This is a genomic window from Bradyrhizobium ingae (assembly GCF_055791185.1).
Genome location: NZ_JBVUBB010000009.1, coordinates 1 through 114083 on the forward strand (window position 1 = coordinate 1; position 114083 = coordinate 114083).

The 114083-nt window shown below is 63.8% G+C and carries 104 protein-coding genes, 1 other RNA gene and 1 pseudogene (1 of these 106 running past the window's edge); 64 read left to right on the forward strand and 42 right to left on the reverse strand.

What is annotated here, in order from left to right; all coding sequences use genetic code 11:
- Positions 1-51: 51 nt before the first annotated feature.
- The 9 genes from murB to ligA all read left to right on the forward strand — a co-directional run bounded on the left by murB (position 52) and on the right by ligA (position 13067).
- Positions 52-969, forward strand: a complete 918-nt coding sequence (gene murB / locus ACV1FX_RS15705; RefSeq protein ID WP_473118459.1) for a UDP-N-acetylmuramate dehydrogenase — start codon at positions 52-54, stop codon at positions 967-969.
- A gap of 46 nt (positions 970-1015) precedes the next feature.
- Complete coding sequence (locus tag ACV1FX_RS15710; RefSeq protein ID WP_473118460.1) at positions 1016-2002, forward strand: D-alanine--D-alanine ligase family protein; 987 nt, start codon at positions 1016-1018, stop codon at positions 2000-2002.
- Positions 2003-2349: 347 nt separating this feature from the next.
- On the forward strand, positions 2350-3375 hold the full coding sequence (locus ACV1FX_RS15715) for a cell division protein FtsQ/DivIB (protein WP_473118461.1): 1026 nt from the start codon (positions 2350-2352) through the stop codon (positions 3373-3375).
- The gene (gene ftsA / locus ACV1FX_RS15720; protein WP_473118462.1) at positions 3372-4691 is read left to right on the forward strand and encodes a cell division protein FtsA; all 1320 of its coding nucleotides are present in this window, start codon (positions 3372-3374) and stop codon (positions 4689-4691) included. The genes ACV1FX_RS15715 and ftsA overlap by 4 nt, the downstream gene beginning before the upstream one ends.
- 87 nt (positions 4692-4778) lie before the next feature.
- On the forward strand, positions 4779-6569 hold the full coding sequence (ftsZ, locus tag ACV1FX_RS15725; protein WP_473118463.1) for a cell division protein FtsZ: 1791 nt from the start codon (positions 4779-4781) through the stop codon (positions 6567-6569).
- Between the two features lie 360 nt (positions 6570-6929).
- Positions 6930-7892: a UDP-3-O-acyl-N-acetylglucosamine deacetylase gene (gene lpxC / locus ACV1FX_RS15730; RefSeq protein WP_473118464.1), complete on the forward strand. Its 963-nt coding sequence runs from the start codon at positions 6930-6932 to the stop codon at positions 7890-7892.
- 253 nt (positions 7893-8145) lie between these two features.
- The gene (locus ACV1FX_RS15735; RefSeq protein WP_473118465.1) at positions 8146-9045 is read left to right on the forward strand and encodes an outer membrane protein assembly factor BamD; all 900 of its coding nucleotides are present in this window, start codon (positions 8146-8148) and stop codon (positions 9043-9045) included.
- Positions 9046-9061: 16 nt separating this feature from the next.
- Positions 9062-10735 (forward strand): DNA repair protein RecN, encoded by a 1674-nt coding sequence (gene recN / locus ACV1FX_RS15740; protein WP_473118466.1) that lies wholly within the window; start codon positions 9062-9064, stop codon positions 10733-10735.
- Between the two features lie 178 nt (positions 10736-10913).
- Positions 10914-13067: an NAD-dependent DNA ligase LigA gene (ligA, locus tag ACV1FX_RS15745; RefSeq protein ID WP_473118467.1), complete on the forward strand. Its 2154-nt coding sequence runs from the start codon at positions 10914-10916 to the stop codon at positions 13065-13067.
- A 164-nt stretch (positions 13068-13231) separates the two neighbouring features.
- On the opposite strand, the gene ACV1FX_RS15750 is transcribed toward ligA, so the two are convergent.
- Positions 13232-14509, reverse strand: a complete 1278-nt coding sequence (locus ACV1FX_RS15750; RefSeq protein WP_473118468.1) for a multidrug effflux MFS transporter — start codon at positions 14507-14509, stop codon at positions 13232-13234.
- 267 nt (positions 14510-14776) lie between these two features.
- A complete protein-coding gene (locus tag ACV1FX_RS15755) occupies positions 14777-16603 on the reverse strand; it encodes an aminopeptidase P family protein (RefSeq protein ID WP_473118469.1) in 1827 nt (608 codons plus the stop codon).
- Positions 16604-16789: 186 nt separating this feature from the next.
- Here ACV1FX_RS15755 and ACV1FX_RS15760 point away from each other — a divergent pair, with 186 nt between their 5' ends.
- Positions 16790-16972 carry a hypothetical protein gene (locus ACV1FX_RS15760; RefSeq protein WP_473118470.1) on the forward strand — a complete coding sequence of 61 codons (183 nt, stop codon included), beginning with the start codon at positions 16790-16792 and terminating at the stop codon, positions 16970-16972.
- A 60-nt stretch (positions 16973-17032) separates the two neighbouring features.
- Here ACV1FX_RS15760 and ACV1FX_RS15765 read toward each other — a convergent pair whose 3' ends face one another.
- The gene (locus ACV1FX_RS15765; protein ID WP_473118674.1) at positions 17033-17920 is read right to left on the reverse strand and encodes a 50S ribosomal protein L11 methyltransferase; all 888 of its coding nucleotides are present in this window, start codon (positions 17918-17920) and stop codon (positions 17033-17035) included.
- A gap of 171 nt (positions 17921-18091) precedes the next feature.
- Between ACV1FX_RS15765 and ACV1FX_RS15770 the strand changes: the two genes are divergently transcribed.
- Positions 18092-18247, forward strand: coding sequence for a Flp family type IVb pilin (locus ACV1FX_RS15770; RefSeq protein ID WP_156944231.1), 156 nt, complete (start codon positions 18092-18094; stop codon positions 18245-18247).
- A gap of 113 nt (positions 18248-18360) precedes the next feature.
- Here the strand turns inward: ACV1FX_RS15770 and ACV1FX_RS15775 are convergent, their stop codons facing one another.
- On the reverse strand, positions 18361-18921 hold the full coding sequence (locus tag ACV1FX_RS15775) for a sugar O-acetyltransferase (protein ID WP_473118471.1): 561 nt from the start codon (positions 18919-18921) through the stop codon (positions 18361-18363).
- Between the two features lie 217 nt (positions 18922-19138).
- On the opposite strand from ACV1FX_RS15775, the gene ACV1FX_RS15780 reads away from it, so the two are divergent.
- Entirely contained in the window at positions 19139-19435 is a 297-nt protein-coding gene (locus tag ACV1FX_RS15780) for a hypothetical protein (protein WP_473118472.1), read from the forward strand.
- A 228-nt stretch (positions 19436-19663) separates the two neighbouring features.
- On the opposite strand, the gene ACV1FX_RS15785 is transcribed toward ACV1FX_RS15780, so the two are convergent.
- From ACV1FX_RS15785 to ACV1FX_RS15795, 3 genes are read right to left on the reverse strand one after another with little or no spacing between them, the layout of a single operon-like run.
- Positions 19664-20170: a hypothetical protein gene (locus ACV1FX_RS15785; RefSeq protein WP_473118473.1), complete on the reverse strand. Its 507-nt coding sequence runs from the start codon at positions 20168-20170 to the stop codon at positions 19664-19666.
- Positions 20171-20179: 9 nt separating this feature from the next.
- Positions 20180-21328 carry a helix-turn-helix transcriptional regulator gene (locus ACV1FX_RS15790; RefSeq protein WP_473118474.1) on the reverse strand — a complete coding sequence of 383 codons (1149 nt, stop codon included), beginning with the start codon at positions 21326-21328 and terminating at the stop codon, positions 20180-20182.
- A complete protein-coding gene (locus ACV1FX_RS15795; protein WP_473118475.1) occupies positions 21328-21624 on the reverse strand; it encodes a type II toxin-antitoxin system RelE/ParE family toxin in 297 nt (98 codons plus the stop codon). Before ACV1FX_RS15795 ends, ACV1FX_RS15790 begins: the two co-directional genes overlap by 1 nt.
- 108 nt (positions 21625-21732) lie before the next feature.
- On the opposite strand from ACV1FX_RS15795, the gene ACV1FX_RS15800 reads away from it, so the two are divergent.
- Entirely contained in the window at positions 21733-22620 is an 888-nt protein-coding gene (locus ACV1FX_RS15800; RefSeq protein WP_473118476.1) for an IS1 family transposase, read from the forward strand.
- Positions 22621-22711: 91 nt separating this feature from the next.
- Here ACV1FX_RS15800 and ACV1FX_RS15805 read toward each other — a convergent pair whose 3' ends face one another.
- The gene (locus ACV1FX_RS15805; protein WP_473118477.1) at positions 22712-24322 is read right to left on the reverse strand and encodes a phytoene desaturase family protein; all 1611 of its coding nucleotides are present in this window, start codon (positions 24320-24322) and stop codon (positions 22712-22714) included.
- 175 nt (positions 24323-24497) lie between these two features.
- Between ACV1FX_RS15805 and ACV1FX_RS15810 the strand changes: the two genes are divergently transcribed.
- Complete coding sequence (locus ACV1FX_RS15810; protein WP_473118478.1) at positions 24498-26777, forward strand: spermidine synthase; 2280 nt, start codon at positions 24498-24500, stop codon at positions 26775-26777.
- A 145-nt stretch (positions 26778-26922) separates the two neighbouring features.
- Here the strand turns inward: ACV1FX_RS15810 and ACV1FX_RS15815 are convergent, their stop codons facing one another.
- The 3 genes from ACV1FX_RS15815 to ACV1FX_RS15825 all read right to left on the reverse strand — a co-directional run bounded on the left by ACV1FX_RS15815 (position 26923) and on the right by ACV1FX_RS15825 (position 29560).
- The gene (locus ACV1FX_RS15815; RefSeq protein WP_473118479.1) at positions 26923-27846 is read right to left on the reverse strand and encodes a glycerophosphodiester phosphodiesterase; all 924 of its coding nucleotides are present in this window, start codon (positions 27844-27846) and stop codon (positions 26923-26925) included.
- 135 nt (positions 27847-27981) lie between these two features.
- Positions 27982-28533 (reverse strand): YcxB family protein, encoded by a 552-nt coding sequence (locus ACV1FX_RS15820; protein WP_473118480.1) that lies wholly within the window; start codon positions 28531-28533, stop codon positions 27982-27984.
- A 244-nt stretch (positions 28534-28777) separates the two neighbouring features.
- Entirely contained in the window at positions 28778-29560 is a 783-nt protein-coding gene (locus ACV1FX_RS15825; protein WP_473118481.1) for a L,D-transpeptidase, read from the reverse strand.
- Positions 29561-29851: 291 nt separating this feature from the next.
- Here ACV1FX_RS15825 and ACV1FX_RS15830 point away from each other — a divergent pair, with 291 nt between their 5' ends.
- Positions 29852-30175 (forward strand): hypothetical protein, encoded by a 324-nt coding sequence (locus ACV1FX_RS15830; RefSeq protein WP_473118482.1) that lies wholly within the window; start codon positions 29852-29854, stop codon positions 30173-30175.
- Between the two features lie 61 nt (positions 30176-30236).
- On the opposite strand, the gene ACV1FX_RS15835 is transcribed toward ACV1FX_RS15830, so the two are convergent.
- Both ACV1FX_RS15835 and ACV1FX_RS15840 read right to left on the reverse strand, forming a co-directional pair.
- Positions 30237-30998 (reverse strand): ABC transporter permease, encoded by a 762-nt coding sequence (locus ACV1FX_RS15835; protein WP_473118483.1) that lies wholly within the window; start codon positions 30996-30998, stop codon positions 30237-30239.
- Positions 30995-31918 (reverse strand): ABC transporter ATP-binding protein, encoded by a 924-nt coding sequence (locus ACV1FX_RS15840; protein ID WP_473118484.1) that lies wholly within the window; start codon positions 31916-31918, stop codon positions 30995-30997. Before ACV1FX_RS15840 ends, ACV1FX_RS15835 begins: the two co-directional genes overlap by 4 nt.
- A 272-nt stretch (positions 31919-32190) precedes the next feature.
- Between ACV1FX_RS15840 and ACV1FX_RS15845 the strand changes: the two genes are divergently transcribed.
- Positions 32191-32910, forward strand: a complete 720-nt coding sequence (locus ACV1FX_RS15845) for a hypothetical protein (RefSeq protein ID WP_473118485.1) — start codon at positions 32191-32193, stop codon at positions 32908-32910.
- Between the two features lie 37 nt (positions 32911-32947).
- On the opposite strand, the gene ACV1FX_RS15850 is transcribed toward ACV1FX_RS15845, so the two are convergent.
- Complete coding sequence (locus tag ACV1FX_RS15850; protein WP_473118486.1) at positions 32948-34075, reverse strand: threonine synthase; 1128 nt, start codon at positions 34073-34075, stop codon at positions 32948-32950.
- Between the two features lie 178 nt (positions 34076-34253).
- Between ACV1FX_RS15850 and ACV1FX_RS15855 the strand changes: the two genes are divergently transcribed.
- Both ACV1FX_RS15855 and ACV1FX_RS15860 read left to right on the forward strand, forming a co-directional pair.
- The gene (locus ACV1FX_RS15855; RefSeq protein ID WP_473118487.1) at positions 34254-34733 is read left to right on the forward strand and encodes a DUF3016 domain-containing protein; all 480 of its coding nucleotides are present in this window, start codon (positions 34254-34256) and stop codon (positions 34731-34733) included.
- A 132-nt stretch (positions 34734-34865) separates the two neighbouring features.
- Positions 34866-35819, forward strand: a complete 954-nt coding sequence (locus ACV1FX_RS15860; RefSeq protein ID WP_473118488.1) for a LysM peptidoglycan-binding domain-containing protein — start codon at positions 34866-34868, stop codon at positions 35817-35819.
- A 67-nt stretch (positions 35820-35886) separates the two neighbouring features.
- Here the strand turns inward: ACV1FX_RS15860 and ACV1FX_RS15865 are convergent, their stop codons facing one another.
- From ACV1FX_RS15865 to ACV1FX_RS15895, 7 genes are all read right to left on the reverse strand, one after another.
- Positions 35887-36150: a hypothetical protein gene (locus ACV1FX_RS15865; RefSeq protein ID WP_473118489.1), complete on the reverse strand. Its 264-nt coding sequence runs from the start codon at positions 36148-36150 to the stop codon at positions 35887-35889.
- 96 nt (positions 36151-36246) lie between these two features.
- Entirely contained in the window at positions 36247-36873 is a 627-nt protein-coding gene (locus ACV1FX_RS15870) for a methyltransferase family protein (protein ID WP_473118490.1), read from the reverse strand.
- Positions 36874-36902: 29 nt separating this feature from the next.
- On the reverse strand, positions 36903-37934 hold the full coding sequence (locus tag ACV1FX_RS15875) for an NAD-dependent epimerase/dehydratase family protein (protein WP_473118491.1): 1032 nt from the start codon (positions 37932-37934) through the stop codon (positions 36903-36905).
- 32 nt (positions 37935-37966) lie between these two features.
- A complete protein-coding gene (locus tag ACV1FX_RS15880; protein ID WP_473118492.1) occupies positions 37967-38485 on the reverse strand; it encodes an Mpo1 family 2-hydroxy fatty acid dioxygenase in 519 nt (172 codons plus the stop codon).
- Positions 38486-38655: 170 nt separating this feature from the next.
- The gene (locus ACV1FX_RS15885) at positions 38656-39324 is read right to left on the reverse strand and encodes an OmpA family protein (RefSeq protein WP_473118493.1); all 669 of its coding nucleotides are present in this window, start codon (positions 39322-39324) and stop codon (positions 38656-38658) included.
- Positions 39324-39740, reverse strand: a complete 417-nt coding sequence (locus ACV1FX_RS15890; RefSeq protein ID WP_473118494.1) for a hypothetical protein — start codon at positions 39738-39740, stop codon at positions 39324-39326. The genes ACV1FX_RS15885 and ACV1FX_RS15890 overlap by 1 nt, the downstream gene beginning before the upstream one ends.
- A 90-nt stretch (positions 39741-39830) precedes the next feature.
- Positions 39831-42407: an ATP-dependent helicase gene (locus ACV1FX_RS15895; RefSeq protein ID WP_473118495.1), complete on the reverse strand. Its 2577-nt coding sequence runs from the start codon at positions 42405-42407 to the stop codon at positions 39831-39833.
- A gap of 253 nt (positions 42408-42660) precedes the next feature.
- On the opposite strand from ACV1FX_RS15895, the gene ACV1FX_RS15900 reads away from it, so the two are divergent.
- Positions 42661-42834, forward strand: coding sequence for a DUF1328 domain-containing protein (locus tag ACV1FX_RS15900; RefSeq protein WP_254103724.1), 174 nt, complete (start codon positions 42661-42663; stop codon positions 42832-42834).
- On the opposite strand, the gene ACV1FX_RS15905 is transcribed toward ACV1FX_RS15900, so the two are convergent.
- On the reverse strand, positions 42831-43352 hold the full coding sequence (locus ACV1FX_RS15905) for a thioesterase family protein (RefSeq protein WP_473118496.1): 522 nt from the start codon (positions 43350-43352) through the stop codon (positions 42831-42833). The two genes, ACV1FX_RS15900 and ACV1FX_RS15905, sit on opposite strands and share 4 nt — an antisense overlap.
- 110 nt (positions 43353-43462) lie before the next feature.
- On the opposite strand from ACV1FX_RS15905, the gene ACV1FX_RS15910 reads away from it, so the two are divergent.
- A complete protein-coding gene (locus ACV1FX_RS15910; protein ID WP_473118497.1) occupies positions 43463-44881 on the forward strand; it encodes an FAD-binding oxidoreductase in 1419 nt (472 codons plus the stop codon).
- A gap of 60 nt (positions 44882-44941) precedes the next feature.
- Here ACV1FX_RS15910 and ACV1FX_RS15915 read toward each other — a convergent pair whose 3' ends face one another.
- Complete coding sequence (locus tag ACV1FX_RS15915; protein ID WP_473118498.1) at positions 44942-45205, reverse strand: hypothetical protein; 264 nt, start codon at positions 45203-45205, stop codon at positions 44942-44944.
- A 69-nt stretch (positions 45206-45274) separates the two neighbouring features.
- Between ACV1FX_RS15915 and ACV1FX_RS15920 the strand changes: the two genes are divergently transcribed.
- Positions 45275-46321, forward strand: a complete 1047-nt coding sequence (locus tag ACV1FX_RS15920) for a Spy/CpxP family protein refolding chaperone (protein ID WP_473118499.1) — start codon at positions 45275-45277, stop codon at positions 46319-46321.
- A 100-nt stretch (positions 46322-46421) separates the two neighbouring features.
- The gene (locus ACV1FX_RS15925; RefSeq protein WP_473118500.1) at positions 46422-46817 is read left to right on the forward strand and encodes a hypothetical protein; all 396 of its coding nucleotides are present in this window, start codon (positions 46422-46424) and stop codon (positions 46815-46817) included.
- A 6-nt stretch (positions 46818-46823) separates the two neighbouring features.
- Here ACV1FX_RS15925 and ACV1FX_RS15930 read toward each other — a convergent pair whose 3' ends face one another.
- On the reverse strand, positions 46824-48491 hold the full coding sequence (locus ACV1FX_RS15930) for a SulP family inorganic anion transporter (RefSeq protein WP_473118501.1): 1668 nt from the start codon (positions 48489-48491) through the stop codon (positions 46824-46826).
- Between the two features lie 106 nt (positions 48492-48597).
- On the reverse strand, positions 48598-49518 hold the full coding sequence (locus tag ACV1FX_RS15935) for a LysR family transcriptional regulator (protein ID WP_473118502.1): 921 nt from the start codon (positions 49516-49518) through the stop codon (positions 48598-48600).
- 95 nt (positions 49519-49613) lie between these two features.
- On the opposite strand from ACV1FX_RS15935, the gene ACV1FX_RS15940 reads away from it, so the two are divergent.
- The 11 genes from ACV1FX_RS15940 (at position 49614) to ACV1FX_RS15990 (ending at position 62880) form a co-directional block, all read left to right on the forward strand.
- A complete protein-coding gene (locus ACV1FX_RS15940) occupies positions 49614-50054 on the forward strand; it encodes a DoxX family protein (protein WP_473118503.1) in 441 nt (146 codons plus the stop codon).
- Between the two features lie 251 nt (positions 50055-50305).
- Positions 50306-51337: a TRAP transporter substrate-binding protein gene (locus tag ACV1FX_RS15945; RefSeq protein ID WP_473118504.1), complete on the forward strand. Its 1032-nt coding sequence runs from the start codon at positions 50306-50308 to the stop codon at positions 51335-51337.
- Positions 51338-51344: 7 nt separating this feature from the next.
- Positions 51345-53198, forward strand: coding sequence for a TRAP transporter large permease (locus tag ACV1FX_RS15950; RefSeq protein WP_473118505.1), 1854 nt, complete (start codon positions 51345-51347; stop codon positions 53196-53198).
- A gap of 15 nt (positions 53199-53213) precedes the next feature.
- On the forward strand, positions 53214-54191 hold the full coding sequence (locus tag ACV1FX_RS15955) for a hydroxyacid dehydrogenase (protein ID WP_473118506.1): 978 nt from the start codon (positions 53214-53216) through the stop codon (positions 54189-54191).
- A 242-nt stretch (positions 54192-54433) separates the two neighbouring features.
- Positions 54434-54721, forward strand: coding sequence for a hypothetical protein (locus ACV1FX_RS15960; protein WP_473118507.1), 288 nt, complete (start codon positions 54434-54436; stop codon positions 54719-54721).
- A 117-nt stretch (positions 54722-54838) separates the two neighbouring features.
- Positions 54839-56140, forward strand: coding sequence for an MFS transporter (locus ACV1FX_RS15965; protein ID WP_473118675.1), 1302 nt, complete (start codon positions 54839-54841; stop codon positions 56138-56140).
- 160 nt (positions 56141-56300) lie between these two features.
- The gene (locus ACV1FX_RS15970; RefSeq protein ID WP_473118508.1) at positions 56301-58886 is read left to right on the forward strand and encodes an EAL domain-containing protein; all 2586 of its coding nucleotides are present in this window, start codon (positions 56301-56303) and stop codon (positions 58884-58886) included.
- Positions 58887-59153: 267 nt separating this feature from the next.
- Positions 59154-59618 carry a YidB family protein gene (locus ACV1FX_RS15975; RefSeq protein WP_473118509.1) on the forward strand — a complete coding sequence of 155 codons (465 nt, stop codon included), beginning with the start codon at positions 59154-59156 and terminating at the stop codon, positions 59616-59618.
- A gap of 181 nt (positions 59619-59799) precedes the next feature.
- Positions 59800-60627 (forward strand): potassium channel family protein, encoded by an 828-nt coding sequence (locus tag ACV1FX_RS15980; RefSeq protein WP_473118510.1) that lies wholly within the window; start codon positions 59800-59802, stop codon positions 60625-60627.
- 393 nt (positions 60628-61020) lie between these two features.
- Complete coding sequence (locus ACV1FX_RS15985; protein ID WP_473118676.1) at positions 61021-61614, forward strand: hypothetical protein; 594 nt, start codon at positions 61021-61023, stop codon at positions 61612-61614.
- 300 nt (positions 61615-61914) lie between these two features.
- Positions 61915-62880 (forward strand): alpha/beta hydrolase family protein, encoded by a 966-nt coding sequence (locus tag ACV1FX_RS15990; RefSeq protein ID WP_473118511.1) that lies wholly within the window; start codon positions 61915-61917, stop codon positions 62878-62880.
- 155 nt (positions 62881-63035) lie between these two features.
- Here ACV1FX_RS15990 and ACV1FX_RS15995 read toward each other — a convergent pair whose 3' ends face one another.
- Together ACV1FX_RS15995 and ACV1FX_RS16000 are read right to left on the reverse strand one after the other, a co-directional pair.
- Complete coding sequence (locus ACV1FX_RS15995) at positions 63036-63704, reverse strand: HAD family hydrolase (protein WP_473118512.1); 669 nt, start codon at positions 63702-63704, stop codon at positions 63036-63038.
- 218 nt (positions 63705-63922) lie between these two features.
- Positions 63923-64534 (reverse strand): TetR/AcrR family transcriptional regulator, encoded by a 612-nt coding sequence (locus ACV1FX_RS16000; RefSeq protein WP_473118513.1) that lies wholly within the window; start codon positions 64532-64534, stop codon positions 63923-63925.
- 130 nt (positions 64535-64664) lie between these two features.
- Between ACV1FX_RS16000 and ACV1FX_RS16005 the strand changes: the two genes are divergently transcribed.
- The 7 genes from ACV1FX_RS16005 (at position 64665) to ACV1FX_RS16035 (ending at position 75558) form a co-directional block, all read left to right on the forward strand.
- Entirely contained in the window at positions 64665-65897 is a 1233-nt protein-coding gene (locus ACV1FX_RS16005) for a cytochrome P450 (RefSeq protein ID WP_473118514.1), read from the forward strand.
- 145 nt (positions 65898-66042) lie between these two features.
- Positions 66043-69723, forward strand: a complete 3681-nt coding sequence (locus tag ACV1FX_RS16010; RefSeq protein WP_473118515.1) for an AsmA family protein — start codon at positions 66043-66045, stop codon at positions 69721-69723.
- A gap of 265 nt (positions 69724-69988) precedes the next feature.
- Positions 69989-71113 (forward strand): DUF2336 domain-containing protein, encoded by a 1125-nt coding sequence (locus tag ACV1FX_RS16015; protein ID WP_473118516.1) that lies wholly within the window; start codon positions 69989-69991, stop codon positions 71111-71113.
- Between the two features lie 29 nt (positions 71114-71142).
- Positions 71143-71394 (forward strand): hypothetical protein, encoded by a 252-nt coding sequence (locus ACV1FX_RS16020; protein WP_473118517.1) that lies wholly within the window; start codon positions 71143-71145, stop codon positions 71392-71394.
- 247 nt (positions 71395-71641) lie between these two features.
- Positions 71642-73375, forward strand: a complete 1734-nt coding sequence (locus tag ACV1FX_RS16025; RefSeq protein ID WP_473118518.1) for a SulP family inorganic anion transporter — start codon at positions 71642-71644, stop codon at positions 73373-73375.
- Positions 73372-74805 (forward strand): DUF2252 domain-containing protein, encoded by a 1434-nt coding sequence (locus ACV1FX_RS16030; protein ID WP_473118519.1) that lies wholly within the window; start codon positions 73372-73374, stop codon positions 74803-74805. The genes ACV1FX_RS16025 and ACV1FX_RS16030 overlap by 4 nt, the downstream gene beginning before the upstream one ends.
- Before the next feature lie 75 nt (positions 74806-74880).
- The gene (locus ACV1FX_RS16035) at positions 74881-75558 is read left to right on the forward strand and encodes a hypothetical protein (protein ID WP_473118520.1); all 678 of its coding nucleotides are present in this window, start codon (positions 74881-74883) and stop codon (positions 75556-75558) included.
- Positions 75559-75681: 123 nt separating this feature from the next.
- Here the strand turns inward: ACV1FX_RS16035 and ACV1FX_RS16040 are convergent, their stop codons facing one another.
- The 6 genes from ACV1FX_RS16040 to aspT (ACV1FX_RS16065) form a co-directional block, all read right to left on the reverse strand.
- On the reverse strand, positions 75682-76014 hold the full coding sequence (locus ACV1FX_RS16040; protein WP_473118521.1) for a nuclear transport factor 2 family protein: 333 nt from the start codon (positions 76012-76014) through the stop codon (positions 75682-75684).
- 51 nt (positions 76015-76065) lie between these two features.
- Positions 76066-77730 (reverse strand): sulfatase-like hydrolase/transferase, encoded by a 1665-nt coding sequence (locus ACV1FX_RS16045; RefSeq protein WP_473118522.1) that lies wholly within the window; start codon positions 77728-77730, stop codon positions 76066-76068.
- A gap of 208 nt (positions 77731-77938) precedes the next feature.
- The gene (gene cax, locus ACV1FX_RS16050; protein ID WP_473118523.1) at positions 77939-79042 is read right to left on the reverse strand and encodes a calcium/proton exchanger; all 1104 of its coding nucleotides are present in this window, start codon (positions 79040-79042) and stop codon (positions 77939-77941) included.
- 133 nt (positions 79043-79175) lie between these two features.
- Complete coding sequence (locus tag ACV1FX_RS16055; protein ID WP_473118524.1) at positions 79176-79457, reverse strand: hypothetical protein; 282 nt, start codon at positions 79455-79457, stop codon at positions 79176-79178.
- A gap of 369 nt (positions 79458-79826) precedes the next feature.
- Positions 79827-81521: an aspartate-alanine antiporter gene (gene aspT / locus ACV1FX_RS16060; RefSeq protein ID WP_473118525.1), complete on the reverse strand. Its 1695-nt coding sequence runs from the start codon at positions 81519-81521 to the stop codon at positions 79827-79829.
- Between the two features lie 16 nt (positions 81522-81537).
- The gene (aspT, locus tag ACV1FX_RS16065) at positions 81538-83229 is read right to left on the reverse strand and encodes an aspartate-alanine antiporter (RefSeq protein WP_473118526.1); all 1692 of its coding nucleotides are present in this window, start codon (positions 83227-83229) and stop codon (positions 81538-81540) included.
- A gap of 362 nt (positions 83230-83591) precedes the next feature.
- On the opposite strand from aspT (ACV1FX_RS16065), the gene aspD reads away from it, so the two are divergent.
- From aspD to ACV1FX_RS16080, 3 genes are all read left to right on the forward strand, one after another.
- Complete coding sequence (aspD, locus tag ACV1FX_RS16070; protein ID WP_473118527.1) at positions 83592-85205, forward strand: aspartate 4-decarboxylase; 1614 nt, start codon at positions 83592-83594, stop codon at positions 85203-85205.
- A gap of 95 nt (positions 85206-85300) precedes the next feature.
- On the forward strand, positions 85301-85522 hold the full coding sequence (locus ACV1FX_RS16075; RefSeq protein WP_473118528.1) for a hypothetical protein: 222 nt from the start codon (positions 85301-85303) through the stop codon (positions 85520-85522).
- A 138-nt stretch (positions 85523-85660) separates the two neighbouring features.
- The gene (locus ACV1FX_RS16080; RefSeq protein ID WP_473118529.1) at positions 85661-85939 is read left to right on the forward strand and encodes a hypothetical protein; all 279 of its coding nucleotides are present in this window, start codon (positions 85661-85663) and stop codon (positions 85937-85939) included.
- Between the two features lie 240 nt (positions 85940-86179).
- On the opposite strand, the gene feoB is transcribed toward ACV1FX_RS16080, so the two are convergent.
- From feoB to ssrA, 7 genes are all read right to left on the reverse strand, one after another.
- Positions 86180-88051 (reverse strand): ferrous iron transporter B, encoded by a 1872-nt coding sequence (feoB, locus tag ACV1FX_RS16085; protein WP_473118530.1) that lies wholly within the window; start codon positions 88049-88051, stop codon positions 86180-86182.
- A gap of 36 nt (positions 88052-88087) precedes the next feature.
- Positions 88088-88387: a FeoA family protein gene (locus ACV1FX_RS16090; protein WP_473118531.1), complete on the reverse strand. Its 300-nt coding sequence runs from the start codon at positions 88385-88387 to the stop codon at positions 88088-88090.
- 121 nt (positions 88388-88508) lie between these two features.
- On the reverse strand, positions 88509-88763 hold the full coding sequence (locus ACV1FX_RS16095; RefSeq protein ID WP_473118532.1) for a ribbon-helix-helix domain-containing protein: 255 nt from the start codon (positions 88761-88763) through the stop codon (positions 88509-88511).
- Positions 88760-88948 (reverse strand): DUF4169 family protein, encoded by a 189-nt coding sequence (locus tag ACV1FX_RS16100; protein ID WP_473118533.1) that lies wholly within the window; start codon positions 88946-88948, stop codon positions 88760-88762. Before ACV1FX_RS16100 ends, ACV1FX_RS16095 begins: the two co-directional genes overlap by 4 nt.
- A 273-nt stretch (positions 88949-89221) precedes the next feature.
- Positions 89222-90652, reverse strand: a complete 1431-nt coding sequence (gene fumC, locus ACV1FX_RS16105; RefSeq protein WP_473118534.1) for a class II fumarate hydratase — start codon at positions 90650-90652, stop codon at positions 89222-89224.
- Positions 90653-90741: 89 nt separating this feature from the next.
- Complete coding sequence (locus tag ACV1FX_RS16110) at positions 90742-91260, reverse strand: SspB family protein (RefSeq protein WP_473118535.1); 519 nt, start codon at positions 91258-91260, stop codon at positions 90742-90744.
- A 136-nt stretch (positions 91261-91396) separates the two neighbouring features.
- Positions 91397-91763, reverse strand: a transfer-messenger RNA (tmRNA) gene (gene ssrA / locus ACV1FX_RS16115).
- A gap of 85 nt (positions 91764-91848) precedes the next feature.
- Here ssrA and ACV1FX_RS16120 point away from each other — a divergent pair.
- From ACV1FX_RS16120 to ACV1FX_RS16170, 11 genes are all read left to right on the forward strand, one after another.
- The gene (locus ACV1FX_RS16120; protein WP_473118536.1) at positions 91849-92451 is read left to right on the forward strand and encodes a chromate transporter; all 603 of its coding nucleotides are present in this window, start codon (positions 91849-91851) and stop codon (positions 92449-92451) included.
- Positions 92448-92978 carry a chromate transporter gene (locus ACV1FX_RS16125; protein ID WP_473118537.1) on the forward strand — a complete coding sequence of 177 codons (531 nt, stop codon included), beginning with the start codon at positions 92448-92450 and terminating at the stop codon, positions 92976-92978. The genes ACV1FX_RS16120 and ACV1FX_RS16125 overlap by 4 nt, the downstream gene beginning before the upstream one ends.
- A gap of 93 nt (positions 92979-93071) precedes the next feature.
- Positions 93072-93836, forward strand: coding sequence for a tripartite tricarboxylate transporter TctB family protein (locus ACV1FX_RS16130; RefSeq protein WP_473118538.1), 765 nt, complete (start codon positions 93072-93074; stop codon positions 93834-93836).
- Between the two features lie 7 nt (positions 93837-93843).
- A complete protein-coding gene (locus ACV1FX_RS16135; RefSeq protein ID WP_473118539.1) occupies positions 93844-95409 on the forward strand; it encodes a tripartite tricarboxylate transporter permease in 1566 nt (521 codons plus the stop codon).
- A gap of 198 nt (positions 95410-95607) precedes the next feature.
- Positions 95608-96402 (forward strand): thymidylate synthase, encoded by a 795-nt coding sequence (locus ACV1FX_RS16140; protein ID WP_473118540.1) that lies wholly within the window; start codon positions 95608-95610, stop codon positions 96400-96402.
- Between the two features lie 123 nt (positions 96403-96525).
- Positions 96526-97011: a GNAT family N-acetyltransferase gene (locus tag ACV1FX_RS16145; RefSeq protein WP_473118541.1), complete on the forward strand. Its 486-nt coding sequence runs from the start codon at positions 96526-96528 to the stop codon at positions 97009-97011.
- Positions 97011-97520 (forward strand): dihydrofolate reductase, encoded by a 510-nt coding sequence (locus ACV1FX_RS16150; RefSeq protein ID WP_473118677.1) that lies wholly within the window; start codon positions 97011-97013, stop codon positions 97518-97520. Before ACV1FX_RS16145 ends, ACV1FX_RS16150 begins: the two co-directional genes overlap by 1 nt.
- Before the next feature lie 155 nt (positions 97521-97675).
- Entirely contained in the window at positions 97676-98815 is a 1140-nt protein-coding gene (hflK, locus tag ACV1FX_RS16155; RefSeq protein ID WP_473118542.1) for an FtsH protease activity modulator HflK, read from the forward strand.
- Positions 98812-99717, forward strand: coding sequence for a protease modulator HflC (hflC, locus tag ACV1FX_RS16160; RefSeq protein ID WP_473118543.1), 906 nt, complete (start codon positions 98812-98814; stop codon positions 99715-99717). Before hflK ends, hflC begins: the two co-directional genes overlap by 4 nt.
- A 71-nt stretch (positions 99718-99788) precedes the next feature.
- A complete protein-coding gene (locus tag ACV1FX_RS16165; protein WP_473118544.1) occupies positions 99789-99995 on the forward strand; it encodes a DUF2065 domain-containing protein in 207 nt (68 codons plus the stop codon).
- Between the two features lie 167 nt (positions 99996-100162).
- Positions 100163-101677 (forward strand): Do family serine endopeptidase, encoded by a 1515-nt coding sequence (locus tag ACV1FX_RS16170; protein ID WP_473118545.1) that lies wholly within the window; start codon positions 100163-100165, stop codon positions 101675-101677.
- Between the two features lie 122 nt (positions 101678-101799).
- Here the strand turns inward: ACV1FX_RS16170 and serB are convergent, their stop codons facing one another.
- Positions 101800-102705 carry a phosphoserine phosphatase SerB gene (serB, locus tag ACV1FX_RS16175; protein ID WP_473118546.1) on the reverse strand — a complete coding sequence of 302 codons (906 nt, stop codon included), beginning with the start codon at positions 102703-102705 and terminating at the stop codon, positions 101800-101802.
- Between the two features lie 11 nt (positions 102706-102716).
- Between serB and miaA the strand changes: the two genes are divergently transcribed.
- The 8 genes and pseudogenes from miaA to ilvC all read left to right on the forward strand — a co-directional run bounded on the left by miaA (position 102717) and on the right by ilvC (position 111060).
- Positions 102717-103655, forward strand: coding sequence for a tRNA (adenosine(37)-N6)-dimethylallyltransferase MiaA (gene miaA, locus ACV1FX_RS16180; RefSeq protein WP_473118547.1), 939 nt, complete (start codon positions 102717-102719; stop codon positions 103653-103655).
- Between the two features lie 493 nt (positions 103656-104148).
- Positions 104149-105924: an acetolactate synthase 3 large subunit gene (locus ACV1FX_RS16185; RefSeq protein WP_473118548.1), complete on the forward strand. Its 1776-nt coding sequence runs from the start codon at positions 104149-104151 to the stop codon at positions 105922-105924.
- A gap of 4 nt (positions 105925-105928) precedes the next feature.
- Positions 105929-106912, forward strand: coding sequence for a threonine dehydratase (locus ACV1FX_RS16190; RefSeq protein ID WP_473118549.1), 984 nt, complete (start codon positions 105929-105931; stop codon positions 106910-106912).
- A 216-nt stretch (positions 106913-107128) separates the two neighbouring features.
- Entirely contained in the window at positions 107129-107671 is a 543-nt protein-coding gene (gene ilvN / locus ACV1FX_RS16195; protein WP_458144177.1) for an acetolactate synthase small subunit, read from the forward strand.
- A 3-nt stretch (positions 107672-107674) separates the two neighbouring features.
- The gene (locus ACV1FX_RS16200; RefSeq protein ID WP_473118550.1) at positions 107675-108364 is read left to right on the forward strand and encodes a class I SAM-dependent methyltransferase; all 690 of its coding nucleotides are present in this window, start codon (positions 107675-107677) and stop codon (positions 108362-108364) included.
- A gap of 63 nt (positions 108365-108427) precedes the next feature.
- A pseudogene (locus tag ACV1FX_RS16205) lies at positions 108428-109304 on the forward strand (EamA family transporter).
- 7 nt (positions 109305-109311) lie between these two features.
- A complete protein-coding gene (locus ACV1FX_RS16210; protein WP_473118551.1) occupies positions 109312-109908 on the forward strand; it encodes a LysE family translocator in 597 nt (198 codons plus the stop codon).
- 132 nt (positions 109909-110040) lie between these two features.
- Positions 110041-111060, forward strand: a complete 1020-nt coding sequence (gene ilvC, locus ACV1FX_RS16215) for a ketol-acid reductoisomerase (protein WP_473118552.1) — start codon at positions 110041-110043, stop codon at positions 111058-111060.
- A 506-nt stretch (positions 111061-111566) separates the two neighbouring features.
- On the opposite strand, the gene ACV1FX_RS16220 is transcribed toward ilvC, so the two are convergent.
- Positions 111567-111800: a hypothetical protein gene (locus ACV1FX_RS16220; RefSeq protein WP_473118553.1), complete on the reverse strand. Its 234-nt coding sequence runs from the start codon at positions 111798-111800 to the stop codon at positions 111567-111569.
- A gap of 495 nt (positions 111801-112295) precedes the next feature.
- Here ACV1FX_RS16220 and ACV1FX_RS16225 point away from each other — a divergent pair, with 495 nt between their 5' ends.
- Positions 112296-112964, forward strand: a complete 669-nt coding sequence (locus tag ACV1FX_RS16225; protein ID WP_473118554.1) for a TetR/AcrR family transcriptional regulator — start codon at positions 112296-112298, stop codon at positions 112962-112964.
- A 161-nt stretch (positions 112965-113125) separates the two neighbouring features.
- Positions 113126-114083, forward strand: partial view of a sulfatase-like hydrolase/transferase gene (locus ACV1FX_RS16230; protein WP_473118555.1) — the 5' portion only. Its footprint extends 755 nt past the window's final position; the window shows 958 of its 1713 coding nt (coding positions 1-958); the start codon lies at positions 113126-113128; its stop codon lies beyond the right edge, outside the window.

The following is a 114083-nucleotide window of genomic DNA, read 5'->3' on the forward strand; positions in this document are numbered from 1 at the left end:
CTAGTCGTCGGCAGCGTCAGATGTGTATAAGAGACAGCTTGAGGACGTCGCATGAGCTTCCCCGAGATCACGCCCGAACTCAAAGCCGCGATGCCTGACCTGCGCGGGCGGCTGCTGGCGAACCAGTCGCTGGCAGAGCTCACCTGGTTTCGCGTCGGTGGTCCGGCGCAAATATTGTTCACGCCGGCCGATGAAGACGATCTTTCTTATTTCCTCGCGCATCTTTCCGCCGACATTCCCGTCTACGTCGTCGGCGTCGGCTCCAACCTGATCGTGCGCGATGGCGGCATGGCGGGCGTCGTGATCCGTCTTGCGCCACGCGCCTTTGGTGAGGCGAGCGCGAGCGGCGACATCGTGACCGCGGGGGCCGCCGCGCTCGACAAGCGCGTTGCGGAAGTGGCCGCCGGCGCTGATCTCGGCGGGCTCGAATTCTTCTTCGGCATTCCCGGCACGATCGGCGGCGCGCTGCGCATGAATGCGGGAGCCAATGGCGGCGAGACCAAGGACGTGCTGATCGAGGCGACCGGCATCGGTCGCGACGGGACGAAGCACACCTTCTCCAATGCCGACATGAAGTTCGTCTACCGCAACAGCGGTGTCGACCCCTCGATCATCTTCACGTCCGCGCGCTTTCGCGGCGTCATCAAGGATGCGGAGGCGATCCGCGCCCGTATGGCGGAAGTGCAAAACCATCGCGAGACCGCGCAGCCGATCCGCGAGAAGACCGGCGGCTCGACCTTCAAGAACCCGCCCGGCCATTCGGCCTGGAAGCTGATCGATGCCGCCGGCTGCCGTGGTCTGCGCGTCGGCGGCGCGCAGGTGTCGGAGATGCACTGCAATTTCCTGATCAACACGGGTGATGCGACCGGCCATGACATCGAGACGCTCGGCGAGACCGTGCGCGCACGCGTGAAGGCGGATTCCGGAATTGAGCTTCACTGGGAAATCAAGAGGATCGGGGTTCCATGATCGCCGTCATTCCGGGGCGCGACGACGCAGATAGGTGACTAGGAAAATGCGGATCACCATTCTCTTCGGCGGCTCCAACAGGGAGCGTCTGGTCTCGGTCGCAAGCGCGCAGGCCCTGCATCAGGCGTTGCCCGAAGCCGATCTCTGGTTCTGGGATGTCCAGGACAAGGTGCACGTCGTCCAGTCGCAGCAACTCCTTGAGCACGCTCGTCCCTTCGAGGACGAGTTCAACCCGGGCACGCGCGGCATTCCGCTGGAGCAGGCGCTCGACCGGGCCAAGGCCGAGGACCGTGTGCTGGTGCTCGCGCTACATGGTGGTCGCGCCGAGAACGGCGAACTGCAGGTGATGTGCGAATCACGCGGCGTCCCCTTCACCGGATCGGGCTCGGCGTCCTCGCATCTCGCTTTCGACAAGGTCGCCGCCAAACAGTTCGCCGCGCTCGGCGGCGTGACGCCGCCGAGCGGTATTGCGCTAGAAGATATCGACGATGCCTTTGCCGAATACGGCAGGCTGATCGCAAAGCCGGCGCGCGATGGGTCGAGCTACGGCCTCATCTTCGTCAACGCCAAGCAGGATCTCGTCGCTGTCCGCAATGCGGCCAAGCATGAAGAATACGTCATCGAACCCTACATCGCCGGGATCGAAGCAACCTGTGGCGTGCTGGAGCGGCCGGACGGCTCGATGATGTCGCTGCCGCCGATCGAGATCATCCCGGGCGAGGGCAATTTCGATTACGCCGCAAAATATCTCTTGAAGTCGACCCAGGAGATCTGCCCCGGCCGCTTTTCAGCCGATGTCACGGCCGCGCTGATGGACCAGGCGATGCGGGCGCACCGGGCGATGTCCTGCACCGGTTATTCCCGGTCGGATTTCATCGTGTCGGACAAGGGCCTTGTCTATCTCGAGACCAACACGCTGCCGGGCCTCACCAAGTCCTCGCTCTATCCCAAGGCACTGAAGGCGCAGGGGATCGAGTTCGTCGACTTCCTGCGTGACCTGATCGAGCTCGCCGAACGGCGGGTGCGGAAATAATTAGGGTTGGTTAACGGCCGAACGGGCGAAACAGCCCGTTTTGGAACCCAAAATCGGTAAAATGCCGGGGATAGCGGCATAAATGCCTCACAAGACGAGGCAAAAAGCTCCAGCCGTTAACGAATTTTACCTTTTGTTTACCAGGAAGTCCGAAGGTTAACGCTGGCGACGCATATGGCGTTTTGGCTGCCGGCGCGTGGGGGGTCGCGGGTGTTCCCGTCTCCGCCCAACGCTTTGAAGGGGAGAGGCTTCTTCTGCTGAAGACCACCCGGCCGGCCGGTCCGAGACGACATGGGGCGTCAGAACCCGCGAATTTTCCGCGGGCTAACTGTTGACGAGCTCGTGCAATGGATGGTGCAGGCAGCCTCACTCGGTCGGTACTTCGATCGCTGAGGCCCCAAGCTGATCTGAAGGCGGCCGCTATTGGAGCGGTCGTGCTTCTGCGCGAGTGGATCGAGCAGAAGCGTCAGGACAAGCGCGAACAGAAGCTCCAGGAAAAGCGTGCCCGTGCCAAGGCGGTGCCGGAGCGCGAGTCGACGCCGCGCATCGTCGCGCTGGTCGAACGCTTCCTACCGCGCCGGGTCGGCATCGGCCTGACCGTCATCCTGCTTGCGGGCGCGACCGGCCTCGGCATCGTCAAGGGCGGCCATCTCCAGGATTTCACCACCGCGGTCAGCGATGCTCGCAATGCGCTGGCCAATTCCGCAGGCTTCCGCATCACCTCCGTCGTCATCAACGGCCGTAAGCAGCTCAGCCAGGACGAGATTCTCGCCATTGGCGGCGTCAGTGGCCGCTCCTCGCTTCTGTTCCTCGATGCCGACGGTCTGCGCGACAAGCTGAAGGCCAATCCCTGGATCGCGGACGCGACCGTGCTGAAGCTCTATCCGGGCCAGCTCCAGATTGACATCACCGAGCGCAAGGCGTTCGCGCTGTGGCAGGAAGCTGGCCGGCTGTCCGTGATTGCCGACGACGGCGCCGTGCTCGAGCCCTACGTTTCGCGCCGCTTCCTGACGTTGCCGCTCGTGGTCGGCAAGGGTGCCGCCACCCAGGCGCGCGATTTCCTCGCGCTGCTCGCACGCTATCCGCAGGTGCAGTCGGTGACCAAGGCCGCGATTTTCATCGGCGAGCGCCGTTGGAATCTGCGGCTGAAGGACGGCCTCGACGTGCGGCTGCCAGAGCAGGACGTCGGCAATGCGCTTGCCGCCCTGTCCAAGCTCGACAAGGAGGAGAGGCTGTTCTCCAAGGACATCGTCGCCGTCGACATGCGGCTGCCCGATCGTCTCGTGGTGCAGCTCTCCGACGACGCCGCGAAGGCGCGCGAAGATCTGTTCAAGGCCAAACAGCCCAAGAAAAAGGCCGGTGATTCCGCATGACCGGTCTCGACCGCACCCAGACGCCGAAGACCCGCCCGATGCCGCATAAGCGCGCCGGGATCGTCGCCTGTCTCGACATCGGCACCAGCAAGATCGCCTGCATGATCGCGCGGCTGAAGCCGTCCGCGCCGAGCGAGGCGCTGCGCGGCCGTACCCATGCGGTGGAATTGACCGGCTACAGCCAGATCCAGGCGCGCGGCATGAAGGCCGGCGCGGTGATCGATCTCGGCGAATGCGAGCAGGCCGTGCGCCAGGCCGTCGGGCTTGCGGAGAAGATGGCGAAGGTGCGGGTCGAATCCGTGCTGCTGTCGGTCTCCGGCGGCAGGCTCGCCGGGCATATGGTCGAGGCTGCCGCCGATATCCGCGGTGGCGCGGTCACGCCGGCGGACGTCAGTCGCGTCACCTCCACGGGCATGCGCCATGCCACAGGCGAGGGCCGTACCGTGCTGCATGCGCTCCCCGTCGGCTACACGCTCGACGGCGTCAAGGGCATCCGAGATGCTCGCGGCATGGTCGCGCGCCAGTTCGGCGTCGACATGAACGTCGTGACCTGCGACGCCACCGTGGCGCGCAACCTGATGCTGGCGGTGGAACGCTGCCACATCAATGTCGAAGCCATGGCGGCGAGCCCCTATGTCGCCGGCCTCTCCGTGCTGACTGACGATGAGGCCGATCTCGGCGCCGCGGTCGTCGAGATGGGGGCGGGCACCACCACCATCTCCGTCTATTCCGGCGGCCGCTTCGTGCATGCGGCAGGCTTTGCGGTCGGCGGCCAGCACATCACGATGGACCTGGCGCGCGGATTGTCGGCGACCATCGCCGATGCCGAGCGGATCAAGACGCTTTACGGCACGGTCATCACCGGCGGATCTGACTCGCGCGAGCTGATGTCGGTGCCGACTGCAGGCGACGAGCAGGATCTGCCGCAGATCGTCTCCCGCGCCACCATCGCCAACATCGTCAAGCACCGGGCCGAGGAAATCTTCGAGATGGTCCGCGACAAGCTCAAGGAATCGCCCTTCGCGGCCGAGCCCAAGGGCCGCGTCGTACTCTCGGGCGGCGCTTCGCAGCTCACCGGGCTCGTCGAGCTCGGCACGCAAATTCTCGGCCGTCCCGTGCGGATCGGCCGCCCGCTCGGCTTCGGCCGGCTGCCCAATGAGGCGAAGAACGCCGCCTTCGCGGTGCCCGCCGGGCTCCTGGTCTACCCGCAATATGTTCACCTTGAACATGTCGAACCGCGGCATACGCGGCAGATCAAGACAGGGACCGGCGGTTATTTCGGAAAGGTCGGACGATGGCTTCGCGAGGGCTTCTGATGACAGGTTTCCACGTTCCCGGATTTTCACCAACTCCCACGGCCGCCGGCCGGGGCGAACCCACGCGCGCGTGATCGAGAGGCAACCATGACCATCAGCATCAACGTTCCTGATATTCACGAACTGAAGCCGCGGATCACCGTGTTTGGCGTCGGCGGCGCCGGCGGCAACGCCGTCAACAACATGATCACGGCGGGCCTTCAGGGCGTCGACTTCGTGGTCGCCAACACCGACGCGCAGGCGCTGACGATGTCGAAGGCGCAGCGCATCGTGCAGATGGGTACGCAGGTTACGCAGGGCCTCGGCGCCGGCTCGCAGCCGAACGTCGGCGCGGCCGCCGCGGAAGAGGTGATCGACGAGCTCCGCGACCATCTCTCGGGCGCCAACATGGTGTTCGTCACCGCCGGCATGGGCGGCGGCACGGGTACCGGTGCCGCTCCGGTGATCGCCAAGACTGCGCGCGACATGGGCATCCTCACCGTCGGCGTGGTGACCAAGCCGTTCCACTTCGAAGGCGGCCGCCGCATGCGCACCGCTGAAGCCGGCATCAACGAGCTGCACAAGGTCGTTGACACGCTCCTGATCATTCCGAACCAGAACCTGTTCCGGGTCGCCAACGAGAAGACCACCTTCGCCGACGCCTTCGCGATGGCCGATCAGGTGCTCTATTCGGGCGTTGCCTGCATCACCGACCTGATGGTGAAGGAAGGCCTGATCAACCTCGACTTCGCCGACGTCCGCGCCGTGATGCGTGAGATGGGCAAGGCGATGATGGGCACCGGCGAAGCCTCCGGCGACAAGCGCGCGCTGACCGCGGCCGAAGCTGCCATCGCCAACCCGCTGATCGACGATTCCTCGATGAAGGGTGCCAAGGGCCTCCTGATCTCGATCACCGGCGGCAAGGACCTCACTCTGTTCGAGGTCGACGAAGCCGCGACCCGCATCCGCGAGGAGGTCGACCAGGACGCCAACATCATCGTCGGCGCCACCTTCGACGAAGCTCTCGACGGCCTGATCCGCGTCTCGGTCGTTGCCACCGGCATCGAGCAGGCGGCGATCGCCCGCAACAGCCAGGCCTCGAGCGCACCGGCTGTCGCCGTTGCCGCCCCCCAGGCGCCGGCCGCCGTGGCTGAAACCCGGCTCGCCGATCTCACCGCGCGGCTGCGTGCGGACAATCAGCGGCTCGCCGAGCGCGCCCAGAAGCTGGAAGCGCAGATCCCGCAGGCGGCGGCCGCGCCGGTCGCTGCCGCCCCCATGGCGCCGCGTCCCAATGTCGAGCGTGCCGCGCTGGCTGCGATTGCCGCCGCGGTGGCTCCGGAAGTGCCGCAGCACGCCCCGGCGCCCCAGACCTATGGCGACGTCACCGTGCGCCCGATCGCGCAAAAGCCGTCGCTGTTCCCCGAGCCGGAAGCAGCGCCCGTTGCGATGCAGGAGCCGATGACGCCGGAGACCTTCATCCCGCCGCAGGCCGAGCGTCCGCCGGTGCGTGCGCCGCGGATGCCGCGTCTTGAGGACCTGCCGATGCCGGCCCAGGCCGAGATTCGCCAAGGCCGCGAGGCCGAGGACGAACCGACTCAGAAGACCCGCCTGTCGCTGTTGCAGCGCCTCGCCAATGTCGGCCTCGGCCGCCGCGACGAGGAGAGCGAGCCGCCGGTCGTCGCCCGCACGGCAGGCCCCGCGATGCCTCCGCTGCCCGACCGCAAGCCGCAGCGTAGCGTGGCTCAGCAGATCGCAGCCAGCGAACCGGTATCAGAGTATGCCCGCCGGCCGGCGCCGCAAGGTTTGGATGTCCATGGCCGCCCTGCGCCTGTTGCGCCGGCGCCACAGGGAGACGACCATCTTGATATCCCGGCCTTCCTCCGCCGCCAGGCGACGTGAGGATTGTTACAATCAAGGCGATGAAAAAGGTCCCGGCGAAATGTTCGCCGGGACCTTTGCTTTTGGCCCCAAGAATCTCGGACTTCTATCGCAACCGACTGATTTTAAATGATTAATTATGTATTTCGTGGTGGAATAAAGTTGCCAGAACCGGCTCCAAACGTGGCGCAAATTGGCTCACGCGACGCTCGAATGCGGCAGAGTTGGGGTAACAATTGGTAAAAAAGCGTGAGTTGGCTTGTTTGGGGCAGTGACTATGGTTTGCGCGTGACTTGGGGATACGGAGATTCGAGCTGGTGCCTCGGACGGCCAGTTCAGTCCAGTATAAGTCACAGTGGGTCGTAGGGTGGGCAGTTCCTGATGAAATTTAGCCGGCAAACAACGCTCCGCGCGCAGGCCACAGTGGTTGGCGTCGGCGTTCATTCCGGTCTCCCCGTCACGCTGACCTTGGGGCCTGCACCTGTCGATGCAGGCTTGGTTTTTGTCCGTACCGGCCTCGAAGGTTGCGACCGCGAAGTGCAGGCTACCGCCGAGCAGGTCATCGCGACCGACTTCGCAACGGTGCTTGGCGACAGTGACGGCCCACTGGTGTCGACCGCCGAGCATGTGCTTGCTGCACTGCGTGGCATGGGCGTGGACAACGCCACCATCGAGATCGACGGTCCGGAAGTTCCGATCATGGACGGCAGCGCAGCGACCTTCGTCGCGGCGATCGACCAGGCCGGTATCGTGAGCCAGCCGGCACCTCGCCGGTTCATCCAGGTTTTGAAGCCGATCTCGGTTGCGATCGGCGATTCCTTCGGCGAGCTGCGGCCTTACGCCAATGGCTTCCGCGCCGAGGTCGAGATCAATTTCACCAATCCCGTGATCGGCCGGCAGGCCTACACGTTCGAGCTCAGCCCGGAGCGTTTCCGCCGCGAGATCGCGAGGGCCCGCACCTTCGGCCTGATGTGCGATCAGGCGCGTCTCTGGAGTGCAGGCTTCGCGCGTGGCGCGTCCTTGGAGAACACCGTGGTGTTCGACGAGGAGCGGCTGCTGAATACCGAAGGCTTGCGTTACGCCGACGAATGCGTGCGCCACAAGGTGCTCGATGTGGTGGGGGATCTGACGCTGGCCGGCCTGCCGCTGCTCGGCGCCTATCGCTCGGTTCGCGGCGGCCACAAGCTCAACCATGCCGTCCTGACCGCGCTGCTTGCCGATCGGACCGCTTGGCGGGTGGTCGAAGGTGAGGCGGCTCGCCGCACCACGCGTCCCGTGGTCGAGGTCGGCAGCGGTATCGTGGGTGGTCGGATTGCCGCCGCCTACGGGCCGGACGTGTCCTGAACGGCCGATTCCGGCCGCTTTGGCCCCTTACGCATTTCCTGGTAACCATGATCGGCTAGCTTCAATGCACCGTCGCCTTAATCCGGGCGAAATGCCTGCCTATCCGGGACGTTAACGATCGTTTTTGGGTTATACCGGCTTGGTCGCATGGCAGGGCGCCGAAGCACGGGCAAACTTATACGGCAGATTTCGCGGCCATGGCGGGGTCATGGCGTGGCGGGCACCGCATCACAGGACGTCAGGTCTTAAATTCATGTCAGCACAGCGTATGACGCGCGAATCACTCACGCCTTCGCTCGCGCCCTCGGCGCGACGGTTGCTGCAGGCCGCCGCGTTCCTCGCGCTCGCGCTGTCGCTCGGCGGCTGCGGCGCGGGCGAGCTGTGGGACAAGTTCACCGCCAAGGACGACACCTTCGTCGAGGAGCCGGCCGACAAGCTCTACAATGAGGGCCTGTTCCTCATGAACGAGAAGAAGGACATCAAGGCCGCGAACAAGAAGTTCGAGGAGGTCGACCGGCAGCACCCCTATTCGGACCTCGCCCGCAAGTCGCTTCTGATGTCGGCTTACGCGTCCTACCAGGCCGGCGACTATGACAGCTGCATCGGCTCTGCGAGCCGCTACGTCACCCTGCATCCCGGCAGCCCGGACGCGGCCTACGCGCAATATCTGATCGCGGCCTCCCATTACGATCAGATCCCTGACATCAGCCGTGACCAGACCCGCACCGAGAAGGCGATCGCCTCGCTCGAAGAGGTGGTGCGCAAATATCCGAACTCCGAATACGCGAGCAGCGCCAAGTCCAAGATCGAGGGCGCGCGTGACCAGCTCGCCGGCAAGGAGATGGCCGTCGGCCGCTATTACGCGCAGAAGCGTGACTTCACGGCTGCGATCAACCGCTACAAGACCGTGGTCACGCAGTACCAGACCACGCGCCACGTCGAGGAGGCGCTTTACCGCCTTACCGAGGCCTATATGGCGATCGGCATCGTCGGCGAAGCGCAGACCGCGGCCGCCGTGCTCGGGCACAATTTTCCTGACAGCCGCTGGTACAAGGACGCCTATAATCTTGTAAAATCCGGCGGTCTCGAGCCGAGCGAGAATCAGGGGTCCTGGATCAGCAGGACCTTCAAGAAGATAGGCCTCGGCGGCTAGGAAATTTTGGGGTTCCATGCTGGCGCGTCTGTCGATCCGTGACATCGTCCTGATCGAACGGCTCGATATCGAATTCGCGACCGGCCTTGCGGTTTTGACCGGCGAGACCGGCGCGGGAAAATCCATCCTGCTCGATGCCTTTGCGCTGGCGCTCGGCGGCCGCGGCGATGCCGGCCTCGTGCGGCACGGCGCGGAGCAGGGGCAGGTCACGGCCGTGTTCGACGTGCCCAAGGCCCACCCCGCGACCAAGATCCTCGCCGAGAACGGGCTGGACGATACCGGCGAGATGATCCTGCGCCGCGTGCAGTTCGCCGACGGCCGCACCCGTGCCTTCATCAACGACCAGTCGATCAGCGTGCAGACCCTCAAGGCGGTCGGCGCGGCGCTGGTCGAGATCCATGGCCAGCATGACGAGCGTGCGCTGGTCGATGCCTCCACGCATCGCCGCCTGCTCGATGCCTTTGCCGGGCTGGAGAAGGAAGTCACTGCCGTTGAAGCGCTGTGGGATGCGCGCCGCACCGCCAACACCGCGCTGGAGGAGCATCGCGCCGGCATGGAGCGCGCCGCGCGCGAGGCGGACTATCTGCGTCATGCCTCGGACGAATTGAAGCAACTCGCGCCGAAGGACGGCGAGGAGACTTCGCTGGCCTCCCGCCGCACCACCATGATGCAGGGCGAGAAGATCGCCTCGGACCTGCGCGAGGCGCAGGAAATCGTCGGCGGTCACAATTCGCCGGTCGCGGCTCTTTCGGCGGCCGTGCGCAGGCTGGAGCGCCGCGGCGTCAATTCGCCCGCGCTGGTCGAGCCCGCGGTGAAGGCGATCGACGCCGCGATCAATTCGTTGGAGGAGGCCGACCAGCATCTCCAGGCCGCGCTCGCCGCCACCGATTTCGACCCATTGGAGCTCGAACGCATCGAGGAACGGCTGTTCGCGCTGCGTGCCGCCTCGCGCAAATATTCGACGCCGGTCGATGGCCTGGCGGCGCTTGCCGCGAAATACGCGGCCGATGTCAGGCTGATCGATGCCGGCGCGGAGCAATTGAAGAAGCTGGAGCAGGCCGCGATCGAGGCCGATGCGCGCTACGCTGCTGCCGCCAAGAAGCTCTCGGCTGCACGGCAGAAGTCGGCCGAAAAGCTCAACAAGGCCGTCAACGCCGAGCTTGCCCCGCTCAAGCTTGAACGCGCGAAATTCATGACCCAGGTCGAGACGGACGAGCGCGCGCCGGGACCGCAGGGTTTTGATCGCGTCGAGTTCTGGGTGCAGACCAATCCGGGCACCAAGCCGGGGCCGATGATGAAAGTCGCCTCCGGCGGTGAGCTCTCGCGCTTCCTCTTGGCGCTCAAGGTCGTGCTGTCCGACCGCGGCTCGGCGCCGACCCTGGTGTTCGACGAAATCGACACCGGTGTCGGCGGCGCAGTGGCAGATGCCATCGGCGCGCGCCTCGCGCGGCTTGCCGGCCAGGTGCAGGTGATGGCCGTGACTCACGCCCCGCAGGTCGCTGCCCGCGCCGACCAGCATCTTTTGATTTCCAAGGACGCGCTCGACAAGGGCAAGCGCGTTGCCACCCGTGTCAATGCGCTCGCCGCCGACCACCGCCGCGAGGAAATCGCGCGAATGCTGGCGGGCGCGGAGATCACCGCGGAGGCGAGGGCGGCGGCGGAGCGGTTGCTCAGGGCGGCGACGGCGTAGATTCTCGTGTCCCGGACGCGGTGCAGCGCGCAGCGCTGCTCCGCAGAGCCGGGACCCACAATGGTGCCTCAAGATGGGCCCCGGATCAGTAGCGCACCGCTTTGCGCTGCGCAGCGTCCGGGGCACGAGATTTCCACACGCCCTTAACCTCGCGCAGCGTCTGTCGTATTCAACGGTCATGGCAAGAGCAGCAAGATCCAAAGCGAAACCGCTTCCCGACGTCGCCGATCTCACCAAGGCGCAGGCCAAGGTCGAGCATATGCGGCTTGCCCTCGAGCTCGAGGGGCACGACAAGCGCTACTATCAGGACGACGCGCCGACGATAACGGACGCCGAATATGACGCGCTGCGCCAGCGCTTCAATGCGATCGAGAAGCGATTCCCCGAATTCGTCAGCGCGGAGTCGCCCTCGCAGAAGGTCGGCGCGGCGCCGTCCGGACGCTTCAAGAAGGTCCGGCACGCGGTGCCGATGCTGTCGCTCGACAACGCGTTTGCGGAAGAAGACGTGCGCGATTTCGTTGGGCGAATCGCGCGCTTCCTGAAGCTTGCAGACGATCGGATCGATTTTTCAGCCGAGCCGAAGATCGACGGGCTCTCCATGTCGCTGCGCTATGAGGGCGGCGAGCTCGTCACCGCGGCGACACGCGGTGACGGCGCGGAGGGCGAGGACGTCACCGCCAACATCCGTACGCTCGAGGACGTGCCGAAGAAGCTCAAAGGCCGCGACGTGCCCGACATCTGCGAGGTGCGCGGCGAGGTCTACATGACCAAGAAGGCATTTCTTGCCCTCAACGAGCGGCAGAAGGCGGCCGGCGACACGATCTTCGCCAATCCGCGCAACTCGGCCGCGGGCTCCTTGCGGCAGAAGGACCCCGGCATCACCGCTTCGCGTCCGCTCGGCTTCTTTGCCTATGCGTGGGGGCAGATGAGCGCGATGCCGGAGGGAACGCAGAGCGGCATGATCCACTGGTTCGAGCGCTGCGGTTTCAAGACCAATCCGCTGACCAAGCTCTGTCACTCCGTGGAGGAGTTGCTCGCGTTTCATCATTCGATTGAAGAACAGCGTGCCGAGCTCGACTACGACATCGACGGTGTCGTCTACAAGGTCGACCGCATCGACTGGCAGGAACGGCTCGGCTTCGTGTCGCGCACGCCGCGCTGGGGCATCGCGCACAAATTTCCGGCCGAGCGCGCCATGACGGTGTTGCGGGACATCGAGATCCAGGTCGGCCGCACCGGTTCGTTCACGCCGGTCGGCAAGCTCGAACCGATCGGCGTCGGCGGCGTGATCGTGCAGAACGTCACGCTCCACAACGAGGACTACATCAAGGGCATCGGCAACAAGGGCGAGGTGCTGCGGGAGGGCCGCGACATCCGGATCGGCGACACCGTCGTGATCCAGCGCGCCGGCGACGTCATCCCGCAGGTCGTCGACGTCGTCATCGACAAGCGGCCGAAGAACGCGAGGGAATTCCACCTCCCGAAGAAGTGTCCATGCCCGCTGCACACCGACGTGGTGCGCGAGGAGACGGCGACGGGCGAGGAGGGCTCGCGCGCGCGCTGCACCGGCGAGTTCGCCTGTCCCTATCAGAAGGTCGAGCACCTGAAGCTGTTCGTATCGCGGCGGGCGTTCGACATCGACGGGCTCGGCGAAAAGCAACTTCAATACTTCTTCGACCAAGGTTTCGTGAAGGAGCCCGCCGACATCTTCACGCTGCAGAAGCGCAACGCGAAGCTGAAGCTGGAGGAGATCGAGGGGTACGGCGAGACTTCGGTGCGCAACCTGTTCGGTGCCATCGAAAGCCGGCGCAAGATCGCGCTGGAGCGCTTCATCTATGCGCTCGGCATGCGTCATGTCGGCGAGACAACGGCCCTGGCGCTGGCGCGCGGCTATGGCTCCTGGGACGCCTTCCACGACGCCTGCCTGAAGGTCGCTCACGGCGACGAGGAGGCGATTGCCGACATGGATGCGCTGGACCAGATCGGTGACACCGTGATCAAGAGCATCGCCGACTATTTCGGAGAGAGCCACAACCGCGGCATCGTCGAGCGGCTGACCGGCGAAGTCGACATCATCGACGCCGAGAAACCGAAGAGCAATTCGGCCGTCGCCGGCAAGACCGTGGTGTTCACCGGCTCGCTGGAGAAGATGACGCGGGATGAGGCCAAGGCGACCGCGGAACGGCTGGGCGCGAAAGTGTCTGGCTCGGTGTCGAAGAAGACCGATCTCGTCGTTGCCGGGCCCGGCGCGGGGTCAAAGCTGACTGAGGCGAACAAGCACGGCGTCAAGGTGTTGACCGAGGATGAGTGGTTGAAGCTGATCGGGGAGTGAGGTTCTGGCGCTCGCGTGCGCCCCTCGCTCCGCTGTCGTCACCCGCGAAAGCGGGTGATCCAGTATTCCAGAGGCGTTGCAGGGATACGGAAGGGGCGCGGCGTACTGGATGCCCCGGTCAAGCCGGGGCATGACACTGAGACTGGGGATGCGCCCAGCGACAGCTACATCATCCCGCTCTCTTCCTCCTCCGCCTGCTCGATCAGTTCTTCGCTGACCACGACCTCGCGCCGCGGAACGACGAAGATCATCGTGGACGCGCACAGCAGCGAGATTGCTGTTATCGCCGAGGTCAGCGGCAGCGTGGTCGCGGAGTGGCCGCCGAGATAGGCGCCGAATTGCGACACCAGTGAGCCGATGCCCTGCTGCAGGAAGCCCATCGCGCCCGACGCGGTGCCGGCGGCTTCAGGGCGAACGCTGATGGCGCCCGCGGCCGAGTTCGCCATCACGAAGGCATTGCCGACCATCACGATCATCTGCGTGCCGAACAGCCAGCTTGGTGCCTCGTTCCAGCCGGTCAGGCTCCAGACGAGGTTCAGCACGCTGCCGCTGAGCTGCAGCGCGAGCCCGAACCAGATCAGCTTTTCAAGCGAGTGCCGCGGCGAAAAGCGCACGCAGAGGAGATTGCCGACCAGATACGCGAACGCCGTGGTCGCGAACCACGCGCCATATTCGGCGCTGCTGCGGCCCATCTGCGTGACCACGATATAGGGGCCGCCCCCCGCAAAAGTGAAGATGATCTGCGAGGCCAGCACCTGGCACAGCACATAGCCGACGAAGGCTCGGTTACGGATGAGGCTGCCGACGTCGCCGCGAAAGCCGCTGCCGGCGGCGCGGGCGCGGCGCGTCTCGGGCAGCGCCAGCGCGAGGCCGACCGCCACTATCAGCGCGCCGGCCGTGATGGCGTAGAAGATCGCGCGCCAGCCGAACGCGGTCTCGATCAGGCCGCCGGTCAGGGGCGAGAGCATCTGGGCGATCATCATGACGGCGATGACGAGGCTGATCATCGCACTGATGCGCTCGCGCTCGTAGAGGTCGCGGATGATCGCACGGCTTACCACCATGCCGGTGGCGCCACCCAGCGCCTGGAAGAAGCGCGCGGCGATCAGTTGCGGCAGATTGTCCGCGAAGATACAGGCGATGCTCGCCGCGACCATCAGCGCGAGCCCTGCGAGTAGCACCGGTCGGCGGCCGAACCGGTCCGACAGCGGTCCCATGATGAGCTGCGAGCAGGCGATGCCGACCATATAGAGCGACACCGTCATCTGTGCGACGGAAATGTCGCGACCGAACGTCGTCGCCAGGACCGGCAGCGCCGGAACCAGCATGTAGAGCGAGATCGGCGCGACGCCGGTCATGGCAACGAGCAACATCAGCATCACGCGCGACGTCGCGAGGTTCTGTTGCGCCGAGAGCGCCGGCTTGCCCATCATGCCATGCATGGATCGACACTAGCCGCATCGTGGGACCAGCGAATACCGATGTTTCGGAATACGGCCATGCGCGATGTCAGGCAGCGCAAATCTACTGTGATCCGGCGCCCGGCCACATAGAAGGTGTCATCGCCCGGCTCGACCGGGCGATCCAGTACGCCGCGGCTTCTCCGCAGGCGACTACCGTCTTTGGAATACTGGATTCCCCGCCTTCGCGGGGAATGACAGCGGAGTTTGTGGTGAGAGCTGCGTCGAGCACGACGCAGCTATGCAGCGCTACGTCAGCTTCGCCGTTGCCTCATCCAGCCACGCCTTCGTCGCCTCATCGAGCGCCGGCCGCACTTCGGCTCTAACGCGGGCGTGGTAGGCGTTGAGCCAGTCGAGCTCGTCCTTGCTCAGCATCGCCACATCGATCAGGCGTCGGTCGATCGGCGCGAGCGTCAGCGTCTCGAAGGCGTTCATCGGCTTTTCGGCGCCGGCGATGTCGGCGGCAACGACCAGCTCCAGATTCTCGGTCCGGATGCCAAATCCGTCGGTCTTGTAATAACCGGGCTCGTTGGAGAGGATCATGCCGCGCTTGAGCGGCGTGGTGCCGAGCTTGGAAATGCGCGCCGGCCCTTCATGCACGGAGAGATAGCTGCCGACGCCGTGGCCGGCGCCGTGCTCGAAATCGACACCGGCGGCCCAGAGATATTGCCGGGCCAGCGTATCGAGCTGTGCGCCGGTGGTGCCGTCAGGGAATACTGCCCGCGCGATCGCGATATGGCCGCGCAGCACGCGCGTGAAGCGGTCGCGCATCTCTTCGGTCGGCTCGCCGACGGCCATGGTGCGCGTGACGTCGGTGGTGCCGTCCTCATACTGCGCGCCGGAGTCGATCAGCAGCAGGTCGCCGCGTGCGATCCGGCGGTTGCTCTTGCGGGTGACCCGGTAATGCACGATGGCACCGTTCGGTCCCGTTCCGGAGATCGTCGGGAACGACACGTCCTTCAATGCGCCGGTGTCGCGCCGGAAGGTCTCCAGCGCCTCCACCGCGTCGATCTCGGTGAGCTTGCCCGAGGGCGCCTCGCGATCAATGAAGGCGAGGAAGCGCGCCAGCGCCACCGCGTCGCGACGATGCGCGGTCTTCGTCCCGGCGATCTCGGTGCCATTCTTGACCGCCTTGAGCAGCGTCACCGGATCGGCACCGCGCAGCGGCTTGCCGCCGCTGCTCGTGATCAGCCGGCTGAGCGCATCGGCTGCGGTCGCATTGTCCAGCGCGATTGCCGCGCCGCTCGTGGCGAGTGCCATCAGCGCCGGCGTCAGTGCATCCGGCTCGCGCACGTCGGCCGACTGTTCGAGATGGTCGCGCGTCAGGTTGGAGAGTTTCCGGTGGTCGATGAACACGGTCGGCCGGCCGTCCTTCGGCACCAGGGCGTAGGACAGCGGCAGCGGCGTGTGCGCGACGTCGCCGCCGCGGATGTTGAAGCTCCAGGCCACCGCATGGCTGTCGGACAGCACCAGCGCATCGGCGCCGAGCTTGCCGATCTCGCTGCGGATCTGCGCAAGCTTGTCCGCCTCCGCGATGCCCGCATGTTGCATGGCGTGAATCACGACCGGTGCGATCGGCGCGGATGGCCGGTCGTGCCAGACGGCGTCAACCGGGTTCGAGTCGACCGGCACCAGCTCGGCGCCGGCCTTGGCGCAGGCAGCGGACAGGCGCTCGGCTGCCGCAAAAGTGTGCAGCCACGGGTCAAATCCTAGGCGGTCGCCCGCCGTCAGATGCGCGGACAGCCAGCTTTCCGGCGGTGGTTCGATCAGCGACTCCACTGTCCAGGCCTTTGTGTCGACCTGCTTGGCCGCCTGCAGCGTATAGCGGCCGTCGACGAACACCGCCGCCTCCTGCGGCAGCACGACCGCCAGTCCCGCCGAGCCGGTGAAGCCGGTGAGCCAGGCCAGCCGCTCCTCGGACGGCGCCACATATTCATTCTGCTGCTGGTCGGCGCGCGGAATGACGAATCCGGTGAGCTTGCGGCGGGCGAGTTCTTCGCGAAGTGCCGCAAGCCGCGCGCTCAATGCGACGCCGGCCTCCGGCTCCTCGAATGTCTGGAAGTGAGCTTCGAACATGCTGTGACTATCTTAGGGTGATGGGGATTGCTCCGCAATGTGGACGCAATCGCAATGCATTGGCATAGACTGTGCTTGCGAAGTTCCATTCGCGTCGAGTGGAGTAAAGGATGCGGCTTCCGCGCTTCGTCCGGATGACAGGGCAAAAAGAGCAAGTGGTTCATCTCAACGGCGAGGGGACACACGATGCCTGCGTTCAGTTTTGAAAAGATCTCGCCTCCGGTCCGCCGCGGGGTATCATCTGCCGAGCCAGAGAAGCCGCGTGGCGTCATCTACCAGATGATCGACCGCTTCGCCGAGCGCCGCGCCAGGCGGATCCTGCGCGACAAGCGCGTTCAGATGAGCCACGACGACAAGCCGACGGAATAGTTGGGGCCGCGCAGTCGGCGCACCTCTCCCTTTGCAAGGGGAGAAGGGAAGGCAGACTCCTTACCCCATCTTCCGCAGCAACAGGCTGCTCCAGCCCTCGATCCGCAAATGTCGCACCGGCACCAGGCCGCGCGCGCGGTAGGCGGCGATCACGGCGGGCGCCTGGGGCGTCAGGAGCCCTGAGAGGATGACATGCGCCCTTGGTGCAAGGTGCCGCGTCATGGGGCCCGCCAATTGCCGCAGGGGATTGGCGAGGATGTTGGCCAGCACGAGGTCGAACGGGGCCCATTTGGCAAAATCAGGCGCGGCAAAGCCGGTGGCGCGGATCGCATGCACGTGGTGACCGGCCTCGTTCAGACCCGCGTTCTCGCGGGCCACGCGCACCGAGGGCGGGTCGATGTCGCTCGCCAGCACGGCGCGATGCAGCGCCTTGGCCGCCGCGATCGCCAGCACGCCGGTCCCGGTGCCGAGGTCGAGCACGCGCTGGGGCCGGGAACCTTTCAAGACATGGTCAAGCAACAGTAAACAGCCGCGCGTCGTGCCGTGGTGGCCGGTGCCGAAGGCCAGCGCCGCCTCGATCTCGATGGCGAGCTTGTTCGGCGCCAGGCGGTCGCGGTCGTGGCTGCCATGGACGACGAAGCGTCCAGCGGGAACGGGCACGAGGTCTTCGAGGCTCGCCTTGACCCAATCCTTGGCCTCGATGCTGTCGAACACCAGCGTGTCCGCGATTTGGCTGCCTGCCGTTTCAGCGATGATTCCCCTCAGGAAATCCTGATCCGGCGGGTCCGCAAAGTGCAGCGTGACGTCCCAGCGCCCGTCGGGTTGCTCGAATGCAGCGACCGCCGCGTCACCATCAAAAAAGATCTCGGTCAGCACGTCGACGACGCGCTTGGCGGCGGCCTCGTCGCCGATCGCAAAGCTCGCGCGGTGGGTGGGGGAGGGGGGCATTTTGTTCAGCTGTACTCGCTCAATTCGATCCAATTTGATGAGTTATTGCCTCGCATCGTTCTCAAAACTTGTGGTTCCCACGTTTATTCAACTTTAGGTTCCATCCCGTAGATTACCGGATGTTGGGTGCAGCCAACGCAACTGGAAATTGGAGGCAAAATCTTGAAGCGCATGGTTCAAAAGTTCTGGTCCGATGAGTCCGGCGCCACCGCGATCGAATACGGTCTGATCGCAGCTGGCATCGCTCTGGCGATCATTACCGTGGTCAACAGCCTGGGCACCAGCCTGAATGACAAGTTCGGTTCAGTTAGCAGCAACTTGAAGTAATTTCCGCCTCCCTTTTCCAAGCGGGGGCTATTTCATTAAAGACATCGACCGACGCCCGCGGGGAGAACGCCCTCCGCGGGCGAAGTCGTTTTAGCGGGCGGCGGAGTCGCAGTTCAGTCGTGGTCGATCGAACGAATGACCCGTGCCGGATTTCCTCCGACAAGGGTATTCGGGGGAACGTTCTTGGTGACGACCGAGCCCGCAGCCACAACCGAGTTTTCGCCGATCGTCACTCCGCCGATGATCGTTGCTCCCGCCGCGATCCAGACGTTTCTTTCGATCACGATAGGCTTTCCGATCGTAGCGGCGCGGCGCTGCGAAGGCGCGAGCGGGTGGCCCGTCGTGATGATGCTCACGTTCGGTCCGATCATCACGTCGTCCGCGATATCGAGGCCGCCAAGGTCGTAGAACGTGCAGTTCTGATTGACGAAGACATTGCGGCCGACGCGGATTTCGTCCCCGCCCGCGGTGTAGAAGGGCGGGATCAGCAGAAAGCTGTCGTCGACCTTTTTGCCGATGAGCTCGCTGAACAACGCGCGGACCTCGTCTGCATCGCCATACGTCAAACGGTTGAGCCGCGCGGTGAGCGCCATCGCCCGCTTGACGTTTGCCGACATGGCCGCTGATTCCGGCGTCCTCCGGTGGATGATCCTGGTGCCGTCCTCATTCGACATACGTTGTTTCCTTCGGCCCATAGTCGGATATGCCCACAGGATTTCCCTGCCTCAACCCAGGGGTTGTCTACCGGCTGGTCCACAGGGGTATCCCGGAATTATCCCCCGGATATCCCCAGCCTGGCCGGTAGTGTCTCAGTTTGAAATCTAGGCGCTTGAACCGCCGGAACCTGATCCCCATCTGCCTGCTCCACACCTAAGCGGGAGGGGATCAGAAATGAGCCAGGTTAAGCGCGAAATGGAGCGTTTGGACCATTTGAGCCACCAAGCTCTTATGGTTGCTAAGCAAGCTGGGGCCGTAAAGGAATGTGTCCTCCATCCGGACGATTCTACCTGTTTGCTGGATCAGGGCGACGATGAGGCCAATAAACTGGCTTACGCAATCGGGACCAATCGCTGGAAGGACGGCGAAATCGACGCCGAACGCGAAGAGTTCATGGATGCCATCAAGGAGGCTATTGAAAGCGCCCCTTACGATTGCCCGGAGTGCGACAGGATGATGGGCAAGGACTAAGTCCCTAGCTCTTCTTCCAGCGAGCTGAGGCGGCTGCTCTTGCGATCTCGGAGCGCTCCTCAGGGGTAAGAACGCGAGCACGGGCCTTGGCCCCTTTTCGGCCTCCCTTGGCCCGGTTAGGAGCTTTCCCCGTAGGCTCCTCAATGTCGCCCGTGGCTATTCTGCCGACCATGATGGCGGCGCCTATAACGTCGCCGGGACGCTTCTCACCCTTCGGTCCTCGGGGCATTAAGCTGCCTCATCCTCATCGTCTTCGCGGTCCCGATTCAATAGATCAGCCGCCCTGCGCTCTGCAACGTCATCCGCGAATTCGAGGACGAAATATAGTTGCGGATCGTCGGGGAACGCCTTGTTCATGTGTTCGACGTCGCAGATCGCGCGGTAAACATCGCTTGCGATTCCATCGCGCCGCTGCCGGGTCGCCTTCTGACGGAGGTTCGGGGTTCCGCCCTTATCGGTATCGAACCACAGACGATGCTGCCTTCCGTCCTTCTCCAAGAGCATCACACACTGTTTGGCACGGTAAGAAAACCCGGCCTCATCCATGCGGCTAGCCTGTCTCAAAACCCGAGAGACTTGTTTCCGCAGAAACTTGCGCACGTCTTGCGGACGTGGGACGAGACGTTTGTTTTCAACTGCCCAGGTTATGAAATCATCCGGATCATTGGCGGCTTCGCCAGTGATTTCTTCCCATTCGTCCCACGCTCGCAGCAACTGATCGTCGTAGTTAGCCATTCTGGCCTCCTAAAGTCCGGTGGGAACAAGCCGTCCCCAACCATCCACGAATTCCCAGTCCATTAAGTAATTCCGGATGCTGTCCTGATATTTACGTAGCCAAGCGTAGTTCTGGCGCTTGTGTTGAATCTGCCCGACTACAATCGCCGGGTGGACCTCCAACCGAGCAGCAAATGCAATTACGTCCTGCTCAGAAATGAAGTTGCCCTTTCTCGCCAGAAACGAGTTCAATTGCGTTCTAGGGATGCAAAACTCAATCGCCGCATCGTCCGCAAGCTTTTCAACGTCGGGCTTGTCGGCATGTTCATCAAAGTGCGTGGCATCTATCTCATCCACCGGCGCAAACGATTCCTCTCGACCGTCACCACGCAGAACGTGCTCGCATTCGTGACGGAGAACGAATGCAAAATTGTCGAAGCGGTCTAGGCGAGTGGTCATTCCAATAGCTGGCTGACCATCAATCCAAACGCATACGCCATCGATTTTTGATTTCGGCAGGGCTTCAACGAGCGCAAATCGAACGCCGCAGGCACGCAAGATATTCGGGACGTGGATTAGATCGTCCTTGTCCTGCAAATGCGCCCGAATCTGTCCCAAACTCTTCCTAAGGGCATCCTCCGAGTAGGGCGGCGCTTCCTGCATCTTTGCAATCGTCATTACACGATGCAGCCATGCGTACTGGATCGGCGTCGTGTTCTCATATCCGCTGCTCTTCTTGGCGGCATGAGCCGTGATTTCACCTGCACCGACAAATGGAATGTCTTCCACGCGGTTTTTGCCGAAGAATCGGAGCATTTGCAGATCAAGCAAGCCGGGCTCGGTATCTTCGATCCACCCGCGCTTTATCATTTCCCGGACAGGGAAATGCGCCACCCAAGACGCACGCGTGCGAACGCCTGGATCAACAGGTTTGACTCTATTGAGTTCGTAGAGCTTCTGCAAATTCGCAAAAAACTCTGCGGGCATGTCGAAGGCGTCGCCAAGTGCCGCCGCTAAGTCCGGGGTAATATTGGCCTTGCCAGTGAGAAGCGGATTAAGCTGCTGCACTGACATTCCAAGGATGTATGCGAGATCCACCTGAGACCACCCACGGGCCTCAAGCTCCTCTGTGATGAATGTGCCGGGATGGTCCACGGACGCGATTTTGACCTGAGCCATCAGTGATAATCCTCAACTGCAATTATCGTGACGGTGGGCGGCTTTGTGTCTTCGTCGAGCGAGAACACGATCCGGTATTTTTCATTGATCCGGACCGACCGATAGCCGTCACGATCCCCCTTCAATTTTTCGTAGTGCAAGCTTTTCCAGTTCCTCAGTGCACGATCATCTGGCGCTGAACGGATAACGATCAGCTTTCGCCTAGCGGACTTGATGACGGGGACGGGAAGGCGCGTCTGTCCCGCGTCTTCCGTCTCGATCAGGGCAAGTATCGGGTCGGCGAACACAATATCCATCCCGGCCGTATGACATTGATTCTTATATAGTTCAAGGCTGTTTAATGCAATGGCTTAAACTGAACTTTATGCTTGACAACATCGAATATTTTCGGCCAAATACGCCCCATGAACAGGCTCCCGGTTGAAACCCGCGTCCAAATTCTCTCAATGCTCTGCGAGGGCAGCAGTATGCGGTCGATCAGCCGGATTACTGGGGTCTCGATCAACACGGTTTCCAAGCTGCTGATTGATGCCGGATTGGCTTGCGCAGCCTTCCACGACAAGACGGTGCGTGGCGTGGCCGCCAAGGCCATCCAATGCGACGAAATTTGGTCGTTCAGCTACGCCAAGCAGAAGAACGTCAAGTTCGCCAAGGCCGCTCCAGAGGCCGCTGGCGACGTCTGGACGTGGACGGCGTTGGATGCCGACTCCAAGCTGATTGTGTCTTGGCACGTTGGCGACCGCAGCCAGCACACCGGCATTGCCTTCATGGGCGACTTGAAGGCCCGGCTTGCCAATAAGGTCCAGCTCACCACGGACGGCCATAAGGCCTACCTGAAGGCCGTGGCAGCGGTCGATTTCGATGCCGACTATGCCATGCTGAACAAGATTTTCGCGACGGACTATGCTGGCGCGGGCCGCTACAGCCCGCCCAAGTGCATCGGAGCGATCAAGAACCCAATCATGGGCAATCCAGATCCGGAATTGATCAATACGTCGTTTGTCGAGCGCCAGAACCTCACCATGCGCATGTCAATGCGCCGGTTCACCCGTCTCACCAATGCGTTCAGCAAGAAGTTTGAGAACCACTGCCACGCGCTGGCGCTGTACTTCGTGTTTTACAATTTCTGCCGCGTCCACAAGACGCTTGGCGCAACCCCTGCAATGGCTGCTGGCCTTGTGGATAAGGTTTTGAAGATGACGGACGTGGTTGCGCTGATCGACGCGGCCAACCCGGTCCCGGCCGTTCGCGGCCCCTACAAGAAGCGCGAAGCGGTCGAAAATTCAAACTGAGACACTACCGCCTGGCCCCAGAGTCCCCCGCGATCCCCGAGCTATCTTTCCCCACGCGCCGAACAGACCTGTGCACAGGCTATCCACATGCCTATCCACGACCTGCGAACAGGGAGCGGTGGTCCCTCAAGATCGCCCGCGCCGCATTGTGGCCGGGGGCGCCGGTGACGCCACCGCCGGGATGGGCGCCGGAGCCGCAGTGATAAAGGCCCTTCAGCGGCCCGCGGTAGTCGGCATGTCCCAGCATCGGGCGCGCCGAGAACAGCTGGTTCAGCGTCAGCGCGCCGTGGAAGATGTCACCGCCCAGGAGACCGAATTGCCGCTCGAGATCGAGCGGGGACAGGATCTGACGGCCCAGCACGCTCGCCGCAAAGCCCGGTGCGTATTTGTCCACCGTCGCGATCATGAGGTCGGCGACCTCCTCGCGGTGATCGTCCCAGGATCTGCCATCGGGCAGCTCTGGCGCGACGTGCTGGCAGAACAGGCTCGCGACGTGTTTTCCTTCGGGCGCCAGCGTGTCGTCGAGCGTCGAGGGGATCAGCATCTCCACGACGGGCGAGCTGCTCCAGCCCTGCGCGCGCGCATCCATATAAGCGCGATCCATATAGGCGAGACTCGGCGCGACGATGATGCCGGAGGTCAGGTGATCGCCGTCCCCGGGAAGTGCCGTGAACGATGGCAGGCGGTCGAGCGCGACGTTCATGCGGAAGGTGCCGGAGCCGTTCTTCCAGTGCCGGATGCGGGCGAGGAATTCGGCCGGCAGCGCGTCCGCTGCGACGAGGCGCGTGTAGAGCAGTTTTGGATTGACGTTCGACGCAACGAATTTTGCGCGGATGCTCTCGCCGCTCTCGAGCACGACGCCGACGGCGCGATCGCGCTCGACGATCACCTCGCGCACGCCGGCATCCGTTTGAATCGCGACGCCCCGGTCGCGCGCGGCGCGCGCCATGGCCTGCGTGATCGCGCCCATGCCGCCGATGGCGTGGCCCCAGACGCCCTTCTTGCCGTTCACCTCGCCGAAGGCGTGGTGCAGCATCACATAGGCTGAGCCCGCCGCATAAGGGCTTGCGTAATTGCCGACGATGGCGTCGAAGCCGAACAGCGCCTTGACGAGATCGTGCTCGAAACGCTCGTCCAGCATCTCGCCCGCCGAGCGCGTGAAAAGGTCGAGCAGGCTTCGGCTCTGTTCAAGCGTCAGCTTGCGCAGGATCCCGGCGCTCTGAACCGCATTGATGGTTTCCCGGATCGCGCCCGCGCCAAAGCTCTCCACGAGGTTCGGCGGCGCGCGCAGCACGAACTGGCGCAGCACGTCGGCGATCGCCTCGAGCTCGCGCGAAAAGCCGTCGAGCGCCTCGGCATCACGTGCGCTGAGCCGGGCTACGGCGTCTTTCGTGCGACCCTCGCCGGTGAGGAGATAGCTGCCGTCGGGCGCGGGCAGAAAATTCTGCGCACGCCGCTCGACGATGCGCAGGCCGTGCTCGGCGAGCTTGAGATCGCTGATGACCTGCGGATTGAGCAGGCTCACCGTATAGGCAGCGACCGAGTTCTTGAAACCGGGGTGGAACTCCTCGGTCACCGCAGCGCCCCCGACAACCTTGCGCCGCTCGACCACCGTTACGCGCAGCCCCGCCATCGCGAGATAGGCCGCGCAGGTGAGGCCGTTATGGCCAGCGCCGATGATGACGACGTCGGTTTCGGTCATGAAAGGTTCAAGGGTCTTTCCGTGGTCATTTCCGGGGTGTGCGAAGCGCGAACCCGGAATGACGTTCTATATCAGGCATTCCCTGTCGCGACAGTCCCACCATTTATTGCCCGTTCATGCGCCTTGTGCTCCATTGCGCGCGCCCGGCGAACGCCGGGGTTTTGCCGGAGCTTTCATGGATTCGATCGTGCCTCCCGCCGTCACCGAGCAGCCGTCCGCCTCGCGCAACCGGCTGGTGTTGACGGTCTACACCGCCGCGATCTTCGTCAGCGCGCTGCTGCTGTTCTCGGTGCAGCCCCTGTTCACGAAAATGGTGCTGCCGCGGCTCGGCGGCTCGCCCGCGGTGTGGTCGGTGGCGATGGTGTTCTTCCAGTCGCTGCTGCTCGCCGGCTACGCCTATGCGCATTTCCTGATGCAGATCAGGAACCGTGCAATTCCGGTCGCCGTCCATCTCGTGCTGCTGGTGATCGCCTTGCTGACGTTGCCGCTCGGGATCGCGCATTCCTTTGGCGAGCCGCCGACCTCGGGTTACGCGTTCTGGCTGCTCGGCCTGTTCGCTGTGTCGATCGGGCTGCCGTTCTTCGCGCTTGCCGCCAACAATCCGCTGTTGCAGGCCTGGTTCGTCCGCACCGGCCACCCTGATGGGCCCGATCCCTATTTCCTCTATTCCGCCTCCAACATCGGCAGCTTTCTCGCGCTGTTGTCCTATCCGGTGCTGCTGGAGCCGGTGTTCACGCTGCGCACCCAGAACCTGCTCTGGACTGGCGGCTACGGTCTGCTGATCCTGCTGATCGCCGGTTGCGGTGTTTTGCTGCTGCGCTCGCCGGCTCTCGCTGCGGCCGATGCGAGGACCGAAGACACGAGCTCGCCGGCGCCGAGCTGGCTGGTTCGCGCACGCTGGATCTTCCTTGCCGCGGTGCCCTCGGGCCTCCTGATCGCGGTGACCGCGCATATCTCGACCGACGTCGCCGCCGCGCCGCTTCTCTGGGTGGTGCCGCTGTCGCTTTATCTGTTGACCTGGGTGCTGGTGTTCCAGTCGCGGCCGCTGTTGCCGCATAAATGGATGCTGATGCTCCAGCCGCTCGCGATTGCCGGCGTCGTGATCCTGCTGGCCTTTGGCGGCGAGCAGAACCTGCTGCTGACGCTGGGCGGCCACCAGCTGTGCTTCTTCGTCATCGCGATGGCCTGCCATGGCGAATTGGCGCGCACGCGGCCGGCCGCGAAATATCTCACCGGCTTCTATGTCGCGCTGTCGTTCGGCGGCATGGTTGGCGGCCTGTTCGCCGGCCTGGTCGCACCCTTCACTTTCTCCTGGATCGCGGAATATCCGATCCTGATTGCGCTCGCCGCGCTATGCCGGCCATCTGCAGGCGAGCGGCTTGCTCCCGTCATGACGTGGTACTGGCTCGTGCTCGCCGCACTCGCAATCGCGCTGATGGCGCCGTCCTATTCGACCGGCGAGCTTACGACCTGGTTCGAGGATCATCGCGTCTGGATCGCCGGCGCGGTCGGCCTGCTCGCGGCGCTTCTGGCGCTCGTACTCAATGCCAACCGTTGGAAGATCTTTGCAACGATCGTGCTCGCGCTGGCGCTGACCCGCGTCTACCCGGCGGATGAAGGCCGCGTCGAGACGGTGCGCAGCTTCTTCGGCGTGCACAAGATCGTGGTGACACCCGGCGGTTATTTCCACGTGCTGATGCACGGCACCACGATCCATGGCGCCGAGCGTTTCCGCAACAATGACGGCACGCCGGTCGAGGGGCGGCCTGAGCCGATCACCTACTATCACAAGGACGGCGGCATCGGTCAGGCCATCACCGCCTTGCGCGAACGCAAGGGCGCGCCGCTGAAGGTGGCCGCCATCGGCGTCGGGTCCGGCACGCTTGCCTGCGCCGCTGCGCCCGGCGAAAGCTGGAAGTTCTTCGAGATCGACCAGACCATGGTCGATACCGCGAGTGATCCGAAATACTTCCGCTACATCTCGAGCTGCGCGCCGGGCCTCAAGCCGGTGATCGGCGATGCGCGGCTGACCTTCGCCAAGGAGCCGGACGGCGTCTACGACCTCATCATCGTCGATGCCTACTCCTCGGACGCGATCCCGATCCATCTTGCGACCGAAGAAGCGATGAAGATCTACAAGGACAAGCTCGCCCCGCATGGCGCGGTCGTGATGCACATCTCCAACCGCCATCTCGACCTCGAGCCGGTCGTGGTCGGCATTGCCGACGCCAACGATCTCAAGAGCTGGGTCTACAACGAGGATTCCGGGCGCGACGCCGACTACATCTTCTCGACCGACGTCGTCGTCTCCGCGCGCGAGGAAGCCGATGTCGGCAAGCTTGCCTCTTCCAAGCAATGGGAGGAGACCGAGGCCGACGACAAGGTGCGGGTCTGGACCGACGACTACTCCAACATCATCGGCGCGCTGTATCGGCGCTTGAGGGACGGGGAGTAGCGCTGTTGGGAGAGTAGAACATCTCGTGTCCCGGACGCGGCGCGGCATGAAATGACGCGACGCAGAGCCGGGACCCAAATAGGCCCCGGCTCTGCAGCGCACCGCTACGCGCTGCGCCGCGTCCGGGGCACGAGATCATTTGCGGCTACGGGCTGACCGGCGTGCCCGCGGGCAGCGCGATGCCTTTTTCGCCGGCGACCTGCCGCAACAGGTCGGGGCGATCGGAGATGATGCCGTCGACGCCGATCTCGATCATCCGCGCCATGTCGTCCGCCTTGTTGACGGTCCAGACCACGACGCGCAGGCCAAGCTCGTGGGCTTCCGCGACCAGCGCCGCATTCACGTCGCCGAAATAGGGCGACCAGACCGCGCCGCCGGCCGCCTTGATCGTGCGCGGCAGCGAGCCGCCGTGATCGGCCGGATTGAAGCCGGCCGTCCAGTCGGTGGCCCTGTCGAGCGCGTTGGTCGGCGCTTTGCCCTGCTGCAGCGTCAGATAGACGGTCGGAATTTGCGGCGCCTGCTTCTGGACCAGAAGCAGAGTCCGCCAGTCGAAGGACTGGATCATCACACGGCTCGAAAATCCTGCGGCATCGATGACGCCAAGGAGCTTCGCGACAAAAGCCTGCGGATCCGGCGACTCGTCCGGATGGTTCGGATCGATCTTGGTCTCGATGTTGAAGCGCACGCGCGTGTTGCCGGATTTTTTGACCAGCGCGAACAACTCCTTCAGTGTGGGAATGCGCGTTCCCTGTATAGCGCGCTGCTCGGGAAACTGCTTGGCATAGGCGCTGTCGGGGCGGATCTGGCCGACGTCATACGTTTTGACATCGTCGAGCCGCAGCTTGATGAACGGCGTGCCGGGCGCGGCGACATAGCCGCCGGCGGCGTCGCGCGCGAGATCCGGATTGAGGCCGCGCTCATGCGACACGACGACCTCGCCGTCCGCGGTGACGCCGACGTCGAGCTCCAGCGTGTTGACACCCATCGAGAGCGCGTTGGCGAAGGCGGGCAGGGTGTTTTCCGGCAGCAGCGCGCGCCCGCCGCGATGCGCTTCAAGATCGAAGGCCATGGCCTCTCCGGCAACGAGACAACAGAAAGCAGACAGTATCGCGACAACAGGGGATTTGATCATGGTAGGGCAGGGTTCACGGCATGGTTCGCGTTTGCTGACCATTCCAGCTCTATCCGTGTGCCTCCGGTCATTTCAAGGGCGATCTGCCCCTTGGGCTGGCGCATTCGCCGCATTGACGTCGCGCAGGCGCGCGCGGACAAACGCAAAGGCCGCGTCGTAGGCGGCGGCATCGGCAAAGCTCCGATCCGGAATCGCCACCGCTGAATAGGGCGTGATCCACATCAGGAGAAGGCCCCTCTCGCGCGTGCACTGACGGATCCGGGTCCATTCGTATCTGTACTGCACCCCCGTGGCCGTCACGGTGAGCCCGGTCAGGTCGAGTTCGAGCGTCCTGAATTCCTTGGGGTCCCCCGCCGCCTCGAAATATCGTCTTCTGAAGATGCGGAGCGCGATGGAGCTCCCGATGGTGGCGGCGAGCATGCCAAGTGTGTATGCGTACAGGCTGTAGTGACCTACCATCTCGATCGCTTCGGCGTCGAGTTGACGGTCAGTAGCCTGCAACCGGAATAGCAGTGCGACGGGGATTGCGCCGAACCAGGCTGCAGCCCAGAATGTGAATCCCAGCCAGCTCCGGTTGCGCCGCCCTATGGCCGCCGTGTGGCGGGCATTGTCGTCGGCAGTCATGTTGAATTTCAGTGTGATACGATCGGGGGCAGGGTCGCTCATCGCCAGATTTGTCGTTCATGTCCGCAGGCTTCTTGCGGCGGCCACCGTATGACGCCGGCAACTCTTCTCAGGTTCACGGCATGGGGTATTAATTGTGATGGCAATCGCTGCGCGAGCCGTTGCGTGCGCCCTCGTCGATGCAGAGCGTAAGGCGATTGAACGCGGCGCCGCCGCGTTCAGATGGTGCCGGCAATCCGCACCGTCAGTTCTGATAATTGTAATAGGTACGCGGCTGATAATATTGGCGGGGCTGCTGATAATAATAGCCCTGCTGTCCATAGCTCGGATCGTAGGTCTGGTACTGCCGCTGCGGCTGATAGACCTGGGCGTCATAGACCTGGCGTGAGCCGCGCGGTGCCGGATAGCGCGCGCCGGTGTCGCTGCCGTCGGCCGGATAGATATAGCCGTCGTCCTGCGGCATCGCGCGGCGGCCAAACTGCGCCTGCGGCGTCAGATCGACGGGTTCGCCGGCCGCGCTGTACTGGTCGCCGTTCGGCTGCGCCGCGCGCGCCACCGCGCTGGTGCCGCGGCCGCGCGGATTGCGCATCAAGGCCACCTGCGCCGAGCCGGTCAGCGTCACCGTGGTGTTGAGCACGCCCTGCTCCTGCACCAGTGCGTAGAGCGTCGAGGCGTTCTCGCGCGACAGCCGCACGCAGCCATGGGACGCCGGCGTGCCGAGCCGGCCGACCGAATCGGTGCCGTGGATCGCATGCCCGATCTTGGTGAAGAAGATCGAGTGCGGCATCGGCGCGTCGTCGAATTCCTTGGAGTAGTGATCCTCTTCCATGCGGAAGGCGCGGAACGAGCCATTCGGCGTCTCGCGGGAGGGGATGCCGGTGGAGACCGGCCAGTGATATCGCGCGACGCCGTCGACCGCGACGGTCATCCGCTGATTGTCCTTGTCGATGGTGATGTCGACCTTGGCCTGCGCGCTGCCGGCGCTGAAAAGCATCAATGAGACGATTGCAATAAATAAGGTACGCATTTTACTTCTGGCCTCCGGCCTGTTCGCGAAAGCGCCGCGGCTCTCCGTCCCCCGGCGTGTACTATGCCCGCAATCAGGTTTCGGTTCCAGTGGCCCGCATTGGCCATCGTTAACTTGGCGCCGGGCGTAAGCAAGGCGGCTTCATCACGAATCCGCGCGTGCGCCGCTGACATTTTCGCGAGCGCGGCGCGTCGCCAATTCGTCATGGATGCGCAACCATTCGGCCGCAGCGGCGTTTCAGACTGCCTGCCTTCTCCGGCCAATTCGCCGGTCCATCCCTGGGATATCGAGATGAACAAAGCTCGCTTCACCGCGGCCGCATTGCCGGCCGGTTTGCCTTTCCGCCTGCTTTTTGCCGCGAGCCTCCTGCTTGCTCTCCTCGCGCTGCCGCAGCCCGGACACACCCAGGGCATCGTCCGCGGCGCCCAGGAAGGTGCCTATGAAGGTAACCGCGTCGCCGGGCCTGTTGGCGGCGTGGTTGGAGGTGCGGTTGGGGCTGGCGTTGGTGGCGCCGTGGGCGCGGTCGAGGGCGTGTTCGGCATACCCCATCACGGCTGGCGCCATCGCTGCCGCGGCTACTATGACGGCTACCACCACTTCCATTGCTACAGGTGACGGCTCCAGATCGTCGTCATTCCGGGTTCGTGCTTGGCACGCCCCGGAATGACGGCAGACGTCAATTCTTCAGCCGATAGCCGGTGCGGAAGATCCAGCCGATCATGACGAGGCAGATCACCAGGAAGGCGGCAGTCATGCTGATGCTCAAGGCGACGCTGACATCGGCGATCTCGTAGAAACTCCAGCGGAAGCCGGAGATCAGATAGACCACCGGATTGAGCAGCGCGACGGTGCGCCAGCCCGACGGCAGCATGTTGACGGAGTAGAAGCTGCCGCCGAGGAAGGTGAGCGGCGTCACCACCAGCATCGGAATCATCTGGAGCTTCTCGAAGCCGTCGGCCCAGATGCCGATGATGAAGCCGAACAGGCTGAAGGTCACGGCGGTCAGCACGAGGAAGGTCAGCATCCAGATCGGATGATGGATGTGCAGCGGAACGAACAGACCGGCGGTGGCGAGAATGATCAGGCCGAGGATGATCGACTTGGTTGCGGCCGCTCCTACATAGCCGAGCACGATCTCGAAATACGAGATCGGCGCCGAGAGGATCTCGTAGATCGTGCCGACGAATTTCGGGAAGTAGATGCCGAAGGAGGCGTTGGCGATGCTCTGGGTCAAGACCGACAGCATCACGAGGCCCGGCACGATGAACGTGCCGTAGCTGACGCCCTCGACATGGTCGATGCGTGATCCGATCGCGGCGCCAAACACCACGAAATACAGCGAGGTCGAGACCACCGGCGAGACGATGCTTTGCAGCAGCGTGCGCCAGGTGCGCGCCATTTCGAACAGGTAGATGGCGCGAACGGCGTGCAAATTCATGACGTCCTCACGAGGTCGACGAAGATGTCCTCGAGCGAAGATTGCGTGGTGTCGAGGTCGGAGAAGCGGATGCCGGCGCTGCGAAGGTCGCCGAGCAGGCTGGTGATGCCGGTGCGCTCGCCCTTGGTGTCGTAGTCGTAGACCAGCATCGCGCCGCCTTCGCAAATCTCGAGCGCGTAGGGCGCCAGACTCTCCGGCAGGGCGTCGATCTTCTGCGCAAGGTGCAGCGTCAGCCGTTTCTTGCCGAGCTTCTGCATCAAGGTGGCCTTGTCCTCGACCAGCACGATCTCGCCCTTGTTGATGACGCCGATGCGGTCGGCCATCTCCTCGGCTTCCTCGATGTAATGCGTGGTGAGGATGATGGTGACGCCGGATTGCTGGAGGCCGCGCACCACCTCCCACATGCCCTTGCGCAGCTCGACGTCGACGCCGGCGGTGGGCTCGTCCAGGAACAGGATCTGCGGCTCGTGCGACAACGCCTTGGCGATCATCACGCGGCGCTTCATGCCGCCGGAAAGCGTGATGATCTTGTTGTCCTTCTTGTCCCAGAGCGAGAGGTCCTTCAGCACTTTCTCGATATGGGCCGGGTTCTTCGGCTTGCCGAACAGGCCGCGCGAAAAGCTCACGGTTGCCCAGACGCTCTCGAATGCGTCGGTGTGCAGCTCCTGCGGCACCAGCCCGATCAGCGAGCGGGCCTTGCGCCAGGAGCTGACGATGTCCTCGCCGCCGACCAAGACCTTGCCTTCGCTCGGATTGGCGATACCGCAGATGATCGAGATCAGCGTGGTCTTGCCGGCGCCGTTGGGGCCGAGCAGCGCAAAAATCTCGCCACGCTTGATGTCGAGATTGACGTTTTTCAGCGCCTTGAAGCCGGACCCATAGGTCTTCGACAGGTTGGCGACGGAGATGATGGAGGACATGATGGCCGGAGGGCTGGGAGATGGGAGGCTGGAACCATGGGGGCAAGGTCAGCGGAGCCCTGAAATAGGAACGCCCTTGCCCGGTCGCAATTCCCAGGAGAAAAATGGTCTCAAAACAGCCCCTTCGGTGGCAGGTTTCGGGCAACTGTTGCGCAACAGCCACGGGCCGCGGCTAAGATTGTTGTTCACGAGGCTCTTTGTTGCGTCTGCGAGCGGGCCATGGCTACGATTCCGCTCAATCGCGAAGCGTATTGTTCCCAGGGAAAAGATCGATGAGACCGAACGGCCGTTACGCAGCCGGCACCAGCCAGTTGTCCGCCATCCGCGTGTGGGCGACGTGCCTGCTCCTGCTGTCAGCTGTTGCCATGAGCCCGACGAGCGCCAAGGCGGCGCCGAGCCAGGCAGCCGCGACCACGCATGTTTATCTCCTGCGCGGCGTGCTCAACATCTTCTCGCTCGGGCTCGACACCATCGGCTCGCGGCTCGAGGCGCAAGGCATCCCGGTGACGGTTGCGAACTTCGTTTCCTGGTCCTCGCTCGCGGATGAGGCCGCCGCCGCCTACAAGGCCGGCCGGCTGAAGACCATCATTCTCGTCGGGCATTCCTCGGGTGCGACCGCGCTGCCCGACATGATCGCCAAGCTCAATCGCCTCGGCGTGCCGGTGAAGCTCGCGATCGGCCTCGACTCCGTGTTCAAGACCAAGCTCTCGACGGGCGCCGAGCGCTACATCAACCTCTATATCGGCGACGGTCCCGGCGAGCCTGTGCGCGCGGCGGATGGCTTCCGCGGCAAGCTCGACAATGTCGACGTGCGCGGCTCCGGCGCCGGCCACATCACGATCGACAAGAACGAGTTGATCCAGCGCCGCGTGATCGCCGAGATCGATGCCGTGGTGATGCGCTCGCGCGCGCCTGCGTCCCCGCAGGCCGAGCCGCGTATGGCAAGGCCGGTCGCACGCTCTGCCGCGGCGACGGCACCGGCGCGGAACTAGGCGAGTCCCGCCGCGCGTTATCTGGATGTCCTCGGCGCTAGCCGAGGATCTCGGTGATCAGCGACGCCGCCTTGATCCCGGTCCCCGTGATGACGACGACGGTGCGTTCGTTCGGGCGAATGGCGTCGCGCCGGGCGAGCTCGTCGAGCGCGGCGGCAGCGATTGCAGATGTCGGCTCGGGAAACAGGCCCGTGGCCGCGAGCTTCTTCAGTCCCGCGACGATGCCCTCTTCGGGGACGGCCACCGTGCCGCCGCCGGTTTCCTTCAGCGCCGCCACCATCTGACGCAGGCGCAGCGGGCTCTTGATCGCGGTGCCCTCGGCGATGGTCTTACGGACCTCGCGCGCCACGGGCGTATCGACGCCAGCCGTGAAGCTCGCATCGAGCGGCGAGCAGTTCAGTGGCTGCGAGGCGAACAGTTTCGGCATCCGCGCGATCTGCCCTGCCGCGAGCAGTTCCTTGAAGCCGAGATAGCAGCCGAGCAGGCTGCTGCCGGCACCGACGGGAACGACGATGTTGTCGGGGGCCGAATAGCCGAAATCCTCCCACATCTCGTAAGCCAGGGATTTCGTGCCTTCGAGGAAGAAGGGCTGCCAGTTGTGGCTCGAATAGAAGATGTTGCCGGACTGGCGGATCGCTTCCGCCTCCGACTCCTCGCGCGGCCCTTCCACGAGCTGGATGTCCGCTCCATAAGCGCGCACCTGCGCGATCTTCATCGGAGAGGTCGACGCGGGCGCGAGGATCTTGATCTTCATTCCGCCGGCGGCGCCGTAGGCGGCGACCGATGCGCCGCCATTGCCTGAGCTGTCCTCGAGCACTGCATTGACGCCAAGCTGGCGAATGAAGGACAGCATCACCGTGGTGCCGCGATCCTTGAAGCTGGCCGTCGGGTTGAACCATTCGAGCTTGAAGTAGGGCCGCAATTCGCCCCACGCCTTCTGGACGAGGGGTGTGCATCCTTCGCCCATCGAGATCGGGCTCGCGATATCGACCGGCAGCGCCGCGCGATAGCGCCATAGCGAGCGCAGGCTGCGATCGATCTCGTCGCGCGAGATGCCGCGCAGCGGCGTCACCATCAGCGGCTTGCGGTCGTCGGAGCACCAGCGGGGCTGGTCCAGCGGATAGAGCGTGCCGCTAAGCGGTTCGATATAGGATGGCGTCTTCATGGGGCGATCTCGGATACGAGCGTCAGGGGCCGATCACGCTGCCAGATGATCAGGCGAGAGGGATCAGCGGCCCGATTGAACGATTCTAAGTGCCGAAACGGAATATCGATGTCAATTCCGGCGTTCCGGAGCTTTGCGGGGAAGCTGCGACTGAACGCGTTCGGAATGCGAGGCTCACATGATCCGGAGATTGATTGCCGCAGCCGTGCTGATGGCTGCGTTGCTCAGTCCGTCGCCAGGCGTTGCCGGAGTCAAGGTCCGCTTCATCAATCCTGAGCGGTACACCGACGCGGATGCTTACGGTGGCGGATCGCGCGAGGCCACGCTGGCGGAGTTTCGCGGCTATCTCGAAACACTGGGCAGGCGGCTTCTCGCGCCGGGGCAGAATCTGAGCATCGATGTTCTGGATATCGATCTTGCCGGCCAGGACGAGCCGCGGGGGCGAGGCTCGGACGTGCGGGTGATGCGCGACGTCACGCCGCCGCGCATCAGGCTGCGCTACAGGCTGAGCGGCGGAGGCAAGCGCACGACGAGCGGCGAGGACAATCTCAGCGACATGAACTATCTGAGCAATCCCTCCGGCCGCCTGGGTGGCCGCCACGGCTACGAGAAGGCGCTTCTGGATGACTGGTTCAGACGTATCGCCGGTTCTCGATAGGTGAGCGGCAGGCGAACGCTGGGCGTTGGCGCGCGATTGAGCAGGCTTTGTGCCCCAAATTCTGCCAAATCGATGGTCAGTAAGGCCGGAATAGGGAGGCGCCCGGCTTCCCGCGATGGGATTGCAGGACGCATGGTTGTTTTGAGGCGAGTGGTCCTGCTGGCGGCCGGCGTGCTTCTCGCCGTCTCTACCGCCATGGCGGTCGCTTCGCCGGCAAAGCCCAAGAAGGCGGCCGCGATCGCGGCACTGCCGTCACTGCCGCAGCCACCCCCGCTGCCCGCTGAGGCCGAGCCCGGGCCATCGCCGCGCGTCTACCTCTTCCGCGGCGCCATGGGACCGATCTTCTCGACCGGCATGGACCGCCTCGCGGAGCGGTTGACCGAGGCCGGCTTCAAGGCCGACGTCTACGAATTCACGCTCTGCCGGCTGATTGCCCGGCGGGCGATCTCGTCCTACCGCGAAGAGCCTGCGCCGGTGGTGTTGATCGGTCATTCCATGGGTGGCCTGTGCTCGATCATCTTCGCCGAGGTGTTCGCGGAGGAGAAGATTCCGGTCAGTCTCGTCATCACCATCGATCCCGCGCATGCGACCGGAAACGTACCGCTCAACGTGGAGCGCTTCATCAACATCTATCTGTCCGACAGCGTGCTCGGCGGCGGCGACGTGGTCGCAGAGCCCGGCTATCGCGGCCATTATGCCAGCTTCGACCTGAAGCAGAACAAGCGCGTCACGCACATCAACATCGAGAAGTCCGAAGACATCCATCGCCAGATCGTGGACATGGTCGCGCAATTGCCGCGCGTGCCGGCGCAGGCGCAGGGCGAGCCCGTGCCGCTGCGCTATCTCGTCCCCGGCGACACGCCGGTGGAATTATGGGACTCGGGCGTGAAGCTGCCGATGCGTGCCGGCGACACGCTTGATCGCATCGCCGCGCAGTATCACGTGCCGGTCTGGTCGCTCGCGCAGGCCAACGGATTGTCTGAAAGCGCGCCGCTTGCCGCCGCGCAAGACATTGTCATCCCGCGTCATCTGCTGCCGGCCATGCCGGCGCAGGCGGCCGACGCTCCGCCCAAATCGGTACGCTGAGCCCGGACGCTGGCGCTCACAAAAGGCTGCAAAAATAAAGAAGGGCCCGCTTAGCGGGCCCTTTGCGTCAGTCGTTGTCGTGATGGATGACGGTCTTTTCGCGACTGCCGTCCTCATTCTGCTTCTTGATAACGGTCGTCCTGTCCTCACGCGGCTCGCGCTGCTTGATGATGGTGGTGCGATCACGATCGCGGTCCCGGTATTCGTGGGACTCACCGACAGTCACGCCGCCGCCGACCGGGCCGGCGTGGACTCCGACGCCCACCTCGTCCGCGAGTGCGGGAACCGCCATTGCGCCGACCATGGCTGTTGCGAAGAGATACTTCCTCATTCCCATTCTCCATTCGCTGAATGAAAGGGAATGTCCGGGTGCGACGATTCGTTCCGCCGGAACCGGATGTCAGGCGGCCAAGGCAGCGCGCAGATGTTACCGCGGCGACAGGAACGGAATGATCATCGGGACGCGGCGGCAATAGGCGCCATAGGCGTCTTCGCCGAGTTCCTTGGACAGGAAGACTTCTTCCATCCGGCCCTTCTGCCACATGCCGAGCGAGATCAGGATGGCGCCGAGGATTGCCGTCACCGTGCCGACCGCGATGCCGGTCGCGAGCATGCCGGCGATCAGGCCGGTGTAGATCGGATGACGCACGATGCCATACGGACCGGTGTCGATGACGCGATGGTCTTCCTTGTGGGTAATGGTGTTCGACCAGAACTTGCCGAGATGCAGACGTCCCCACCAGGTGAAGGAGATGCCGGCGAGCACGACGAGCGCCGCGATGTAGACGCCGGTCTCGCCAAACACCCATAACGGCTTCTCGTTCAGCACTTCCGCGGTCCACGGGGTGAACAGGATGCCGCCGATCAGGATCGGCAGGCGATAGCGTTGCGAGTCCAGCGTCATCACCTGCTTCTGGGTGCGGCCCTGCCAGAACGAGGCTCCCACCCAGCTCGCAAGCCAGGCGAGCCAGATCAGCGCCAGGAGTTTGGTCGGCCAGGTCGTGGTCCAGCCACCCCAGGCGAAGGAGAGAAGCTTGCTGAAATCAAAGGACATGCGGAAAGGTTCTTGCTTAGGGCTTGGGCTCAGCTCGCGCGCGAGCTGAGCGCGTGACGCTCGATGCCGGCCTGCGTTTGCAGGCCGCCGCGTGCGAGCAGATGGGTGATGGTTTCGCGCAGTACCGGCTCGACCGGGCGCGGCGCATAGCCGAGCTCGGTGCGCGCCTTGTCGATCGAGAGGTCGCTGGCGGCAAGCGCGATGCGCACGCCTTCGCCGGTGCCGTTGGGCGGCCGGTGCGTGACGTGGTCGGAGATGTATTCGAGCATGATCGCCGAAAGCTCGGCGAGCCTGCCGGGCACCGCGATAGGGTACTGCTTGCGGCCGCTGATCACCGACATCATGCGCAGGATCTGTCCGAGCCGGACGCAGTCGCCGCCGAGAATGTAGCGCTGGCCGATGCGGCCGCGCTCCATCGCGAGCACGAGGCCCATGGCGACATCGCGCACATCGACCAGGTTGACGAGGAAGTTGATGTGCGGCTGCACCTTCTTTTGCAGGAAGTACCACAGCATCGCGGTCGGTGGCGTGAGGTTGTGATCGACCGGCCCGATCGGCATGGTCGGTGTGCCGATGATGAGCGGAAAGCCCGCCGCCGCGGCTTTTGCCGCACAGTGTTCGGCAAGCGACTTCGATCGCGTATAGGCGCCCGGCATCGCGTCGACCGGCTGCAGCGCCTCCTCGGCGGGAATGCCGCCTAGCTGCGAGTAGGGGAACAGGATCGATTCCGTCGAGCAGTGCACGAAGCGCGACACGCCGCGGCGCTGCGCGGCGCTCAGCACGACCTCGGTGCCGCGGCAATTGACCTCGTGGAAATCCTGCTTGTTGGCGACCCACATGCCGGGCAGGCCGGCAAGGTGATAGACCTGATCGACGCCTGCGAGCGCGCGATCGACCGCTTCGCCGTCGAGCACCGAGCCCGCGACGTAGTCGACGTCAGCACACGGCGCGGCCGGCGGCCGCACATCGAGAACGCGCACCCGCTGCCCTCTGCCGCGGAGCGCTTCTACAAGATGATGTCCGATGAAGCCGCTGCCACCGGTAACCAGTACGAGAGTCATGAAGAACGTTGCTGCTGTTCCGCTCTGGAATCTTATCGGGTCGAAAGGGAATTGGTCGGAACAGGCGCGAGAATCGCGGCAAGGTCACGACGAAAACCCAACGCAATGAATAATTTCGCCATTACAAACATCGGTCCAAGCAAAAGATGAGACGGAAAGGTGAACAACGAGGCCTCGCGCCCCTCAAAAACCTTGTGGCCGATGGCCTGTGCGGCGAAGCCGAGCGCGACCAGCGTGGCGAAAATTGCCCACATCGCCACGGTGCTGACTTGCGCCGCAATGGTCGTCGCGATTGAAAACAGCACAATCGACACGGCCAGAATCCCCGTTCCGAGCGCGACATCCAGCAACAGCCAATAGATGAGGACCGGCAAGGCCAGAATCAGCGCAAGGCTGAATTCGAAACCGAACAGCGGCACCGTCACCAGCGTCAGCGGCATCACGGCACCCGTGAACAGCAAGAGAATACCGATCACATGCATCGCCGTGTTCCGGGGATCGCGATGATACTCGACATAAACGGCAAGTTGGCGCTGAAAAAAGCCACCCATCTTGGTCTCACTGAGGATGCAGGTCGGAGAAAGCGCCAAGCCTATAGCATCTGAGGGCCCCCTGCACAAACCGGCGCATTTGTCGCGCAGAGCAGGTATTCGAGGCGGCCTGCACACGAGAAAACAGTCAGGGGTTCAAGGGGTTCCGAGCACCGCCCCGATGCAATCGACTAGCGTTTTTTCGCCGGCTTCTTGGCCGGCGCCGCAGGTTTGGGTGCAGCCGGCTGGCTGGCCTGCTCCTCAGGGAGCTTTGCAAGCGTCAGGATCTGCATCTGCCCGTTTGCCGACGACGTCGGCCGCGCGCGGTCGAGGAATTGCTCCTCGCCAAGGCCGATCGACTGGATGCGCTTGGCAGAGATCTTGAACGTGTTGGCGAGCACGTCGCGGATCGCATCGGCTCGGCGCTGGCTCAAGATTGCGTTTGCTTCGCGCGTCTTCGAATTGGATTCGACGTGGCCCACGATCAAGAAGGTGTAGGGCAGGAGCGAGGCGTGAACCAGCGCGTCGGCGATGCGGCCGACGGCCTGATAGGACCCCGGCTGGATGATTGGCGTGTCGTCATCGAACTGGATCTGCGCGTTGAAGGCGGGCAGGCTCGCGAGGTCGGGCGCGATCAGCGGGCGGTTGACCGGACCCGGATCGTTCTTGATCCGCGTCTTCGCACGCTCCATCACCTGCTGCTTCAGCGCCGCCAGATCGAAATCGGGCGCCTGCTCGAAATGGTTGAGCTTGGCGACGATGTCGTCCCGCGTCGGCGGCGCCGTCTGCGCGCTCGTGGGGCCTGCCGCGAGCATCAGGGCAAGACCGATGGATTGCAGGGTGAGCCCGGCCGCGCGCATCAGCGATACCCCGCGTCGTCCACCGCCTTCAGGCAGTTGTTGCTGATGCCCTTCGGCGTCGAGATCAGGCACGGGATCGACTTGCTGGTCTCCTTGGTCGAGCCGCCGCAGACCTTGACGATCTCGCGCTGGCAGGCGTTCGCGACCGTCACGCGCGCGGCAACCCGCTTCTGGATCGCGTCGAAGGCCGCGAGGTAATCGGTCTGGCATTGCGGCGACATGACGTCCCGGTTGCGCGACAGGCATTCCTTCAGTCGCGTCGAATCCGGGTTCACGCCGCGGCAATTGGCCACAATCTCCGCACCGCAGCTCTTGGCCAGCATGCCGATCGCATCGCCAAAGCTCATCGTCTCGGCTGCTGCAAGCGACGGCATGCCAAATGCGAGTACGGAAAATGTGATGAAGCCCCGGATCATGCCGCATCTGATACGGGGAAGTTCGCGATGGTCAAGGGGCGTGGAGCAAGGAAAGCCGGTGGCGTAACGCCGCCGCAACAGTCCGCGCCCTCACGCCCGCTGCACGAAACTGTCCACGACCTTCTTCTCGCCGGCCTTATCGAAGGCGATGGTGAGCTTGTTGCCGTCGATCTTGGCGACACGGCCGTAGCCGAATTTCTGGTGGAAGACGCGGTCGCCGATCGAGAATTCGGACGTCGTGCCGGTCGATTTTGCCACCAGCTCGCCTTCGATCGTCATCGGGCCGCGGCGACGCGACGAAAAACTGCCGCCGAAATCGGGCGCGGCGGAAAATGGCGAGGGCTCCTCCTCGAAGCCGCCGCGTCCGCCGCCGTTGCGGCCGCCCTGGCCACGGTTGCGATTGGCTTGAGCGCGCTGCCAGCCCGGGGTCGAATAGCTGGAGCCGAAGGCTTCCATGTCGTCGAAGCGCGAGGCGCCGTAGCCGCCGGTACCGCCCCAGGCCGAGCCGCCCTTGGATTCCGTGATCTCGACATTGGCCGCCGGCAGTTCGTCGAGAAAGCGCGAGGGGATCGTGGTCGACCAGGTGCCATGGATCCGGCGGTTGGTCGCAAAATAGAGTTTTGCGCGGCGGCGGGCGCGGGTGAGGCCGACATGGCCGAGCCGACGCTCTTCCTCGAGACCCGCGCGGCCCTGTTCGTCCAGCGTGCGCTGGCTCGGGAACAGGCCTTCCTCCCAGCCCGGCAGGAACACGTTGTCGAATTCGAGCCCCTTGGCCGAATGCAGCGTCATCAGCGACACCGCATCTTCCTCGGCGCCGCCGTCGCGATCCATCACTAGCGAGATGTGCTCGAGGAACCCCTGCAGGTTTTCGAACTCCTCCATCGAGCGCACCAGCTCCTTGAGGTTTTCGAGCCGCCCCGCGGCATCCGCCGAGCGGTCCTTCTGCCACATCTCGGTATAGCCGCTCTCGTCGAGCACGATCTGGGCGAGATCGGTATGCGCAGTCACCTCGCGCTGAGCGCGCCAGCGATCGAATTGCGTGACGAGGTCGCGCAAGGAGCCACGCGCCTTCGGCTTGAGCTCGTCGGTCTCGACCACGGCGCGCGCAGCTTCGAACAGCGGAATGCGGCGCTTGCGGGCATGATCGTGCAGCATCTGCACGGTGGCATCGCCAAGCCCGCGCTTGGGCGTGTTGACGATGCGCTCGAAGGCGAGATCGTCGGCGGGCGAGTTGATGACGCGCAAATAGGCCAGCGCATCGCGGATCTCGGCTCGTTCATAGAAACGCGGGCCGCCGATCACGCGATAGGGCAGGCCGAGCGTGACGAAACGATCTTCGAACTCGCGCATCTGGTAGGACGCGCGCACCAGGATCGCGATCTCGTTCAGCTTGTCGCCCTGGCGCTGGAGCTGCTCGATCTCCTCGCCGATGCCGCGGGCTTCCTCTTCCGAATCCCAGGCGCCGGTGACCGTGACCTTCTCGCCGTCCTCGTCCTCGGTCCGCAGCGTCTTGCCGAGCCGGCCTTCGTTGTGCGCGATCAGATGCGAGGCGGCGGCGAGGATGTGGCCGGTCGAGCGATAGTTGCGCTCGAGCCGGATGACCTTGGCCCCGGGAAAGTCGTGCTCGAAGCGCAGGATGTTGTCGACCTCCGCGCCGCGCCAGCCATAGATCGACTGGTCGTCGTCGCCGACGCAGCAGATGTTTTTGACGTGGGCTCTTTCGCTTGCAGGAATAGGCGCCGTATCATTTTTCTCGTCGTCACCGGGCCGACGCGAAGCGTCGAGACCCGGTGATCCATCTTGCGAAGAATCGATGGATTGCCGGGGCAAGCCGGGCAATGACGAGCTGGAGGACGGCGCCTGCGACAACAGCCGAAGCCACAGATACTGCGCGACGTTGGTGTCCTGGTATTCGTCGACCAGGATAAATTTGAAGCGCTGCTGGTACTGCCGCAGAATGTCCGGGTGCTCGCGAAAGATGCGGATGTTCTCCAGCAATAGATCGCCGAAATCGGCGGCGTTCAGGATCTTCAGCCGCTCCTGGTAGCTCGCATAGAGCTTGCCGCCCTTGCCGTTTGCGAACATCGCGGCTTCGCCCGATGGCACCTGCGTCGGGCCAAGGCCGCGATTCTTCCAGCCGTCGATCAGGCCGGCCAGCATGCGCGCCGGCCAGCGCTTGTCGTCGATGCTTTCGGCCTGCAGGAGCTGCTTCAAAAGCCGCACCTGATCGTCGACGTCGAGCACGGTGAAATTCGACTTGAGCTGCGCGAGCTCGGCGTGCGTCCGCAGGATCCGGCCGCCGATCGAGTGGAAGGTGCCGAGCCACGGCATGCCCTCGACCGCCTGTCCCAGCATCTGGCCGAGCCGGTGCTTCATCTCGCGCGCGGCCTTGTTGGTGAAAGTCACCGACAGGATCTCGCCGGGACGCGCGCGGCCCTGGCTCAGGATATGGGCGATGCGCGTGGTGAGCACGCGCGTCTTGCCGGTGCCGGCACCGGCGAGCACCAGCACCGGGCCGTCCAGCGTCTCGACGGCGTCGCGCTGCTCGGGGTTGAGGCCGGTCAGATATTTCGGGCCCACCGAGGCACGGGCGCGCGCGGCAATGCCGCCGGCCGCAGGCTGGTGGTCGGGAACGCTGTGAGAGGTGATTTTGCTCGGCTCGGTCATGCGAATCAGTGGCCCCACGATGGCACCGCGGGGTGGCGGAAGGGAGCCTTCATAACAGGGATTAGCCCCTATATGGGGCGGCGGCGAGGGGTTTTCCACGTACGCCGAGGGCCGATTTGTTCCAGTCACTTCGGCGAATTTCCGCCCCTCTCAGTCCGGAACCATCGTTTCGAGGTCGAGATTGTCTGTGCAACCGCGGCGTGGCGCGAGGCCGCGCCGATCGCAGACAAACATCGAAACAGAGGTTTTGACCATGCTTGGCTGGGTTGTGACGTTTCTGGTTATCGCACTGATCGCCGGTATCCTGGGCTTCGGTGGCATCGCCGGCGCTTCGATCGAAATCGCCAAGGTCATCTTCTTCATCGCGGTCGTGCTGTTCCTGATCTCGGCCGTGTTCGGATTGGCGCGCGGCCGCACCAGGGTCTAGCGCTGCCGCTTCGAGGGCATCGCGACGTTTCTCCCGATGCCCTCGGGCCTGTGCACCGCGCTGTGGTCCTTGACCACGGAGGCGATGCGTTCGCGAATGTCGGGCGGGAAAGGCGCCACTTTTCGCGAGGTCATGTCCATGTGCAGCGACATGTTCTCGGAGGTGGCCGACAGCCAGCCTTCGGTCGCGTGGCGCAGCTCCTCGAAAGTGTGCAGCCGCTTGTCGTCGGCCTCCAGCAGCCACACCGAAATCTGCACGGGATCGCCGAGATGGATCTCGCGCAGATAGCGCACGTGACATTCCGCAGTGAAGGTCGAGCCGTGGCGCTCCTTCATATAGGTCGGCCCGATCCCGAGCTTCAGCCAGAGCTGGTCGATCGCCCGATCGAACATCACGTTGTAATAGGCCATGTTGAGATGGCCGTTATAGTCGATCCATTGCGGCTCGATCTGCATGATCGAGGAACGGAACGGCTCGGGCGTGAGCGTGGCATCTCCAGGGGCAGCTCTCTGCGTCATCTTCCTTCCCGCCATGTCCTTTCCGACATGTCCTTGCCGACATGTGTCGGGTCCCTTGACTTGACCCGCCATATGTCCTTTGCCACGGTCTCCTGTCGGGAGGAATGTCCGTGGGTATGACCATCACCAATAATCCGCCGCGGCCCGAGCCGAAAGCCCTGGCCAGTGCGCTGGAAGCGCTCACCGCGCGCTTCGGCAATCGCTTCATCACCTCGCAGGCCGTGCGCGAGCAGCACGGCCACACCACGACGTGGCTCGCCAACCAGCCGCCGGATGGCGTGGTGATGGCGCAGGAGACGAAAGACATCCAGGACGTGGTACGGATATGCGCCAAGAATGGTGTGCCGGTGATTGCGTTCGGCACCGGCACCTCGCTCGAGGGTCAGGTCAATGCGCCGGCGGGGGGAATCTGCATCGACCTGCGCGACATGAACAAGGTGCTCGCGGTGCATGCCGAGGACCTCGACTGCGTGATCGAGCCCGGCGTGACGCGCAAGGCACTCAACGAACATCTGCGCGACCAGGGCCTGTTTTTCCCGATCGATCCCGGCGCGGATGCATCTCTCGGCGGCATGGCCTCGACGCGCGCCTCCGGCACCAACGCGGTGCGCTACGGCACCATCCGCGAGAGCGTGCTGGCGCTGAAGGTCGTGCGCGGCGACGGTGAGATCATCACGACCGGCACACGTGCGAAGAAATCTTCCGCCGGCTACGACCTGACGCATCTCTTCATCGGCGCCGAAGGCACGCTTGGCATCATCTCCGAGCTCACCATCCGCCTGCGCGGCATACCAGAGATGATCGCGGCCGGCGCCGTTTCCTTTGAAACGGTGCATGGCGCCTGCCAGGCGGTGATCCTGGCCATCCAGACCGGTGTTCCCGTGGCGCGCATCGAGTTGCTCAACGCGGCGCAGGTGAAGGCTTGCAATGCCTATTCCAAACTGACGCTGCCGGAGACGCCGCTCCTGCTCATGGAATTCCACGGCAGCGAGATCGAAGTCGCCGAGCAGTCCAAGGCGTTCGGCGAGATCGCCAAGGACTGTGGCGGTGGCGATTTCTCCTGGACCACCAAGCCCGAGGATCGCACGAAACTCTGGCAGGCGCGGCACGATGCCTATTGGTCGGTGAAGGCGCTGCGGCCCGGCGCCGGTGTGGTCGCAACCGACGTCTGCGTGCCGATCTCGCGCCTTGCGGATTGCGTCAACGAGACCGAAGAAGATCTGAAGCGGCTGAGGCTGATCTCGCCGATCGTCGGCCATGTCGGCGACGGCAATTTCCACTGCTCGCTGCTTTGCGACGTCGACGATCCGGACGAGATGGCGCGCGGTGAGGAGTTCATGCATCGCCTGGTCGAGCGCGCGCAGGCGATGGACGGCACCTGCACCGGCGAGCACGGCATCGGGCAGGGCAAGCAGAAATATCTCAAGGCCGAGCTCGGCTCGGAAGCGCTCGATGCGATGCGGGCGCTGAAGAAGGCGCTCGATCCGCAGAACATCTTCAATCCCGGCAAGATCGTGCCGGCGGCGTAGCTCCGTCGCGGGAACTTTCGGCAAGCCGGCCGGTTCCAATTCCCGACATGTTCCGATGCCTCAATGGTGCGGCACCTTCGGGAGGATGCGATGTTGCGACCGGTCATTGGAATTGCCGCAATAGGGCTTGCCTGCATATTGGCGGGTGCGGCTCTGGCGAAGGGCGGCGGCGGTGGCCATGGTGGTGGTGGTCATGGCGGTGGTGGTCATGGCGGTGGACATGGTGGTGGACATCACGTCGGCGGGCATGGCGGTGGTCATCACGGCGGCGGCCATTTCGGCGGTCATGGCTTCGGCCACGCACATTTCGGCGGCGGGCATCATGGTGGGGCGAGGTTCGCGACCGGCGCCCGACATGGCGGGGCGAGCTTCGGTCAGATCCGCAATGCGTCCGTGCGTCCTGCGAATTTCCGCAATGCGCTGAACGTCCACTCCAGTGCCTTCCGTAACGGCCGGCTGATCAGCAATCCGGCGGCGCGGGCCCAGATCGCAGCCGCTGCCGCACTCGCCGGCTGGCATGGCGCAAGCAGCGGATGGTGGCAGCATCCCGGCGGCTTCTATGGCTGGGTGGGACCGCTGTTCTGGCCGTTCGCCTACAACGACCTCTACGACTACACGATCTGGGGCGATGGTCTCGGCTTCTGGGGCTACGGCTATCCCGACATCTATGCCGGCATCTTCGGCCCTTACGGCTATGACGGCCTCGCAACCTATCTGCCGCGACGTGCATACGGACGACGGCAGGCGAGAGGCGTCGGTCTCGATCAGCTCTGCGGCAGCGATCGCCGCGAGATCATTGGCCTGCCGATCGACCAGATCGCGGATGCTGTGCAGCCGACGGATGCGCAGGGCGCCGATCTCGACGCGCTCGGCAATGCCTCGATCCAGGCGGCCGAGTTGATCCGCACGTCATGTCCAACGCAGGTCGCGGCGACGGCGCCCGGCCGGCTCGCGGCCATGCAGCAGCGCGTCGAAGCAATGGTGAAGGCCGTCGATCTCGTGCAGCCCGCACTCGACAAATTCTACGGCGGGCTCACTGATGAGCAGAAGGCGCGCTTCAACGCTCTGGCCGAAGACCAGCGCCGCGCGACGGCGTCCGGCAACGCCAATTCATCCCTGGTGCAGAATTGCGGTTCGCCTAGCGGGCTCGATTGGCCCGGCGCGGAAATCGAAGCGAGGCTTCATCCCGACGACACCCAGCGCGCCGCGCTGCAAGTGCTCCAGGATACCAGCGCCAACGTCAGCGCGTCGCTCAAGTCGGCCTGCCAGCCCAGCGACGTGATGACGCCGCCGGCGCGCATGGCCGCGAGCCGCAAGCGGCTCGAGACGATGCTCGACGGCGTCAAATCGGTGCGATCTGCGCTCGAAGATTTCTATGCCACGCTGAACGACGAGCAGAAGGCGCAGTTCGAAGCGATCGGGCCACGGCGCACCTCCTGAGCGCGCCGCAAGCCAGCCGGCATGGCGGAAAAATCCGCCTCGCCGATTTCGATCGGATTCAATATGCTGGCGCGACTGCAAGACCACGGGTGGCGGGGCGATGAATTGGTTCGCGAGGCAAAAGCCGTCCGACATCTGGGATGAGCCGGTCCAGTGGCCGATCGGCGACATCGAGGCTGCCGACCGTATCCGCAACATCTGCCAGTCCGCATCCGCGAGCGCGGAACTGGTTGGCGGCTCTGCCGGCCACGGCCGAAAATCGCTGGAGAAGCAGCGCAAGCGCGAAAGCGAGCGCTATGAACGCGCGGCGCGCACCGCGATGGAGATCGCGATGAAGATCTCGGACGATCTGATGCGCGACGACGCTGTCCGCCGCATCATCGATCTCTGCATGAAGGCGGACGACATGAAGACCGCGCAGATCCTCTATCGCGCGATCCAGGCGGGCTGGATTCGGGAGGCCGCGCAGCGGGACTATCCGGCGCTTGGGCTGTGATAACAGCTATTTGGCGAGCGAGCCCACGGCCTCGTTCACACTGTGAAAGATGTGGTCCCGCGGCAGGATATCGAAGATGGCAAAGCGCTCGAACGCGTTCTGCGCGCGCACCGATTCCAGCCGCGCCACCGCGACGGTGACGCCTTGCTCGCGGCAGGCGCGGAAAATGTCCAGCAGGACCTGCGCTGCGGTGAAATCGATCTCGACGATTCCGCTGGCTTCCAACACCAGCAGCTTCGGCGCGGAGTCTTTGAGGAGATTTGCCACGTCGTTGCGGAAGGCAGGCGCATTGAGAAACGACAGTGGCGCCTGCAATCCGATCACGGCGACGTCCGGTAGGCGCTCGCCTGCAATGTGCGGATGTGCCGGCCACCAGATCGTGGTGCCGGGCACACGATCGAACTCGACGAGTTTCGCGCGCGTCGTGCTCCAGATGCCATGCAGCAGCGACAGTACGATGCCGAGGAACGCGCCCTGCTGAATCGGCAGCACGATGATCAGCGCGGCGGTGGCGAGGATCAGCAGGAACTCGCTGAAGGACTGGCGATAGATCGTCGCGATCTGCTTGAGGCGGATAATCCGCAGCGCGACGAACAGCAGGATGCCGCCGAGCGCCGCGTCCGGCACGTGCTGCAAAAGCCCGGTGCCGAAAGCGAGTAGCGCCAGCACGATCAGCGCTGCGGCAAGGCCCGACAGCTGTGACTGTCCGCCGGTCTCGACCACGATGCCCGTGCGCGGCGGGCTGGCATTCACCGGAAACGCGCCGAATACGCCCGCAAGCAGGCTGCCGGCGCCGGCGCCGAGGAAATCGCGGTCGACGTCGGCAGGCTTGTCGGGATCGGAGGGAAACGATCGCGTGGTCGCCGCGGTCTGGACCATCACGACGACAGTGATCACGAAGGCCAGCGGTACGAGGCGCACCCACGCCTCGGGCGCAAGCTCCGGCAAGGTCGGCATCGGCAGCGTGCCCGGGACGGTGCCGACCACCTTCACGCCCTTGGCTTCGAGCCCCGCCCCGATCACGGCCAGCGTCGCCCCGACCAGCCCGATCAACGCGCCAGGGATCTTGGCGCTGATCGTCTCGGCGAGAAAGACGACGGCGAGCACGCCGAAGCCGATGAAGATCGTGTAGGGATTGGACCGGCCGAGCTCGCGCGCCAGCGTGCCGATGCGATCGAGCGTCGGCCCGCCTGGCGCCTCCACCCCGAGCACACCCGGCAGTTGCGAAACGATGATGTGAACGGAGATGCCGGCGAGGAAGCCGACCATCACCGGCACCGACAACAGATTGGCGATGCCGCCAAGGCGGAAGATGCCGCTCGCGACCAGCATCGCGCCGACCATGAGCGCGAGCGCGATCGCAAGCGATTGATATTCCGGCGAGCCGGTCGCGGCGACTGCCGCAAGGCCGCCGGCGAAGATCGGGGTGATCGTGGAATCGGCGCCGCAGGACAGGAAGCGATTGCTGCCGAGCAGCGCGAAGCCCAGCGAGCCCGCCATGAAGGCGAAGAAGCCGATCTGCGGTGCGAAGCCGCCGAGCCGCGCCGTCGCCATCTGTTCGGGAATGGCGATCGCGGCCAGCGTCAGGCCCGCCATCAGGTCTCCCGGCAGCGAATAGGACGCAAGCGACCGAAACAGCGGCCATGATTTGGCAGTGGGAGCGTCGTGCGCCATCAGTTCGAATCCCCGAACGACAATCTTCCGGCATCAAACTACAGCAGCGCCCGCGCAGCAAATTGCGGGCTCTCCTGCCGCAGATGCCCCTTGCGTCGCAGCGTCTTCAGAACAGTCCGCGATCCCAGGGCGGCTCCGGGGAAAAGCGCGCCGCCAGGAAATCGATGAACGCGCGGACCTTCGCCGGTGGGCGACGATCGGGTAAATAGACCGCATGCACCGCCGACGACTGGACCTCCGGCTGGTCGAGCGGCAGCGCCACCAGGGTCCCGGCGCGCAGATCATCGGCGATGATGAAGGTCGGCTGCCGCGCGAGGCCAAGACCGGCGAGGCTCGCGGCGCGCAGCGCATCGCCATTGTTGGCGCGGAGGTTGCCGCTCACCTGGACGCGGATCTCGCCGTCCGCACCGAACAGCCATTCGGCGGCGCTTGCTTGCTGCGACAGGGTATAGCCGAGGCAGTTATGGGCTGCGAGGTCGGCGACGGTGCGCGGAGCGCCGTGTTTGGCGAGGTAAGACGGCGCGGCGCAGACCATGAGGCGGTTCGGTGCCAGCCGCCGTGCCACCATGCTGGAGTCGCGCAAGCGCCCGATGCGGATCGCAAGGTCCCAGCCTTCCTCGGCGAGATCAACCAACCGGTCGTTGAGGCCGAGCTCCGTCGTGACCTTCGGATAGCGCTCGGCAAAATCACCGAGCAGCGGCGCGATCTGCCGTGTGCCGAACACCACCGGCACGTTGATTCGCAACAGTCCGCGCGGCTCGACCCGTTCGGCGGCGACCGCGGCGTCGGCGGCTTCCATGTCAGCCAGGATACGCTCGGAGGATTCGAGATAGCTGCGCCCGGCCTCGGTGATCGACAGCCGGCGCGTGGTCCGATGGAACAGCTTGATGCCGAGGCGACCCTCGAGCGAGGCAACGTGCTTGGTGACCATGGTCTGCGACAGGCCCATCGTCCGCGCAGCACCGGACAGGCTGCCAACTGACGCCACCTTGGCGAAGACTTCCAGGCTGGTCAGGCGGTCGAGCAATAATCTCACTCTCTGGGTGTGAACTATTCTTCCAAAATAGCAGATTATCACCGAAATGAGAATAGATCATAAGGCGGCTATCAAAGGAGACCATCATGATCGATTCCCGTACCGCGCCCTATGCGGCGTTGGTGTTGCGCGTGACGCTGGGCGCGCTGTTTCTCGCCCATGCCAGCTTGAAGTTGTTCGTCTTTACCCCGGCCGGGACCGCAAAGTTCTTCGGCAGCCTCGGCTTTCCGCCCGAGCTCGCCTATCTCGTGATGACCGTCGAGGTGCTGAGCGGTGTCGCCCTGATCCTCGGTGTGTGGACCCGCTATGCCGCGCTCGCCGGCATTCCGATCCTGCTCGGCGCCATCTTCACCGTGCACGGTGCGGCCGGCTTCTTCTTCAACAACCCGAAGGGCGGCTGGGAATATCCCGCTTTCTGGGCCATCGCGCTGCTTGCGCAGGCCCTGCTCGGCGACGGCGCCTATGCGCTGCGTCCCTCGCGTCAGGACGACGCGGTCGGCCAGTTGAGCGGTGCGCATTCGCGCTGATCGCGCACACGGACCGTTCTGCGAAAGATCAAAGATAAAGGCTGCGGGAACCAATCCCGCAGCCTTTTGCGTTGGCGAGCCGCCGACGATCATTATGACTTCGGCATCGATCCATACTTGAATTGGATCAATTGGCACTTTGCCTGACCGAGCACCGCCTTGCCTGTCTTGTCGCTTTGGCCCTACAGTCGATCAAACGGCTGCGGCAACGACTGCGGCACAAATAAAAAAACGCTTGGGGAGAGAGCACAATGCCAATCGTGCCAGTGAGCCGTCGCGCGTTCATCAAATCCTCGACGGCGATAACCGCCGGCCTCGTAGTCTCTCCCGCCATCATCGGCCGCGCCGAAGCCGCGACACTGAAGCTGAAATGCTCCTCGTCGCTGCCGAACGATCCCAAGTTTGCCAACGGCCGCGTCTACTACGACAATCTGGTCAAGAGCCTGAAGGCCAACGGGCTCGGTGAGCAGGTCGAGGTCGCGTTCTTCCCCGACAATCAGCTCGGCCAGGAAATCGACGTCATCAATTCGGTGAAGCTCGGCGTCATCGATCTCATGGTGTCGGGCTCGTCGATCTCGGCCAATCTGGTGCCGCTCGTCGGCACCTTCGACCTCGGCTATCTCTTTGCAAGCTTCCCGCAGCAGACCAAGGCATTCGACGCCGGCGCCGCCAAGCCGATCGAGGATGCGCTGCTCAAGGGCGCCAACATCCGCATCATCGCCTGGGCGTACAATTTCGGCTCGCGCAGCGTGCTGGCAAAGAAGCCGGTGAAGACGCCCGAGGATCTCGCGGGTCTGAAGATCAGGACGCTGCCAAATCCCGTGATCACGGAATGCCTGCGGCTGATGGGAGCAGCGGCGACGCCGCTGGCGTTTGGCGAAATCTACACCGCGTTGCAGGCCGGCGTGCTCGACGGACTCGAACACGACCCGCCGACCATCCTCGCCAGCAAGTTCTTCGAAACGGCCAAGTTCTATGCGCTGACGCAGCACAATTTCTCGCCGCTCGCGATCTACTTCAGCGACATGACCTACAACCGCATGGATCCGAAGCTGCGCGACGGCTTTCTCGATGCTGCGAAGAAGGCGGCGGCCGACACGCGCGCGCACGGTCTTGCGGTTGAGAAGGAGGCGCTGGCGGCGCTGACCGAGAAGGGCGTGACGGTGGCCGAATGCGACCGGGATGCCTTCAGGAAGCGCGTTGCGCCGCAGACGGAGAATTTCATCAAGGCGCGGCCGGAGTCAAAACCCGTCATCGATATGATCCGCGCGACCCAGGCCTGAGATGACGATGACAGCCGCCGCGTCCCTCTCAGGCGGCCGCCGCGGGAGCATTGCCCTTTTGCTGCGCGTGAGTGACGCGATCGCGGCCGTCCTTTTGGCCGCCGACCTCGTTGTGGTCTGCGTCTCGGTACTGCTGCGCTTCCTCTTCAACGCGCCGGTCGAATGGTCTGACGACGTCGCGCGCGGGCTGATGGTCGGATCGGCCTTCTTCGGCGCGGCGAGCGCGCTTGCGCGGGGCGAGAATGTCGGCGTGTCGTTTTTCCGCGACATGCTGGGTCCGAGGCTGCGGGCACTGGTCGATGCCGCCAGCGCGTTGCTGATCGTGCTGATCTCGGCCTACGTCGCGTTCAACGCGATCAAGCTGGGCACGCTGACAGCGGGCCAGACCACCGGTTCGGGGCTGCCGCTGGAGCTGACGTTCTATCCGATGGGGGTCGGCGCGCTGTTCATGACGGTGTTCGCGATCGATCAGCTCTGCGCAAGGCCGCTTCCCGACATCGCCAAGGGCCTCGCTGCGATCGTCGTGGTGACCGGTCTCTATCTCGCCTGGGACGCGCTGCTGCCCGCGTCGGTGCCGTCGTCGGGCACGCTGATGCTGATCGGCTTCTTCGTCACGCTGTTCGGCGGCCTGCCGATCGGCTTTGCGCTGGCGCTGGCGGCGCTGATCTTCATCTGGGTGGAGGGCACGCTGCCCGGCGTCATCTTCGCGCAGCAAATGGCGCGCGGCATCGACAATTTCGTGCTGCTCGCGATCCCCTTCTTCATCCTGGTCGGCTACCTCATGGAAGCCAACGGCATGTCGGTGCGTCTGATTGAGCTGTTACAGCGCGCGGTCGGCCGCATGCGCGGCGGCCTCAACGTCGTGATGGTCACTTCGATGGTGCTGTTCTCCGGCATCTCCGGCTCGAAGATGGCCGATGTCGCCGCCGTCGGCTCCGTGCTCATCCCGGCGGCGCGCCGCTCGCGGCAGAATCCGGGCAGCGCCGTGGCGCTCCTCGCGGCCTCTGCCGTGATGGCGGAGACCATTCCGCCCTGCATCAACCTGATCATCCTCGGCTTCGTTGCGAACCTCTCGATCGGCGGCCTGTTCATGGCCGGCCTGCTGCCGGCGGCCCTCATGGCGCTGGTGCTGATCGCCGTGTCCATCATCTTCGGCAAGCCGCCGGTGACGACCGAGGACGCCGAGCCGCAGGTTCCGGTCTCCGGTCTCTGGAGCGGTGCGATCGCATCCTTCGGCCTGATCTTCATGATCTTCACCGGATTCAAGACCGGTTTTGCGACAGCGACCGAGATATCCGCCTTCGCCGCGGCCTATGCCATCCTGGTCGGCAGCCTCGTGTTCCGGGAGCTGACGCTGAAAGCCGCCGCGCATAGCTTCGTGCAAGCGGCGACGCGCGCCGGGCTCGTGCTCTTCATCGTCGCAGCGGCGCAGTCGCTGGCGTTCACGCTGACCTTGCAGCAGGTCCCGCACGCGGTCGGCGAGTTCATGCTGGGCCTGTCCAAGACCTCGGGCATCTGGCTGTTCATGCTGCTCGCGATCCTCGTCCTGATCGTGATGGGCTCGGTGCTGGAGGGCGCGGCCGCACTGATCATCTTCGGGCCGCTGCTGCTTCCTGTCGCCGTGCAACTCGGCATCGATCCCCTGCATTTCGGCGTCGTGCTGGTGATCGCGATGGGGATCGGCCTGTTCGCGCCGCCGCTCGGTCTCGGTCTTTACGGCGCCTGCCTGATCGGCAATGTGCCGATCGAGCGGACGGTGAAGCCGATCATGGGTTATTTGGGGCTATTGATGCTCTGCCTGCTCGTGATCGCCTTCGTGCCGTCGATCTCGACCGCATTGCCGCGCGCATTCGGCTATTAGAGGGAGTTGTCTATCGTGAAGGTTTTGCTGGCCCACACGCCGGAGATGCGCAGGAATTATTACGGCGAGCGCAGCCTGAAAGGCTTGCAGGCGCTGGCCGAGGTGATCCTGCATGAGGGCGACGAACCGCTCGATGCCGCCAGCCTCGTCCGCGCCGCTGGAAACGCCGACATCATCGTCGCCGACCGCATGACCGAAGGCCGCGGCGAGATCTTTGCGCAATTGCCGCATCTCTCCGCCTTCGTCCGCTGCGCCGTCGACATCCGCAACGTCAATGTCGAGGCAGCTTCGAAAGCCGGCGTGCTGGTGACGCGCGCCGGTCCCGGCTTCGTGCAGGCGGTGGCCGAGCTCGCGCTCGGCTTCATGGTTGATCTGTCGCGCGGCGTGTCGCGAGCCACGGCCGATTATCAGGCTGCCCGCAAGGTAGAGGCGCGGATGGGGCGTCAACTCGCCGGAAGCAAGCTCGGCATCATCGGCTTTGGCAGCATCGGTCGCTATCTTGCCGAGGTCGCAAAGGTGCTGCGCATGGAGGTGCTCGTTGCCGATCCTTTCGTGACGATCAGTGATAGCACGATCAGGCGCGTCCCGCTCGACGAACTCCTGGCGGCATCCGACTATGTCGTCTGCCTCGCCATTGCCAACGAGCAGACGGAAAATCTGATCGGCGCGGCAGCGCTGGCGCGCATGCAGCAGCACGCCGTCTTCATCAACCTTTCGCGGGGCAATCTCGTCGATGAGGCGGCGCTTGCGGCCGCACTGCGCGAGGGGCGCATCGCCGGTGCCGCGATGGATGTCGGCCGCGCGCCGGACCAGATGCCGACGCCGGAGTTGGCGCGGCTGCCAAACGTCATCGCCACGCCGCATGTCGGCGGCCTGACGCCGCAGGCGATCGAGTATCAGTCGCTGGAGACCGTGCGCCAGGTCGAGGCGATCATCAAGGGTGAGGTGCCGCCGGGCGCCGTCAATGCCGAGCGCTGGACGCGTCGTCCATAAAGAGCAGTTGAGCCGGGGCGTGTGCTTACGCCCAAGCGGAAATCCTACGATCAGTCGTGGCGATAACGCTCACACCTGGACCAGGCGTGACCGACACCCCATCATTCCCGCATTTGAACCAACACCAAATCCGGCCACACCAAGACCAGGTAGCGCTCATGACCGCACCCGGTTCTCAGCGCAGCCGATTGACGCGTAACACGCCTGGTCGACAGCCGGTTACTTGATGAACGAATGTTCGTATGCAGTTCTTTCTTTATGAAATCGTCGCCCGCATCGTCGCAATCTATCTTTGCGTCGATTGCTTCCGCACGGTGCGGTCTGGTCTTGTCGAGAGAAAGATCACGGCTTACCGGCATAGTACTGGTATTCTGGACTGGATTGTCGACAGTCTTGCAGGCTTGTCGGCGCAGGTTGTTCACAGAGATACCGCTCCGGTCCAGTACTGGCTGGAAATGGGCCTGCGGACAGTCGGCTTGCTTGCATGTGCGGTCACGGCGATATTTGGTTGGTTTCACCCAAACACCTGAGCATCTGAGGCCTATCGCTGCGCAGCACGCAAGCGTGGCCCGGGCATGCGCGAAAAGCGCTTGACCCGGACATCCCCCGATGATCGGAAAGATCGTCCAGGGATGAAACCAACACAAATGCGGCTTCCGTTCTTCTATGGCTGGGTCGTGGTCGCGGTGACCTTCGTCACCATGGCTATCGGGGTCAACGCGCGCACCGCCTTCTCGCTGTTCTTTCCGTCGATCATCTCCGAGTTCGGCTGGGAACGCGGCGTCACCGCGGGCGCCTTCTCGTTCGGCTTCGTGATCTCGGGCGTGGTCAGTCCGCTGATCGGCCGTCTGATGGATCGCGCAGGCCCTCGTGCGGTGATGGAGGTCGGCGTCGCGCTGATGGGCGGCGGACTGCTGCTCGCGCCGCTGACGAGCCAGCCCTGGCATCTCTATGTCACCATGGGCGTCATGGTCGGTGCCGGCAGCGTTTGTCTGGGCTATTCCGGCCAGTCGCTGTTCCTGCCGAACTGGTTCATCCGCAAGCGCGGTTTTGCCATCGGGATTGCCTTTGCCGGCGTCGGCATCGGTTCGGTGACGCTGCTGCCCTGGGTGCAGCACATGATCGAGCACAATGGCTGGCGCACCGCCTGCACCGCGATGGGACTTCTGCTGCTGATCGCGCTGGCGCCGATTAATCTGCTGCTGCGCAAGCGGCCCGAGGATCTCGGCCTCCAGCCCGACGGTGACGCAGCGCCGTCGGCGAACGCGGCAAAACCAATTTCCAACATCGTCGATCCCGTCTGGGCCGGCACCGAATGGACGCTGAAGAGTGCACTGCGCACGGCGCGGTTCTGGTGGATCGCTCTCGGCTATTTCTGCGGCCTGTACATCTGGTATGCGGTGCAGGTGCACCAGACCAAATACCTGCTCGACATCGGCTTCAGCCCCAGCGTCGCGGTGTGGGCGCTCGGAATGGTCAGCCTGCTCGGCATTCCCGGCCAGATCCTGCTCGGTCATGTCTCGGACCGGATTGGACGGGAATGGGTCTGGGCGGCAAGCTGCGCGGGCTTTGCGATCTGCTTTGCGGCACTGATCGCGCTCAGGTACGAGCCGTCGCTCTGGCTCGTCTATCTCATGGTGTTCGCGCAAGGCGCGCTCGGCTATGGGTTGACCTCGATCATGGGCGCAGTTGTGTTCGAGATCTTTCAAGGCCGGCACCAGGGCAGCATCTTCGGCGCCATCATGTTGATGGCGTTGGCGGGCGGTGCGGCCGGTCCCTGGCTTACCGGCGTTCTCTACGATCTCGGCGGCAGCTACACGCTCGCCTTTGCCATCGCGATGGTCGTCAGCGGATTGTCGGCGCTCTCGATCTGGCAGGCCGCACCTCGCAAGGTGAGGGCGGTCGCCGGCCGGCTGCATAAGCTCCAGGCCGGAACCGGCGGCGGATAGGTTCGCTTTGCCTGGCAATTCCGCGGCTCTTCTTCGCGGAATCTTAATCATGTCTCATCTTGGCAGGCCGACGCCAGGTTGAGCCAACGTCTTGGACACCATCGGACCGCTAGGCTTGCCGCCCTTGTCGCACCAGGTTGCGACGCGCCTGGGTCCAACGATGTCCGCTGACGATTGTCCTGTGATCGGAACTCCGGAAGTCCTGCTGGCTGCACTGGAGCTGGCCGAGGACGGCGTTGTCATCGTCGATGCCGACCGCAGGATCACGCATTTCAACACCGCCGCGGAGCGGCTCTGGAAGCTCCCGCGCGCGGCCGCGCTCGGACGCGACGCCGGCATTCTCGCGCTCAAGTGCCTGCAGGCCGACTCCGTTGTCGATGTCCGTGACGAGATCAGTCTCGTGCGGTGCGACGGCTCCCGGCTCAGGGCGGCGATATCGCTTTCGACCATCATTGCCGACGGCACAACCCATCACGCCGTCTTCGTTCGCGACGTCACCGAGGAGGCCGAACGCCGCGTGCGGATCGGATTGCTCAACGCGGTGTCCGACCAGACCAATCGCGCGGTGATCGTCACCGATCCCGAGCTGAAGATCCGCTACACCAACGCGGCCTTCGCCAACGTATTCGGCTATGGCTGCGATGAGGCCGAGGGGCAGCGCGTGAGCGACCTGCTGGCCGGTCACCACACCAACCGCAGGGCGCTTGCAAGGCTCGGCAAGCGGCTGATGGCGGGTGGCCGCGGCGGTGAAGCCGAGGTAATGCTCTACAGCAGGGATGGCGAGGAGATCTGGGTTGCTGCCAGGATCGACGCCTTCCGCGATCGCAAGGGCCGGGTCAAGCATATCTTCGCCCTGCTCGACGACATCACCGAAACCAAGCAGTTGCGATCGCTCCAGCAATTGATCACCTGCGCGCTGGCAGATGAGCTGCCGATCACGGAGATCGCCGACCAGCTGTGCCGGCGTGTCGAGGAGATCGCGCCCGATGTCGTCTGCTCGCTGCTTCATGTCGATGCCGCCGGCTTCGTGCATCCGCTCGGCGGTCCCAGCCTTCCCGAGGGCTATTCGCGGGCGCTCGACGGCGTCGCGATCGGGCCCGAGGTCGGCTCCTGCGGGACGGCGGCCTATTATGGCAAGCCGGTGCTCACGGTTGATATCGACAAGGATCCGCGCTGGCAGGCCTACAAGGCGATGCCGCTGTCGATCGGCTTGCGCGCCTGCTGGTCGACGCCGGTCAAGTCCAAGGACGGGCGGGTCATCGCCACCTTCGCTTTCTACTACAGGGAGCCGCGCGCACCGAGCCGCTGGCACCGGCGCATCGTCGATGCCTGCGTCAATCTCGGCGCGCTCGCTATCGAACGGAAAGAGGCCCGCGCGGAGATCGCGCGGCTTGCCTATCACGACATCCTCACGGGCCTGCCGAACCGCGTGCAGCTGCGCCACCTGATCACGGCCGCGATCGACGATTGCCGGCCCGGCAGCCACGTCGCGCTGGCGTTTCTCGATCTCGACCATTTCAAGGACGTCAACGACACGCTCGGCCACGCCGCGGGCGACGAGCTGCTGGTCGAGCTGGCGCATCGCCTGCGCGCGCAGATCGAGCCCGGCGACATGCTCGGCCGGCTCGGTGGCGACGAATTCGTCATCCTGCTGCCGAACCGCGATGCCGAGGACGCAGCGCGCGCTGCGATGCGGATCACCGAGGCGCTGGCCGAGCCGCTGCGGATCGGCGCGCAGCAGATGCAGATGTCCGCGAGCATCGGCATCAGCCTCTATCCCGATCACGCCACCGACATCGATACGCTGATGCAGCAGGCCGATGCGGCGATGTACAAGGCCAAGCAGGCCGGACGCTCCACCCATCGCTTCTTCAGCGCCGACATGAACGGGCTCGCCGAGCAGCGGCTCGTCCTCACCGCGGCGCTGCGCCGCGCCATCGCCGAGGACAAGCTCAGCCTGCGCTACCAGCCGCAGATCCGCACCGCCGACGGTGCCATCCATGGTGTCGAGGCACTGGCGCGCTGGCATGACACCGATCTCGGCGACGTTTCGCCTGCCAAGTTCATTCCGCTCGCAGAGGAATGCGGCTTGATCGAGCAGATCGGCCTGTGGTCGATCCGCGAGGCCTGCCGCCAGATGGCGAGCTGGCGCCGCGCCGGGCTCGACATCCCCAGCGTGTCGGTCAACCTCTCGCCGATCAACTTCCGCAATGTCCTGCTGGCAAAGCATGTGGCGAACGTCCTTGCCGCGCACGATCTGCCGCCAAACGTTTTGATGCTCGAGATCACCGAGGGCGCGTTCATGCAGGAGCGGGCGGTTGCGCTCGAGACCATGAAGGCGATCCGCGCGCTCGGCGTCGGGCTGTCCCTGGACGATTTCGGCACGGGCTATTCCAGCCTGAGCCGGCTCGCGCATCTGCCGATCCGTGAGCTGAAAATCGACCGCAGTTTTATGCGCGACATCGAAGCTGATGCCGGTGCGCTCGCCATCGCGACAGCGGTCGTGCGTGTCGGTCAGGGCCTCGGCATGACCGTGGTTGCCGAAGGCGTCGAGACCGAAGCGCAGCGCAAGGTGCTGGCCGAGCTCGGCTGCGACGTCGTGCAGGGCTTCCTCTACGCACCGGCGTTGACGCCCGTCGCATTCGAGCGCTGGCTGATCGAGCACGGCGCCGAGCAGGCGAGGGCAATGCGCGAGCATCTCGACCCCGCGCACGCCGATGCGACGCTGGTCAAGCGTACGGCCTGACGGCAATAATGCCTGGGCCGTGTGCTCATCAAGGCAATGTCACCATTTGACGGCCAAGCAGAAAGTAGCCGCTCCGATTGAGCTTGCCGTTTTTGACCCGAACGGGCAGGCAACGGCGACAGCCCGAAGAACATCGCTTCATTGATTCAGATCAAGACCGCGCCTGTCAAAGGCCCACTACGGTCGACCGGATCAATCCCGTGGCGATTTCAGATGCGCGGATTGGGGAATCCATGAGCTAAAACTGTCGATCACAAGGAGGGTGAAATGAGCCGTGGCATGCCATCGATGACTGCGCTCCTTGGAATGCTTGCCCTTGCGGGATATCAGAACCGGGACAAGCTGATGGAAATGTTCAACAACGCGACGGGCGCCTCGTCCAAGCCCGGCGGCGGACAGCCGCAGGCGCAAGGCGATCTGTCGAGTGTCTTCGGCGGTCTGCTGGGCGGTGGAGGCGCCGGAAGCCTTCTTGGTGGCGGTCTCAACGAGTTGTTCGATCAATTCACGAAAAACGGGCAGGGCGACGCTGCCGAGTCATGGGTGGGTCCTGGCCCCAACAAGGAAATAGCGCCTCCTGAGCTCAAGCAAGCGATAGGTCAGGATGTCTTGGCGACGCTGGTAAAGCAGACCGGATTGTCGCAGGAAGAGCTTCTTGCCCGACTTTCGCGGGAACTGCCAACAGCCGTCGATAAATATACGCCGGACGGTCGTTTGCCTCCTCGGGACGCCTGATCACCGCATAGGGAAACAGCAGGATGAGCATCGTATGGACCGTCGTTGTTGTATGTCTGGCGGGCGTCGTTGCGAAGATCACTATGCCCGCAAGCAATGAACCCGTTGTCGGAGCGGTCATCCTGCTGGTGATATGCGGAGTCTTTGCCGGGAAGCGTCGAGCTGTTTGATCTGATCGGCCATGGCGCTTCCTCACACCCCGGATAAAGATGGGTTGCTCGACTCTGTCGCGAGCCCATTTGAGCTACTGAAGACCGGGATTCGGCAACTATATGAGGGAGAATCTTCCGTCGGCGTGCGGTTCAGGTACGCCTTGCTCGTGCTCGACATCGTCACGGTCTTGTTTATCATCGTGACATCGTTCCTGCCTCGCAGCCGGGCCATTGAATCGCTCGACCTGGTGTTCGGTGCCCTGATCCTTGCGGATTTCTCGGCGCGCTTGATCATCAGTCGACATCCGCTGCAGGAGCTCGTCCGTCTGTCGACATGGACGGATATCGTCGTGATCATTTCATTTCTTGCGCCGCTTGCCGGAGAAGCCGGCGGCTTCCTGCGCACGCTTCGAACATTGCGCTTGCTCCGCGACGTTCGGATGGTGGCGCGGCTTCGCACCGACAGCTCCTTCTTTCGGCAAAATGAGGAAGTTGTCTTTGCCGTGGCAAAGCTCGCCGTGTTCATTTTCGTGATGACGGGAGTCGTCTACGAGACTCAGAAATCTCACAACAAACAGATCGCCAATTACGCCGATGCGCTCTACTTCACGGTCACGGCGCTGACCACGACCGGCTTCGGCGACATCACCCTGCCGGGAACGATTGGTCGCCTGATAACCGTTGTCATAATGATCTTCGGCGTGACGCTTTTCCTGAATCTCGCCAAAGCCCTGTTGGCGCCGGCCAAGGTGCGGTTTCCGTGTCCGGTCTGCGGCCTGCAGCGCCATGATATCGATGCCGTGCATTGCAAGGCGTGTGGCACGGTATTGAACATTCCTGACGAAGGCTCCGACTAGTCACATGCCGCCATGGTTGCGGAAGGCGTCGAGACCGAGGCGCAACGCAAGGTGCTGGCCGCGCAGGGGTATCTCTGTGCGCCGGAAAGTCGTTAGCGCCAACTTCATGACTATTATGGGTTACCCCACTGGCCGCACCATCGCGAGGTGCTAGTTTGAACCAACGCCAACACGACCGGACGCGAGGCAGACATGCGTACGTCGTGGCACCTAACCGCAATACACACAGCCATCACGCAGGCGGCGATTGACCGGTCCTGCTCGTCGCCTGCAATCGATGGAATTGCGGCAGCTACCGGCGCTGTCGGCGAGGCGTTGATTCCGATCTTTAGAGAATGCGGCCATGGCAGCCAGAAATGGCGCGGTGGTACCTCACACTCCAAAGGAGGGAGCATGTGCAAATCTGTCCATTGGACGTTCGTCGCTGCGCTGGGGCTTGCTTTTATCGGTGCAGCACTCAGACCAGTTGCAGCCGAAGAGCCTTACAAGGCTCAGCTCGACATGTTGCGCAAATCGCTGGAGAAATATCAAGACTACAAGGTAGCAGTGCGCGACAACTACTTGTCGACGGTAGCCTGCGTGCATTACTCGGGCGAGAAAATGCCGCACCACATGGAGTATGGCAAAGGCGCGATGGGAGTGCACTTTGCCAATCTCACGGTGCGGGGCGCTCCCGATCCGATGAAACCCAACATATTGATCTACGAACCGGTGGGCAATGAATTGAAGCTCGTGGCTGTTGAATGGCTGGTGCCTCTAACGGCAGATACCAAGCAGCGCCCCTCTCTCTTTGATCAACCCTTCATGGGTCCAATGGAGGGACACGAACCACTCATTCCAAAGGAGTTCGTGCATTATGATCTGCATGCCTGGCTGTTCAAGGATAACCCGCTCGGCATGTTTGCGCCCACGAACCCGAATGTCAGCTGCGAGGGCTACGACTTTTCGCTGCTGGAAAAGCCCACCATGATGGTGCCTGGCCCATAAGCAATCCTGTACTCGGAGCCCTGGTGCAAAGAAGCTCGAATGGCCGCGCAGGTCCGCTGTGACTTTCCTCGCGGCCATCGACCGCTACGTTTGACCGGAATCCATGGCAGCGACGTCGAAGTGATCTAGTAAGATTCCCTGCGCCGCATGAATCAGGGAGTACCCCAAGCCGAACAGCGTTCAAGCCGTTGTCATGTCGGCTATCGGGAGTAAACCCGACGCCGGCCCGCACTTGCCTGCGGACATAATTTGGCCGGCGTTTCTTCGCTTGCTCCCACTTTCAACGCTTGGGAGACTTACTTGCGCAAAGCATTTTGGTCTTTAATTGTTGTGCTTTCTTGCTTGGCATGTCCCGCCGACGCCGCCGGTATCCAGCTTTTCAACCATGGTCCTAACTTGACGGGCGCGATCTGGTATCCATGCGAGGCCAAACCGAAAAATGTGGAGCTTGATGATCTGGGGGTGGGCGTCGACTATGGTCTCATCGGTGTGAAGGATTGCCCCGTCACTGGGGCAAAGCTGCCGCTGATCATCGTATCCCACGGTTATGTCGGATGGTTCGGCGGGCACCATGACACGGCAGCTGCGCTAGCGGATGCCGGATTCGTCGTCGCGGCAATCAATCATCCGGGCGACAACGCGAACGATTCCGCCAAAAAAGACGATCTGTCATCCTTCGTGTTGCGTCCGACGGACATGGTCCGCCTGCTCGATTTCATCCTTCAAGACTGGAAAGATAGGGCCGTCGTCGATCCCGCAAAAATCGGACTGTTTGGATTCTCAAAGGGAGGCTACACTGGGCTGGCACTGATCGGCGCCGCACCGGACTTCGGCCGTTATGCGCGCGGTTGCACGGATGCGTCGAAATTTTGCGAGCAACTTAGAAGCGGCGACATTCCCGCCTTGGTGCAGGATGCGCGCATTCGCGCCGCTGTGATTGCCGATCCGATACCCGGTTTCTTCACGCGATCCAATCTGGCTGCGATCAGGATTCCGGTGCAGTTCTGGCGAGCGGAGGTGGGAATCGGGGTTATCGATCCGGAGGGCACGGCGCGGGTCGCCCGTGCGCTACCGGGAAAGCCGGAGGTTCACAGCGTGCTTGCCAGCCACTTTGCTTTCCTGGCGCCGTGCTCGCCGCAACTCAAAGCCGCGCTGCCTCGCATCTGCACCGACAAACCCGCGGAATTCGATAGGTGGGCGTTTCATCGCGAATTTAATGAGAGCGTTGCGCGGTTCTTCCATGAGCAACTGGCTGAAGGCAACTAACGGGCACCGCCATGGCTCTGACGGATAAGTCGGCTTCTGGCCCATCGCGATATTGCGGTTGCACACAGGCGTCAGTGCCGGGGCGAACCGGGCATCGGCGAAGATTTATGAGTGCGTGGCCCGGTCACTTCTGCTCACGCGCGACACAGCAGAAATCAGACGCATAACAGCTTCTCTGCCAGTTCGAAGAAAGTGCGGACTCTCGTTGTAGCGGGAGGGAGGTCGATCGGGGCAATCATATCCGTATCGAACCAGTAGGCGTGCCGAAATCCGGCGGCTAATGCGCCGCGTACATCTGCTCGTAGGTCATCCCCCACAAATACCGCAAACTGTGCTTCAACACCAACTTGCGTCAGTGCATGGCGGAATATCCTTGGATCTGGCTTCCGTAACCCAACCCGTTCGGAAACAACGACCGTATCAACGAGATCCTCCAGTTCCAGCGCGTTGACAACAGCGAGCTGCATGTCTGAGCGGCCGTTGGTGACAATGCCGAGTTTGAAGGCGTTATGCCTAAGATCGCGCAAGAGGTTAGCCGCTCCCTGCCGCAGGCGACACTCTTTCGGAAATGAGAGCAAATAGTCGTTGAGAAGGTCGTCGCAGGCGTGACGTGCTTGCGGAAACTCCTGGCTCAAGGCCTGGTAGACCTGATCCTTCCAGACTCTCCCCCGCTCTTCGAGTTGAATGAAACGTTCTGTGAACCGGCAGGCGTCGGCTTCCCGCATAGCCAGGACTCGCCGTGCCTGGGAATGGATGAAGACTTCAACACTGGCTGTACGATCATGGAGCGTGTCGTCCAGATCGAAGAAGACGGCACGCTGCATTGCATCTCGCTGCGTCATTGAATTCCAGATGATGCAATTATGGTTCAGGTCATCGATGTCGGCAATTGGCCAAGACCGACATGTACCCACACCGCCTGACGAACATGCGAGATGCCGGGCGAGTTCGACGTTGCAGTGCGTGCGCGTTCAAGCGAGCGAACGGTCTGGATCGGTCAGGTCGGTTCTCGGGCTATAATCGACAAGTCCGAGCAATTCTGTCAGTCCGACGTCAACCCCGTCCTGCGCCGCAGATCCGTGATCGCGCGCAAAAAGCTGTCGGCCGGTGTCGTCTCCGGATCGATCAGCCGGTGCAGTCGAAAGCCATCTTCCAGCGCGAGCACGACAGAGGCCATCCAGGGCGGGTTCAGCGTGTCGTTCCGGCCGTTGCTGTTCAGCGTGGCCTCGACGATGTCGGCGATCAGCTTGCGCCGCGCGCGCAGGCGCTTGGCGAGCTCCGGCCGGCGTTTCTCGGCGCGCGCGACGAAGAGGATCATCTCGATATGCAGGAGCGGGGAGCGAGCGAGCGGGTCCTGCCGGGCCCGATCCATCGCCTTCAACGCGGCGATGAAATCATCAAGGTTCTTGTGCTGCGCGAGCAGGTCGAGGTTGCGCCGGATCGACTGCTCGACGTGATCCTCGATCATGGCGATGATCAGCTCGTCCTTGCTCTTGAAATTGGAATAGAACGCGCCGCGTGTGAAACCGGCGGCAGCCGCGATCGCCTCGATGCTGGCGCCGCCGATGCCCTGGTCCTCGAACACGCGCGCGGCCGCCTCGAACAGCTTGTCGCGGGTGTCGTCGCGGGTCGGTCTGGTTCTCACTCTTGACACCGCTGCATTTTAGTTAAGAATGCAACTCGATACAATAATGTATTGAGTTTCAGATTTTGGATGGCCACGCCGCACGTTTTCCGGCCCCGCGGCGTGTTCGATGTCATGCGGCGAACGGTTTGAGGTCACCATGAACGAGCATGCGCAGCCGGCGGCGAGCGATCCGCTGTTCAATCCGCTGGCCCCCGACTTCATCAGGGATCCCTATCCCCATTACGAGCGGCTGCGCTCCGTCGATCCGATGCATCTGACCCCGTTCGGCTCGTTCGTCGCCAGCCGTCATGCCGAGGTGAGCCTCGTGCTGCGGGACAAGCGCTTCGGCAAGGATTACGCCGAGCGCTCGAAGCGCCGCTACGGTCCGAACATTATGGAGGAGCCGGTCTTCCGGAATTTGGGCCACACGATGCTCCAGGCCGATCCGCCGGATCACACCCGGTTGCGCGGCCTCGTCGTCAAGGCCTTCACCGCGCGGCGTGTGGAGGACATGCGGCCGCGAATCCAGGAAATCGTCGATCAGACGCTCGATGCGATGATCGATCGCGGTCAGATGGATCTGATCGGGGATTTCGCCTTCCGTCTGCCGGTCACGATCATCTGCGACATGCTTGGCATCCCGGAAGAGCACCGCGAGGGGTTCCACAAGGGCTCGAGCGATGGCGTGCGAATCCTGGACCCCGTCCCCTTGACGCCGGACGAGATCAAGCAGGGCAACGCACGCAACCTGATGGCGCAGATGTATTTCCAGCAATTGTTCGAACTGCGCCGCCGCAATCCGGCAGACGACCTCACGACCCAGCTGGTGCTGGCCGAGGAAGACGGCAACAAGCTCACCAACGAGGAATTGACCGCGAACATCATGTTGCTGTTCGTGGCCGGCCACGAGACCACCGTCAATCTCATCGGCAACGGCCTCCTGGCCCTGCACCGCAATCCGGACCAGCTCGCCCTGCTCAAGGCCCGGCCGGAGCTGATCACCAACGCGATCGAGGAGTTCTTGCGCTACGATTCCTCGGTGCAGATGACCGGGCGCGTCGCCCTGGAGGATATCGCCGACCTCGGCGGCAAGCGGATCCCCAAGGGCGAGACCGTGCTGTGCCTGCTGGGCTCGGCCAACCGCGATCCGGCGGTCTACCCTGATAGGCCCGACCGCCTCGACATCGTCAGAGAGAACGTGAGGCCGGTGTCGTTCGGCGGCGGGATCCATTTCTGCCTGGGCGCCCAATTGGCGCGCATCGAGGCCGAGATTGCCATCAACACCCTGCTCAGGCGGCTGCCGGGCTTGCGGATCGACGACGTCGAGAACCCCGAATGGCGGCCGACCTTCGTGCTGCGCGGCCTGAAGCGGCTGCCGGCGAGCTGGTAGCGTTAACCTCCGCGCGCAACAGTCGCTGTGACATCGCCACACTTGCCCCTATATAAGGGGCTGTTCCGGCGCGGCTTAGGCTTCGATTTGGCTTAGACGTAGGCTTGGGTTTGGCCCGGGTGCCGGTTTGGCCGAGGGGAGACCCGTGCAGACGACGCTGCTCGGATTAGCGATTGCCTTCATCATTGCGCTGCTGGCTGCGCTGATCGGGCCTTACTTCATCGACTGGAACCAGTTCCGGCCCCAGTTCGAGGCGGAGGCGAGCCGGATCATCGGTGTCCCGGTGCGGGTTGCCGGCCAGCTCGACGCGCGGCTGTTGCCGGCGCCGACGCTGCGGCTGCGCTCTGTTACCTTCGGCGGCAACAACGACCTCGGCAAGCTCCGCGCCGACAAGCTCGACGTCGAGTTCAGCCTCTCTTCGCTGATGCGCGGCGAATGGCGCGCCACCGAGCTGACCGTCAACGGCATGGCGGCCGATCTCGGCCTCGACGCCAAGGGCCGGGTCGACCTGCCGTCCACGGCGAGCGGCACCTTCAACCTCGCCTCGCTCGCGATCGAGCGGCTTAACCTCACCGGCCGCATTGCTCTCCACGATGCCGCCAGCCGCTCGACGCTGGAGCTCAGCGACATCGCGTTCGCCGGCGACGTCCGCTCGCTTGCGGGCTCGGTGCGGGGCGACGGCAACGTCACCGTCTTCGGCACGCGCTATCCGTTCCGCGTCTCCTCCGGCCCGAGCCCCGACGGCACCGCCACCCGTCTCCACATCAATATCGATCCTGGCGAGCGCGCGATCCTGGCCGATCTCGAAGGCGTGCTCGCTTTTGACGGCCGGCTGCCGAAATTCGACGGAGCGCTCACGCTCGCCGTGCCTCCGCCCAAGGAGACGTCAAAGGACAAGCAGGGAGCACCCGCGCCGACGCCTTGGAAGCTCACCACGAAGCTCAAGGCGGATCCGTCGCTTGCGAAGTTCGACCAGATCGAGGCGAGCTTTGGACCTGAAGACACCGCGCTCAAGGTCGCCGGCGTCGGCGACCTCAAATTCGGCGACGCGCCGTTGTTGCGCGCGAATTTGGCGGCGCGGCAGCTCGATGCCGACAAGCTCACGGCCAAGGACAATACCGAGCCGCTGCGCATCCTGCCGGCGCTGCGCGCAGGGCTCGCCGCCATTCCGCAGGCGCCGATCCCGGCGCAGATCTCGTTCAGCTCAGAGCAGATCATGCTCGGCGGCCGGCCGCTGCAAAACATCGCCGCGGAGTTGCAGACCGACGGCAGGTCCTGGACCTTCCAGCGGCTCGATCTGCGCGCGCCGGGAATGACGCAGGTCGCGCTCAACGGCGCCAGCCCCGGCTTCGACAGCTTCAGCGGACGGCTCAGCATCGAATCGTCCGATCCCGATACGCTGGTGGCCTGGCTTCAGGGCCGCAGCGAGATCAATCGCCGCAGCACCAAACCGTTGCGCCTGAACGGCGACGTGACGGTCGCCGCCAACCATCTCGCGATCGACAAGCTGAAGGCCGAGATCGAGGGCGGCGCGGTCGAAGGTCATATCGCCTTCGTGCAGACCGCCGCCAACAAGGGCTCGCGGCTTGACGCCGAGCTGAAGGCCGACCGGCTCGATCTCGACGCTGCCGCAAGCTTCGTGCGCGGCCTTGCCGGGCCGCAAGGCGAATGGCCGGACGAGGCAAGGCTGTCGCTCGATGTCGGCCGCGCGATCTCGGCTGGGCAGGAGCTGCGGCCGTTCGCCGCCAAATTCGGCTATAGCCCGACCTCACTGGCGCTGGAGCAATTGCAGTTCGGCCAGGCGAGCGGGGTGACGACGGAGGCAAGCGGCAGCTTTGATCGCGCGCACGCGACCGGCAAGCTGACGCTGAAGTCGGCGGCCAATTCCCTGTCTCAGCTCACGGCCCTGATCAACCCGATCGCGCCGGTGCTCGCTGCGCGCTTCGATCGCCTCGAGGCGCCGCCGGGGCCGGCGCGGCTGAAGCTCGATCTGAGCCTGGACAAGAACGCCGAGCAGGCCGACCGCACCAATGCGCGTGCCGCGCTCGATCTCGATGCGCCGCAGTTGAAGGGAACGGCGACGCTGTCGGCGCAGGCACCGGCAGCGGCGATCAACGGCCTCGATCTCGACAAGCTGCGCAACAGCGACTTCACGCTGGATTCGAAGCTCGCCGCGCCGCAGGCGAGCTCGCTGTTGGCGCTGTTCGGTCTCGACCGCGTGGTCGCGGCAGGCGAGGGGGCTTCGCAGGCGGAAAGCAAGGTGAGCGGCGTCTGGGGTCGGCCGCTTCAGCTCAATGCGAAAATCGCGGGCGGCGGACTGGATGCGGACGCGCAGGGCAGCTTCGAATTGTCCTCCGCCGATCCGAAGGCCAGCGTGAATTTGCGCGTGCGCAATGCCAACCTCGCGCCGCTGTTCGGGGTCGCTGCGGGCGAGAAATCGGCACAAAACGTCAACCTGTCCTCGCGCCTGAGCCTGTCAGGCAACAAGCTGACCTTCGATGATCTCGACAGCAGCGCCGCGGGATCGCACCTGCGCGGGCGTCTAGCGATGACGCTGGATCCCGAGAAGAGCATCGACGGCGAGGTCGGCCTCGATACGCTCGATCTCGTGCCGGCGCTGGCGGTGGCTATCGGCGCGACCGGGCGCGATGCAGACCAGCCGCTTGCGGCAGGGCTTGTCAACGGCTGGCGCGGCCGCATTACCTTCCAGGCGCTGCGTGGCGGATTGCCCGGCGGCATCGAGGTGCGGCCTATCAGCGGCACGATCCGCAATGACGGTCAGTCGCTGGCACTTGATTCACTGAAGGGCGGCATCGGCGGTGGCGAGATGACCGCCAGCATCGATGCACGCGATAGTCCCAACGGTCTGTCGTTGAACGCGCGCATCCAGCTTGCCAATGTCGATGCGACAGTGCTGCGTTATCGCAATCTCGCCGTCCCCAAGGGCCGCGCCTCGGTGCAGGCGGCGCTGTCGGCCCAGGGCCGCAGCATTGCGGCACTGACCGGCGCGCTCGCCGGCAACGGCACCGTGACGTTGGAGTCGGCCGAGCTCGCCGGGCTCGATCCGCGCGCCTTCGAGCTCGCGATCCGGGCCAGCGATGGCGGCCAGGTCGCTGACGACGCAAGGCTCAGGCAGCTTGTCGAGCCGGCGCTGTCGGCAGGTCCGCTGGCGATCGGCTCGGCGCAGATCCCCTTCACGATCCGCGACGGGCGCCTGCGCGTCGGCGCGACCACGCTGGAAGCCAAGAACGCCCGCGCCATCGTCTCCGGCGGCTACGACATTCCCGCCGACCAGGCCGACATCCGCGCCAGCCTCACGCCGATCATGACCGGCCTCTCCGGCGCGCCTCCGGAGATCCAGCTCTTTGCGGCGGGCCCGCCGGACAAGCTCAACCGTACCGTCGATCTCACGCCGTTGTCCTCGTGGCTGGCGGTGCGGACGATCGACCGCGAGACGCGGCGGCTCGACGCGATCGAGCGCGGCGAGCCGCCGCCGGCGACCGCGGCAATGCCGCGACTCGTGTCACCCGACGCCGCGCCCGAGCTGCCAGCGCCAACTGATGTGCCGCTGCCCGGCCGCGATCCTCGCCGCGCCCAGCCCAAATCCAAAGGCGAGCCCAAGGCGCCTACACCGCGGCCGCCGCTGGCAGCACCGGCTGCGCCAAGCCCCTCAGTCTCAAGTCCTTCGGTTTCAAGCGCGCCGCTCGCGAGCCAGCAGGTGGCGCCGCTTCCGCCGCCGATCGAGGTCAGGCCGGCACCTGGTCCTCCACCGCCGAGGCCCAAGCCGAAACCGCCGCTGGTCCTGGTGCCGCAGTCCAATCCGTAAAGACCGGCGTCCTCCGCTGTCTGTCCCTTCTCCACTTGCGGGACAGCAACGCGCCGCGCGCTTGTTGCGATTGACCTTGATCCGCCAGCCCCGGGCGTTGCGCTGGCGTAAAACCATTCGCAAAAATTTTAGCGAATTTTGCTCGGAAAAACTGCTTTGCCGATTTTACCGAATTCTCGCGTTTGATGGCTAGCGTGGTTCCCAGAGGAATTCGGCATCCTGCCAAGCGGACAGGACGGCCCGCCAAGAACTGGGGACATTCGCCATGAATGAAGCGAAATCGCTTCTGCAGGATCTGGATGACGCGATCGCGCGCGGCACCGACGAAAGCCGTGCACGTGCGTTGTGGCATGCGACCGACCTGTTGATCACCGGCCGCTACAGCGCCGACGAGATCAGCATGTTCGGCGAGGTGATCGGAAAGCTCGCCGACGAGATCGAAGTGGCGGCGCGGGCCCAGCTCTCCGATCTGATGGTTGCCTGCGATCACGCCCCGCTCAACGTGCTGCATCAGCTCGCCTTCGACGACGAAATCGCGGTCGCCGGCCCCGTGCTGCGCGAGTCCAACCGGCTCGACGAGAAGATGCTGATCGAAAATGCACTGACCAAGGGACAGAACCATCTGCTCGCGATCTCGCAGCGCAAGTCGATCGGCGAGGCCGTCACCGACGTGCTGGTCAAGCGCGGCAACCAGGAGGTGGTGACCTCGGTCGCCAGGAACGAGGGTGCGCGCTTTTCCGGCTCCAGCCTGCTGCACATGGTGAGGCGCGCCGATGGCGATTCGATCCTCGCCGAGCAGCTTGGCCTGCGCAAGGACGTGCCGCGGCACATCTTCCAGCAGCTCATCGCAAAAGCGTCGGAGGACGTCCGCCGCCGGCTCGAGACCGAGCGCCCGGAGATGATGTCGCAGATCCAGAGCTCGGTGACCGACGTCACCGGCGACCTGCAGTCGAAGTTCGGACCTTCGTCACGGACCTATTTCGTCGCCAAGCGCGTGGTGACGACGCAGTACCGCCAGGGCAATCTCAACCAGGATTCGATCTCGAACTATGCGCGCCAGCACCGTTTCGACGAGGTGCAGATCGGCCTGTCGCTGCTGTCGGCGCTGCCGGTCGACGTGATCGAACGGGCGCTGATGGACCGCAATCGCGAGATGCTGCTGGTGCTGTGCAAGGCGCTGAATTTCTCGTGGGACACCACCATGTCGCTGCTGTTCCTCGGCGCCAAGGACCATCTGATCACGGCGCGAGATCTCAAGGACAATGAGCGCGACTTCGGTCGCCTCAATATCGAGACGTCGCGCAGCATTCTGAAATTCTATCAGTCGCGCAAGAACAGCACGACGGCTGATCCGGCCGCGGGCCGTCAGCCCGAGCTTCAGATGCACTGAGCAGGGAATTGGCAGGGGAGTAATTTGCCATGTTGCCTCAATTCGGCACCGCAGCCCGCAAGAATCCTAACAAGAACCTCAACAAGCCGCTCAATGCCGACGTCGGCGGCGCGAAACCGGACAAGGCCTCGGTCGACGCAGCCTGGCTCGTGCTCGAGGCCGCCAACGATCTCGGCGATCACGCCGCCATAGCGGCCTGCCGCCGGGTGATCGATGCAGAGCTCAACGGCACCGCCGCCGGCGGCTCCGACCTCGCCCTCGTGCTGGATTATTTCCGCTAGGTCGAGAGCAGTCCCGTAGCCCGGATTTCGCTGCGCTCTATGCGGGCCTGCACGCTTCTCGATATTTACGGACCACAGGATGGGTTGAGCGAAGCGAAGCCCATCATCTCTCCCCTGACCAAGCACGCCAACTGTCATCGATCCTGGCTCCGGCCACCGGAAGGGCCACGGCGGCGTTGATCTTGATCAATGGTTTGGGCTGAGAACCACATGCAATGACCTGCTTCCGTCCGCGGACAGTTGGATCATGGCGATTTCCGGCCTCGTCTCGGTGCCTCACAGGCTACTTCCCGCGCTCGATTGGATACCGGGCTATCGGCGTGAATGGCTGGTGCCTGACGCGCTTGCCGGTATTGCGCTCTGGGCAGTGATGGTGCCCGAAGGAATGGCTTACGCCGGAATCGTCGGCGTGCCGCCGATCATGGGCCTCTATACGATCGTACCGGCATTGTTCGCCTATGCGTTGTTCGGCACGTCGCGCCAACTCGTTGTCGGACCGGATACTGCGACCGGCCTGATCTCTGCATTGACGGTCGGCGCCGTTGCGGCGCATGGCACGACCGAGTTCAATTCCCTCACATCCACGCTGGCCGTCATGATCGGGGTCCTCTTCCTGTTCTTCGGCATCGCGCGCATGGGATGGGTCGCGAGCTTTATCCCCACGCCAGTGATGCGTGGCTTCATCGAGGGGCTGGTCTATGTGACCATCATCGGCCAGGTCCCTCATCTGCTCGGGATTAGCGGCGCCTCCGGCAATTTCTTCGAAAAGCTTTGGCACGTCCTGCAGCATCTCGCGGAAGTTTCGCTCGCGCCGGCCTTGATCGGACTGTCGTGCCTCGCGGCAATGTTGTTGCTGCGTCATTGGGTGCCGAGCATTCCGGCGGCACTCGTCGTCATGTCCGTTGCGACGATCCTGGTCGGGCTCCTCGGAGGAGAGGCCATTGGCGTACACGTCGCCGGACATATTCCCTCCGGTCTGCCAGGGCTCACAATGCCAAACCTGGACCGCTCGGTCCTGCGCGAGCTTGCACCGGGCGCGCTTGCGATCGTCCTGGTCGGCTATGCCGAGGCATTAGGCGCGGCGAAAGCGGCGGCACTGCAGGATGGAAACGATATCGATCCGAACCAGGAGTTGATCGCTCATGGGCCCGCAAACATTCTGACCGGTCTGTTCGGAGGATTTCTCGTCGTCGGTAGCCTTTCGAAGACGTCCGTGGCCATGGCGGCCGGCGCGCGCAGCCAGATCGCCAACCTGATCGCAGCGGTGCTCTGTTTCCTGACTCTGATTCTGCTGACACCCCTGTTCCGAAACATGCCCGAGCCGGCGCTCGCAGCCATTGTCATTGCGGCGATGCTGCACCTCACGAAGCCGGCCTACCTGCATGACGTGTTGGTCCGCAGCCGCTGGTCGTTTGCCGTCGCACTCATCGTCATCACGGGCGAACTGACGCTGGGCGTGTTGCAGGGCATCGCGATCGGAGTCGTGCTATCGCTCCTGAGGTTGATATATCTGGCCAGCCGTCCCAAGGGCGCTGCGCTGGGACAGTTGCCGGGCACTGAAGCCTACCGTGATGTGAGGCTTCATCCCGAAGCAATCATATTTCCCGGGCTCCTGATCTGGCGCGTCGGCGGCGATCTTTTCTTCGCGAGCGTCGGTCACATTGGAGCCGGACTGCGCGCCTCGATCGCGGCGCCGCCGCCGGTAAAACGCGTGCTGTTCGATTTCGCCTCGGTGGACTTCATGGACATCACAGGAGGTGACGAATTGCTGCGGCTGATCCGGGAGCTGCAGAAGAAGGGGATCGGCGTGGCATTCGTTCGCGTTCGTGATCCCATTCGCGAGGACATGCGGCGCGCCGGCATAGAAGCGGCCATTGGGCCGGATGGATTCTATGAGCGGATTACGGACGGAGTGCGGGCCTGGCATCAGAGCGCCAGCGATTTCCCGTGCGGCGGTGGGAGCTTCGGGAGCAAGTCATGAGAGTCTCCGATCTGCAGCCTCCGTCCACATTCTACCGAATGATCGAGGCGCATGGCGATCGAGCCCTGATCGACAGCTTCCTGTTGAAGCGGCCGTCCGTCAGCGAGCGCCTGGCGGCGGGCAAGGTGCTGCGAAAACAGGTTCCCCGCTCGACGCAGGCAACGTTCGAGCCACCGGCGCGGCGCGCCGATCCCATCGACATTCTGGTGCAGCAGGACGCCGGCCGGGTAAAGGAGCTCCTGCCGATCAAATATGGTCGCATGCTCGAAAATCCCTTTGCCTTCTTTCGCGGAGCTGCGGCCATCATGGCGAGCGATCTGGCGGCCTTGCCGATCTCGGGCACCGCCGTGGTTGGCTGCGGTGACGCACACGTCAAGAACTTCGGTGTCTATGCGTCGGCCGAACGCAATCTCATCTTTGCGATCAACGACTACGACGAAGTCTATGTGGCTCCGTGGGAATGGGACCTCAAGCGGCTGGCGGCGAGCGCGGCGGTGGCGGCGCAATGCCTCGGCGGCGACAGGGTCAAATGCGAACAGGCGGCCCGCGAATGTGTCGCCATCTATCGTGAGCGCATCCTTCGCTACGCCGAAATGGGCTATCTGGAAGTCTGGTACGATCACATCGACGAGCGCGCCATTCTTGACAGCCTGCCGCCCAGGATGCGCCGTATAGCCATAGAAATCATCGACAAGGTGCGGCACATCCGTCCGCTAGAAAAACTGACCGAGCAAGTGAATGGCAAGCACCGCTTCATCGAGCACATTCCGCTGATCGAGCACACGACACGGAGCGCATCCGGCACGTCGGCCCGCGTGTTTTTGGACCGTCTCCTGCAAGCCTACATCGATTCCATGACTTACGATCGAAAGCTGCTGCTGTCGCGCTACCAACTTGTGGATTTTGCGCGCAAGGTGGTCGGGATCGGAAGCGTTGGTACACGGTGCTGGGTGCTTCTGCTCCAAGGCGTCGACGAGAACGACCCGCTCTTTCTCCAGATCAAGGAAGCACAACGCTCCGTGCTTGCGTCCCATGTCGGGATCAAGCTGCCTTTCGATCAACAGGGGCGCAGGGTGGTGGTCGGCCAGCGACTGACGCAGGGATCGCCCGACATTTTCCTCGGCTGGGGACGGGCCGATGGACGGGATTTCTACGTTCGGCAGCTTTCGGAACTGAAGGGCGGAGCCGCACTCGAGGATCTCGAGTCCTTGCCCGACTACTGCGGCATGTGCGGCTGGGCTCTGGCACTGGCGCACGCCAAGTCGGGCGATGCCGCGACGATCGCAGGTTATTGCGGCAAGAGCGACGCCCTTGATGATGCGATCGGCAAATTTGCGATCAGCTATGCCGGGCAGACCGAACGCGACTTCGAGTTGTTTGCCAAGTCGAGGAGGGCAGGCCGGATCAAGGTTGCGTCGGTTCTTGCGTGACGTTTCCTCGAAACAAGTGCGGTGCCACCGAGATCTCGCCTCATCTTCCTCCTGTCCATCTGAGGGAGTCCTGCCATGCACGACGCCGCTGACCGGCCGAGCGTGATGCACGCCCATCTGCGAACCCCGAGAGCCGCCGCCATCGCCGGGGTCGTGTTCTCGATCCTGCTCTTTGCAGTGTTTCTGCTGATGCGGCATTCGGTGCCGCGAGATCCTCTGGAAACGGGGGCCTGGCTGCACACCGGAGCGACCAACGTTGTGATCGCGTTGAATCTCGTGCCCTTTGCAGGAATCGCCTTTCTCTGGTTCGTCGGCGCGCTCCGCGACAAGCTTGGGCAGCGCGAGGACCAGTTCTTTGCAACCGTATTCCTTGGCAGCGGTCTGTTGCTCCTGGCGATGCTGTTTGCGGCGGCGGCCGTCGTCGGGGCGATCATACTGGCGTTTCACGCCTCTCCGGAGGTCCCGGTCGATTCGGCCACGTTCCATTTCGGGCGTGCGCTGGCCTACGGAATGATCAACATCTACGTGGTGAAGACCGCATCCGTTTTCATGATCACGACGTCCACGATCGGCGTCTATACCGGCCTCACGCCGCGCTGGCTGGCGCTTGGTGGATACGTGATCGCAGCAATCCTTCTGATCGGCAGTTACTATTTCGACTGGAGCATCGTGGTGTTCCCGGTCTGGGTTCTCCTGATCAGCGTCAGCATTCTGACCGACAAGAATGCCGCGACGACCGGGCAGATCCTATAATGCCGCAGTCCGGACTGCGCTTTCGCTCCATCCGGACTACGCGTGATAAGCTTGGCAAATCACGACGTCTTCCGGGATAGAGATGCGCTCGACGAGATGCGCACGCGAGGGGGCGGGCTCAAATCACTCAGTGAAATATTGCGTTTCGTGCGCCACCAGTCCGTCGCGGAATTCCATGATGCTCACGGCGTAGGACGGTTTGTCATCATAGCTGAGCGTGAATTCGGTTACCCAGAGCTCGCCGCTTCCAACGATTCGCCGGACCGCAAAGCGTTTCCTGTTCGGCTGGACGAACCGGCTCTCCCTGATGTTGTGCCGGCCGCGGATCCGCTCGCCCGACTGCGGATAATCCAGCACGGCATCCTCGCGATAGATGTCATGTTCGGCATCGAAATCACCGGCATCCGACGCAGTCCAGTGACGCTCCAGCGCAAGCCGCATGGTTCGGTCATCCATGTGAACCTCCTGCATGAGGGCGCCGAGCAAAGCATGGAACGATCCGCCCGGCTAGCGGGCGTGTTGAACGCGCGGCTTCAAGTCTATCAGGCCCCGGTCCACAAGCGTGCGGTGGAATCGGCGTTTCCGTTCGGAGCTGGATGCAAAGTAGGATGCTCCGCAATCATCAAGCAAGCTCGCACGCGTGGCAAATATCGGGTCAAGCGGGAGGCCCGCTCGTCGTAGAGCGACAGTTCCAAGAAAGGCAATATCGAGGTCTGCACCCCGTCCCGGGGCAAAGTGAGGGATATTCAAAGCCTCGATCGCGTAGAATGTACGAAACGGGCGCCGGCTATCTGCCGGCCCTGTCAGGTGCCGATCGACCCGTCGCGTCAATACGGGTTGGTGGTCGCCATAGTGCAATACGAGAACAGGGCGCCCCGGAAAATTGCTTGCCAGCTTCTCCCTGAGCTTTTGCCACGTCGAGGCGGTTTCGACGAGCCGCGCGTAATATTCGGCGTATTCTGCATCGGGGAGGCTGGCCATGGCAAAGGCGCGCTCCCGCTCGAACTGTCCGGGGGGCACAAGCCGCCGACTATGCGGACCATGATTGAAGTTGGTCAGAACATAGAGAAATTGGGGTGACGGGTCGTCGGCAATCCTCTTGGCATGAGCATCGATCACCGCTTCCAGGAACGTTGCATCAGAATTCGTTGCCTCGAAACGCCTGATATCGAAAGGCGGCGGAAAATCGTCAATAAAGATGCGTTCGTCGATGCCGATCGAGCTGTAAAACTCATCATAGTCGAGAAAGTCGCGACGACAGCTCGAGTTCAGTGTCGTCCTGTAGCCGAGCGAGGCCAACGAGCGCGGCAGGCTGCTGTGGAACCGGCCGGCGCCTTTCTTGAATAGGTAGTAGGCGCTCGAACCGAAGCTGGCGCTTGAAAGACCGGTCAGCAGGCTGAATTCCGACTGCCACGAGCCGCCACCGTAGATGTCGACGTTGAGGCGCCCATGCTCCCCCTCTGCCGGGGACAGGAACGCCTCGACGGCCGGCTCGATCGGCAAGCCAAAAATGCGCGGGTCGAAGATCGACTCGTGCTGGATGACGATAATGTCCGGACGTTCGCTGGAGCGCGCCGGCACCGCCTCCTTCAGCGGCAGCGGTTCGTTCGCGATATCGCTCAGAGCCAGCCCATTGAACTGCCGCCAGGACGCGGGGTCGATGAGCGAGGCCATGAAGGTGGAGTAAAAGCACCGCCCCTGCGTCAGCGTCAGCCGCAATGACGTGGCGCCCTTGATGGCGGAAGCCTTCGCGAAGCCGATCAGTGCAAGGCAGAACAGGGGAATTCGAACGACCACGGAAATCGGAGATCCGGCGCCGTAGAACAGAATCGCGATCGAAGCGAAAGCGAGCAGGATGACCCCGAGCAGAATACCCAGCATCATGCGTGGGTATTGCAGCACGAAGAATGGGACTGTGCCTGCAAACGCAAGCGGCACATCGGAAACGATCAGTTTGAGCGCGCTGTGTTTGAATTTGACAATCGATAAACCGGCAATCGCGACGGCGAGCAGGCCGGACAGCAGGATCGCTCGCTCGAAATCGGCAACGAAAACCAGCAGCAGAGCCGCGTTGAGGAAGAGCGCGGCGATCGCAAACAGCAGGTGTTCCACGCTGCGCTCCGTCAGCGCAACGGCGCAGATGGTCGTCACAAGTGCCAGGGTCAAAGTCATGGAATCAGGATGCCCTGAGCCTTCGGTTTGTTCAATTCGGCTTTCGGGCGCCGATATCGGCCTTCCGTGAGCCGTCACCGGCCCGGCTGATTCGCGCAGCGCAGCAAACACCGTAGCCCGAGGTCAGGATGACTGCCCTCGATTTGCCCGACCTGTCAAATGGCTTCGCAGGTTATGCGGACTAGCCGCGCTCTACTCCGCGCTGGTCCTAGACCGGGCCGTGCGAACCGGGTGGGACCATGTAGAGCGTCATCGCAAAGATCGCGTAGATAAAAAGCAGGAGGGCGCCGATGAACCAGGCCGATCGTCCGCTGTTGGTTATGAAGCTCGTCACCACGGTGGCAATCATGACCATGGTCACTGCCCCTGGCCAGAATTGAAGGTCCATCGGCTGCGGCCCGACTACGTAGCTGAGCAGCACGAGAACGGGTGCGACGAACAAGGCGATCTGGGCCGCGCTTCCCAGCGCGATGCTGACGCTCATATCGAGCCGGTTGCGGCGCGCCGCGCCAAATGCCACCGCCATCTCGGCCGCGGCGCCGACCAGGGCAACCACGATGAACCCGACGAAGGCCGGGCTCATGCCCAGCGTTTCGGCTGCCTTCTGCACGGACTCGACGAAGATTTCGCTGACGAGCGCGACCAGCACGGTGACGATCCCCAGCGTCGGAATTGCCACGGCGATCGGCAGCATCGATACGGCCGCTTCGCCATGGTCGCCGCTCGCGAACAGCTCCTTATGCGTCTTCAGCGAGAACAGCATGCTGAGGCCATAAGCCGCGATCAGCAGGATCGCTAGGGCGGCACTCAGGCGGTGCACCGCCGTCTCGCTTCCGGGGAAGTTGAGGTCGGCCACGGCGGACGGCGACAACAGGGCAATCGTGGCCGTCAGGAGCAGCGCGGAATAGAGCCTGCCGCCCGCGCGGTTGTAGTCCTGCACGTGGTGTCGCAGTCCGCCCAGAAGCAGGGATGCGCCCAGCATGAACAGCGAATTGGTCACGATGGCACCGGCGATCGAGGCCTTGACCAGCATATATTCACCGGCATGCAGCGCCGTGACCGCGATGATCAGCTCCGTCAGATTGCCGAGCGTGGCGTTCAACAGGCCGCCTACTGCATCACCGGTCTTCTCTGCGATGGCCTCCGTCGCGTGGCTGAGCAGGCTTGCGAGAGGAACGATGGCAATCACGGCCAGCACGAACAGCAGCGTATGCGCGTCCGGCATGATGCGTTCGAGCGCGATCACCACGGGCACGAAGATCAACAGCCACAACAGCGGGCTATGCCGGATTTCCTTGAGCAGCGAATTCATGGTCCGTCCTTCGCGGTCAGACCTCGACGCTGTCGCCGGAGTTGGGCCCGATATTGATCCAGCTCAACGGCTTATCAGGATGATGGAAAGGAGAAGACGAGGCTCGTCGAACGGGCGAGCCTCGTCCCTGGCCTCAGTAGCAAGGCGGATAGGGATAGTATCCGCAAGCTCGGCGATAGCCATAAGCGCCATAGGCTGCAGCTCCCGCCGCTGCCGCACCGTAATAGGCGCGCCGATGCACTCTGCGGTTGACACCTGCGACGCTCATGGGCGTGAGGGGGCGCCCAACACGCGCTTCGGCGCGATCAACGGACACGGATGGCGCCTCCGTCGCCGAGTAGCGGAGCGACAGCGGGGCTGCCGTCAGGAGCGCGGCACTCACGATCAGTCCAAGAAACTTGGTATGTCCAGTCATTTGCTCTCTCCTTGCCGAATGATGAGAACACCTGACATGGGACCAAGGCCCACCATTGATCGAAATCAATGCGGAACCAGCTTCGAGTCTACTCGTTCCTCCGCGCGCGATGGGCGGGCTGAGCCAAATGACAGCGCGCTCGTGGCGTTCAGGCATGATCCATGCGCTGACCGGCTCTCAGCTCAGATTGATGTGCAAGACGAAGATCACCGCGACCGCTACAGGAAGATTCCAGGCGAGCCACGCGAATAGATATAGGTTGGTTCGAATATTCATGGCATCGGCACGTTCAGCAGATCGGATCGCTAGAGGTGCGTATCCTCCTCAGACAACATCGCAGAACTCGCTGCCTCCCGAGGCGTTGTCGGCTCAGGCCGCAAACACGAGGACCATGACCGAGCCCCAGGTCGTGAGCAGGATGTTCGCGATGGGATAGGCCGGCGTATAGCCGAGCACGGGCACCGGGCTTCCCGCTCGCTCCTGAAGGGCGGCCATTGCCGCCGTTACAGTCTGCGCCCCGGTCAAACCGCCGAGCAGAAGAATTGGGTTCATGCGCAAGACGAAATGACCGAAGCAAAATCCGACGATTTGCGGCAGCAGGGTCACGACCATGCCGCCGAGCAGCAGGCCGATGCCGGATTCTCGCAGGGCGGAAAGGAAGATCGGCCCGGCATGGATGCCGGTGAGCCCGACAAACGCCGCCAGTCCGAGCGACGTCATCAGGCTGATGGCGCCGTCCGGAATCCGGCCGAAGCGCGGATTGAGCGTGCGGAGGTATCCGACCAGAAGCCCGGCAAGCAGCGTGCCGACGCTCGTGCTCAGCGCGATCTTGATGCTGCCGACAGGAAAACTCACGAGAACGCCAACGACGCCGCCGAAGAAGATGGCAAGCCCCAGCACCACGAAATCGATGCTGGTGCTGGGGGCAATGATGACACCGATATTCTTCGCAGCATTCTCCACGACCGGTTCGGGGCCGACGATGCGCAGCAGGTCGCCACGCTGCAGAACGACGCCGGGAGCAATCGGAAGCTCCTGGCCGCCCCGGCTCAACGAGCGCAAATAGAGGCCGCGGGTCCAGTCCTGCAGCGAAGCCTCCTGCAGGTTCATGCCCGCGAGCTTGGTGTTGATCAGGAACACGTCAGCCGAGATCAAGGGAATGTCGAGCAGCTCTTTGTCCTCGACCTCTTCGGCGCGGGAGCCGATCAGTTCCACGATGATCTGGCGCGGCGCCGATATCGTGATCACGTCGCCTGGAGCGAGGATGGTGCCGGGCTCTGCCTGGAGGATGCTTTCTCCCCGGCGGATTCGATGGATGAAAAGGCGGTATTCGGGCATGCGGGCTTCGGCGGCCGCGACTGTCGATCCGGCGAGGGGAGAGTGCTCGTCCAGCCGATAGGCACGCAGCTCGAATTTTCGCCACGCGGACGCCAGACCCGGCTTGGTGCGGGTCATTCCCAGCGACTGCTCGAGCTTGAGCGCCTCTTTCCGCAGGTCGATCTTCAGGAGGGCCGGCGCGACCACCGTGCAGAACGTGATGACGCCCGCATAGCCGAAGATGTAGCAAACCGCATCAGCGACCGCGATATGCGAGACATACAGCGTGCGCTGCGCCTCGGGCACCGAGAGGCCGTTGACCGCGTCGGTCGCCGTTCCCATCGCCGCGCTTTGACTGAGCGCTCCCGACATCAACCCCGCCGCAAAGCCGGGATCGAGCCCGAGTATCCTTCCCACGGCGATTGCGGCCGCAAGGCCGGTGAGACACACGACGACGGCGAGCAGCATCGGTTTCAGCCCGTCGCGTTTCATCGCCTGCACGAATTGCGGACCGACGGAATAGCCGACCCCGAACAGAAACAGCAGAAACAGGAAGGATTTGGTCATGCTTGAAACGGGCACATGCGCGAAGTCGCCGACCACCAGCCCGGCGAACAACGCGCCCGTGACCGGGCCAAGACTGAAGGCACCGATCTTGAAGCTTCCGATCCAGTAGCCAGCGGCGATCACCAGGAACAGCGCGAGTTCCGGATAACGGACGAGAAACTGCTCCAGCCAGGTCAGCATCTCGGGCCGCCGATTTCTACGTCATGAGCATGACGAGCACCATGCCCCAGATCGTCAGGAGGGTGTTTCCAACTGCGTAAGTGACGGTATAGCCAAGACCCGGAATCTGGCTCCTGGCGCGATCGTTGATCATGCCGAGCGAGGCTGTCGTGGTCCGCGCGCCGGAACAGCATCCGAGCACGATGGCGTCATGGAATTTGAACAGGTATTTGCCGACATACATTGCGAGGATCAGCGGCACGGTCGTCACCACGACGCCCCAGAGGAACAGGCCGATGCCAAGCGCCTTCAGGCCGGCAACGAATCCCGGTCCCGATGAAATGCCGACTATGGCGATGAAAACGTTCAGGCCGACGGAGTTCATGAACCAGACGGTAGGCGAGGGAATCCGTCCAAAGGTCGGCCGCACGGAGCGCAGCCAGCCGAAGAACAGGCCGGAGATCAGCGCCCCGCCCGAGGTGGAAAGCGTGAGCGGCACGCTGCCGATCTTGTAGACGATCGCGCCGATCAGCGCGCCGATAGCAATGGCGGCACCGATGAAGGCAACGTCGGCAACATCGGTTGCCCGATCCGGCCGGCCAAGCATCTTTGTCGCGGCGGCGACATCGGGCGTGCGTCCAACGATGGTGACGATGTCGCCCCGGTTCAGCTTGGTGCTGGGAAGGATGGGGATCTCGACCGCAATCGCGCCTCTCGTGATCTTGCGCAGGAATACGCCGCGTGATGCCGGGCTCTTCGCCAGCTCCTCGAGGGTCTTGCCGTCGACGTCCTTGCTGGTCACGAAGACATCGACGCCTTCGATCGGCATCGCCAGCAGCTCGCGATCATCGACTTCCTCCGCCTGTTCGCCGATCAGCTGGACGAGCACGTCGCGCCGGCCCGCCACGGCCACGACATCGCCCGCATGAATCACCGCGTCGGCGATGGCATCGATGATCTTTCCGTCCTGTCGCAGCCGCAGGATGAACACCCGCTGATCGGGGACCAGCGCCTCGGCCTCCTGCACCGTCTTGCCGACCGCCGGGCCGCGTTCACGAACGCGGAATGCACGGACCTCGAACTGATGCCACGCGGTGCCGGGACCGCCCAACTGCTTCTTGCCGCCGTGCTCCTCCTCATATTTCTTGCACGCCGCCTCGAGATCGATGCCGAGCAGGGCTGGGCCAAGCAGAGCGAGGACGATCGCGGAGCCGACGGTGCCGAAGATGTAGGTGACTGCATAGGCGACGGGCATGCCGTCGAGGATCTTCTTGGTTTCTTCCGGCGACAGCCCGAGCCGGTTGATGGCATCGGTCGCCAGACCCATGGACGCCGAGATCGTCTGCGACCCGGCATAAAGCCCGGCGGCCGAACCGACATCGTAACCGGCGATCTTCGCCCCGACATACGGGGCGAGCAGGCAGAACACGCACACGACGGCAGCGAAGATCGCTTGGGGAATGCCGTCCTGCGCGATGCCGCGCACGAATTGCGGCCCGACGCCGTAGCCGATGGCGAACAGGAACATCAGGAAGAAGAATGGCTTGAGCGGGCCCGTGATCGTGATCCCGATCTGGCCGATGATGACAGCGGCGATCAGTGTCGCGGTGACGGCTCCCAGTCCCAGGCCCTTGTAGGTGAAGGAGCCGAAATAGTAGCCCAAGGCCAACGACAGGAAGATCGCGATTTCCGGATAGGTCTTGAGCGTCTGAAAGAACCAGTCGATCATGATGTTACCCCGTTCATGTCGTCGGCGTGCGCCCGCTTCGCTCCCGCTCCACTTCGTGAATCGAAGACCCGACGACGAAAGCTGAAGCTGTGTCGACCAGCATGAGGCGACGGTCCGGATCGGATATGTTGATTTATGTCAAGCGCAACGGCTGAGCTGTGCGGCATCGGAGGCCTCACCGACGACATCGTCTCGTTGCGTTGCGGCATGGCGGCGATTCGTTAGCGTCGTTGCCGCCTGAGCCTTGAGGTAGATCAAGAGACACCACCGGCCGCCGATCATCCTCAGCGCGATTGCGCAGGCGCCGGAGCCTGGTCCGCCTCGTTCTCGTTCCAACAGATCGCACAGTTCGGGAGTGTCATATGGCCGATATCCTGACCCTGAAGAAATTCGAGGCGCTGAGCCCGTTCGAGATCAAGGACGAGCTGATCAATCTCGCCAAGGCGACGTCGAAGCGGACGCAATCCGCGTTCCTGAACGCCGGCCGTGGCAATCCGAACTGGGTGGCCACCACGCCGCGCGAAGGCTTCTTCCTGCTGGGGCAGTTCGCGATCACCGAAAGCAAGCGGGTCATGGAGCACCCGGCCGGGATTGGCGGCATGCCTCAGGCGAAGGGAATTGCCGCACGGTTCGAGGCTTGGCTGGCCAAGCATTCCGACATGCCGGGCGCCAGCTTCCTTTCGGAGATGCTGCCCTTTGCGGTGAAGAAATTCGGCTTCGACCCGGACGCCTTCGTCCACGAGCTCGTCGATTCCATCATCGGTGACAACTATCCGGTTCCAGACCGCATGCTAGTGCACAACGAAAAGATCGTGCACGAATATCTGATGTGGGCCGTTTGCGGCGAGCCGCGGCCGGCCGGCAAGTTCGACATCTATGCGGTCGAGGGCGGCACCGCAGCGATGTGCTACCTCTTCAAGTCGCTGAAGGCCAACCGCCTGTTGCTTCCCGGCGATACCATCGCGCTGGGAACGCCGATCTTCACGCCCTACATCGAAATGACGCATCTGGAAGATTACGACCTCAAGGTGGTCCAGATCAGGGCGCCCCAGGAAAACAAATTCCAGTTCACCGACGAGGAAATCAAGAAGCTGGAGGATCCGAAGATCAAAGCCTTCTTCATCGTCAATCCCGCCAATCCCTCCGGGATGGGGGTGAGCCCGGAGACGATCGCCAAGCTGGGTAATCTGGTCAAGACCAAGCGCCCCGATCTCATGCTGCTCACCGACGACGTCTACGGTACCTTCGTCCACGGTTTCCGCTCGTTGCTGGGTGAGCTCCCGCACAACACCATCGGCGTTTACTCCTATTCCAAATATTTCGGCTGCACGGGATGGCGGCTCGGCGCCATCGCCATTCACGAAGACAACATCTTCGACAAGATGATCGCGAAGCTGCCCGACGACGCCGTGAAGGCGCTCGACAAGCGTTATGGGCCGCTGACGCTGGAGCCGCGCAAGCTGAAATTCATCGATCGCATCGTTGCCGACAGTCGCGACGTCGCGCTCAATCACACTGCGGGCCTGTCGCTCCCGCAGCAGGTGATGATGAGCCTGTTCTCGCTCGCGGAGATGATGGACGCCAAGAAGGCCTATCAGGCCGCCTGCATGGAAATCGTCAACAAGCGCCTGTGGGCGTTGCTCGATGGCCTGGGACTTGCCGACAAGCTGTCGCCCAATCCCAACTACGATGCCTATTACGGCCTGATCGATTTCGAGTTCTGGGCCCGGAAGAACATCGGAGACGAAGCTGTCGACTATCTGAAGAAGCACATCCATCCGCTCGATTTGGCGTTCCGCTTGGCGGAAGCCCACGGGATCGTGCTGTTGAACGGTGGCGGCTTCGACGCCCCCGAATGGTCGCTCCGTGTCTCCCTGGCGAACCTGCCGGACGATGTCTACGATGATATCGGACGGGGCGTTCGAACGATTGCCAGAGGATACCGCGATACTTTCGAAGCGGCCAAGAAAGGCTAAAGGAAACGCGGCTGCGGCGACGCCCTGAGGGCGTTGCCGGTGCGATACTTTTGGATCGAGGATGTTCGACCGATAGCAATCATAGGAGGGCAATCATGCCAATCCAGCTCGTGATGGATCGCAGTGGCGATAGCCGTTATTCCTTCAACTCCGACGACGCAGAGGGACTGGCCCAGGCAGAGCGGCGGTTTCACGAACTGACCGGGATTGGCTTCACCGCGGCGGTCAGGACCAGTGAAGGTCAGGTATCGAAAGTCCGATCGTTCGACCCCACAGCGGAAGAGACGCTCTTTTTTCCGAGGCTGATCGGCGGGTAGCCCGTTCCTGTCATGTTTCGATTTCGACCCTTGCCGTTGGATAGCCGCTCCCGCATGAGAGCGACAAGAGCCCTTTTCATAAGGCACGGGGTAGAGGCCACGCCCGAGGGGCGGTCGCTACGAATGCTGCGAGAGTGGTTGTCGCAGGAGCAGCGAGAGCAGTTCGCAAGCAAGGGTTACTTCGATGTGGTCGGAGGCAACACCGGAAATCGGTACAGGATCTTTCCGGGCACCTCGGTCAATGTATGCGAGATCGACAAAAGAGGTCGCCTCCTCGAGGGGCTATGCTTCACGACGGTTGGTGATCTGCCAATCGGCGATGTGATGCTCGCCCAGAAGATCGCATTGGAAACATGCGAAGACGAGGTGCGGGTCCTGGCCAGGTGGTTCGTTCCCAAAAGTCACCATTTCCGGTGACCCCAACTTCGCGGCTCGTCGATCGATACGCCGATGGGAATGTCGGTCGTGCCGACTAGTCGGGCGAAGCATGGGCTTGCCAAGTCTTGATGATGGCGTTGTGCCGCTGATTTGCCCGACGCATCAGCGCATCTTCCGAATATGCAGGGGCGGCGCCGGCCATCGCCGGCTACTTTGCATGGGGTTGTTTTCGAGCTTTGGTTTTGGGGCCGAGGAAGCGAGCCCGCCGATAGCGAAGAGCTAGCCGGCGCCCAGCGCCACCGCGATGTTGTAGGTCGCAAGGCTCGCGGCATAGGCGAGTGCCAGCATGTAGGCGAAAGTGGTCGCCATCCACTTCCAGCTTCCGGTCTCGCGCCGGATCACTGCGAGCGTCGAGGCGCATTGCGGGGCGAAGATGTACCAGGCGAGCAGCGACAGGGCGGTTGCCAGCGACCACTTCGTCGCCAGAACCTGGCCGATCTGCTCGGCGGCTTCCTTGCCGCCCTCGATCGCATAGACGGTGCCGAGGGCTGCCACCGCGACCTCGCGCGCCGCCATGCCCGGGATCAGCGCCACCGCGATCTGCCAGTTGAAGCCGACGGGAGCGAGCAGCGGCGCGATCGCCTTGCCGAGGATCGCGGCGAGGCTGTAGTTGATGGCGGGGTCCGCCGCGCCAGCGGGCGGCTGCGGGAACGAGGCCAGGAACCAGATCAAGACCATCATCGAGAAGATCGTGGTGCCGGCGCGCTGCAGGAACATCTTGGCGCGCGTGAAGATGCCGATCGCGATCGATTTCAGCCGCGGCATCTTGTAGTCGGGAAGCTCCAGCATGAAGGGCGCCGGCGCGTAGTCGCGCAGCATGAAGAACTTGATCAGGAACGAGACCAGAAGCGCGCTGATGATGCCGGCAGCGTAAAGGCCGAACATCACGAGGCCCTGGAGGTTGATGAAGCCCCAGACCTGTTTCGCCGGAATGAAGGCCGAGATGATCAGCGTATAGACGGGAATGCGCGCCGAGCACGTCATCAGCGGCGCGATCAGGATCGTGGTCAGCCGGTCGCGCCTGTTGTCGATCACGCGCGTCGCCATGATGCCGGGGATCGCGCACGCAAAGCTCGACAACAGCGGAATGAAGGCCCGGCCGTGCAGCCCGGCGCCGCCCATGATGCGGTCCATCAGGAACGCCGCGCGCGCCATGTAGCCGAAATCTTCCAGCAGCAGGATGAACAGGAAGATGATGATGATCTGCGGCAGGAACACGATGACGCTGCCGACGCCGGAGATCACGCCATTCTGGAGGAAGCTCTGCAACAGGCCGGCGGGCAGGGTGTCGTGCACGAACTGCCCAAGCGCGTCGAATGACGAGGACAACAGCTCCATCAGCGGCTGCGCCCAGGCGAACACGGCCTGAAACATCACGAACAGGATCAAGGCGAGCACGATGAGGCCGCCGACGGGATGCAGCACCACGGCGTCGATCCGTGCGGTCCAGGTGTCGGGCCGGCTCGGCAGGCTGACGGTGGAGGTGATGATGCGGTCGGCCTCGCGCTGCGTGGCGCGCAACTCGGCGACGCTGAGCGGCCGCCAGCTGTTCTCCTGGGGCTGCGGCTGCACCTGCGCCGAGATCTCGTCGGTCAGCTTGAGGAGGTCGGCCGTGCCGCCCTTGCGCACCGCGATCGAGGTGACCACGGGCACGCCGAGCGCGTCGGCCATCTGCGCCACGTCCACGGTGATGCCGCGGCGGGTCGCGATGTCGAACATGTTGAGCACCAGCACGATCGGCCGTCCGGTGCGCTTGAGCTCGAGCAGAAGGCGGATAGTGAGGCGCAGATTGGTGGAATCGGCGACGCACAGCACGAGATCGGGTCTCGTCTCGCCGGAGGCCTTGCCGAGCACGATATCGCGGGTGATCTCCTCGTCCGGGCTGCGGCCGCGCAGCGAATAGGTGCCGGGCAGGTCGACCACCGAGACCTGGCGTCCCAAGGGAGTGACGAAGAAGCCTTCCTTGCGCTCGACGGTGACGCCCGGATAGTTCGCGACCTTCTGCCGGCTGCCGGTCAGCGCGTTGAACAGCGAGGTCTTGCCGCTGTTCGGCGTGCCCACCAGGGCCAGATGCAACAGGGGAGCTTCCATGGGATCAAAGGCCTGAGTCGGTGGTTCGATCGCTCGTTACGCGACGATGATGGCCATGGCTTCGCGACGGCGCACCGCGATGGTCACGTTGTCGACGCGCACCGCGATCGGGTCACGGCCGACGATGCCCTCGTGCAGGATCTCGACCCTGGCGCCCTCGACGAAACCGAGCTCGATCAGGCGGCTTTCCAGCTCGACATCCGAGAGGGCCGAGCCCGCACCGCTGGCGGACAGATGCTGGATAACGCCCGAATAGCCGCGTTCGGCCAGCCCCAGAGGCGAACCTGAGGGCAGCTGCGTGGATGTTTGCCGGAGCGTGATCTTGTCGTCGGTCATGCCCTTGTATTTTCAACGGCAGCGGGACAGGTCAAGCACGCTCGCGCAGCCGGGACCGCACCTTAGAGTGATTATAAAGTGCGGGCCTCACGGTGGGGTTTGTCGAGCGGCCTCGGGCGCTTTATTGCGCCGCGACCTTCTGCTCGGGCAGGACGGCCATAGCGCGGTTCTTGAAGTAATCGAGCACGAACAGGCGGATCGCGGACGACAGGTTGCCCTGCTGGCGATTGTTGTCGATCTCGCCAACCAGCTCCGACAGCGTCATGTTGCGCAGGCCGGAGATCTCTTTCATGCCGTTCCAGAAGGCCTCTTCCAGGCTCACGCTGGTCTTGTGGCCGGCTACGACGATCGATCGCTTGACTACGGGCGATTTCATGGCTGTTCCTCGCGCTCGATCCGATGCTGATCCAGGCGCTCCTTCGCTTGGGCCTCGCGCTTCTCCTCCACTGATCGTTCGGCCTTGCTGCGGCCGAACTTCGCCCGGTTGGCCTCCGCCTGCTTCGCCGAGGCTTCCCGCTCGGCGCGCTTCCGGAAGCGCTTCAGGTTGATGACGTTCCCCATGCCGCGTCTCCATCACTCGATCCTCAGCGGGCGGGGTGAAACATCCGGAAATAAGGCGCTGAGCCGCGCTCCGTGACACTTGATCGCCATTTGGTCCTCGTCAATCGGCCTCTGATACCATCGAACAATCAATTTCGCCCGGTCAGGGCAAATACCCGCCTAGCATGCGCCAGGGCCAGAACATTGACGGTAATCAAATCTCCTTGCCCGAACCTCACATTTCCTGCCGTTTTTTCCTCCGTATCTTTACGGAGGCCTATCGAAATTCGGAAATCAGCCGGGGTGGGTCATCTTTTCGGGCTGGACCAGCCGCTCGAACTCGTCCGCCGACACGAAGCCGAGCCGGACCGCCTCTTCCTTCAGCGTAGTACCGTTGGCATGCGCCGTTTTCGCCACCTTGGCCGCGTTGTCGTAGCCGATCTTCGGCGCCAGCGCCGTCACCAGCATCAGCGAGCGCTCCATCAGCTCGCGGATCCGCTTCTCGTCGGCGCGGATGCCCGCGACGCAATGCTCGGTGAAGGAGCGCGCGGCGTCGGCCATCAGCCGGATCGAATGCAGCATGTTGTAAGCGAGCACGGGCTTGAAGACGTTGAGCTCGAAATGCCCCTGGCTGCCGGCCAGCGTGATCGCGGTGTGATTGCCGAACACCTGGCAGCACACCATGGTCATCGCCTCGCACTGGGTCGGGTTGACCTTGCCGGGCATGATCGAGGAACCGGGCTCGTTCTCGGGCAGGATCAGCTCGCCCAGCCCCGAGCGCGGGCCCGATCCCAGCAGGCGAATGTCGTTGGCGATCTTGAACAGCCCCGTCGCCACCGAATTGATGGCGCCGTGCACGAGCACATAGGCATCGTTCGACGCCAGCGCCTCGAACTTGTTGGCGGCGCTGGTGAAGGGCAGTTTCGTGATGGTCGCGACATGCTTGGCGAACAGTCTTGCAAAGCGCGGCTTTGAGTTGAGACCGGTGCCGACGGCGGTGCCGCCTTGGGCCAGCGGGTAGAGATCCTTTACCGCGGCCTTCAATCGCGCGATGCCGCTTTCGACCTGTGCGGCGTAGCCGGAAAACTCCTGGCCGAGCGTCAGCGGCGTCGCGTCCTGGGTATGGGTGCGGCCGATCTTGACGATCTTCGCGAACGCCTTCTCCTTCTTGCGCAGCGCGACCAGCAGCTCGGAGAGCGCAGGAATGAGATCAGCCGTGATCCGGCCGGCGGCCGCGATATGCATCGCGGTAGGAAAAGAGTCGTTCGACGACTGGCTCATGTTGACGTGGTCGTTGGGATGCACCGGCTTCTTGGCGCCGAGCTCGCCGCCGAGCAGCTCATTGGCGCGGTTGGCGATCACCTCGTTGAGGTTCATGTTGCTCTGTGTGCCCGAGCCGGTCTGCCACACCACCAGCGGGAAGTGGTCGTCGAGCTTGCCCTCGATCACCTCGCGCGCGGCGCGGATGATGGCGTTTGCGCGGCGCTGGTCGAGAAGGCCGAGCTCGCGATTGGTCTGGGCTGCCGCAAGCTTGACGATGCCGAGCGCATGCACGAGCGAGATCGGCATGCGGTCTTCGCCGATACGGAAGTTCTGCCGCGATCGCTCGGTCTGCGCGCCCCAGTAACGGTCGGCGGGGACCTCGATCGGACCAAAACTGTCGGTCTCGATCCGGGTGGAGGAGCGGCGCGAGGGGCGGGTCGTCTTGTCCATGAGCACATCCATTCTGCCGCACGCAATGCGCGCAGCTTCTCGGTGCTCATCTATATAGGTGGTTTGACCGCGCTTGGGCTGCCGCGCGTCGCGACGTTAGATCATTTCTTGCGGAAGCGATCCAGCCGCACGACCTCGGCACCGCCTTGGTTGGGTGCGGCGGGCTCGTCCTCCGCTTCCGCCTGCTCGGCAGCCGCAACGGGGACCGAAACGGCCGAGGGAGCAGGGGCTGCGGGGAGTGCCGCGGGCGGTACTTCCGCCACATCGGAAGTGTCGAACTGGAGGCCGAATTTCACCGACGGGTCGAGGAAGCTCTTGATCGCACTGAACGGCACCACCAGTCGCTCCGGGATGCCGCCAAAGGACAGACCAACCTCGAAGCGGTCCTCGAGCACGGTCAGATCCCAGAACTGGTGCTGGAGGATGATGGTCATCTCCTCGGGGTATTGCGCAAGCAGTCGCGGCGACAGCTTTGCACCCTCCGCCTTCGATACGAAGGTGATGAAGAAATGATGCTCGCCCGGCAGTCCGTGCGCTGCGGCATCGCTCAGCACCTTCCGCAGCACGCCGCGCAATGCGTCGCGTGCCAGCACGTCGTATCGGATATGATCGGTCGCCATTATGGATCCTGACTATCGGTCCTGTCGCATTTCCCGAGCCGGTGCCGCGCCGACTCGCCAAGCCGCAATGGTAACGCGCTCGACCGGCGAGCAGGAGTCCCCGCCCGCGAGAAAAAATGGGCGGGAGAAAAATGGAAGTGGAGGCTTCTGTTGCCAGGTGCCTCCGAACCCCGCCTAGCGGAGCTTAACCCGCTAGGACTTTAAAGTGGTCTTTCAAACTGCGTTACGCAGCCTGAGCAACCGGAGCAAAGTTGTCGTTGGCAACTATTGCAGTAGCCCGATAACGGCGGAACAATACCGGGAAAAAGCACGCCCTTTACGCCCTCGTCGATCCTATTTCGCCCCCGCCAAAGCCCGCTTCTTGGGTAGCCCGCCGGTGGGCTTTGGTGGAGGCGCCGGGTACCGCCCCCGGGTCCGAATGGTTTATTGCGACGACCGTTTATTTCCATAGCCGGCAAGCCGGCACCCCCAATATAGGGTGTAAAGGTCGGGAAAGACAGGGGTTTGACGCGAGTTCCTTTGGATAGGTGCCGGCCGCCCGCAAGGCCGGCCTTGGCGCCGGGATGGCCGCCCCCTTAAGCTGCCGCGATGTCCTCGGATTTCGCCCCGGCCGTTCAGGAGCCGGATATCCCCGCCAAGACCGTCCCGCCGGGTCTCTTCGCCCTGTTCATGGCCTTCGCCAGGATGTCGCTGGCCGGGTTCGGCGGGGTTTTGGTGTTCGCGCGGCGGGCGATCGTGGAAGATCATCGCTGGATGACGGCGGACGAGTTCAACGAGACCTTTGCACTTTGCCATTTCCTCCCCGGCCCCAACATCGTCAACCTGTCGATGGTGTTCGGCTCGCGCCTGCGCGGGCTTGCCGGCGGCGTTGCGGCCTTCGCCGGGCTGTTGGTGCCGCCGACGCTGATCATGACGGCGCTCGCGGTGCTCTACGCCCATTTCGGCGAGCTCGAGGTTTTGCGTCGCACCCTTGCGGGGGTGTCCTGTGCGGCCGTTGGGCTGCTGATTGCGGAGGTCTTTCGCATGATGACGCCGCTCTTGAAACGTGCCGACGCCATCGCCCTCGTCCTGATGGCCGCCGTGTTCGTCGCGATCGGTGTGCTGCGGCTGCCGCTCCAGGCGGTGCTGCTGGTCGCGATCCCCGCCAGCATCGCCGTCACGGTTGCCCTGCGACGGAAAGTAGCAGCATGAAAAGTGAGAACCCGATCTGGGCGCTGATCTCGACCTTTGGCCTCATGTCGCTGTTCGCGGTCGGCGGCGCGGCCGCGGCAGTGCCGGAGATGCACCGCATCGCCGTGGACGTGCATCACTGGATGACCGACAAGCAGTTCGCCGACGCCTTCGCGATCTCGCAGCTCTCGCCTGGTCCGAACGTGCTGATCGTCACGCTGATCGGTTATGCGGTTGCCGGCGTTCCTGGCGCGCTAGCGGCAACGCTGGCGATGTGCCTGCCGACAGCCCTGCTTGCCTACTATGTGAGCCGTCTCCTCAATCGTCCCAGCCAGTCGCGCTGGCCCGCCATGATCCAGGCTGCACTGGTTCCGCTGTCGATCGGCCTGATGGCGGCCAGTGCGCTGGTCCTCGCCCAATCAACCATCCACACCGTGATCGCCGCGCTGCTGATGGGAAGCGTTGCGGTGCTTGCCTCGATGTCGCGCGTCAATCCGCTCTGGCTATTGCTCGCCGGGGGGCTGTTGGGATTTGCTGGCGTTGTGTGACGAAAATCGCTAGGCAGTGATCGGTGGTGGGGGTCCTCTTCCAGCCGATAGAACAACAGTACTCGTGACTTGCGGGTCGCGGAGGAGACATGCATGGCCGACACAATGGGCCACTCGGCGACAGCGACGCGAAACACGTCGGTCGCAATCGGCATCGTGCTTTTGGCGCTTGCGCCGCAGATCTTCGAATTCATCTGGTCGATCGGGACGATCTTCGGATGGGGTGGCGGACGTGGCCCGGCCACAGTCCTGATCAGCCACGCGACCGCGCTTCTGGCGGGGGCGCCCGCTGCGGCGTTCGTGTCGTTCGGCGCTGATGCCAAGAAGGCGCTGTCCTCGGACGTGCTGCTGGCGCTGATCTATTCCTATCCGCTGTTTGCGGTCGCGATCCTCACGCTCTTCATGATCATCCGCGCGCCGCAGGATTATATCGGTGGCATCGTTCTGATGGCGGTGGCGCTGTTTGCACTCTGGGCGTCCAGCGATCTGCACGGCATGCAGGGCTTCAAGTTCGGCGCCGGCACCGCGCCGCGCATGTTCGGCGGGCTGTTGGTCGCGCTGGCCGCCGCCATCGCGTTGACGGCACTTCTTGTCGAGGGGGCCGGGCTCTCGCATTATTCCTGGCGCGGGCCGTTGTTCGTGATGGCGGCGATTGTCTTCTTTGCCTTGGCGATCCGGCCGCTGGGCCTGATCGTCTGCGCGTTCGCCAGCTTCCTGATCGCGGCGATGGGCTCGCACGAGACCCGCTGGATCGAGGCCATCATCGTCGGCGCGTGCCTGACGATCGGCTGCGCGCTGCTATTCCCTTACGTGCTGGGATTGCCGATGCCGATGTTCCCGCGATTCCTGGTCCAGTGAGGGCGTGATGCTCGATCTCTTTCACAATCTCGGTCTCGGTTTCGGTGTCGTGTTTCAAATCAGCTGGTGGTCACCCTGGTGGCTCTACGGTTTGTCGCTTCCGATCTCGATCAACATCCTCATGTGCCTGATCGGGGCCCTCGTCGGCACGCTGGTCGGCGTGCTGCCGGGTATCGGCACCGTCGCAACGGTCGCCATGCTGCTGCCGATCACCTTCGGTCTGCCGCCGGTCGGCGCGCTGATCATGCTCGCCGGCATCTACTACGGCGCCCAATATGGCGGCTCGACCACCTCGATCCTGGTCAATATCCCCGGTGAAGCGACCTCCGTCGTCACGGCCATCGACGGCCATCAGATGGCCAAGCAGGGCCGTGCCGGTCCGGCGCTGGCGATTGCGGCGATCGGCTCGTTCTTCGCCGGCTGCGTTGCGACCGTTTTGATCGCGGTCCTCGGCGCGCCGCTCACAAAGCTCGCGCTGGCCTTCGGTCCGGCCGAATACTTCTCGCTGATGGTGCTCGGCCTGATCTTCGCCGTGGTGCTGGCGAAAGGTTCGGTGCTCAAGGCGATTGCAATGATCGTGTTCGGCCTGCTGCTGTCGATGGTCGGCTCCGACATCGAGACCGGTGCCTCGCGCATGGCGTTCAATATCCCGGAGCTCGCGGACGGTCTCGGCTTCGCGACAGTGGCGATGGGCGTGTTCGGCTTTGCCGAGATCATCCGCAACCTCGACGCCGGCGCGGAGATGAATCGCGATCTCGTGCAGCAGAAGATCACGGGGTTGATGCCCACCAGGAAAGACCTGATCGACTCGGCGCCCGCGATCGGACGCGGCACCGTCCTCGGATCGATCCTCGGCATCCTCCCCGGCGGCGGCGCCGTCATCGCGTCTTTCGCCTCCTATACGCTGGAGAAGAAGATCGCGAGGAATCCGTCGCGGTTCGGCCGCGGCGCAATCGAGGGCGTGGCCGCGCCGGAGAGCGCCAACAACGCGGCGGCGCAGACCTCCTTCATCCCGCTGCTCACGCTCGGCATCCCGCCGAATGCGGTGATGGCGCTGATGGTCGGCGCGATGACGATTCACGGCATCGTGCCGGGCCCGCAGGTGATGCAGAAGCAGCCGGACCTCGTCTGGGGCATGATCGCCTCGATGTGGATCGGCAACCTGATGCTGATCATCATCAACCTGCCGCTGGTCGGCATCTGGGTCCGCCTGTTGCGCGTGCCCTATCGGCTCATGTTCCCCTCGATCGTGATCTTCTGCGCGATCGGCATCTACTCGGTGAACAACGCGCCGGTCGACGTCATTCTCGCAGGCGTATTCGGCCTCGTCGGCTACTGGCTGATCAAGCACGATTTCGAGCCGGCACCGCTGCTGCTCGGCATGGTGCTCGGACCGCTGATGGAGGAGAACCTGCGCCGTGCGCTGCTGATCTCGCGCGGCGACTGGAGCGTGTTCGTGACGCGGCCGCTCTCGGCCGTGCTGCTCGCGATCGCAGCCGGCCTCCTGGTGCTCACGATTCTGCCGGTGTTGCGCGCCAAGCGCGACGAGGTGTTCACGGAATCGGAGAACTGAGGCCGGCGCTCGCGAACTTGGCCAGTATTATCAAGAGGGTAGGACAGGGGCGGGGCGCAAGTTCCGCCCCTTGTCGTTTGCCGGCGGAAGGCTCACTTTTCCGGGTATAATCTGTGCGAGGCAGCGAATCGCTGCTGTCGCAGCACGGGGCCGGCCGCTAAGTTCGCCGACCTCCCAAAAGGCCCATAGCGCACGCACATGCACCAGTATCAGGACCTGCTCGAGCGGATTCTTTCGGACGGCGCCGAGAAGCGCGACCGGACCGGCACCGGCACGCTGTCGGTGTTCGGACATCAGATGCGCTTCAACCTGTCGGCCGGTTTTCCGATGCTGACCACCAAGCGGTTGCCGTTGAAGGCGATCGTGCACGAGCTGTTGTGGTTCCTGAAGGGCGACACCAACATCAAATATCTGCGCGACAACGGCGTCACCATCTGGGACGAATGGGCGGATGCCAATGGCGATCTCGGGCCGGTCTACGGTCATCAGTGGCGCTCCTGGCCCACAGCCGACGGGCGCAGCATCGACCAGATCGCCAATGTCGTCGACATGATCAAGAAAAACCCGGACTCGCGCCGGCTGATCGTCACGGCCTGGAATCCGGCAGATGTCGAGAAGATGGCGCTGCCGCCCTGCCATTTGCTGTTCCAGTTCTATGTCGCAAACGGCAAATTGTCGTGCCAGCTCTATCAGCGCTCGGCCGACGTCTTCCTCGGTGTGCCCTTCAACATCGCCTCCTATGCGCTGCTCACCATGATGGTCGCGCAGGTCACGGGCCTGAAGCCCGGCGACTTCGTGCACTCGCTCGGCGACACGCATCTCTATTCCAATCACCTGGAACAGGCGCGGCTGCAACTGACGCGGACGCCGCGTCCGCTGCCGGTGATGCGGATCAATCCGGACGTGAAGGACATCTTCTCCTTCCGCTTCGAGGATTTCGAGCTCGTCGGCTACGACCCGCATCCGCATATCAAGGCGGAAGTCGCCGTATAGCGCATGATCCGGAAAAGTGCGCAGCGGTTTTCCTCGCGACAAACGCAGAGCGTTTGCGCGGAGATCATGCGCAAGAAAGAAAGCGCGATGATGATTCAACCCGAAACCATTGCGCTTTAGCGAATGTCGCTCAACATCCGCCGTGCGCGCCCGGGTGAAGCCGGACTCGTTCTCTCCTTCATCCGCGAGCTCGCCGAGTACGAGAAGCTCACGCACGAGGTGGAAGCGACGGAAGCGATGATCGCGGACGCGCTGTTCGGCGAGAACCCGCGACTCTATTGCGCGATCACCGAGTGGAAGGGCGAAGCGGTCGGCTTCGCTGCGTGGTTCGTCAATTTCTCCACCTTCAGCGGCCGGCACGGAATCTATCTCGAGGACCTCTACGTGCGGCCCTCGCATCGCGGCAAGGGCATTGGCAAGGCCCTGCTAAACTATCTCGCGAAGGAATGCGTCGACAACGGCTGGTCACGGCTGCAATGGGCGGTGCTGGACTGGAACGCGCCGTCGATCGCGTTCTACAAGTCGCTTGGCGCCGTCATGATGGATGACTGGACGCTGTGCCGCGTCAGCGGTGCTGCCTTGACGCGGCTTGCAGGGAAGGCGCCGTGATGGAGATCATCTTCGTGGTTGCCATCGCCGAGAACGGCGTCATCGGCGCCGGAAATGCGATCCCGTGGCGGCTGAAGTCCGACATGCAGCGCTTCAAGGCGCTCACCATCGGCAAGCCCGTGGTGATGGGCCGCAAGACCTTCGAGTCGCTGCCGCGGCCGCTGCCGGGGCGCTCCAACATCGTCATCACCCGCGATGCGAGCTTTCGCGCGGCTGGTGCCGTCGTGACCACGTCCGCAGCGGATGCCTATGCGATCGCGCGGGGCGATGCCCTGCGGCGCTCGGTTGCCGAGATTGCGGTGATCGGCGGCGCCGAGATCTACCGGCAATGGCTCGATCGCGCCGACCGCCTCGAAGTCACCGAGGTGCATGCGCGGCCCGAGGGCGACACTGTTTTCGAGATCAGCAAGACGGAGTGGGAGGAGGTCGCGCGTGTCCGTCATCCTGCCGGAGGCGATGACAGCGCCGATTTCTCCTATGTGACATATCGTCGGCGGCCGCAACATTAACCGCTTTTACCAATGTTTACATTGACATTTCCTCAGCGCGGCATAGCTCGGAGGCGGTCAGGCGCGCGTTGTAAGGGGGCAAGGCGTCCCCTATAAAGCCGGACCGGACAAAGCGGGCGGGGGGCAATTCCAGACCCTGCCGAGGAGACTGTCGAATGCCGTGGAAGAATCAGGGCGGTGGCCCTTGGGGCTCGGGCTCGAAAGGGCCATGGGGCACAGGCCCGCAACCGGTCGGACCAAGGCCGCCGGATCTGGAAGATCTTCTCCGGCGCGGCCAGGACCGCCTCCAGCAGCTTCTGCCCGGCGGTTATTTCAGCGGCATCGGCATCACCGTCATCGTGCTGTTCATCGTCGCGATCTGGCTCGCCTCGGGCTTCTTCCGCGTCCAGTCGGAAGAGCTCGGCGTCGTCCTGCGCTTCGGCAAGCATGTGCGCACCGTGCAGCCGGGCCTCAACTATCATTTGCCTTATCCGATCGAGACGGTGCTGCTGCCCAAGGCACTGCGGGTCTCGACCATTTCCATCGGCATGACGCTGATCGACGATCCCTCCAGGCGCGGCCGTACCATCCGCGACGTGCCGGAAGAGAGCCTGATGCTGACCGGCGATGAGAACATCGTCGACGTCGACTTCACCGTGCTCTGGCGTATCAAGCCCGACGGCGTCGGCGACTTCCTGTTCAACATCCAGAATCCCGAGGGCACCGTGAAGGCGGTCGCCGAAAGCGCGATGCGCGAGGTGATCGGCCGCTCGCAGATTCAGCCGATCCTGACGGGCGCCCGGAACACCACCGAGCAGGGCGTGCAGGAACTGATGCAGAGGACGCTCGACGGTTACGGCTCCGGCATTCAGATCACCCAGGTGCAGATGCAGAAGGTCGACCCGCCGGCGCAGGTCATCGACGCCTTCCGCGACGTGCAGGCGGCGCGTGCCGACCTCGAGCGGTTGCAGAACGAGGCCCAGACCTACGCCAACCGTGTCGTCCCGGAAGCGCGCGGCCGCGCCGCGCAGATCCTCCAGGCCGCCGAGGGCTACAGGGAACAAGTGATCGCCGAGGCCAAGGGCCAGAGCGCGCGCTTTTTGAAAGTGTACGAGGAATACAAGAAGGCCCCCGACGTGACGCGTGAACGGATCTATCTGGAGACGATGGAGCGTGTGCTCGGCGGCTCGGAAAAGCTCGTCTATGACGGCGCTGCGACGGGACAAGGCGGCGTCGTGCCGTACCTTCCGCTCAGCGAGCTGACGGCGAAGCGGCCGCCGGCCACCTCCGGCCAGCAGGGCGGAGGCACGCGATGAGGTCTCCGGTTACAGGCATCGTCTCGCTGATCGTCCTGCTGCTCGTCCTGATCGTGGCCTACAGCTCGGTCTTCACGGTGCAGCAGACCGAGCAGGCGCTCGTCGTTCGTCTCGGCGAGCCCGTCAAGGTCGTCACCGAGCCCGGGTTGAACTTCAAGGCGCCGTTCATTGACAGCGTGATCAGCATCGACAAGCGCATCCTCGATCTGGAAAACCCGTCGCAGGAAGTGATCGCTTCCGACCAGAAGCGGCTCGTTGTCGACGCCTTTGCACGCTACCGCATCAAGAACGCGCTGCGCTTCTATCAGAGCGTTGGCTCGATCCAGGCGGCCAATCTCCAGCTCACGACGCTGCTGAACGCGGCGCTGCGCCGCGTGCTCGGCGAGGTCACCTTCATTACGGTGGTGCGCGACGAGCGCGAGAAGCTGATGGGCCGCATCCGCGAGCAGCTCGACCGCGAAGCCGACGGCTACGGTATCTCGGTCGTCGACGTTCGCATTCGCCGCGCCGACCTGCCCGAGCAGAACAGCCAGGCGGTCTACGACCGGATGAAGACCGAGCGCCAGCGTGAGGCCGCCGAGTTCCGTGCACAGGGTGGCCAGAAGGCGCAGGAGATCCGCTCCAAGGCCGATCGTGAGGCGACCGTGATCATCGCGGAAGCCAATTCGCAGGCCGAGCAGACCCGCGGCGCAGGCGATGCGGAACGTACCCGGCTGTTCGCCGAAGCCTACGGCAAGGACCAGGACTTCTTCGCCTTCTTCCGTTCGATGTCGGCCTATGAGACCGGGCTACGCTCGAGCGACACCCGCTATCTGCTGCGGCCGAACTCGGATTTCTTCCGGTACTTCGGTAGCCCGAGCGGCAAGGCGGGCGCCGAAGCGCAGGCGGCGCCGAAACAATAAGACGAAACAGGGGCGGCGCCGACGCCGCCCCTTCGCGGAACAAGAACGGCACAAGGGGAGGTTCCAGTCCGATGAGGTCCATAGCGTTTGCCGACTTCCTCATCGGCTTAGGCATCCTGTTTGTGCTGGAAGGCTTGATGTTCGCGGCGAGTCCGGCCTGGATGCGCAAGGCGATGAAGAGCGCAATGGCGACGCCCGATCATATCCTGAGAGGCGTCGGTATCGGCTCGGCGGTCGCCGGCCTGATCCTGATCTGGGCGATCCGGCGCCACATCTGACGCTATGGTCCCTGCGCGAACGCTCGCGAACGCTAAAGTGAAGCAAGGCTGCCGGTTTTTCGCCGTATTATCCGGGTCTTGAGGCCCGTTAACCTCCGTGCTTGCGCCGCCACCCCGTTCGAGCGCAGTCTGGAGAGCGAATCCCTCATTCTCTTTCGGAGATCACAATGACCGCTGCCACCATTGCCACGTCCCGCTTGCGCCATCGTGTGCGACTTGGGCTGGCTGCGATCGCCGTCGGCGCGCTCAGCGCGTTCGGCTCGCCGGCTTACGCGCGCGGACCGGAGGGCATCGCCGACGTCGCCGAGAAGGTGATCGACGCAGTCGTCAACATCTCGACCTCACAAACCGTCGAAGCCAAGGGCGGCGGCACCAACACCATGCCGCAACTGCCGCCCGGCTCGCCCTTCGAGGAGTTCTTCGACGACTTCTTCAAGAACCGTCGCGGTCCCGGCGGCGGCAGCAAGGGCGGCGACCGCGGCGACAACGGTCCGCCGCGCAAGACCAACTCGCTCGGCTCCGGCTTCATCATCGACACGTCCGGCATCGTCGTGACCAACAATCACGTCATCGCGGATGCCGACGAGATCAACGTCATTCTCAACGACGGCACCAAGATCAAGGCCGAGCTCGTTGGCGTCGACAAGAAGACCGACCTCGCGGTGTTGAAGTTCAAGCCGCCGAAGCCGCTGGTCTCAGTGAAGTTCGGCGACTCCGACAAGCTGAGGCTCGGCGACTGGGTGGTCGCGATCGGCAACCCCTTCAGCCTGGGGGGCACGGTGACGGCCGGCATCGTCTCGGCCAAGAACCGCGACATCTCGTCCGGTCCCTATGACAGCTACATCCAGACCGACGCCGCCATCAACCGCGGCAATTCCGGCGGTCCGCTGTTCAACCTCGAAGGCGAAGTCATCGGCGTCAACACGCTGATCATCTCGCCCTCCGGCGGCTCGATCGGCATCGGTTTCGCCGTGCCGTCGAAGACGGTCGCGGGCGTCGTCGACCAGCTTCGCCAGTTCGGCGAATTGCGCCGCGGCTGGCTCGGCGTGCGCATCCAGTCGGTCACCGACGAGATCGCCGAAAGCCTCAACATCAAGCCGCCGCGCGGCGCGCTGGTCGCCGGCGTCGACGAGAAGGGCCCGGCAAAGCCTGCCGGCATCGAGCCCGGCGACGTCGTCGTCAAGTTCGACGGCAAGGACATCAAGGACCCGAAGGATCTCTCCCGCGTCGTCGCCGATACGGCGGTCGACAAGGAGGTCGATGTCATCGTCATCCGCAAGGGCCAGGAGGAAACCAAGCGCGTCAAGCTCGGCCGCCTGCAGGATCCCGACAAGGTCCAGGCGGCTGTGAAGACCGACGAGCCGGCGCCGGAGAAGCCGGTGACGCAAAAGGCGCTCGGCCTCGATCTGGCGACGCTGAACAAGGATCTGCGCACGCGCTACAAGATCAAAGATACCGTGAAGGGCGTGGTCGTCACGAATGTCGACGCCAATACGGATGCCGCCGAGAAGCGGCTCTCGGCCGGCGACGTCATCGTGGAGGTGGCGCAGGAGGCGGTCTCCAGCGGTGCCGATGTCCAGAAGCGCATCGACCAGCTCAAGAAGGACGGCAAGAAGTCGGTGCTGCTGCTCGTCTCCAACGGCGACGGCGAGCTGCGGTTTGTTGCGCTGAGCGTGCAGTAAAGGAGAGCGTCGTTCTCAACTCTCGTCATGGCCGGGCTTGTCCCGGCCATCCACGCGCTGCCGCCGATGATGATAGACGTCGATGCCCGGGACAAGCCCGGACATGACGACGGAGCGCGGGCTTACCCTTCCACAAACTCGTCGCGCTTGTACCCCTGCGCATAGAGCAGCGCGGTGAGATCGCCATGATCGATCCGCGCGGCCGCCGCAGCCGCGACCGCGGGCTTGGCGTGGTAGGCGACGCCCAGCCCGGCTGCCTGGATCATCGCGAGATCGTTCGCGCCGTCGCCGACGACCAGCGTGTCGATGTCGTCGAGATCGAACGATTCCGTCAGGTCGACCAGTGTCGCGAGTTTCGCCGCGCGGCCCAAAATTGGCTCCTTCACTTCGCCCGTGAACTTGCCGTCGCGCACGATCAGCTCGTTGGCGCGGTTCTCCTGGAAGCCGATCTTGGCGGCGACCGCGCTCGTGAACAGCGTGAAGCCGCCGGAGACGAGGCAAGTGTAGGCGCCGTTGGCGCGCATGGTCGCGACCAGTGTGCGGCCGCCCGGCGTGAGCGTGATGCGCTTTGCGAGCACATCGTCGACCACGCTGACGGGCAGACCCTTCAGCAGCGCGACACGTTCGCGCAGCGCCGGCTCGAACTCGATCTCGCCGCGCATGGCGCGCTCGGTGATGCCTGCGACGTGCGCTTTGACGCCGACGACGTCGGCGAGCTCGTCGATGCATTCCTGGCCGATCATGGTGGAATCCATGTCGGCGAGAAAAAGCCTCTTGCGCCGGAAGCCGGCAGGCTGCACGACGATGTCGATCGGCAGGTCGCCGCGTAGCTCGCGCAACCGCTGTTCAATCGCGTGACGATCGCCTTCCAGGTTATCCTGCGCGCCAAAGGGGATGTCGACCGCGACGCCGTCGAACAGCCAATGCGCGGGCGCAGCCGAGGGCAGCACGGCGCGCGCGCCGTCGACGATGGTCGAGTCGAGCGCGGGACTATCGGGATTGCAGATCAGCGTGGCGACGAGGGACATTTGAGGTTTTCGTGAGCGAGGGGCAAGTGAGCAAGGCCGTGCTTATCGCAGGCCCGACCGCCAGCGGCAAGTCGGCACTGGCGCTCGAACTTGCACTGAGTGTCGGCGGCATCGTGATCAATGCCGATTCCATGCAGGTCTATCGCGATCTGCGTGTCATCACGGCGCGCCCCACGGAGGACGAGGAGACGCAGGTCCCGCACCGTCTCTATGGCCACGTCGATGCGGCCGTGAATTTTTCGGCCGGCGCCTGGCTCGCGGATGCGGCGATCGTGCTGGCCGAGGCCTGGGCGCAAGGCCGCCTGCCGATCTTCATCGGCGGCACGGGGCTCTATTTCAAGGCGCTGACGAGGGGCCTCTCGACGGTGCCCCCGATCCGGCCCGAGGTGCGTGACGCCGTCCGCGCACGGCTCGAGCAGGGCGGCGTCGAGGCGCTGCATGCGGAACTCGCCAGTCGCGATCCGGCCGCCGCTGGGCGGCTGAACGTGCGCGACCGCACCCGCATCGCACGCGCGCTCGAAGTGATCGAGGCGACCGGCCGCTCGCTGCTCGACTGGCATCGCGAGGGCCAGCCGCCGCTGTTGCCCGAAGATAGTTTCAGCGCCCTGTTCCTCGCCCCCGAGCGCGATGAGCTCTACGCCCGCATCGATGCCCGCTTCGACGCCATGCTTGGGGCCGGCGCGCTCCAGGAGGTCGAGCAGCTCGCCGCGCGCGATCTCGATCCGCTGCTGCCGGCCATGAAGGCCCATGGCGTGCCCGTGCTGATCCGGCACCTGCGCGGCGAAATCAGCCTGGACGAGGCGGCTGCCATCGGCCGCGCCGATACCCGCCATTATGCCAAGCGCCAATTCACCTGGTTCCGGCACCAATTGCCCGAGTTTGAATGGGTGAAGCCGGAGGAGGCGAGGGCGCGGCTGGTGGCGGTCGGCTCGGCACGGGACGCTGGGTGAGACGCGAGCCAGTTACACAGGTCGTCGTTCGGGGGCGCGCGCAGCGCGAGTTCGGAACCCATAACCCAAGGAGTTCGTGCCACTGCCGGCCGCCGCTTCGTGCCACGTCACGGCCTGGGGTTATGGATTCCGGGCTCGCTCGCTTTGCGCGAGCGCCCCGGAATGACGAGCTTTTGTGCCTCAGCAGCAAATTCCCCCTCGCCGAACCGCCGGATCGCCGCTACACTTCTCGAAATCGCGCGAAAATGGCCGCATTGCCTTGACAACCGAGCTTTGGCCGCTATGTTTCGCGCAACCTTTGAGAAGCCGGGCCGACCTCATGCGTAACATTATTACCAAACTCCTTATCGTCGTCGTACCCAGGCGCATCGCCGGGGATGGCTAGCGGCCATCCAAAACCGAGCGGTGCGCATGGGGCCTCTTGGGGCCCTTTTTTATTTCCCGAACCAAACCTCGAAGAAGCCGCTGACAGCAGCGCATCCGGAGCAAGACAATGACCGAGAACAGCCACGATCCGAACCAGATGACCGGCGCCGCGATGATCGTGCGCGCGCTCATCGATCATGGCGTAACGGATCTTTTCGGCTATCCCGGCGGCGCAGTGCTTCCGATTTATGACGAGATTTTCCAGCAGAGCGAGATCCAGCACATCCTGGTCCGGCACGAGCAGGGCGCGGGCCACGCTGCGGAAGGCTATGCGCGCTCGACCGGCAAGCCGGGCGTCGTGCTGGTGACCTCCGGCCCCGGCGCCACAAATATGGTGACGCCGCTGACGGACGCGCTGATGGATTCGATCCCGCTGGTCTGCATCACCGGCCAGGTGCCGACCCATCTGATCGGCAATGACGCGTTCCAGGAATGCGACACCGTCGGCATCACGCGGCCCTGCACCAAGCACAACTGGCTGGTGCGCGACGTCAACGATCTCGCAAAAGTGCTGCACGAGGCGTTCTACGTCGCAACCTCGGGACGGCCCGGCCCGGTGCTGGTCGACGTGCCGAAGGATGTGCAATTCGCGACCGGCACCTACCATCCGCCGCGCAAGTCCGACGTGCACGTCTCCTACGCGCCGCGCGTGAAGGGTGACGCGATGCAGATCCGCAAAGCCGTTTCGCTGCTCGCCAATGCCAAGCGCCCGGTGATCTATTCCGGCGGTGGCGTGATCAATTCGGGGCCTGAAGCCTCAAAATTGTTGCGCGAGCTGGTCGAGGTCACGGGCTTCCCGATCACCTCCACGCTGATGGGCCTGGGCGCCTATCCGGCGTCGGGCAAGAACTGGCTCGGCATGCTCGGCATGCACGGCACTTACGAAGCCAACATGACCATGCATGACTGCGACGTCATGCTGTGCGTCGGCGCGCGCTTCGATGACCGCATCACCGGCCGCGTCGATGCGTTCTCCCCTAACTCGAAGAAGATCCACATCGACATCGATCCGTCGTCGATCAACAAGAACATCCGTGTCGATATTCCGATCATCGGCGATTGCGGCAACATCCTCGGCGACATCCTCCAGGTGTTCAAGGCCGAGGCGAAGAAGCCCGACATCAAGCCTTGGTGGCAGCAGATCGCGCAATGGCGTGCGCGCAATTCGCTGTACTTCAGGAAGAACAACGACGTCATCCTGCCGCAGCACGCGATCCAGCGCCTGTTCGAGCTGACGCGCGGCAAGGACGTCTACATCACGACCGAAGTCGGCCAGCACCAGATGTGGGCGGCGCAGTTCTTCGGCTTCGAGGAGCCGCATCGCTGGATGACGTCCGGCGGTCTCGGCACCATGGGTTATGGCCTGCCGGCCGCGGTCGGCGTGCAGGTGGCCCACCCGGACAGCCTCGTCATCGACATCGCGGGCGATGCCTCGGTGCAGATGACGATCCAGGAGATGTCGACGGCCGTGCAGTACGAGCTGCCGATCAAGATCTTCATCCTGAACAACCAGTACATGGGCATGGTGCGGCAGTGGCAGCAACTGCTGCACGGCAACCGGCTGTCGCATTCGTATTCCGAAGCGCTGCCGGATTTCGTCAAGCTCGCGGAAGCCTATGGTGGCGTCGGCATCCAGGCGCACAAGCCCGCCGATCTCGACGGCGCAATCAAGGAGATGATCTCGGTCAAGCGTCCGGTGCTGTTCGACTGCCGCGTCGCGGCACTCGAAAACTGCTTCCCGATGATCCCCTCCGGCAAGGCGCATAACGAGATGCTGTTGCCGGAGCAGGCCAATGACGAGGCCACGGCAATCGCGTTCGCCGGCGGCAAGGCCCTGGTGTGATGCGATGTTCGACCTGAAGGAGCTCGAGCGCGCACATGCGATCGTGGGGCAGGCGGTGCCGGCGACGCCGGCGCATGCCTGGCCGCTGCTCGCCGAGCGATTGGGCACGCGCGTCGTGGTCAAGCACGAGAACCACACGCCGATCGGCGCCTTCAAGGTGCGCGGCGGGCTCGTCTATCTCGAGCGGCTGAAGCGCGAGCGGCCGAACACGCCCGGCATCATCTCGGCGACGCGGGGCAATCACGGGCAGAGCCTGGCGTTTGCCGCAAGCCGGCACGGCGTGCCCGCGGTGATCTACGTGCCGCGCGGCAACTCGGTCGAGAAGAACCGTGCGATGAAGGCCTTTGGCGCCGAGCTCGTCGAGCATGGCGAGGACTTCCAGGCCGCGCGCGAGGAGGCAGAACGCCGCGCGCAGTTTGCCGGATTGCATATGGTGCCGTCGTTCCACCCGGACCTCGTGCTCGGCGTTGCGACCTATGCGCTCGAATTGTTCCGGGCCGCACCTGACCTCGACATTCTCTACGTGCCGATCGGCCAGGGCTCCGGCATCTGCGGCTGCATCATGGCGCGTGACCTGCTCGGCCTGAAGACCGAGATCGTCGGCGTGCAGTCGACGGAGGCGCCGTCATACGCGCTGTCGTTCGCGGCCGGCACAGTCGTGACCACGGAGACCAGCAACACGCTGGCCGACGGCATGGCCACGCGCATTCCCGACGCGGACGCGCTCGCGCTCATCCGCAAGGGCGCTTCGCGCATCGTGCAGGTTACGGATGACGAGGTGGGCACGGCGATCCGTGCCTATTGGACCGACACGCACAATCTTGCCGAAGGCGCCGGAGCCGCCGCGCTTGCGGCCGCGCTGCAGGAGAAGAGCAAGCTCGGGGGCAGACGAGTGGGGCTGGTCCTCTCGGGCGGCAATATCGATTTCGACCTGTTCAAACGATGGGTCGGGGCGGAGGCGCCGACCCGGAAGGCGGTCGCACAATGATGCGAGCCAGAGCAACAACACCGCTGTCATCGCCCGGCTTGCCGCCTTCGCTGAAGCTTCGGCGAGCCCGCGTTCGCAAGCCTCGTCGAAGCCTTGGCGGAGACGGGACCGGGCGATCCAGTACGCCGCGGCGGTCGTGGGAATCTCAGGCGTCGGTGATGACTGGATGCCCCGCCTTCGCGGCGCATGACGAGAGAGACATTTGAGGGGACCACCATGAACCAGCCCGCATCCGCCTATTTCCTCGAGGACCGCCACGATCCGAACGAGACGCATACGCTCTCGGTGCTCGTGCAGAACGAGCCGGGCGTTCTTGCGCGCGTCATCGGCCTGTTCTCCGGGCGCGGCTACAACATCGAGAGCCTCACGGTCTCCGAGACCGAAGCCCAAAAACATCTCTCGCGGATTACCATCGTCACCACGGGTACGCCGATGGTGATCCAGCAGATCAAGCATCAACTCGACCGCATGATCCCGGTCTATCGCGTCGTCGACATGACGCAGACCCGGCGCTCGATCGAGCGCGAGCTCGCCATGGTGAAGGTGCGTGGAGAGGGCGAGCATCGCGTCGAGGCGCTGCGCCTGGCGGACGCCTTCCGTGCTCGCGTGATCGACGCCACCACCGAGAGCTTTGTGTTCGAGATCACCGGCAATACGGACAAGATCAACCAGTTTATCGATCTGATGCGCCCCATCGGCCTTGTCGAGGTGTCGCGCACCGGGGTTGCCGCGATCGGCCGCGGGCCTGAAGGGATGTGAACCATGCTGGCGCGCGACTGGTACTACAACGAACGCAACCGGATGGGCATCGAGCCCGCGGTTGCCTCGATCTACGACAACCACGATGACGCCGATCTGCGCGCGCGCGCCGCGCTGAAAATGCTCGGCGTACAGCGGGGCTGGCGCATCGCCGACATCGGTTGCGGCAACGGCGTGCTCGCGACCGAGGCCGCGCTGATGGGCGCCGAGGTCGACGCCATCGATATCTCGCCGGCGATGCTGGCGCTTGCCGAGATCTATGCCCGCGACCGCAAGGCCAAGGTCGCGACGCAGTCGGCGGGCCTGCTCAGCTTCGCCTATCGGCCGGAATCCTACGATCTGATCGTCAGCGAGTTCACGCTGCATCATCTCCCGGATTTCTGGAAGGCGGTGGCGCTGTCGCGGATCTACCGCGCGCTGAAGCCGGGTGCGAGCTTCTATTTGCGCGATATCGTCTTCGTCTCGATGCCGGATGCGGCCGAGCGCGACGTCGAGCAATGGGCCGAGTTCCAGATCAAGAACCATGAGTTTTCGCGCGAGAGCGTCGTCACGCACATGCGCGACGAATATTCCACCTTCGGCTGGGTGATGGAGCGCATGCTGACTGATGTCGGCTTCACGCTGGTCTCGGCCGATTATCACGCTCCGATGCACGGCACCTATCTGCTGCGCAAACCCACCCCTTCCACGTAAACGCCGGCGATCAGGCTGAACGACAAGAATACGCAACGAAACAGAGCCCGAAGAAATACGACAATGAAGCCGGCCGACATCCTCATCGCCGTCATGGTGGCGATCGTCTGGGGACTTGCCTTCGTGGCGAGCCGGCTGGCGCTTGACGAACTGCCGCCGGAGCTGATGACGGCGTTGCGCTTTTCGATTGCCGCGGTCCCCTGCCTGTTCATCCGCAAGCCCAAGATCGCCTGGCCACTGCTGATCGCGATCAGCTTCACGCTGTTTTTGGGCCAGTTCCTGTCTCAGGCCTATGGCATCGCCCATGGTGTGCCGGTGGGGCTCACGAGTGTCGTCGTGCAGAGTCAGGCGCTGTTCACCATCGGCTTTGCCGTGCTCGCCTTCGGCGAACGGCCGACGCCGGTGCAGATGCTGGGTATCGCCATTGCCGCATTCGGTCTTCTCCTGATCTGCGCCACCGTCGGCTATGATTTCAGCGTCAGCGCCTTTGCGGTGCTGATGATCTCGCCGATCTCTTTCGCGATCGGCAATCTCCTGCTGCGCGGCGCCCGGGGGCGTGCCGATGTTCGACCTGTTCGCCTGGCTGTGCCTGACGTCGGCGGTGCCGCTGTTGGCGCTGGCGCTGGTCGCCAACGGTCCCGCGCCGACCTGGCAGGCGCTGACGCAGATGTCGCTGACCACGGCGCTCTGCATGGTGGCGCTCGGCGGCGTCTCGACCAGCATCGCCTATTGGCTGTGGGGCCGGCTGCTGCGCGACTATCCGGCGGCCCAGGTCGTGCCGTTCGCGCTGCTGGTGCCGTTCGTGGGCTCGGCCGCGTCCAGCGTGGTGTTCGGCGAACGGTTCGGCCCGTTGCGGCTCGCCGGCATGCTGACCGTGATCGGCGGCATCGCGGTGATGGTGCTTGCCAGGCGCCCGCAAGTCCTGCCGAAGACAGCGTGAGGTGAAGATGTCGCTCCTCTATGCCTTCATCGTCTTTGCGGTCGTGATGTACTTCACCCCCGGGCCGAACAACATCATGCTGCTGTCGTCGGGCCTGACCTATGGCTTCCGCCGCACCATTCCGCACATCGCCGGGATCACCATCGGCTTCGCGTTCATGGTCGCAACCGTCGGTCTGGGGCTGGGGACGGTCTTCCTCGCCTATCCGATCCTCCAGACCATCCTGAAATATGCAGGCGCCGCCTATCTGATCTATCTGGCCGCCGCGATCGCCCTTTCCGGTCCGGCCAAGCCGGGCGAGAAGAAGGGCAGGGGGCCGATGACCTTCTGGGGCGCGGCCATGTTCCAGTGGATCAACGCAAAGGGCTGGGTGATCGTGATCGGCACCATCACCGCCTATGCGGCGATTGCCCAATTTCCCGTCAATATCGCCATCCAGACCGTGATCAGCCTGGTCGTCGGCACGGTCTCGACGGTGGTCTGGGCGCTGTTCGGGAGCGCGCTCCGGCCGGTCCTGACCTCCGAGCGGCTGGTCCGCGCCTTCAACATCGTGATGGCGGTCCTGCTGCTTGCCTCTCTCTACCCCGTTTTAATGGATGCATGATGTCGCGGATTTCCATGCAGAAACGGGTTTCCTTCGGGGCGGAAAATGCTCTAGACAGCCCCCGAAATCCGCAAATCTCACCTTCGGACCCTGACCATTGGCCGATTTTCGGCCCTCAATGAGGAAACGACTATGCGTGTTTATTACGATCGCGACGCCGACCTGAACCTGATCAAGGGCAAGAAGGTCGCCATCGTCGGCTATGGCAGCCAGGGCCACGCCCATGCCCAGAACCTGCGCGATTCCGGCGTCAAGGACGTGGCGATCGCGCTGCGCAAGGACTCGGGCTCGGTCAAGAAGGCGGAAGGCGCCGGCTTCAAGGTGATGGAAGTCGCCGAAGCCGCCAAATGGGCCGATCTCGTCATGATGCTGACCCCGGACGAGCTTCAGGGCGACATCTACCGCGAGCACCTGCACGACAACATGAAGAAGGGCGCCGCCCTCGTGTTCGCCCATGGCCTCAACGTTCACTTCAACCTGCTCGACCCGCGCGCCGATCTCGACGTGCTGATGATCGCGCCGAAGGGCCCCGGCCACACCGTGCGCTCGGAGTACCAGCGCGGCGGCGGCGTGCCCTGCCTGATCGCGATCGCCAAGGACGTCTCGGGCAACGCCCATGACCTCGGCCTGTCCTACGCTTCGGCGGTCGGCGGCGGCCGTGCCGGCATCATCGAGACCACCTTCAAGGAAGAGTGCGAGACCGACCTGTTCGGCGAGCAGGTGGTGCTCTGCGGCGGCCTGGTCGAGCTGATCAAGGGCGGCTACGAGACCCTGGTCGAGGCTGGCTACGCGCCGGAGATGGCCTATTTCGAGTGCCTCCACGAGGTGAAGCTGATCGTCGACCTGATCTATGAAGGCGGCATCGCCAACATGAACTACTCGATCTCGAACACCGCCGAGTATGGCGAGTACGTCACCGGCCCGCGCATCATCACCGACGAGACCAAGAAGGAGATGAAGCGGGTTCTCAACGACATCCAGTCCGGCAAATTCTCGCGCGACTGGATGCTCGAGAACAAGGTCAACCAGACCTCGTTCAAGGCGACCCGTGCCAAGCTCGCGGCACACCCGATCGAGGAAGTTGGCGCGAAGCTGCGCGACATGATGCCCTGGATCAAGAAGGGCGCGCTGGTCGACAAGTCGAAGAACTGAGGTTTGCGTTCCCCGGACGCAGCTGAGTGCGAAGCGGTGCGCTGCTGATCCGGGGTCCATAGGTCCCGGCTCTGCGGTGCACCGCTTGCGCGCTGCGCCGCGTCCGGGACACGAGAGACGAGCAAGTGACGCACTCTCGTTCGCCAAACCAAATCTTAAACCTTCGCGACTACAACCGGCGCGAGATCGCTAGCCGCGATCTCGCGCTTTCCTCTTCAGCGCCAAGCGCTGGTGCTTCATTCAAATTCTTCGATGTTGAAGCGCGACCTGAAGACCAAGAATTGATGCTTAAAGCACATTCTTGATCTCGCGCCGTTTCTGAGGCTTTTCGCCTCGCACTCCAGTCTTCAAAAAGCCAGCGACTTCAGAGTCTAAGATTCGGCTCTTCATCCGCACTGTGATCCTTCGTGCGAACGGACGAAGACGACTTCGCGTGCTGCATCAACTTAAGATCTGACGTCCGATCGAGATTCTTGGCGGCCATCGCAGATGCGAACGCCGGACGCCTAGACGGGCGCGACGGGCCTTGGGCGTGGGGTCGCTGCCATCGCGATCAGCCGCAGTGCGATCACGGCGAGGAGGGGGACGAGGAAGACCGCATGGAGCGGCATCGCCGGCACGCGCTTGCCGAACGAGACCATGAACTGGAAGCAGAGATAATAGCCGCCGACAAGGTGTAGGGCGCGCCAGGCACGGGGGCCGAGCAGCTCGGCCGTGCGGTCGAATGAGGTCGCCGCCATCGCGATGATGACGGCGTAGCCGATCCCGCCGAAGACGTAGGACGCGGCCGAGTCGCGGTGGCAAAGCCGGCCGGATCCATCCTGGCGAATGCGACGATCGCAATCGCGTGGAGACCGTGGGAGACGGCAAAGCCGAGGCCGAGATAGCGCCGGTTGCGGCGCTGCCAGCGCGTCCAGGCGTTGGGCGAGAGCCGGGCGAGGGCGGCGGCGCTGAAGGCGAGGCAGAACAGGAGGAGCGAGCTGCGCGCCGTAAAACGTATCGCCATCCGTACGCCTTCGACCTCGAAGTGCCGCATCGCGGCGATCCAGAGGCTGAACGCGATCAGACTCACGCTGAGCACGGCGAGCAGGCGCCAGCCCTCGAACCAGCTTTGACGTTGCGACATGACGATGGGTCCTCCGCTATGTAATCATCGATTACATTTGGTGGATCTGTCGTGGTCAACGGTGTAATCGCTGCTTACATTCACGTTCGGGTGATGCTAGAAGTTTTCGATGCCCGCCCGTGAGCCTCCAAAGCGCCGCTCCCGCGCCACCGAAGCACGGCCCTATCATCACGGCGATCTCCGCCGCGTGCTGATCGACGCTGCGCTGCAACTAGCGAGCGAGGGCGGTGAGGTCTCCGTCCGCGAGGCGGCGCGGCGGGCCGCTGTGTCGCCGGGGGCGCCGTTCCGGCATTTTCCCAACCGGGTCGCGCTGATGGCGGCAGTGGCCGTGGAGGCGCAGCGACGGTTTCGCGCAGAGATCGATGCGGTACTGGCGCAGGCGCCGCCGGCCGATCCGCTCGCTCGTCTACGCGCCTTCGGCCTTGCCTATTTGCGCTGGGCGATGCGCAACCCCGCCCATTTCGAGATCATCTCGACGGGGCGCTACTTCGCCCACGGCAGTTCGCCCGAGCTCACCCGCGACAATGCCGAGCTGATTGCGCTGACCGAGCGCATGCTGGCTGATGCTGCTGAGCAGGGACTGCTGCGGCAGGGCGAGCTGAAGCCGATCCAGATCGCCGCCCGCGCCCTGGTCTACGGTTTCGCCCGGATGAATCTCGACGGTCATTTCCCGCGCTGGGGCGTGGAGGAGGGCGAGATCGAAAGGATGGCCGAAGCGGTGATCGACGTCTTCATCGCCGGCATCGCGAGGCCGGGCCAGGCAATCGCCGACCGCTAACATTAAGCGAAGGTCGGACGGCGCGTCGCGTTGCCTGTCCATGACTGTTCCGTTACAGTTTTATGACACGGCGCCCTCCGGCGGCGCCGGACGCCTTGGCCGCCAGCAGGTTGCCAGATGGCTTGGCATCACCGCGCCGGAGCGTGTTCAGCGTGTCGTCAATGGCGTCCGCGCCCAACCCAGGTCCTTCTGCCACCACCGCCGTGCTGGCGAGCGTTGCCGCGATCGGCATCTGGCGCCTCCTCGCCGTCGCCGCGCCGCACCTGCCCGCGCTCGGGCTGATGTACGAGACCGAGACCGATTTCAGCTCGCGCCTCGGCTTCGCGCTCAGCTGGGGCATCCTCAACTTCTTCTGGATCACGCTGCTCCGCCGCCCGGCGCTGTCGGGCGCGCTGTCGCTGACCATGGTCGTGGTGCTGGTGCTGCTGTCGCGGCTCAAGCACGACGTCGTGCAGATGACGGTCAATTTCATCGACCTGATGATGATCGACCGCGACACCGTCGCCTTCCTGTTCACGATCTTCCCGAACCTGCGCTGGTCGGTGATCGGGGTCTGCCTCGTCATCCTGCCGCTGATGTATGCGCTGTGGTGGCTCGATCCGTTCCGCATCCGCCGCCTGCCGGCGCTCGCCTGCAAGCTCGCCTGTCTCGCCGCGCTGGTCGGCTATTCCCTCTATCATCCGGACGAAGCCTGGCGCGGCTATTACGACGACGGCTATCTCTCGAAATTCTTTCGCTCCGGCGTCACTGCGGTCTCCGACTTCATGCAATACGGCTTCATGGAGTCGGCCGCATCCACCGGCGAGCATCTCAACGTGCCGCTGGTCGATGCCTGCCACCCCGCGGGGCGGCGGCCGAACATCATCATGATCCATGATGAATCCAGTTTCGACATCCGTGCCGCGCAAGGCATCAAGGTGCCGCCTGGCTACGGCAGTCACTTCAAATCCTGGGACGGCAAGCAGCGCACCTTCCTCGCCGAGAGCAATGGCGGGCCGAGCTGGTTCACCGAATACAACGTGCTCGCCGGCCTGTCGTCGCGCTCCTTCGGCCGCTTCGCCTATTTCGTGACGCGCATCGCCTCGGGCCGGGTCGAGCGCGGCCTGCCGCTCAGCTTGC

Bases quoted from the DNA above. Each gene is read 5' to 3' on its own strand.
- murB (WP_473118459.1), top strand. From the start codon at position 52: ATGAGCTTCCCCGAGATCACGCCCGAACTCAAAGCCGCGATGCCTGAC.
- ACV1FX_RS15710 (WP_473118460.1), top strand. From the start codon at position 1,016: ATGCGGATCACCATTCTCTTCGGCGGCTCCAACAGGGAGCGTCTGGTC.
- ACV1FX_RS15715 (WP_473118461.1), top strand. From the start codon at position 2,350: ATGGATGGTGCAGGCAGCCTCACTCGGTCGGTACTTCGATCGCTGAGG.
- ftsA (WP_473118462.1), top strand. From the start codon at position 3,372: ATGACCGGTCTCGACCGCACCCAGACGCCGAAGACCCGCCCGATGCCG.
- ftsZ (WP_473118463.1), top strand. From the start codon at position 4,779: ATGACCATCAGCATCAACGTTCCTGATATTCACGAACTGAAGCCGCGG.
- lpxC (WP_473118464.1), top strand. From the start codon at position 6,930: ATGAAATTTAGCCGGCAAACAACGCTCCGCGCGCAGGCCACAGTGGTT.
- ACV1FX_RS15735 (WP_473118465.1), top strand. From the start codon at position 8,146: ATGTCAGCACAGCGTATGACGCGCGAATCACTCACGCCTTCGCTCGCG.
- recN (WP_473118466.1), top strand. From the start codon at position 9,062: ATGCTGGCGCGTCTGTCGATCCGTGACATCGTCCTGATCGAACGGCTC.
- ligA (WP_473118467.1), top strand. From the start codon at position 10,914: ATGGCAAGAGCAGCAAGATCCAAAGCGAAACCGCTTCCCGACGTCGCC.
- ACV1FX_RS15750 (WP_473118468.1), bottom strand. From the start codon at position 14,509: ATGCATGGCATGATGGGCAAGCCGGCGCTCTCGGCGCAACAGAACCTC.
- ACV1FX_RS15755 (WP_473118469.1), bottom strand. From the start codon at position 16,603: ATGTTCGAAGCTCACTTCCAGACATTCGAGGAGCCGGAGGCCGGCGTC.
- ACV1FX_RS15760 (WP_473118470.1), top strand. From the start codon at position 16,790: ATGCCTGCGTTCAGTTTTGAAAAGATCTCGCCTCCGGTCCGCCGCGGG.
- ACV1FX_RS15765 (WP_473118674.1), bottom strand. From the start codon at position 17,920: ATGCCCCCCTCCCCCACCCACCGCGCGAGCTTTGCGATCGGCGACGAG.
- ACV1FX_RS15770 (WP_156944231.1), top strand. From the start codon at position 18,092: ATGGTTCAAAAGTTCTGGTCCGATGAGTCCGGCGCCACCGCGATCGAA.
- ACV1FX_RS15775 (WP_473118471.1), bottom strand. From the start codon at position 18,921: ATGTCGAATGAGGACGGCACCAGGATCATCCACCGGAGGACGCCGGAA.
- ACV1FX_RS15780 (WP_473118472.1), top strand. From the start codon at position 19,139: ATGAGCCAGGTTAAGCGCGAAATGGAGCGTTTGGACCATTTGAGCCAC.
- ACV1FX_RS15785 (WP_473118473.1), bottom strand. From the start codon at position 20,170: ATGGCTAACTACGACGATCAGTTGCTGCGAGCGTGGGACGAATGGGAA.
- ACV1FX_RS15790 (WP_473118474.1), bottom strand. From the start codon at position 21,328: ATGGCTCAGGTCAAAATCGCGTCCGTGGACCATCCCGGCACATTCATC.
- ACV1FX_RS15795 (WP_473118475.1), bottom strand. From the start codon at position 21,624: ATGGATATTGTGTTCGCCGACCCGATACTTGCCCTGATCGAGACGGAA.
- ACV1FX_RS15800 (WP_473118476.1), top strand. From the start codon at position 21,733: ATGAACAGGCTCCCGGTTGAAACCCGCGTCCAAATTCTCTCAATGCTC.
- ACV1FX_RS15805 (WP_473118477.1), bottom strand. From the start codon at position 24,322: ATGACCGAAACCGACGTCGTCATCATCGGCGCTGGCCATAACGGCCTC.
- ACV1FX_RS15810 (WP_473118478.1), top strand. From the start codon at position 24,498: ATGGATTCGATCGTGCCTCCCGCCGTCACCGAGCAGCCGTCCGCCTCG.
- ACV1FX_RS15815 (WP_473118479.1), bottom strand. From the start codon at position 27,846: ATGGCCTTCGATCTTGAAGCGCATCGCGGCGGGCGCGCGCTGCTGCCG.
- ACV1FX_RS15820 (WP_473118480.1), bottom strand. From the start codon at position 28,533: ATGACTGCCGACGACAATGCCCGCCACACGGCGGCCATAGGGCGGCGC.
- ACV1FX_RS15825 (WP_473118481.1), bottom strand. From the start codon at position 29,560: ATGCGTACCTTATTTATTGCAATCGTCTCATTGATGCTTTTCAGCGCC.
- ACV1FX_RS15830 (WP_473118482.1), top strand. From the start codon at position 29,852: ATGAACAAAGCTCGCTTCACCGCGGCCGCATTGCCGGCCGGTTTGCCT.
- ACV1FX_RS15835 (WP_473118483.1), bottom strand. From the start codon at position 30,998: ATGAATTTGCACGCCGTTCGCGCCATCTACCTGTTCGAAATGGCGCGC.
- ACV1FX_RS15840 (WP_473118484.1), bottom strand. From the start codon at position 31,918: ATGTCCTCCATCATCTCCGTCGCCAACCTGTCGAAGACCTATGGGTCC.
- ACV1FX_RS15845 (WP_473118485.1), top strand. From the start codon at position 32,191: ATGAGACCGAACGGCCGTTACGCAGCCGGCACCAGCCAGTTGTCCGCC.
- ACV1FX_RS15850 (WP_473118486.1), bottom strand. From the start codon at position 34,075: ATGAAGACGCCATCCTATATCGAACCGCTTAGCGGCACGCTCTATCCG.
- ACV1FX_RS15855 (WP_473118487.1), top strand. From the start codon at position 34,254: ATGATCCGGAGATTGATTGCCGCAGCCGTGCTGATGGCTGCGTTGCTC.
- ACV1FX_RS15860 (WP_473118488.1), top strand. From the start codon at position 34,866: ATGGTTGTTTTGAGGCGAGTGGTCCTGCTGGCGGCCGGCGTGCTTCTC.
- ACV1FX_RS15865 (WP_473118489.1), bottom strand. From the start codon at position 36,150: ATGAGGAAGTATCTCTTCGCAACAGCCATGGTCGGCGCAATGGCGGTT.
- ACV1FX_RS15870 (WP_473118490.1), bottom strand. From the start codon at position 36,873: ATGTCCTTTGATTTCAGCAAGCTTCTCTCCTTCGCCTGGGGTGGCTGG.
- ACV1FX_RS15875 (WP_473118491.1), bottom strand. From the start codon at position 37,934: ATGACTCTCGTACTGGTTACCGGTGGCAGCGGCTTCATCGGACATCAT.
- ACV1FX_RS15880 (WP_473118492.1), bottom strand. From the start codon at position 38,485: ATGGGTGGCTTTTTTCAGCGCCAACTTGCCGTTTATGTCGAGTATCAT.
- ACV1FX_RS15885 (WP_473118493.1), bottom strand. From the start codon at position 39,324: ATGCGCGCGGCCGGGCTCACCCTGCAATCCATCGGTCTTGCCCTGATG.
- ACV1FX_RS15890 (WP_473118494.1), bottom strand. From the start codon at position 39,740: ATGATCCGGGGCTTCATCACATTTTCCGTACTCGCATTTGGCATGCCG.
- ACV1FX_RS15895 (WP_473118495.1), bottom strand. From the start codon at position 42,407: ATGACCGAGCCGAGCAAAATCACCTCTCACAGCGTTCCCGACCACCAG.
- ACV1FX_RS15900 (WP_254103724.1), top strand. From the start codon at position 42,661: ATGCTTGGCTGGGTTGTGACGTTTCTGGTTATCGCACTGATCGCCGGT.
- ACV1FX_RS15905 (WP_473118496.1), bottom strand. From the start codon at position 43,352: ATGACGCAGAGAGCTGCCCCTGGAGATGCCACGCTCACGCCCGAGCCG.
- ACV1FX_RS15915 (WP_473118498.1), bottom strand. From the start codon at position 45,205: ATGATGCCCGCCGCCGAAATGTGCGTGGCCGAAGCCATGACCGCCGAA.
- ACV1FX_RS15925 (WP_473118500.1), top strand. From the start codon at position 46,422: ATGAATTGGTTCGCGAGGCAAAAGCCGTCCGACATCTGGGATGAGCCG.
- ACV1FX_RS15930 (WP_473118501.1), bottom strand. From the start codon at position 48,491: ATGGCGCACGACGCTCCCACTGCCAAATCATGGCCGCTGTTTCGGTCG.
- ACV1FX_RS15940 (WP_473118503.1), top strand. From the start codon at position 49,614: ATGATCGATTCCCGTACCGCGCCCTATGCGGCGTTGGTGTTGCGCGTG.
- ACV1FX_RS15945 (WP_473118504.1), top strand. From the start codon at position 50,306: ATGCCAATCGTGCCAGTGAGCCGTCGCGCGTTCATCAAATCCTCGACG.
- ACV1FX_RS15950 (WP_473118505.1), top strand. From the start codon at position 51,345: ATGACAGCCGCCGCGTCCCTCTCAGGCGGCCGCCGCGGGAGCATTGCC.
- ACV1FX_RS15960 (WP_473118507.1), top strand. From the start codon at position 54,434: ATGCAGTTCTTTCTTTATGAAATCGTCGCCCGCATCGTCGCAATCTAT.
- ACV1FX_RS15965 (WP_473118675.1), top strand. From the start codon at position 54,839: ATGCGGCTTCCGTTCTTCTATGGCTGGGTCGTGGTCGCGGTGACCTTC.
- ACV1FX_RS15970 (WP_473118508.1), top strand. From the start codon at position 56,301: ATGTCCGCTGACGATTGTCCTGTGATCGGAACTCCGGAAGTCCTGCTG.
- ACV1FX_RS15975 (WP_473118509.1), top strand. From the start codon at position 59,154: ATGAGCCGTGGCATGCCATCGATGACTGCGCTCCTTGGAATGCTTGCC.
- ACV1FX_RS15980 (WP_473118510.1), top strand. From the start codon at position 59,800: ATGGCGCTTCCTCACACCCCGGATAAAGATGGGTTGCTCGACTCTGTC.
- ACV1FX_RS15985 (WP_473118676.1), top strand. From the start codon at position 61,021: ATGTGCAAATCTGTCCATTGGACGTTCGTCGCTGCGCTGGGGCTTGCT.
- ACV1FX_RS15995 (WP_473118512.1), bottom strand. From the start codon at position 63,704: ATGCAGCGTGCCGTCTTCTTCGATCTGGACGACACGCTCCATGATCGT.
- ACV1FX_RS16005 (WP_473118514.1), top strand. From the start codon at position 64,665: ATGAACGAGCATGCGCAGCCGGCGGCGAGCGATCCGCTGTTCAATCCG.
- ACV1FX_RS16015 (WP_473118516.1), top strand. From the start codon at position 69,989: ATGAATGAAGCGAAATCGCTTCTGCAGGATCTGGATGACGCGATCGCG.
- ACV1FX_RS16020 (WP_473118517.1), top strand. From the start codon at position 71,143: ATGTTGCCTCAATTCGGCACCGCAGCCCGCAAGAATCCTAACAAGAAC.
- ACV1FX_RS16025 (WP_473118518.1), top strand. From the start codon at position 71,642: ATGGCGATTTCCGGCCTCGTCTCGGTGCCTCACAGGCTACTTCCCGCG.
- ACV1FX_RS16030 (WP_473118519.1), top strand. From the start codon at position 73,372: ATGAGAGTCTCCGATCTGCAGCCTCCGTCCACATTCTACCGAATGATC.
- ACV1FX_RS16035 (WP_473118520.1), top strand. From the start codon at position 74,881: ATGCACGACGCCGCTGACCGGCCGAGCGTGATGCACGCCCATCTGCGA.
- ACV1FX_RS16040 (WP_473118521.1), bottom strand. From the start codon at position 76,014: ATGGATGACCGAACCATGCGGCTTGCGCTGGAGCGTCACTGGACTGCG.
- ACV1FX_RS16045 (WP_473118522.1), bottom strand. From the start codon at position 77,730: ATGACTTTGACCCTGGCACTTGTGACGACCATCTGCGCCGTTGCGCTG.
- cax (WP_473118523.1), bottom strand. From the start codon at position 79,042: ATGAATTCGCTGCTCAAGGAAATCCGGCATAGCCCGCTGTTGTGGCTG.
- ACV1FX_RS16055 (WP_473118524.1), bottom strand. From the start codon at position 79,457: ATGACTGGACATACCAAGTTTCTTGGACTGATCGTGAGTGCCGCGCTC.
- aspT (WP_473118525.1), bottom strand. From the start codon at position 81,521: ATGCTGACCTGGCTGGAGCAGTTTCTCGTCCGTTATCCGGAACTCGCG.
- aspT (WP_473118526.1), bottom strand. From the start codon at position 83,229: ATGATCGACTGGTTCTTTCAGACGCTCAAGACCTATCCGGAAATCGCG.
- aspD (WP_473118527.1), top strand. From the start codon at position 83,592: ATGGCCGATATCCTGACCCTGAAGAAATTCGAGGCGCTGAGCCCGTTC.
- ACV1FX_RS16075 (WP_473118528.1), top strand. From the start codon at position 85,301: ATGCCAATCCAGCTCGTGATGGATCGCAGTGGCGATAGCCGTTATTCC.
- feoB (WP_473118530.1), bottom strand. From the start codon at position 88,051: ATGGAAGCTCCCCTGTTGCATCTGGCCCTGGTGGGCACGCCGAACAGC.
- ACV1FX_RS16090 (WP_473118531.1), bottom strand. From the start codon at position 88,387: ATGACCGACGACAAGATCACGCTCCGGCAAACATCCACGCAGCTGCCC.
- ACV1FX_RS16095 (WP_473118532.1), bottom strand. From the start codon at position 88,763: ATGAAATCGCCCGTAGTCAAGCGATCGATCGTCGTAGCCGGCCACAAG.
- ACV1FX_RS16100 (WP_473118533.1), bottom strand. From the start codon at position 88,948: ATGGGGAACGTCATCAACCTGAAGCGCTTCCGGAAGCGCGCCGAGCGG.
- fumC (WP_473118534.1), bottom strand. From the start codon at position 90,652: ATGGATGTGCTCATGGACAAGACGACCCGCCCCTCGCGCCGCTCCTCC.
- ACV1FX_RS16110 (WP_473118535.1), bottom strand. From the start codon at position 91,260: ATGGCGACCGATCATATCCGATACGACGTGCTGGCACGCGACGCATTG.
- ACV1FX_RS16120 (WP_473118536.1), top strand. From the start codon at position 91,849: ATGTCCTCGGATTTCGCCCCGGCCGTTCAGGAGCCGGATATCCCCGCC.
- ACV1FX_RS16125 (WP_473118537.1), top strand. From the start codon at position 92,448: ATGAAAAGTGAGAACCCGATCTGGGCGCTGATCTCGACCTTTGGCCTC.
- ACV1FX_RS16130 (WP_473118538.1), top strand. From the start codon at position 93,072: ATGGCCGACACAATGGGCCACTCGGCGACAGCGACGCGAAACACGTCG.
- ACV1FX_RS16135 (WP_473118539.1), top strand. From the start codon at position 93,844: ATGCTCGATCTCTTTCACAATCTCGGTCTCGGTTTCGGTGTCGTGTTT.
- ACV1FX_RS16140 (WP_473118540.1), top strand. From the start codon at position 95,608: ATGCACCAGTATCAGGACCTGCTCGAGCGGATTCTTTCGGACGGCGCC.
- ACV1FX_RS16145 (WP_473118541.1), top strand. From the start codon at position 96,526: ATGTCGCTCAACATCCGCCGTGCGCGCCCGGGTGAAGCCGGACTCGTT.
- ACV1FX_RS16150 (WP_473118677.1), top strand. From the start codon at position 97,011: ATGGAGATCATCTTCGTGGTTGCCATCGCCGAGAACGGCGTCATCGGC.
- hflK (WP_473118542.1), top strand. From the start codon at position 97,676: ATGCCGTGGAAGAATCAGGGCGGTGGCCCTTGGGGCTCGGGCTCGAAA.
- hflC (WP_473118543.1), top strand. From the start codon at position 98,812: ATGAGGTCTCCGGTTACAGGCATCGTCTCGCTGATCGTCCTGCTGCTC.
- ACV1FX_RS16165 (WP_473118544.1), top strand. From the start codon at position 99,789: ATGAGGTCCATAGCGTTTGCCGACTTCCTCATCGGCTTAGGCATCCTG.
- ACV1FX_RS16170 (WP_473118545.1), top strand. From the start codon at position 100,163: ATGACCGCTGCCACCATTGCCACGTCCCGCTTGCGCCATCGTGTGCGA.
- serB (WP_473118546.1), bottom strand. From the start codon at position 102,705: ATGTCCCTCGTCGCCACGCTGATCTGCAATCCCGATAGTCCCGCGCTC.
- ACV1FX_RS16185 (WP_473118548.1), top strand. From the start codon at position 104,149: ATGACCGAGAACAGCCACGATCCGAACCAGATGACCGGCGCCGCGATG.
- ACV1FX_RS16190 (WP_473118549.1), top strand. From the start codon at position 105,929: ATGTTCGACCTGAAGGAGCTCGAGCGCGCACATGCGATCGTGGGGCAG.
- ilvN (WP_458144177.1), top strand. From the start codon at position 107,129: ATGAACCAGCCCGCATCCGCCTATTTCCTCGAGGACCGCCACGATCCG.
- ACV1FX_RS16200 (WP_473118550.1), top strand. From the start codon at position 107,675: ATGCTGGCGCGCGACTGGTACTACAACGAACGCAACCGGATGGGCATC.
- ACV1FX_RS16210 (WP_473118551.1), top strand. From the start codon at position 109,312: ATGTCGCTCCTCTATGCCTTCATCGTCTTTGCGGTCGTGATGTACTTC.
- ilvC (WP_473118552.1), top strand. From the start codon at position 110,041: ATGCGTGTTTATTACGATCGCGACGCCGACCTGAACCTGATCAAGGGC.
- ACV1FX_RS16220 (WP_473118553.1), bottom strand. From the start codon at position 111,800: ATGGCGGCGACCTCATTCGACCGCACGGCCGAGCTGCTCGGCCCCCGT.
- ACV1FX_RS16225 (WP_473118554.1), top strand. From the start codon at position 112,296: ATGCCCGCCCGTGAGCCTCCAAAGCGCCGCTCCCGCGCCACCGAAGCA.